At 54.1% G+C, this 115,343-nt stretch carries 101 protein-coding genes, 1 other RNA gene and 1 pseudogene (2 of these 103 running past the window's edge); 40 read left to right on the forward strand and 63 right to left on the reverse strand.

The window, feature by feature from the left end:
- From ppk1 to mgtE, 5 genes are all read left to right on the forward strand, one after another.
- Positions 1–703, forward strand: partial view of a polyphosphate kinase 1 gene (ppk1, locus tag AC6I8B_RS14300; RefSeq protein ID WP_010260075.1) — the end only. Its footprint begins 1,358 nt before the window's first position; 703 of the gene's 2,061 nt are visible here — the last part of the coding sequence; its start codon lies beyond the left edge, outside the window; its stop codon occupies positions 701–703.
- A gap of 5 nt (positions 704–708) precedes the next feature.
- On the forward strand, positions 709–2,235 hold the full coding sequence (gene ppx, locus AC6I8B_RS14305; RefSeq protein ID WP_033769697.1) for an exopolyphosphatase: 1,527 nt from the start codon (positions 709–711) through the stop codon (positions 2,233–2,235).
- A gap of 41 nt (positions 2,236–2,276) precedes the next feature.
- On the forward strand, positions 2,277–2,891 hold the full coding sequence (gene tehB / locus AC6I8B_RS14310) for a tellurite resistance methyltransferase TehB (RefSeq protein ID WP_157352753.1): 615 nt from the start codon (positions 2,277–2,279) through the stop codon (positions 2,889–2,891).
- A 101-nt stretch (positions 2,892–2,992) separates the two neighbouring features.
- Complete coding sequence (locus AC6I8B_RS14315; RefSeq protein ID WP_010671331.1) at positions 2,993–3,178, forward strand: YfgG family protein; 186 nt, start codon at positions 2,993–2,995, stop codon at positions 3,176–3,178.
- 140 nt (positions 3,179–3,318) lie between these two features.
- The gene (gene mgtE, locus AC6I8B_RS14320) at positions 3,319–4,752 is read left to right on the forward strand and encodes a magnesium transporter (protein ID WP_031594028.1); all 1,434 of its coding nucleotides are present in this window, start codon (positions 3,319–3,321) and stop codon (positions 4,750–4,752) included.
- A gap of 3 nt (positions 4,753–4,755) precedes the next feature.
- On the opposite strand, the gene AC6I8B_RS14325 is transcribed toward mgtE, so the two are convergent.
- Together AC6I8B_RS14325 and AC6I8B_RS14330 are read right to left on the reverse strand one after the other, a co-directional pair.
- Positions 4,756–5,253, reverse strand: coding sequence for a helix-turn-helix transcriptional regulator (locus AC6I8B_RS14325; protein ID WP_022624132.1), 498 nt, complete (start codon positions 5,251–5,253; stop codon positions 4,756–4,758).
- A gap of 20 nt (positions 5,254–5,273) precedes the next feature.
- Positions 5,274–5,519, reverse strand: coding sequence for a hypothetical protein (locus tag AC6I8B_RS14330; protein ID WP_010671328.1), 246 nt, complete (start codon positions 5,517–5,519; stop codon positions 5,274–5,276).
- 193 nt (positions 5,520–5,712) lie between these two features.
- On the opposite strand from AC6I8B_RS14330, the gene AC6I8B_RS14335 reads away from it, so the two are divergent.
- Positions 5,713–5,892, forward strand: coding sequence for a GDFGVC terminal motif YodC-like protein (locus tag AC6I8B_RS14335; protein ID WP_022624131.1), 180 nt, complete (start codon positions 5,713–5,715; stop codon positions 5,890–5,892).
- Positions 5,893–5,922: 30 nt separating this feature from the next.
- Here AC6I8B_RS14335 and AC6I8B_RS14340 read toward each other — a convergent pair whose 3' ends face one another.
- From AC6I8B_RS14340 to guaB, 3 genes are all read right to left on the reverse strand, one after another.
- Entirely contained in the window at positions 5,923–6,696 is a 774-nt protein-coding gene (locus tag AC6I8B_RS14340; protein ID WP_157352755.1) for a DUF3750 domain-containing protein, read from the reverse strand.
- A gap of 309 nt (positions 6,697–7,005) precedes the next feature.
- Positions 7,006–8,586: a glutamine-hydrolyzing GMP synthase gene (guaA, locus tag AC6I8B_RS14345; RefSeq protein WP_022624130.1), complete on the reverse strand. Its 1,581-nt coding sequence runs from the start codon at positions 8,584–8,586 to the stop codon at positions 7,006–7,008.
- A gap of 68 nt (positions 8,587–8,654) precedes the next feature.
- Positions 8,655–10,121, reverse strand: coding sequence for an IMP dehydrogenase (guaB, locus tag AC6I8B_RS14350; RefSeq protein WP_010671324.1), 1,467 nt, complete (start codon positions 10,119–10,121; stop codon positions 8,655–8,657).
- A 168-nt stretch (positions 10,122–10,289) separates the two neighbouring features.
- Between guaB and xseA the strand changes: the two genes are divergently transcribed.
- The 3 genes from xseA (at position 10,290) to AC6I8B_RS14365 (ending at position 13,118) form a co-directional block, all read left to right on the forward strand.
- A complete protein-coding gene (xseA, locus tag AC6I8B_RS14355; RefSeq protein ID WP_122889741.1) occupies positions 10,290–11,663 on the forward strand; it encodes an exodeoxyribonuclease VII large subunit in 1,374 nt (457 codons plus the stop codon).
- Positions 11,664–11,775: 112 nt separating this feature from the next.
- Positions 11,776–12,789 carry a M4 family metallopeptidase gene (locus AC6I8B_RS14360; RefSeq protein WP_010257519.1) on the forward strand — a complete coding sequence of 338 codons (1,014 nt, stop codon included), beginning with the start codon at positions 11,776–11,778 and terminating at the stop codon, positions 12,787–12,789.
- Positions 12,786–13,118: a protealysin inhibitor emfourin gene (locus AC6I8B_RS14365; RefSeq protein ID WP_010671321.1), complete on the forward strand. Its 333-nt coding sequence runs from the start codon at positions 12,786–12,788 to the stop codon at positions 13,116–13,118. The genes AC6I8B_RS14360 and AC6I8B_RS14365 overlap by 4 nt, the downstream gene beginning before the upstream one ends.
- Before the next feature lie 45 nt (positions 13,119–13,163).
- On the opposite strand, the gene AC6I8B_RS14370 is transcribed toward AC6I8B_RS14365, so the two are convergent.
- From AC6I8B_RS14370 to AC6I8B_RS14430, 13 genes are all read right to left on the reverse strand, one after another.
- A complete protein-coding gene (locus AC6I8B_RS14370) occupies positions 13,164–15,605 on the reverse strand; it encodes a glucose/quinate/shikimate family membrane-bound PQQ-dependent dehydrogenase (protein WP_157352757.1) in 2,442 nt (813 codons plus the stop codon).
- A 312-nt stretch (positions 15,606–15,917) separates the two neighbouring features.
- Positions 15,918–16,139: a zinc ribbon domain-containing protein gene (locus AC6I8B_RS14375; protein WP_416046258.1), complete on the reverse strand. Its 222-nt coding sequence runs from the start codon at positions 16,137–16,139 to the stop codon at positions 15,918–15,920.
- 62 nt (positions 16,140–16,201) lie between these two features.
- Entirely contained in the window at positions 16,202–17,692 is a 1,491-nt protein-coding gene (gene der / locus AC6I8B_RS14380) for a ribosome biogenesis GTPase Der (protein ID WP_010257536.1), read from the reverse strand.
- Between the two features lie 174 nt (positions 17,693–17,866).
- On the reverse strand, positions 17,867–19,048 hold the full coding sequence (gene bamB / locus AC6I8B_RS14385) for an outer membrane protein assembly factor BamB (RefSeq protein ID WP_010257539.1): 1,182 nt from the start codon (positions 19,046–19,048) through the stop codon (positions 17,867–17,869).
- Positions 19,049–19,067: 19 nt separating this feature from the next.
- A complete protein-coding gene (locus AC6I8B_RS14390) occupies positions 19,068–19,685 on the reverse strand; it encodes a YfgM family protein (protein WP_332837856.1) in 618 nt (205 codons plus the stop codon).
- Positions 19,686–19,724: 39 nt separating this feature from the next.
- Positions 19,725–20,999 carry a histidine--tRNA ligase gene (gene hisS, locus AC6I8B_RS14395; RefSeq protein ID WP_010257545.1) on the reverse strand — a complete coding sequence of 425 codons (1,275 nt, stop codon included), beginning with the start codon at positions 20,997–20,999 and terminating at the stop codon, positions 19,725–19,727.
- Between the two features lie 105 nt (positions 21,000–21,104).
- Positions 21,105–22,226 carry a flavodoxin-dependent (E)-4-hydroxy-3-methylbut-2-enyl-diphosphate synthase gene (ispG, locus tag AC6I8B_RS14400; protein ID WP_003848692.1) on the reverse strand — a complete coding sequence of 374 codons (1,122 nt, stop codon included), beginning with the start codon at positions 22,224–22,226 and terminating at the stop codon, positions 21,105–21,107.
- A 37-nt stretch (positions 22,227–22,263) separates the two neighbouring features.
- On the reverse strand, positions 22,264–23,283 hold the full coding sequence (gene rodZ / locus AC6I8B_RS14405; RefSeq protein WP_033758630.1) for a cytoskeleton protein RodZ: 1,020 nt from the start codon (positions 23,281–23,283) through the stop codon (positions 22,264–22,266).
- Positions 23,273–24,007, reverse strand: a complete 735-nt coding sequence (gene pilW, locus AC6I8B_RS14410; RefSeq protein ID WP_029519436.1) for a type IV pilus biogenesis/stability protein PilW — start codon at positions 24,005–24,007, stop codon at positions 23,273–23,275. The genes rodZ and pilW overlap by 11 nt, the downstream gene beginning before the upstream one ends.
- Positions 24,008–24,087: 80 nt before the next feature.
- Positions 24,088–25,263, reverse strand: coding sequence for a dual-specificity RNA methyltransferase RlmN (gene rlmN, locus AC6I8B_RS14415; protein ID WP_157352758.1), 1,176 nt, complete (start codon positions 25,261–25,263; stop codon positions 24,088–24,090).
- Between the two features lie 187 nt (positions 25,264–25,450).
- Positions 25,451–25,882, reverse strand: a complete 432-nt coding sequence (ndk, locus tag AC6I8B_RS14420; RefSeq protein ID WP_003848684.1) for a nucleoside-diphosphate kinase — start codon at positions 25,880–25,882, stop codon at positions 25,451–25,453.
- A 175-nt stretch (positions 25,883–26,057) separates the two neighbouring features.
- Positions 26,058–28,331, reverse strand: coding sequence for a peptidoglycan glycosyltransferase PbpC (gene pbpC, locus AC6I8B_RS14425; RefSeq protein WP_232526452.1), 2,274 nt, complete (start codon positions 28,329–28,331; stop codon positions 26,058–26,060).
- 66 nt (positions 28,332–28,397) lie between these two features.
- Complete coding sequence (locus AC6I8B_RS14430; RefSeq protein WP_497816363.1) at positions 28,398–33,293, reverse strand: alpha-2-macroglobulin family protein; 4,896 nt, start codon at positions 33,291–33,293, stop codon at positions 28,398–28,400.
- Between the two features lie 146 nt (positions 33,294–33,439).
- On the opposite strand from AC6I8B_RS14430, the gene sseA reads away from it, so the two are divergent.
- Entirely contained in the window at positions 33,440–34,282 is an 843-nt protein-coding gene (sseA, locus tag AC6I8B_RS14435; RefSeq protein WP_010257579.1) for a 3-mercaptopyruvate sulfurtransferase, read from the forward strand.
- Between the two features lie 270 nt (positions 34,283–34,552).
- Here the strand turns inward: sseA and sseB are convergent, their stop codons facing one another.
- The 5 genes from sseB to trmJ all read right to left on the reverse strand — a co-directional run bounded on the left by sseB (position 34,553) and on the right by trmJ (position 39,441).
- Positions 34,553–35,317, reverse strand: a complete 765-nt coding sequence (sseB, locus tag AC6I8B_RS14440; RefSeq protein WP_010257582.1) for an enhanced serine sensitivity protein SseB — start codon at positions 35,315–35,317, stop codon at positions 34,553–34,555.
- A 46-nt stretch (positions 35,318–35,363) separates the two neighbouring features.
- A complete protein-coding gene (pepB, locus tag AC6I8B_RS14445; RefSeq protein WP_010257585.1) occupies positions 35,364–36,650 on the reverse strand; it encodes an aminopeptidase PepB in 1,287 nt (428 codons plus the stop codon).
- Positions 36,651–36,811: 161 nt separating this feature from the next.
- Positions 36,812–37,972 (reverse strand): IscS subfamily cysteine desulfurase, encoded by a 1,161-nt coding sequence (locus AC6I8B_RS14450; protein WP_031592489.1) that lies wholly within the window; start codon positions 37,970–37,972, stop codon positions 36,812–36,814.
- Between the two features lie 88 nt (positions 37,973–38,060).
- Complete coding sequence (iscR, locus tag AC6I8B_RS14455; RefSeq protein ID WP_010257591.1) at positions 38,061–38,558, reverse strand: Fe-S cluster assembly transcriptional regulator IscR; 498 nt, start codon at positions 38,556–38,558, stop codon at positions 38,061–38,063.
- 130 nt (positions 38,559–38,688) lie between these two features.
- Complete coding sequence (trmJ, locus tag AC6I8B_RS14460; protein WP_010257594.1) at positions 38,689–39,441, reverse strand: tRNA (cytosine(32)/uridine(32)-2'-O)-methyltransferase TrmJ; 753 nt, start codon at positions 39,439–39,441, stop codon at positions 38,689–38,691.
- 132 nt (positions 39,442–39,573) lie between these two features.
- Between trmJ and suhB the strand changes: the two genes are divergently transcribed.
- Positions 39,574–40,377 (forward strand): inositol-1-monophosphatase, encoded by an 804-nt coding sequence (gene suhB, locus AC6I8B_RS14465; protein WP_008926709.1) that lies wholly within the window; start codon positions 39,574–39,576, stop codon positions 40,375–40,377.
- Positions 40,378–40,440: 63 nt separating this feature from the next.
- On the opposite strand, the gene AC6I8B_RS14470 is transcribed toward suhB, so the two are convergent.
- The 3 genes from AC6I8B_RS14470 to AC6I8B_RS14480 form a co-directional block, all read right to left on the reverse strand.
- Complete coding sequence (locus tag AC6I8B_RS14470) at positions 40,441–41,454, reverse strand: TIGR04086 family membrane protein (RefSeq protein ID WP_010257601.1); 1,014 nt, start codon at positions 41,452–41,454, stop codon at positions 40,441–40,443.
- 204 nt (positions 41,455–41,658) lie between these two features.
- Positions 41,659–42,639 (reverse strand): nickel/cobalt transporter, encoded by a 981-nt coding sequence (locus tag AC6I8B_RS14475; protein ID WP_061703693.1) that lies wholly within the window; start codon positions 42,637–42,639, stop codon positions 41,659–41,661.
- On the reverse strand, positions 42,630–43,256 hold the full coding sequence (locus AC6I8B_RS14480; protein WP_010257608.1) for a DUF1007 family protein: 627 nt from the start codon (positions 43,254–43,256) through the stop codon (positions 42,630–42,632). Before AC6I8B_RS14480 ends, AC6I8B_RS14475 begins: the two co-directional genes overlap by 10 nt.
- A gap of 155 nt (positions 43,257–43,411) precedes the next feature.
- Between AC6I8B_RS14480 and csiE the strand changes: the two genes are divergently transcribed.
- Positions 43,412–44,680, forward strand: coding sequence for a stationary phase inducible protein CsiE (gene csiE, locus AC6I8B_RS14485; protein ID WP_010671313.1), 1,269 nt, complete (start codon positions 43,412–43,414; stop codon positions 44,678–44,680).
- On the opposite strand, the gene AC6I8B_RS14490 is transcribed toward csiE, so the two are convergent.
- On the reverse strand, positions 44,662–45,810 hold the full coding sequence (locus AC6I8B_RS14490) for a 3-phenylpropionate MFS transporter (protein ID WP_033772425.1): 1,149 nt from the start codon (positions 45,808–45,810) through the stop codon (positions 44,662–44,664). The genes csiE and AC6I8B_RS14490 overlap by 19 nt on opposite strands.
- A gap of 363 nt (positions 45,811–46,173) precedes the next feature.
- Positions 46,174–47,427 (reverse strand): serine hydroxymethyltransferase, encoded by a 1,254-nt coding sequence (gene glyA, locus AC6I8B_RS14495; RefSeq protein ID WP_497817473.1) that lies wholly within the window; start codon positions 47,425–47,427, stop codon positions 46,174–46,176.
- Positions 47,428–47,753: 326 nt separating this feature from the next.
- On the opposite strand from glyA, the gene hmpA reads away from it, so the two are divergent.
- Positions 47,754–48,938, forward strand: coding sequence for an NO-inducible flavohemoprotein (hmpA, locus tag AC6I8B_RS14500; RefSeq protein ID WP_157352766.1), 1,185 nt, complete (start codon positions 47,754–47,756; stop codon positions 48,936–48,938).
- A gap of 66 nt (positions 48,939–49,004) precedes the next feature.
- Here the strand turns inward: hmpA and glnB are convergent, their stop codons facing one another.
- The 5 genes from glnB to purL all read right to left on the reverse strand — a co-directional run bounded on the left by glnB (position 49,005) and on the right by purL (position 57,428).
- Positions 49,005–49,343: a nitrogen regulatory protein P-II gene (gene glnB, locus AC6I8B_RS14505; protein WP_003848647.1), complete on the reverse strand. Its 339-nt coding sequence runs from the start codon at positions 49,341–49,343 to the stop codon at positions 49,005–49,007.
- Between the two features lie 184 nt (positions 49,344–49,527).
- The gene (gene glrR, locus AC6I8B_RS14510; protein ID WP_010257627.1) at positions 49,528–50,862 is read right to left on the reverse strand and encodes a two-component system response regulator GlrR; all 1,335 of its coding nucleotides are present in this window, start codon (positions 50,860–50,862) and stop codon (positions 49,528–49,530) included.
- The gene (gene qseG / locus AC6I8B_RS14515) at positions 50,862–51,530 is read right to left on the reverse strand and encodes a two-component system QseEF-associated lipoprotein QseG (RefSeq protein WP_157352768.1); all 669 of its coding nucleotides are present in this window, start codon (positions 51,528–51,530) and stop codon (positions 50,862–50,864) included. Before qseG ends, glrR begins: the two co-directional genes overlap by 1 nt.
- A gap of 3 nt (positions 51,531–51,533) precedes the next feature.
- Positions 51,534–52,961: a sensor histidine kinase gene (locus AC6I8B_RS14520; RefSeq protein WP_163640746.1), complete on the reverse strand. Its 1,428-nt coding sequence runs from the start codon at positions 52,959–52,961 to the stop codon at positions 51,534–51,536.
- A gap of 579 nt (positions 52,962–53,540) precedes the next feature.
- Entirely contained in the window at positions 53,541–57,428 is a 3,888-nt protein-coding gene (gene purL, locus AC6I8B_RS14525; RefSeq protein WP_033778639.1) for a phosphoribosylformylglycinamidine synthase, read from the reverse strand.
- A 267-nt stretch (positions 57,429–57,695) separates the two neighbouring features.
- On the opposite strand from purL, the gene mltF reads away from it, so the two are divergent.
- On the forward strand, positions 57,696–59,162 hold the full coding sequence (gene mltF, locus AC6I8B_RS14530; RefSeq protein ID WP_033758659.1) for a membrane-bound lytic murein transglycosylase MltF: 1,467 nt from the start codon (positions 57,696–57,698) through the stop codon (positions 59,160–59,162).
- Here mltF and tadA read toward each other — a convergent pair.
- Entirely contained in the window at positions 59,159–59,650 is a 492-nt protein-coding gene (gene tadA, locus AC6I8B_RS14535) for a tRNA adenosine(34) deaminase TadA (RefSeq protein WP_010671307.1), read from the reverse strand. The genes mltF and tadA overlap by 4 nt on opposite strands.
- Positions 59,651–59,713: 63 nt before the next feature.
- Positions 59,714–60,352 (reverse strand): phosphatidylglycerophosphatase C, encoded by a 639-nt coding sequence (yfhb, locus tag AC6I8B_RS14540; protein WP_157352770.1) that lies wholly within the window; start codon positions 60,350–60,352, stop codon positions 59,714–59,716.
- Positions 60,353–60,506: 154 nt separating this feature from the next.
- Between yfhb and AC6I8B_RS14545 the strand changes: the two genes are divergently transcribed.
- Together AC6I8B_RS14545 and AC6I8B_RS14550 are read left to right on the forward strand one after the other, a co-directional pair.
- Positions 60,507–61,346: a MurR/RpiR family transcriptional regulator gene (locus AC6I8B_RS14545; RefSeq protein WP_010257643.1), complete on the forward strand. Its 840-nt coding sequence runs from the start codon at positions 60,507–60,509 to the stop codon at positions 61,344–61,346.
- A gap of 55 nt (positions 61,347–61,401) precedes the next feature.
- Positions 61,402–61,650 (forward strand): YfhL family 4Fe-4S dicluster ferredoxin, encoded by a 249-nt coding sequence (locus AC6I8B_RS14550; RefSeq protein ID WP_154210695.1) that lies wholly within the window; start codon positions 61,402–61,404, stop codon positions 61,648–61,650.
- Here the strand turns inward: AC6I8B_RS14550 and acpS are convergent.
- The 11 genes from acpS to rpoE all read right to left on the reverse strand — a co-directional run bounded on the left by acpS (position 61,647) and on the right by rpoE (position 71,102).
- The gene (gene acpS, locus AC6I8B_RS14555) at positions 61,647–62,027 is read right to left on the reverse strand and encodes a holo-ACP synthase (RefSeq protein WP_010257645.1); all 381 of its coding nucleotides are present in this window, start codon (positions 62,025–62,027) and stop codon (positions 61,647–61,649) included. The two genes, AC6I8B_RS14550 and acpS, sit on opposite strands and share 4 nt — an antisense overlap.
- A complete protein-coding gene (pdxJ, locus tag AC6I8B_RS14560; protein ID WP_010257647.1) occupies positions 62,027–62,758 on the reverse strand; it encodes a pyridoxine 5'-phosphate synthase in 732 nt (243 codons plus the stop codon). Before pdxJ ends, acpS begins: the two co-directional genes overlap by 1 nt.
- A gap of 72 nt (positions 62,759–62,830) precedes the next feature.
- Positions 62,831–63,559, reverse strand: coding sequence for a DNA repair protein RecO (recO, locus tag AC6I8B_RS14565; protein ID WP_010257651.1), 729 nt, complete (start codon positions 63,557–63,559; stop codon positions 62,831–62,833).
- A gap of 4 nt (positions 63,560–63,563) precedes the next feature.
- Entirely contained in the window at positions 63,564–64,469 is a 906-nt protein-coding gene (gene era / locus AC6I8B_RS14570; RefSeq protein ID WP_010257653.1) for a GTPase Era, read from the reverse strand.
- 142 nt (positions 64,470–64,611) lie between these two features.
- Complete coding sequence (gene rnc, locus AC6I8B_RS14575; protein ID WP_010257656.1) at positions 64,612–65,292, reverse strand: ribonuclease III; 681 nt, start codon at positions 65,290–65,292, stop codon at positions 64,612–64,614.
- Positions 65,293–65,423: 131 nt separating this feature from the next.
- Positions 65,424–66,398 (reverse strand): signal peptidase I, encoded by a 975-nt coding sequence (gene lepB, locus AC6I8B_RS14580; RefSeq protein WP_010257658.1) that lies wholly within the window; start codon positions 66,396–66,398, stop codon positions 65,424–65,426.
- Between the two features lie 9 nt (positions 66,399–66,407).
- A complete protein-coding gene (gene lepA / locus AC6I8B_RS14585; RefSeq protein ID WP_010257661.1) occupies positions 66,408–68,207 on the reverse strand; it encodes a translation elongation factor 4 in 1,800 nt (599 codons plus the stop codon).
- 218 nt (positions 68,208–68,425) lie between these two features.
- Positions 68,426–68,890 carry a SoxR-reducing system protein RseC gene (gene rseC / locus AC6I8B_RS14590; RefSeq protein WP_010257664.1) on the reverse strand — a complete coding sequence of 155 codons (465 nt, stop codon included), beginning with the start codon at positions 68,888–68,890 and terminating at the stop codon, positions 68,426–68,428.
- On the reverse strand, positions 68,887–69,843 hold the full coding sequence (gene rseB / locus AC6I8B_RS14595; protein ID WP_010257666.1) for a sigma-E factor regulatory protein RseB: 957 nt from the start codon (positions 69,841–69,843) through the stop codon (positions 68,887–68,889). The genes rseC and rseB overlap by 4 nt, the downstream gene beginning before the upstream one ends.
- Positions 69,843–70,496 (reverse strand): anti-sigma-E factor RseA, encoded by a 654-nt coding sequence (gene rseA / locus AC6I8B_RS14600; RefSeq protein ID WP_157352772.1) that lies wholly within the window; start codon positions 70,494–70,496, stop codon positions 69,843–69,845. Before rseA ends, rseB begins: the two co-directional genes overlap by 1 nt.
- A 27-nt stretch (positions 70,497–70,523) precedes the next feature.
- Entirely contained in the window at positions 70,524–71,102 is a 579-nt protein-coding gene (gene rpoE, locus AC6I8B_RS14605) for an RNA polymerase sigma factor RpoE (RefSeq protein ID WP_010257669.1), read from the reverse strand.
- Positions 71,103–71,516: 414 nt separating this feature from the next.
- On the opposite strand from rpoE, the gene nadB reads away from it, so the two are divergent.
- A complete protein-coding gene (gene nadB / locus AC6I8B_RS14610) occupies positions 71,517–73,136 on the forward strand; it encodes an L-aspartate oxidase (protein ID WP_010671303.1) in 1,620 nt (539 codons plus the stop codon).
- Here nadB and trmN read toward each other — a convergent pair.
- Positions 73,121–73,870 (reverse strand): tRNA(1)(Val) (adenine(37)-N(6))-methyltransferase TrmN, encoded by a 750-nt coding sequence (gene trmN, locus AC6I8B_RS14615; protein WP_497817474.1) that lies wholly within the window; start codon positions 73,868–73,870, stop codon positions 73,121–73,123. The genes nadB and trmN overlap by 16 nt on opposite strands.
- Positions 73,871–74,035: 165 nt before the next feature.
- Here trmN and srmB point away from each other — a divergent pair, with 165 nt between their 5' ends.
- Positions 74,036–75,364 carry an ATP-dependent RNA helicase SrmB gene (srmB, locus tag AC6I8B_RS14620; RefSeq protein ID WP_010257676.1) on the forward strand — a complete coding sequence of 443 codons (1,329 nt, stop codon included), beginning with the start codon at positions 74,036–74,038 and terminating at the stop codon, positions 75,362–75,364.
- 217 nt (positions 75,365–75,581) lie between these two features.
- On the opposite strand, the gene grcA is transcribed toward srmB, so the two are convergent.
- The gene (grcA, locus tag AC6I8B_RS14625) at positions 75,582–75,965 is read right to left on the reverse strand and encodes an autonomous glycyl radical cofactor GrcA (protein ID WP_010257678.1); all 384 of its coding nucleotides are present in this window, start codon (positions 75,963–75,965) and stop codon (positions 75,582–75,584) included.
- Between the two features lie 242 nt (positions 75,966–76,207).
- Here grcA and ung point away from each other — a divergent pair, with 242 nt between their 5' ends.
- Positions 76,208–76,888, forward strand: coding sequence for a uracil-DNA glycosylase (gene ung / locus AC6I8B_RS14630; protein WP_497817475.1), 681 nt, complete (start codon positions 76,208–76,210; stop codon positions 76,886–76,888).
- A gap of 59 nt (positions 76,889–76,947) precedes the next feature.
- On the opposite strand, the gene grpE is transcribed toward ung, so the two are convergent.
- Positions 76,948–77,529, reverse strand: a complete 582-nt coding sequence (gene grpE / locus AC6I8B_RS14635) for a nucleotide exchange factor GrpE (protein ID WP_010257683.1) — start codon at positions 77,527–77,529, stop codon at positions 76,948–76,950.
- A gap of 122 nt (positions 77,530–77,651) precedes the next feature.
- Between grpE and nadK the strand changes: the two genes are divergently transcribed.
- The 3 genes from nadK to bamE all read left to right on the forward strand — a co-directional run bounded on the left by nadK (position 77,652) and on the right by bamE (position 80,810).
- Positions 77,652–78,530, forward strand: a complete 879-nt coding sequence (gene nadK / locus AC6I8B_RS14640; protein WP_010672178.1) for an NAD(+) kinase — start codon at positions 77,652–77,654, stop codon at positions 78,528–78,530.
- Positions 78,531–78,614: 84 nt separating this feature from the next.
- Positions 78,615–80,276 carry a DNA repair protein RecN gene (gene recN, locus AC6I8B_RS14645; RefSeq protein WP_061901195.1) on the forward strand — a complete coding sequence of 554 codons (1,662 nt, stop codon included), beginning with the start codon at positions 78,615–78,617 and terminating at the stop codon, positions 80,274–80,276.
- Positions 80,277–80,462: 186 nt separating this feature from the next.
- Positions 80,463–80,810, forward strand: a complete 348-nt coding sequence (bamE, locus tag AC6I8B_RS14650; protein ID WP_129063103.1) for an outer membrane protein assembly factor BamE — start codon at positions 80,463–80,465, stop codon at positions 80,808–80,810.
- 95 nt (positions 80,811–80,905) lie between these two features.
- Here bamE and AC6I8B_RS14655 read toward each other — a convergent pair whose 3' ends face one another.
- Both AC6I8B_RS14655 and AC6I8B_RS14660 read right to left on the reverse strand, forming a co-directional pair.
- Complete coding sequence (locus tag AC6I8B_RS14655; RefSeq protein WP_010257690.1) at positions 80,906–81,199, reverse strand: RnfH family protein; 294 nt, start codon at positions 81,197–81,199, stop codon at positions 80,906–80,908.
- Positions 81,192–81,626, reverse strand: a complete 435-nt coding sequence (locus tag AC6I8B_RS14660; RefSeq protein WP_497817476.1) for a type II toxin-antitoxin system RatA family toxin — start codon at positions 81,624–81,626, stop codon at positions 81,192–81,194. Before AC6I8B_RS14660 ends, AC6I8B_RS14655 begins: the two co-directional genes overlap by 8 nt.
- A gap of 158 nt (positions 81,627–81,784) precedes the next feature.
- Here AC6I8B_RS14660 and smpB point away from each other — a divergent pair, with 158 nt between their 5' ends.
- The 5 genes and pseudogenes from smpB to AC6I8B_RS14685 all read left to right on the forward strand — a co-directional run bounded on the left by smpB (position 81,785) and on the right by AC6I8B_RS14685 (position 86,004).
- Positions 81,785–82,267, forward strand: a complete 483-nt coding sequence (gene smpB, locus AC6I8B_RS14665) for an SsrA-binding protein SmpB (RefSeq protein WP_010257694.1) — start codon at positions 81,785–81,787, stop codon at positions 82,265–82,267.
- A gap of 43 nt (positions 82,268–82,310) precedes the next feature.
- Positions 82,311–82,672, forward strand: a transfer-messenger RNA (tmRNA) gene (gene ssrA / locus AC6I8B_RS14670).
- A 189-nt stretch (positions 82,673–82,861) separates the two neighbouring features.
- Positions 82,862–84,112: pseudogene (locus AC6I8B_RS14675) on the forward strand (integrase domain-containing protein).
- Between the two features lie 393 nt (positions 84,113–84,505).
- Positions 84,506–85,429, forward strand: a complete 924-nt coding sequence (locus AC6I8B_RS14680) for a dCTP deaminase domain-containing protein (protein ID WP_346525797.1) — start codon at positions 84,506–84,508, stop codon at positions 85,427–85,429.
- Positions 85,426–86,004 (forward strand): flavin reductase family protein, encoded by a 579-nt coding sequence (locus AC6I8B_RS14685; RefSeq protein ID WP_157352778.1) that lies wholly within the window; start codon positions 85,426–85,428, stop codon positions 86,002–86,004. Before AC6I8B_RS14680 ends, AC6I8B_RS14685 begins: the two co-directional genes overlap by 4 nt.
- Before the next feature lie 764 nt (positions 86,005–86,768).
- Here the strand turns inward: AC6I8B_RS14685 and AC6I8B_RS14690 are convergent.
- The 7 genes from AC6I8B_RS14690 to AC6I8B_RS14720 form a co-directional block, all read right to left on the reverse strand.
- Positions 86,769–90,743, reverse strand: a complete 3,975-nt coding sequence (locus tag AC6I8B_RS14690) for an NACHT domain-containing protein (protein ID WP_157352780.1) — start codon at positions 90,741–90,743, stop codon at positions 86,769–86,771.
- A 324-nt stretch (positions 90,744–91,067) separates the two neighbouring features.
- Positions 91,068–91,307: a hypothetical protein gene (locus tag AC6I8B_RS14695; RefSeq protein WP_157352781.1), complete on the reverse strand. Its 240-nt coding sequence runs from the start codon at positions 91,305–91,307 to the stop codon at positions 91,068–91,070.
- Positions 91,308–91,397: 90 nt separating this feature from the next.
- Positions 91,398–93,347 carry a UvrD-helicase domain-containing protein gene (locus AC6I8B_RS14700; protein WP_157352783.1) on the reverse strand — a complete coding sequence of 650 codons (1,950 nt, stop codon included), beginning with the start codon at positions 93,345–93,347 and terminating at the stop codon, positions 91,398–91,400.
- Positions 93,344–95,653 carry an AAA family ATPase gene (locus tag AC6I8B_RS14705; RefSeq protein WP_157352784.1) on the reverse strand — a complete coding sequence of 770 codons (2,310 nt, stop codon included), beginning with the start codon at positions 95,651–95,653 and terminating at the stop codon, positions 93,344–93,346. The genes AC6I8B_RS14700 and AC6I8B_RS14705 overlap by 4 nt, the downstream gene beginning before the upstream one ends.
- A 521-nt stretch (positions 95,654–96,174) precedes the next feature.
- A protein-coding gene (locus AC6I8B_RS14710; RefSeq protein ID WP_157352785.1) for an IS3 family transposase occupies positions 96,175–97,295 on the reverse strand; the annotation gives its coding sequence in 2 pieces (ribosomal slippage) (positions 96,175–97,037 and positions 97,037–97,295; 1,122 coding nt in all).
- Between the two features lie 480 nt (positions 97,296–97,775).
- The gene (locus AC6I8B_RS14715) at positions 97,776–98,048 is read right to left on the reverse strand and encodes a hypothetical protein (protein WP_128088276.1); all 273 of its coding nucleotides are present in this window, start codon (positions 98,046–98,048) and stop codon (positions 97,776–97,778) included.
- Positions 98,045–98,989, reverse strand: coding sequence for a hypothetical protein (locus AC6I8B_RS14720; protein ID WP_157352786.1), 945 nt, complete (start codon positions 98,987–98,989; stop codon positions 98,045–98,047). Before AC6I8B_RS14720 ends, AC6I8B_RS14715 begins: the two co-directional genes overlap by 4 nt.
- 972 nt (positions 98,990–99,961) lie before the next feature.
- Between AC6I8B_RS14720 and AC6I8B_RS14725 the strand changes: the two genes are divergently transcribed.
- The 7 genes from AC6I8B_RS14725 (at position 99,962) to AC6I8B_RS14755 (ending at position 104,011) form a co-directional block, all read left to right on the forward strand.
- On the forward strand, positions 99,962–100,339 hold the full coding sequence (locus tag AC6I8B_RS14725) for an RNase A-like domain-containing protein (protein ID WP_232526432.1): 378 nt from the start codon (positions 99,962–99,964) through the stop codon (positions 100,337–100,339).
- Positions 100,340–100,346: 7 nt separating this feature from the next.
- Positions 100,347–100,643, forward strand: a complete 297-nt coding sequence (locus tag AC6I8B_RS14730) for a contact-dependent growth inhibition system immunity protein (RefSeq protein WP_031292167.1) — start codon at positions 100,347–100,349, stop codon at positions 100,641–100,643.
- Between the two features lie 38 nt (positions 100,644–100,681).
- Positions 100,682–101,164, forward strand: a complete 483-nt coding sequence (locus AC6I8B_RS14735; protein WP_232526433.1) for an RNase A-like domain-containing protein — start codon at positions 100,682–100,684, stop codon at positions 101,162–101,164.
- Positions 101,165–101,167: 3 nt separating this feature from the next.
- A complete protein-coding gene (locus AC6I8B_RS14740) occupies positions 101,168–101,470 on the forward strand; it encodes a contact-dependent growth inhibition system immunity protein (protein ID WP_157352788.1) in 303 nt (100 codons plus the stop codon).
- A gap of 282 nt (positions 101,471–101,752) precedes the next feature.
- Positions 101,753–101,998: a YmjA family protein gene (locus AC6I8B_RS14745; RefSeq protein WP_010672163.1), complete on the forward strand. Its 246-nt coding sequence runs from the start codon at positions 101,753–101,755 to the stop codon at positions 101,996–101,998.
- Positions 101,999–102,341: 343 nt separating this feature from the next.
- Positions 102,342–102,830 carry a cold-shock protein gene (locus AC6I8B_RS14750; protein WP_157352790.1) on the forward strand — a complete coding sequence of 163 codons (489 nt, stop codon included), beginning with the start codon at positions 102,342–102,344 and terminating at the stop codon, positions 102,828–102,830.
- A gap of 326 nt (positions 102,831–103,156) precedes the next feature.
- A complete protein-coding gene (locus AC6I8B_RS14755) occupies positions 103,157–104,011 on the forward strand; it encodes a PA4780 family RIO1-like protein kinase (protein ID WP_010257738.1) in 855 nt (284 codons plus the stop codon).
- 67 nt (positions 104,012–104,078) lie between these two features.
- On the opposite strand, the gene mgtU is transcribed toward AC6I8B_RS14755, so the two are convergent.
- Positions 104,079–104,165 (reverse strand): magnesium transporter protection protein MgtU, encoded by an 87-nt coding sequence (gene mgtU / locus AC6I8B_RS14760; protein ID WP_350029534.1) that lies wholly within the window; start codon positions 104,163–104,165, stop codon positions 104,079–104,081.
- 10 nt (positions 104,166–104,175) lie between these two features.
- A complete protein-coding gene (mgtA, locus tag AC6I8B_RS14765; RefSeq protein ID WP_157352792.1) occupies positions 104,176–106,878 on the reverse strand; it encodes a magnesium-translocating P-type ATPase in 2,703 nt (900 codons plus the stop codon).
- 658 nt (positions 106,879–107,536) lie between these two features.
- Between mgtA and AC6I8B_RS14770 the strand changes: the two genes are divergently transcribed.
- The 6 genes from AC6I8B_RS14770 to speG all read left to right on the forward strand — a co-directional run bounded on the left by AC6I8B_RS14770 (position 107,537) and on the right by speG (position 113,309).
- Positions 107,537–109,105 carry an ABC transporter substrate-binding protein gene (locus AC6I8B_RS14770; RefSeq protein WP_157352794.1) on the forward strand — a complete coding sequence of 523 codons (1,569 nt, stop codon included), beginning with the start codon at positions 107,537–107,539 and terminating at the stop codon, positions 109,103–109,105.
- Entirely contained in the window at positions 109,105–110,157 is a 1,053-nt protein-coding gene (locus AC6I8B_RS14775; RefSeq protein ID WP_010257745.1) for an ABC transporter permease, read from the forward strand. The genes AC6I8B_RS14770 and AC6I8B_RS14775 overlap by 1 nt, the downstream gene beginning before the upstream one ends.
- Positions 110,154–111,011, forward strand: coding sequence for an ABC transporter permease (locus AC6I8B_RS14780; RefSeq protein WP_010257750.1), 858 nt, complete (start codon positions 110,154–110,156; stop codon positions 111,009–111,011). Before AC6I8B_RS14775 ends, AC6I8B_RS14780 begins: the two co-directional genes overlap by 4 nt.
- On the forward strand, positions 111,001–111,831 hold the full coding sequence (locus tag AC6I8B_RS14785) for an ABC transporter ATP-binding protein (protein ID WP_031594057.1): 831 nt from the start codon (positions 111,001–111,003) through the stop codon (positions 111,829–111,831). The genes AC6I8B_RS14780 and AC6I8B_RS14785 overlap by 11 nt, the downstream gene beginning before the upstream one ends.
- Complete coding sequence (locus AC6I8B_RS14790) at positions 111,824–112,501, forward strand: ABC transporter ATP-binding protein (protein ID WP_154210726.1); 678 nt, start codon at positions 111,824–111,826, stop codon at positions 112,499–112,501. Before AC6I8B_RS14785 ends, AC6I8B_RS14790 begins: the two co-directional genes overlap by 8 nt.
- A 262-nt stretch (positions 112,502–112,763) precedes the next feature.
- Complete coding sequence (gene speG, locus AC6I8B_RS14795) at positions 112,764–113,309, forward strand: spermidine N1-acetyltransferase (protein ID WP_003850356.1); 546 nt, start codon at positions 112,764–112,766, stop codon at positions 113,307–113,309.
- Here speG and AC6I8B_RS14800 read toward each other — a convergent pair whose 3' ends face one another.
- From AC6I8B_RS14800 to mmuP, 3 genes are all read right to left on the reverse strand, one after another.
- On the reverse strand, positions 113,310–113,729 hold the full coding sequence (locus AC6I8B_RS14800; RefSeq protein ID WP_010257757.1) for a hypothetical protein: 420 nt from the start codon (positions 113,727–113,729) through the stop codon (positions 113,310–113,312).
- Between the two features lie 85 nt (positions 113,730–113,814).
- Complete coding sequence (mmuM, locus tag AC6I8B_RS14805; protein WP_157352964.1) at positions 113,815–114,750, reverse strand: homocysteine S-methyltransferase; 936 nt, start codon at positions 114,748–114,750, stop codon at positions 113,815–113,817.
- A protein-coding gene (mmuP, locus tag AC6I8B_RS14810) for an S-methylmethionine permease (RefSeq protein ID WP_033758676.1) crosses the window boundary here: on the reverse strand, positions 114,740–115,343 show its 3' portion. Its footprint extends 806 nt past the window's final position; the window shows 604 of its 1,410 coding nt (coding positions 807–1,410); its start codon lies beyond the right edge, outside the window; the stop codon is at positions 114,740–114,742. The genes mmuM and mmuP overlap by 11 nt, the downstream gene beginning before the upstream one ends.

Here is a 115,343-nt window from a genome sequence, read left to right on the forward strand (position 1 = left end):
CGGTACCGGCAACTTTAACGAGAAAACCGCGCGTCTCTATACGGATTACTCGTTGCTGACCGCGGATGCGCGCATCACCAATGAAGTGCGTCGGGTATTCAACTTTATTGAGAATCCCTACCGGCCCGTGACGTTCGATCATCTGATGGTCTCGCCGCAGAACTCGCGCCGGATGCTGTATGAGCTAATCGACACCGAAATTGCTAATGCGCAGCAGAATAAGCCCTGCGGCATTACTCTGAAAATCAACAATCTGGTGGACAAAGGTCTGGTTGATCGGCTTTATACAGCCTCCAGCGTAGGGGTGAAGGTTAATCTTCTGGTGCGCGGAATGTGCTCATTAATCCCTGACTTGCCCGGGATCAGTGAAAATATTCGTGTCATCAGTATTGTTGACCGTTATCTGGAACACGATCGCGTCTATATTTTTGAGAATGGCGGCGATAAGAAGGTGTTCCTCTCCTCCGCTGACTGGATGACACGTAACATTGATTACCGTATCGAAGTGGCAGTGGCGATTCTCGATCCCCACATCCGGCAGCGCATACTCGACATTATTGCTATTCAGTTGAGTGATACGGTGAAAGCCCGCATCGTCGATAAAGAGTTGAGTAACCATTACGTCCAGCGCGGCAATCGTCGTAAAGTGCGATCGCAGCTGGCCATTTATGATTACATCAAGAAACTGGAACAACCTGAATAAATCCTATGCCAATTTCTCATAAAAGTACGCCAAAACCCCAGGAGTTTGCGGCGATTGACCTGGGCTCGAACAGTTTCCATATGGTGATTGCGCGGGTTGTCGATGGTGCGATGCAGGTACTGGGCCGCCTTAAGCAGCGCGTCCATCTGGCTGACGGGCTGGATGCCCGGCACAACCTCAGCGAGGAAGCGATGGAGCGGGGGTTAGCCTGCCTGGCCCTGTTCGCCGAGCGCCTGCAGGGGTTCAGTCCGAGCAACGTGACGATTGTCGGTACCCACACGCTGCGCGAGGCGGTCAACGCCGAAACCTTCCTGCAACGTGCGGCCGAGGTGATCCCTTATCCGATCGAGGTGATTTCGGGCCATGAAGAGGCTCGCCTGATCTTTATGGGCGTTGAACATACCCAGCCGGAGAAAGGCCGCAAGCTGGTGATCGATATCGGCGGCGGATCAACCGAGCTGGTCATTGGCGAGGATTTTGAACCGCAACTGGTTGAGAGCCGACGTATGGGTTGCGTCAGTTTCGCCCAGCTCTATTTCCCGAAAGGTGAAATCAGCCGTGAAAACTTCCGTCGCGCCCGTTTAGCGGCCGCACAGAAGCTGGAAACGCTGGCGTGGCAATATCGTCTGCATGGCTGGCAATATGCGCTGGGCGCGTCCGGCACCATCAAAGCCGCCTGCGAAGTGCTGCTGGCGATGGATGAAAAAGAGAAGCTGATTACGCCTGAGCGCCTCGAAAAGCTTTATGACGAAGTGATGAAACACAAATCCTTTGCTGCACTCAGCCTGCCGGGTCTGTCGGAAGAGCGTAAAGGTGTGTTTGTACCCGGGCTGGCGATTCTTTGCGGCGTATTTGATGCGCTGGCCATTCGCGAATTGCGCCTCTCCGACGGTGCGCTGCGTGAAGGCGTGCTCTATGAGATGGAGGGCCGTTTCCGCCATCAGGATATTCGCAGCCGTACGGCACAGAGTCTGGCGAACCATTACGCTATCGACAGCGATCAGGCACGACGCGTGCTCGACACCACCGAGCAGCTTTATCTGCAGTGGCGCGAGCAGAATCAGAAACTGGCGAATCCACAACTGGCCGCGCTGTTGAAATGGGCGGCGATGCTGCACGAAGTGGGCCTGACCATTAATCACAGCGGCCTGCAACGCCATTCAGCCTATATTCTGCAAAACACCAACCTGCCGGGCTTCAATCAGGATCAGCAGATGCTGCTGGCGGCGCTGGTCAGATTCCATCGTAAAGCGATAAAGCTTGATGAGCTGCCGCGCGTGACGCTGTTCAAGAAAAAGCAGTTTGTGCCGCTGATCTTCCTGCTTCGCCTTGGTACCCTGTTGAATAATCAGCGACAGGCCACCACGCGTCCGGAGGCGTTAACCCTGAAATGCGATGATGGCCACTGGACGCTGACCTTCCCGGCGGGCTACTTCACGCAGAACAACCTGGTTCAGCTCGATCTTGAACGGGAGCAGGTTTACTGGAATGACGTCACGGGATGGAAACTGATCCTCGAAGAAGAAGCCTGACAACACGGGCGCCTGGCGCCCGTTTAACTGAAATGATGAATATGACACAACCAACCGCACCCCTTTCAGGCGAAAACTATTTTGCCGAAACCTATGGTTTAACGCCGCCCCACTCCGAAGTGGTTGCGGCGCTGCCCCAGCTCAACGTCGGCAAGGCGCTTGACCTTGGCTGTGGCGTGGGACGCAATACGCTGTTTCTGAATCAGCACGGTTTTGACGTCACGGCGTGGGATCATAATCCGCAAAGCCTGGCGCGCCTGCAGGAGATTATTGCGCAGGAAAATCTCAGCGGCATTCATACCGAGCAGCGCGACCTGAACAACACGCGCTTTAATGGCGGCTTCAACTTTGTGCTTTCGACCGTGGTGATGATGTTCCTTCAGCCGCAGACTATTCCGCAGCTGATTGCCGACATGCAGGCCTGTACGGTCAGAGACGGTTTTAACCTGATCGTGGCGGCGATGAACACGGAGGATATGCCCTGCCCGGCTGATTTCTCCTTTGCGTTTAAATCAGGTGAGCTCAGCCACTACTACCGCAACTGGCACATCGTGAAGTACAACGAGCACCCCGGTCATCTGCATCGCACAGATGAAAATGGCAACCGCATCACCTGTCGGTTCGCGACGCTGCTGGCGCAAAAAGCGAGTTACTGATCTTTATCTGCTGTTTTTTTCAACAGCGATTGATTTCATCAGGCGACTGTGACTAAATATTGCAGTCGCCCCAGATGGGGTCATTACAGGAACCACCCCGCGTGAACAGCGCTATTTCTCCCCGAAGACGTCAAAAAACCGGCACCATGACCCGCATTGTGTTGCTGATTAGTTTTATCATTCTTTTTAGTCGCCTGATTTTTATCCTGCCTGCTGCCTTCGAGCATCATCAGCAACAGAAAGCTATTCCTGAACCGGTTGCCATAACATCAGGCGATACGCGATAGCGAATAACCAATAACGACATTTCGCCTGAAACGCACCTGACACGTAAACGTTATCCAGATAACTGGACTCTTTTTTGCATCCCTTTTTCAGGCGAAACGCTACACTTCGTGCTGGTGCTTTCAGACTTAAGGGATCCAATGTGTCTGCCTCTCACTCTCAACGTTTAAGTGAAATACGTCATCGCATTCTGACGCTGCTGCTCAGCGAGCACGATCTGGTTGATGCCCTGCTGGAGAAATCGGGCGATCTCAATCCTGAACAGCAACGTGAAAATGCGGCCCAGCGTGACGCGCTGGAGCAGGACATTCTGCAACTGCATGCCGCTGACCTCGCGGATATTCTCGAAGCCCTGCCCGAAGAAGAACGTCAGGCGCTGTGGCGGCTGGTGCCGAACGAGCGGCGCGGCCATGTGCTGGTTGAAGCGTCTGAAACGGTCTGGGCAAGCCTCACCGAAGAGATGAGCGACCGCGATATCCTGCGCGCTATCCAGCCGCTGGATATCGACGATCAGGTCTGGCTGGCGCGTTATCTGCCACGTGACCTGACCGGACGCCTGCTGGCAACGGTGGAGCCAGCCCTGCGCGCCCGCATGCTCGATATGGTGCAGCTTGACCGTGACCGCGTAGGCCGGGTAATGGATTTCAATATCCTGACGGTGCGTGAAGATGTCACGCTTGCAACGGTGCAACGCTTTCTGCGCAAGCGCAAAAGCATGCCGGGCGGTACCGATAAACTCTTCATCACCAATAAAGATAATCAGCTGCTGGGCGAGCTGCTGCTGACGGACATCCTGCTTAACAAACCCAAAACCCTGGTGAGCGACGTGATGAACGCCCGCCCTACCACCTTCCAGCTCAATGATAAGGCCGAAGACGCTGCCAGTGCCTTTGAACGTTATAACCTCATTTCAGCCGCCGTCACCGATGCGAAAGGCAAGCTGATTGGCCGCGTGACCATTGAAGACATCATCGATCTGGTGAATGCCGAAAACGAAAGCAATATTCGTAAAATGGGGGGTATCAGCCAGGAAGAGGATGTGTTCGCGCCGGTGCGTAAATCGGTACGTAAACGCTGGGCCTGGCTGGCGATTAACCTCTGCACCGCCTTTGTCGCCTCCCGGGTTATCGGGCTGTTTGAAGGGACGATTTCGCAAATCGTGGCGCTGGCCACGCTGATGCCGATCGTCGCGGGTATCGGCGGCAATACCGGTAATCAGACCATCACCATGATTGTGCGGGCGCTGGCCTTACATCAGGTTGAACCGGGCAACTTTTCGTTTTTGATCGTCCGCGAGCTTGGCGTGGCGCTGATCAACGGCCTGTTCTGGGGCGGCATCATGGGCGGCATCACCTGGATGATGTATGACAATATGGCGCTGGGCGGCGTTATGATGCTGGCTATGGCGCTTAATCTGCTGCTGGCCGCGCTGATGGGCGTGCTGGTGCCGCTGGTCATGACTAAAATGAATCGCGATCCCGCCGTCGGCTCCAGCGTATTGATCACTGCCCTTACCGACACCGGCGGCTTCTTTATTTTCCTGGGGCTGGCGACAATCTTCCTGCTGCCGCACTGATCGTCAGGCTTGCAGACCGTAACGTTGCAGCGATCCGTTAAGATTGCGCTGCCGCGTTACCTGTGCCAGCTCTCGGGTCGCCGCAGGCAGCGTATAGTTACCACGCTGACTCAGCCACTCCAGCACATCCGCTAAGTGCCAGATGGCGGTTTTACCGTCATGCACCGGCAGCGGAAACGGCGGGCGGTGGCTGAGCATCAGCTTACGCATATTCTGACGCGTCATGCCGATGATCTCCGCCACATCCGTCAATCCCACAAAATCGGGTGCGGCTTCCACCAGCGTGGCCCCCGGTATCGCACGCAACACATCCTCTTCTGCCTGCTTCAATACATCCGTTGCAGAGTCAGACTCCCGGGTGAACTCCAGTGCAATTCTGCCCGGCATGCCCAGGCCGATTAGCGCATCATCACAGCCTGCCGCTGCCAGCGTTTCCAGCAGTTCATCCACCGGCGCATGCCCTTCCGGCAGGCTGAACCGTAATGTGAAACAATATTCCATATGCTTCTCCTTGTGCTGCATCAGGACTTCAGATAGTGACAGTTGTCGACCACGCGTCGCAGCGCGCGGGCATGCTGATGTGCGTTTTTTGGTGTGCTCCAGATACAGGTCAGACAAAACTCCCCGCATCGGCACATCAACAGATTTTTCGGGCAGTACATTTTTCCCCAGGCGTGATGGCCTCCCGTGACGACCAGCCAGCCATGGGATTCGGCGTAACGTAACGCCGTTTCGATCTCTTTGTTGGGATGCCGCTTCCTTGCCATGTTTTTCCCTATCCTGACGCCGAATTGATAAGTTGTCAACTGACAACCCGATAAAATTATCTTAGTGCGGCTCAGCATGCGCAGACTTTTTCTCGCAGTAAAACAGTCAGGGTATAAACTGGAAAACGTCACACAAAAAACGATCAGCGCCAGAAGTCATCTGGCAGCAGAAGCGATAATCAACGGAGGCAATATGTTTAAAGCAGAGGATTTTGTTCAGTCGAAAACCGGCGGCCCGAAAATGCAGGTGCTGCGCGTAGAAGGCGACACCTTATGGTGTGCACGCGTTGATGATGCGGCGAAAAAAGAGATCGAAGTGAAAGCAGAGAGCGTCAATCTCTATCACGAAGAGGGTGACTTTGGCGTGTGCTGAGGTGAAACGGCCCCTGACGGGGCCAGACTGTCAGGGCTTATCCTGCTGAAGGTTGTCATTTCCCAGGCCGCCAATAAACGGCAGACGCAGCCGGAACGGTGTGAAATCGAGTCCCATATTCAGGCCCAGCAGATTGACTTCAAATCCCTCTTCTGCACCCAGCGTCACTCCCGCCACGCCCAGAATCGACACCTGCACACCGCGCCCGGATGGCGGCAGCCCGAACGGACGCCACAGTGGCCGGTAATCTTTTCCCAGCGCGTTAGCGGGCAGATCAAGCCTTAAAGCGGGTACTTCGCGGCCAATATGCGCCAGGAAGGTGTTGCTGTTTGGTCCAGGCCAGGCGCGATAGGTTGTCGGCCACGGATAGGATTTAATGGCGGCTTCAATCTGCGGGATCATCGCTTCTGCTTCCGGTCCGCGATGTTCCACCAGCAGCCGCGGTTTTGCGCCATACCAGTAGCCATCAGGCAGGTTGGTGTTGCGCCGGACTTTATCGCCGCTGCCCCAGCTAATCACTTCGTAGCGAGTGAAACGCGTTTCACCGGCGCGCTTGAAGATGATCCACGGATGCACCGCCACCGCCCCTTTCCAGCCATAGGTCGGCGCGGCATAAACCTGCACAATAGCCAGGTTAGATAACGCGCGTGGATCGGGCGCTATCCCGGCCGAATCGCGGCGAGCCGACCACCAGCCGCCCTGCTCTGTGGTATCGCTGTGACGCGTCGCCTGCGCGATGCTGGCTCCCAGCGATAGCAGCAGTACGGCAACAAAAAACAGGCTGAACACTTTAAGTGAGAGCATGACAACATTCCTGGTGACGTAAGAATCGCGAAACGCCTGTTCAGCAGGCGGTTTCAGTAAGCGGCGGCTTTGGGATACGGACGATCGATGAAAGCGGCGGATAAAAGCGGGACACAACTGACGTCAGTTGCGGGCTTTTACTGCATGGAGGATAGCGTAATTTCCGGCAAAGTGAATAATAAAACGCCAGCGGCGAGGCGGGATGTGCTGAAAAGTTAAAACAGCGAGTCTGCGCACGGTCAGAGCAATAAAAAAGCCCGCTGGTTAGCGGGCTTCAGAATTATCAGGGCTTAACTGGCTAAGGCCAGGTTATTCCCACTCTATTGTCGCTGGTGGCTTACCGCTGATGTCATACACCACGCGGGAGATGCCGTCGACTTCATTGATGATGCGGTTAGAGACACGGCCAAGGAACTCATATGGCAGGTGCGCCCAGTGTGCGGTCATAAAGTCGATGGTTTCCACCGCACGCAGCGAGACAACCCAGTCATATTTACGGCCATCACCCATCACGCCGACTGAACGTACCGGCAGAAAGACGGTGAAGGCCTGGCTGACTTTGTTATAGAGATCCGCTTTATGCAGCTCTTCGATGAAGATGGCATCGGCACGGCGCAGCAGGTCGCAATACTCTTTCTTCACTTCGCCCAGCACGCGCACGCCCAGACCTGGACCCGGGAACGGATGGCGATAGAGCATGTCGTAAGGCAGGCCCAGCTCCAGACCAATCTTACGCACTTCATCTTTGAACAGCTCTCGCAGCGGCTCAACCAGGCCCATCTTCATCTCTTTCGGCAGGCCGCCGACGTTGTGATGCGATTTGATGACGTGCGCCTTACCGGTTGCAGAGGCCGCAGACTCAATGACATCCGGATAGATGGTGCCCTGTGCCAGCCACTTAACGTCCTGCAGCTTCAGCGCTTCTTCGTCGAAGACTTCCACAAAGACGCGACCGATAATTTTACGTTTCGCTTCCGGCTCATTCTCACCTGCCAGCGCGTCGAGGAAGCGCGCTTCGCCTTCAACGTGAATAATGTTGAGGCCGAAGTGGTCGCCAAACATATCCATAACCTGTTGTGCTTCGTTCAGGCGCAGCAGCCCGTTATCTACGAACACGCAGGTCAGACGGTCGCCAATGGCGCGATGCAGCAGCATTGCCGTCACGGAGGAGTCAACACCACCAGACAGGCCGAGGATCACTTTGTCGTTGCCGACCTGCACACGCAGGCGTTCAACCGCATCTTCAATGATTTTGGCTGGCGTCCACAGGGCTTCACATTCACAGATGTCGATAACGAAGCGCTCAAGCATCCGCAGGCCCTGGCGGGTATGGGTCACTTCCGGGTGGAACTGCACGCCGTAGAAACGCTTCTCTTCGTTAGCCATGATGGCGAACGGACAGGTTTCTGTGCTGGCAACGGTCACGAAGTCAGCCGGGATCGCCGTGACTTTGTCGCCATGGCTCATCCAGACATCCAGCAGCGGTTTGCCAGCGGCGCTGATCGCATCTTCAATATCGCGAACCAGGGCGCTTGGCGTCGTCACTTCAACCTGCGCATAACCAAACTCGCGCTCGGTTGAGCCAGCAACGGTGCCGCCCAGCTGCATCGCCATCGTCTGCATACCGTAGCAGACACCCAGCACCGGCACGCCAGCGCTGAAGACATATTCAGGCGCACGCGGGCTGTTCAGTTCGGTGGTGCTTTCCGGGCCACCGGAAAGGATGATGCCGCTTGGATTGAACTGGCGAATCTGCTCTTCGGTGACATCCCATGCCCAGAGTTCACAGTAAACGCCCAGCTCGCGCACGCGACGTGCAACCAGCTGAGTATATTGTGAGCCGAAATCGAGAATCAGAATGCGATGCTTATGGATATTTTCCGTCGTCATTGAGGGTTTTCCAGAACGGTGACTTAATCAATAAAAGCGCCCGGCTGAAGCCGGGCGGGAAATCGGGATTATGAACCCATGCGATAGTTCGGTGACTCTTTGGTGATGGTCACATCATGCACGTGGCTCTCATTGATGCCGGCGCCGCTGATGCGGACAAACTCCGCCTTGGTGCGCAGGTCATCAATGGTCGGGCAACCGGTCAGGCCCATGCACGAGCGCAGGCCGCCCATCTGCTGATGCACGATCTCTTTCAGACGGCCTTTATAGGCCACGCGACCTTCGATACCTTCCGGCACCAGTTTGTCAGCGGCGTTATCGGTCTGGAAGTAGCGGTCAGAAGAGCCTTTAGACATCGCGCCCAGTGAACCCATACCGCGATAGGATTTGAACGAACGGCCCTGATAAAGTTCGATCTCGCCCGGTGACTCTTCGGTCCCCGCCAGCATCGAACCGACCATGACACAGGACGCACCGGCGGCGATCGCTTTCGCGATGTCACCGGAGAAACGGATACCGCCATCGGCAATCACCGGAATACCGGTGCCTTCCAGCGCGGTGACTGCGTCAGAGACGGCAGTGATCTGCGGAACGCCCACGCCGGTTACGATACGGGTAGTACAGATAGAGCCCGGGCCGATACCCACTTTAACGGCGCTGACGCCTGCCGCAACCAGCGCCAGTGCGCCGGCACCGGTGGCTACGTTGCCGCCGACGATTTCAAGGTCCGGGTATTTGGCACGGGTTTCACGGATACGTGACAGAACGCCTTCAGAATGGCCGTGTGAAGAGTCAATCAGCAGCACGTCAACGCCCGCTGCAACCAGCGCATCGATACGCTCTTCGTTACCTGCACCTGCGCCAACTGCCGCACCGACACGCAGACGGCCCTGCTCATCTTTACAGGCGTTAGGTTTACGTTCAGCTTTCTGGAAATCTTTAACGGTGATCATGCCCAGCAGATGGAAGCTGTCATCTACCACCAGCGCTTTCTCAACGCGCTTTTCATGCATCCTGTGCAGCACCACATCGCGCGCTTCGCCCTCTTTCACCGTCACCAGACGATCTTTCGGGGTCATGACTGCAGAGACAGGCTGTGAAAGGTCAGTGACAAAGCGCACGTCACGACCGGTGATAATACCCACCAGTTCGTTGTCGCGGTTAACTACCGGATAGCCCGCAAAGCCGTTGCGCTCGGTCAGCGCTTTGACGTCAGCCAGTGGGGTGGTTGGCAGGACGGTCTGTGGTTCAGTCACCACGCCGCTTTCATGTTTCTTCACCTTGCGCACTTCGTCCGCCTGGCGTTCGATTGACATATTTTTATGGATGAAGCCAAGGCCGCCTTCCTGTGCCAGCGCAATCGCCAGACCCGACTCGGTCACGGTGTCCATGGCAGCGGAGAGCATAGGAATATTTAAACGGATATTTTTGGTCAGCTGGGTGCTGAGATCGGCCGTATTCGGCAGGACGGTGGAGTGTGCAGGGACGAGCAGAACGTCGTCAAAAGTGAGTGCTTCTTTAGCGATTCTTAACATGGCAATACTCCACCTCGGGTGATTGAGAATAGATAAAATATTGCCGCGGCATTATACAGGCCGTAATCGATTGCCTCCAGCATTATTTACGAAAAACTCTTGATCCGCACTGACAGCCCTGTAGTATCGATGAATTAACCTGCTGATTTGGAATTTGATCTTCGTCACATGTCGCTGCCACCCATCGCCAATATTTTTACCGTCAGCCGTCTCAATACGACAGTGCGTCAGCTGCTGGAGAAAGAGATGGGCCTGGTCTGGATCAGCGCCGAGATCTCCAACTTCACGCAACCGGCATCCGGTCACTGGTACTTCACGCTGAAAGATGATGGCGCTCAGGTTCGCTGTGCTATGTTCCGCAACAGTAACCGACGCGTCACCTTCCGTCCGCAGCATGGTCAGCAGGTGCTGGTGCGCGCCAACATCACTCTCTATGAGCCACGCGGTGACTATCAGCTGATTGCCGAAAGTATGCATCCGGCGGGTGAAGGCTTGCTGCAGCAGCAGTTTGAACTGCTGAAAGCAAAACTGGCCACCGAAGGACTGTTTGATCCGCAGCATAAGCAACCGCTGCCGGAACCAGCGCGTCAGGTCGGGGTCATCACCTCTTCCACCGGCGCGGCGCTGCACGATGTGTTACGCGTGCTGCATCGCCGTGATCCCTCCCTGCCCGTGGTCATCTACCCGACCGTGGTTCAGGGCGTCGATGCGCCAGCGGCTATCGTCCGCGCAATTGAAATCGCCAACCTGCGCAACGAGTGCGACGTCTTAATTGTCGGACGCGGCGGCGGTTCGCTGGAAGATTTGTGGGGCTTTAACGATGAACGCGTGGCGCGCGCCATTTTTGCCAGCCGCATTCCCATCGTCAGCGCGGTGGGTCATGAAACCGATGTCACCATTGCCGACTTCGTTGCCGATTTACGTGCACCCACCCCTTCCGCCGCGGCTGAAATTGTCAGCCGTAACCATCTGGAGTTACTGCGTCAGTTGCAGTCACAGCAACAGCGGCTGGAGATGGCGATGGATTACTACCTGGCACGTCAGCAGCGGCTTTACTCCCGCCTTGAGCATCGTCTGCAACAGCAGCATCCGCAGCTGCGTCTGGCCCGTCAGCAGACCGCCCTGTTCCGCCTGCAGCAGCGACTGGGAGAAGCGATGGAAACCCGCCTGCGTCACGCCACGCGTCAGCAGGATCGCCTGTCGCATCGACTCAATGCCCAGCAGCCTCAGCAGCGGCTGTTCGATGCGCAAAAACAGCTGCAAAGCTGGCACTACCGCCTGCAGCAGAGCATGACAAAACAGCTGAGCACCAGCAAACAGCACTTTGGTCAGTTGGTGGCGCAACTGGAAGGCGTCAGCCCGCTGGCGACGCTGGCGCGTGGTTTTAGCGTGACCACCGACACTGCCGGACAGGTGGTGAAGAAAACCGCACAGCTCCAGAGCGGCGACCTGCTCCGTACCCGTCTTGATGATGGCTGGGTTGAAAGCCAGGTGACGCAGTTACTGCCTGAGAAAAAGCGCCGCCGCAAAACCGCCTCCTGACTCTGCCCGTCAGCTCACACTTTTACACTTAACGCTGGCCTCACTAATGAGGTCTAACCCGCCTGACGGGTCTATACTTTCTGGCACATTCCCTGTCGCCAAGGAGTTTCAGATGGCTTATTGCGTTATTCCTCCCTATATCCTTCGCAAAATCATCGCGCACGGTTCCGGCCACCAGCAGGAGCAGGCGCGTCGCACCCTGACACACGTCCAGCACCTGATGGCGGAACACTGGCAAAAGCAGCCGGTGGCAAAAACCGCGGCAGGCGGCCACGTGGATCGTGAAATTTATGATGCGCAAAGTCAGCAGACCCTGCCAGGTAAGCTGATTCGTCAGGAGGGCCAGCCCGGCAATGACGACGTGGCGGCTGAGGAAGCCTGGAACTATCTTGGCGTAACCTATGACTTCTTCTGGCAGGCTTATCAGCGTAATTCGCTGGATAATCAGGGGCTGAAATTGCTCGGTACCGTGCACTACGGTGACAAATACCAGAACGCCTTCTGGAACGGTCAGCAAATGGTATTTGGTGATGGTGACGGCGAAATCTTTAATCGCTTCACCATTGCGATTGACGTTGTGGCGCACGAACTGGCGCATGGCGTGACGGAAAATGAAGCCGGCTTGATCTACTTCGAGCAGGCTGGTGCACTGAACGAGTCACTGTCAGATGTGTTTGGCTCGCTGGTAAAACAGTTCAGCAAAAAACAGCGCGCCGATGAGGCGGACTGGATTATCGGCGAAGGCCTGCTGGCAAGCGGCATCAATGGGCGTGGTCTGCGCTCAATGTCTGAACCTGGTTCCGCCTATGATGACCCGATGCTGGGCAAAGATCCGCAACCGGCGCACATGGATCACTACGTGAAGACACGCGAAGATAATGGCGGGGTTCATATCAATTCCGGTATTCCTAACCGGGCTTTTTATCTGGCAGCAACAGCGCTGGGTGGTTATGCGTGGGAACAGGCGGGATATGCCTGGTACGACACGGTGTGTGACGACGAACTGCCACAGGATGCTGACTTTAAGACCTTTGCCCGCTTCACCGTTCAGCATGGTAAAAAACGGTTCAACGAATCGGTCGGCAGTGCCATTGAACAGGCATGGAAGGAGGTTGGCGTGCTATGAGTGACCTGCCCGAACTCACTGATGACGCCACCATCATCGTCGCGCGTGAAGGCGGCATGGCCTTTATTCCGGGGCTACGCGCCGAACGACGCTTTATGCTGGGCGATCTGCCGCCGCCAGAAAGAGAGCGCGTCTGCCATGCGCTGCAGCAGGCGATGCCGCTGGGCGAACCGGAGGAGAAAGCCGCGCAGGTGGGCAGTGGCGACCAGCGCTATTTTCGCATCCAGATTCAGTATGCAACGCACCGCGAGGTCGGGACGATAGTGCTGTTGATTCCGGAACAGGTGGCGCCACCTGAGTTGCAGGCGCTGTGGCGCGACGGTAAATAAGCAAAAAAAAGGGCCGACTATGTCGGCCCTTTTCCTTAAGTGTTGTTACTTGCTGTCTGGCAGCGCGTAAGCAATTACATAATCACCACGGTCCGGTGACTGACGTGCGCCACCTGCCGAGATCAGGATGTACTGCTTACCATCTTTCGGTGAGACGTAGCTCATCGGGCCACCCTGACTGCCTACCGGCAGACGTGCTTTCCACACCTCTTTACCGGTTGAAGAATCAAAGGCGCGCAGATAGTAATCCTGCGTACCCGCGATGAACACCAGGCCGCCCTGCGTGGCCAGCGTACCGCCCAGCGTTGGCATGCCAACCGGCATTTTCACGCGCATCTTGATACCGAATGGTCCGGTATCCTGCACCGTGCCGACCGGCACCTGCCAGACGATTTTCTGCGTTTTCATGTCAATCGCCGACAGCGTACCAAATGGCGGTTTCTGACATGGGATACCCAGCGGTGACATAAAGCGATTTTTATTCACAGCATATGGCGTACCTTTCAGCGGAACGGCACCCATACCGGTGTTGATCGCTTCGCCGCCGTTGCTGCCGCGCGCAATATTGCTGGTATCAGCCGGGATCATCTGGACCCACAGACCCAGACGCATATCATTGACGAATAACAGGTGGTTGTTCGGATCGACCGACATGCTGCCCCAGTTCATACCGCCCAGCGAACCCGGGAAGCTCAGAGACTTGTCGGTGTCCGGCACGGTGAACAGGCCATCATAGCGCATGGATTTGAAGCCAATGCGGCAGGCCAGCTGATCAAACGGCGTGGCACCCCACATGTCAGACTCTTTCAGCGTCTGGTTGCCAATCTGCGGCATCCCGGTCGAGTGTGGCTGCGTTTTGGTGTACTGCTCGTTCGGGATATGACCCTGCGGCATCGGCAGTTCTTCGACTTTGGTCAGCGGCTTGCCGGTCATACGGTCAAGTACGAAGATCATGCCGGTTTTGCCGCCAATCACTACCGCAGGTGTGGTTGTGCCATCTTTTTGCGGGAAGTCGATCAGGCTTGGCTGCATCGGCAGGTCAAAGTCCCACAGATCGTTATGCACGGTCTGATAAACCCACTTCTCTTTACCGGTCGTGGCATCCAGCGCCAGAACCGATGCGCCATATTTGTGATCCAGTTCAGTACGGTTCGCACCCCAGAGGTCAACCGACGAACTGCCCATTGGAATGAACACGGTGTTCATTGCCGGGTCGTAAGACATTGGCGCCCATGAGTTCGGCGTACTGCGGGTATAATCTTTACCCGGCATCAATATCGCATTCGGGTCAACATTGCCTGGGTCAAACGCCCAGCGCATCTGGCCGGTGATAACGTCAAAGCCACGCAATACGCCACCCGGCATATCCGTCTGCACGTTATCCGCTACGCGACCGCCGACCACCACAGTGGTGCCAGCCAGGGTTGGCGCTGAGGTCAGCTGATATTGAGGATCCGGTGCCTTGCCCATGCCCGCTTTGAGATCAACGATGCCGTGATCGCCAAAGTTTTCACAGAACTCACCGTTGTCAGCATTGATCGCAATCAGACGCGCGTCGATGGTGTTCATCAGAATACGACGCTGACAGCTGTCACCGGCTGGCAACACTGCGGCAGTCACAGGTGAAGACCCCGGCTTATCTGGCTGCTGCAGCGGTTTTGTGGCGTCAAAGTAAGCCAGACCACGACAGCGCGGCCAGACTTCCGCTTTGGCATTGATTTCACGTTTCCAGATCTGCTTACCGCTGTTGGCTTCAACGGCGATGACGTTGTTGTGCGGTGTGCAGAGATAAAGGGTATTGCCAATCTGCAACGGTGTCTGCTGATCTTCTGCGCCGTTGCCGGTCGGGCTGACAGGGGTATCGCCGGTGCGGAAGGTCCAGGCCACCTGCAGATCTTTCACGTTGTCGCGGGTGATTTGATCCAGCGCCACAAAGCGGCTGCCCTGCGGGGTATTACCGTAGTTATCCCAGTCTTTCTGCTGTTTCGCTTTATCTACCGGGATCAGCGGCAGCTCTTCGCCCGTGCCTGCAACGGTAGGATGTGGCTGGAACATCTGCACCAGCGTAACAACCATACCTGCCGCCAGCAGCGCAGAGAACACATAAGAGGGTTTTGCCAGTGAGTGCTTACCTTCATGCTTACGCAGTGAAGGCCAGATCAGGAAGGCAAGCAGCATCAGTCCGGCAGGCACCATCAGGCGTGATACCAGCGGCCAGAACTCCAGGCCCGCGTCGAACAGCGACCAGATCAGGGTGCCGACAAAGACCAGCAGGAACAGAACCACTGCCGAGGATTTGCGACGGAAGAACTGAATTGCGGAGAGTACAGTGACGATACCCGCAATTAAAAAGTACCCGCTGCCACCAAGTGCAACCAGTTTGCCGCCGCCAATTGCAAAAAACAGACCGGTGGCAAGCAGCACCAGTCCGAGCAGCACGGATGCTATTCCCAGCCCCTTTCCGGAGCGGGAGGATGTTTCAGCCATAATACTTACTCTCCTGAATAAACAGAGCGCCCGGACAGATGCCATCCGGACGCCGGCGCGTTAAGTCAGTCCGCGCCAGGCACCGCTCGGTTTCAAATCGAATATAAACAGACCCGCGTCCGTGAGATCGATGGGCCGGAAGAACACGGATGTGGCTGGCCCCTCCCTCGACGCGGCAGGATTGTACCACCTGGTACATTACAGAGTGAACATCTACAACTCATTTGTTACGGCGCAATAGCATTTTTGCTACAAAATGAGCCAGTCGTCACTCTGAATTCTCAGACGTTTTAAGCGTAGCTGAAAGCGGCGTCAGTGACCTGGCGGCTGGAAAAGGACGCGCTTGCGGGAGATAAGGCCATGTCCGTTCCGGCAAAAATAGTCCACCGCGCCGCAGGCTTTGAGCACCTCAAGCGGCTGATGACACTCCGGACAGCAGGGTTTTGCGGGGTAATGCGTACCGCAGGTAATACAGATAAATTCACCGTCACTGAGCGACAGCGGTTGCTGACATTTTTCGCAAATAACAGTCACTATTTTCTCCCTGCTCCGGTTTATTCAGAGCAAAAAAAAGAGGGCCAGATGGCCCTCTATTCTTAACGCTTGTTCTTTTTCATATGCGCCAGCAGACGCTTACGTTTACGCTGCTGCGTTGGTGTCAGCAGGTTACGTTTGCCTTCATAAGGGTTATCACCCTCTTTGAACTGAATACGAATTGGCGTTCCCATCACGTTGAGTGATTTACGGAAATAGTTCATCAGGTAGCGTTTGTAAGAATCGGGCAGATCCTTAACCTGATTACCGTGGATTACCACGATAGGCGGGTTATAGCCCCCCGCGTGCGCGTATTTGAGCTTAACGCGACGACTGCGTACCAGCGGTGGCTGGTGATCGTCTGCCGCCATGTTCATGATACGGGTCAGCAGCGAGGTGTTTACACGCTTCGTCGAACAGTCATAGGCTTCAGTGATCGACTCAAACAGATTGCCGACGCCGCTGCCGTGCAGCGCAGAGATAAAGTGGATGCGGGCGAAGTCGATAAAGCCCAGACGGTAGTCCAGTGTCTCTTTCACTTCATCACGCACTTCCTGCGACAGGCCATCCCATTTGTTGACCACAATCACCAGCGAACGACCACTGTTGAGAATGAAGCCAAGCAGCGACAGATCCTGATCGGAAATACCGGCATGGGCATCAATCACCAGCATCACCACGTTGGCATCTTCAATCGCCTGCAGCGTCTTGATCACCGAGAATTTCTCTACAGTGTCAGAGATTTTGGCACGCTTACGCACGCCCGCCGTGTCGATCAGAACGTATTCACGTCCATCACGCTCCATCGGAATATAGATGCTGTCGCGGGTGGTGCCCGGCATATCGTAGACCACCACGCGGTCTTCACCGAGAATACGGTTGGTAAGCGTTGACTTACCTACGTTAGGACGGCCAACAATCGCCAGTTTGATCGGCAGGCCCGTCGGGTCGAAGTTTTCTTCTTCCTCGGCGGCTTCCTGCTCAGCAATCTCGTCAGCTTCAAGCGCAGCCCAGTATGCCTGGTTCTCTTCTTCTTCCGTGAGCTCGACCGTCTCAACTTTGTCCATCCATGGCAGCAGTGCCTCTTCTATCAGGCTGCTCACACCACGACCATGCGATGCCGCAATGGCGTGGATCTCGCCCAGGCCCAGTGAATAGAAGTCCACAACCGCCTGATCAGGATCCATCCCGTCAGTTTTGTTGGCCACCAGGAAAGTCGCTTTCTGGCGGGAACGGAGATGCTTAGCGATTTGCTGATCGGCGGCCATCATGCCCGCACGCGCATCGACCATAAACAGCACGACATCCGCTTCTTCAATCGCCAGCAGTGACTGCTCGGCCATCCGCGTTTCAACACCCTCTTCGGTGCCGTCGATACCACCGGTATCAATAACAATAAATTCGCGCCCTTCCACTTCGGCGCGACCATATTTGCGATCGCGAGTCAGTCCAGGAAAATCCGCTACCAGCGCATCACGTGTGCGGGTTAAGCGGTTAAATAGCGTAGATTTTCCCACATTGGGACGCCCAACCAGCGCGACCACAGGTACCATAACAAAATGCCTCAATAAATAATTAATCGCCCGAATGGCGTGATTATAACGGCTCTGGCCGTCAAGTTCAGGCTTAAGGCGCAAAGAATACCATGCCTGACTAAAAACGAAACGGCCCCTGATTAAATCAGGAGCCGTCGGAACGGAGGATTTCACCTGCCAGACGTGTACCCGTTAACGGGTAATCGCATAAACCTCACCATCTTTCGACTGGATCAGCAGCTTATCGCTGGCGACCACCGGCTCGGTCTGGAAGCCTGAGCTATCCAGTTCCTGCTGCGCAACAAAACGACCATCCGTGGTGTTCAGCCAGTGCAGATAACCTTCGCTGTCGCCGACAACCAGATAGCCGTTGTAGAGCACCGGCGAAGTCAGGTTGCGATGCAGCAGATCGCTTTGACGCCAGATGGCGACACCGCCGTCAGCGTTAAGCGCAATCACACGATCGTCCTGATCGACCAGATAGATGCGGCCGGCATCCACAATCAGATCTTTCACACCGCCAATTTCGCGTTTCCACAAAATCTGGCCGGAACGCAGATCCAGTGCTGTCAGATTGCCGTTATACGCCAGCGCGTAAACCACGCCATTGACGATAACCGGAGTGGTATCGACATCGTTCAGACGATCGATCTCAGTGGCACCGCTGACCTGGGAAATACGCTGCTGCCAGACCAGTTGTCCCTGGTTCAGCACCACGGCACTGACACGACCATTGTCGCCACCGACAATCGCGCCACCAAAAGCGACAGCCGGAGCAGATTCACCGCGCAGAGACAACGCTGGCATATCCAGGTTAACGCTCCACTTCACGGCACCGCTGCTCTGATCCAGGCCCTGCAACATGCCGTTGCTGGTATGAACCAGCACCAGACCATCGCTGACTACCGGACGTGACAGTGCTTCACCGGCGACTTTCGTCTGCCACGCCAGGCTACCATCACTGCTGTTGAGGGCATAAACCTGGCCGCGTTCGCTGCCCACATAGACCCGATCGCCATCAGCCGTCAGGCCACCTGATAACATGGCTGAGCGATTTTTAGAGAAGAAGCCGGTTTTCTCAGAGAGATCGACTTTCCATTTTTCTTTACCGTCTGCGGCATCGAGCGCTTTGACGATACCAAAGCGGTCGGCAGCATAAACCGTATTATCCTGCCATGCAGGATGCAGATTTGAGTAGAAATCACCGACACCATCGCCTACCGAGGTGCTCCACACTTTCTGTGGCGTGAACTGATTTTCCACCTTCGGCAACGGGGCCATTTTTACTACATCTTCTTCGCCGCTAAACAGCGAACAACCGCTGAGCAAAGTGACTGAAATCAGTCCCGGCAGCAGGTATTTACGTAATTCCATGCGCTCTCTCTTGACTGGCTTAGCTTAAGTTATTCATCTTCATCTGCATCATTTGCTTCAATGCCGGAGAGGCGTCAGATTCAACCCCTTTACCCCAGGCATCGCGCGCGCCCTGCTTGTCGCCTTTGGTCAGCAGCGCTTCGCCGCGAATATCGGCCACAATGGCTGTCCAGCCATCACCCTTCACACCGTCAAGGGTTTTAAGCGCCGCATCCGCTTGATTCTGTTGCAGTTGAATGCGTGCCAGGCGCAGGTTAATCACCGCCTGCAGATTGGCATCTTTGGTATCTTTCAGTCCGTTTTGCAGCAGCGTCGCGGCTTTATCAAGCTGACCGGCGTCAACATACTGCTTCGCCAGATCCATCGCAGCCAGCGCACCGTAGGTGTTGCTGTTTTCACTGGCAAAACGGTTTACCGCTTCCAGCGTCTCCGGTTTGCCCGCCTGCATGGCGCTGGTGAGCTGCTGATACTGCGCTGATACTGTCTTCGCCGTATCGTCCTGATGACTGCTCCAGTAACGCCAGCCGCCCAGCGCAGCAATGCCGATCACCACGCCAATAGCTAACGCTTTGCCATTGTTGGCAAAAAAGTTGCGCAGCGCGTCGGTCTGCTCGTTCTCATTGCTATACACTTCCACGCAATCCCTCTCCTTTCTATGGTTGGTGCTGTGTCACGCTTACTGTAACAGCGAGCGCAAGACAGCAGCAGCCTCTGCCTGATCCAGCGTTTGCTGCTCGCCACGGCGCAGATCTTTAATCACGACCTGACCGGCTTTGACCTCGTCCTCGCCTAACACCAGTGCGACGCGAGCGCCCCACTTGTCAGCACGGGCAAACTGTTTCTTGAAGTTGCCGCCGCCAAAGTTGGTCATCAGCCTCAGTTCTGGCGCTTCATCACGCAATTTCTCAGCCAGCTGCATTGCTGCAGACTGCACGCCCTGACCTGAAGCGATAACATAGACATCCACATTGCTCGTCGGTTCAAATTCAGGATTAACCGCCTGAACCAGCAGCACCAGACGCTCCATGCCCATGGCAAAGCCAACGGCAGGTGTTGCGCGCCCACCGAGCTGCTCAACCAGGCCATCATAGCGACCGCCACCACATACCGTGCCCTGTGAACCCAGGCTATCGGTGACCCACTCAATCACGGTGCGATTGTAATAATCAAGACCGCGTACCAGACGCTGATTGACGGTGTAGCTAATCCCGGCGTCATCCAGCAGGGCACACAGGCCGCTGAAATGTTCGCGTGATTCGTCATCAAGATAGTCGCCAAGCTGTGGCGCATCATTCAGTAACTGCTGGATATCAGGATTTTTAGTGTCGAGAACGCGCATCGGATTGGTGTACATGCGGCGTTTACAATCCTCATCCAGCACCTCTTTGTGCTGTTCAAGGAAGGCGACCAGCGCGTCGCGGTAATGCGCGCGTGCTTCCAGCGAACCGATAGAGTTGAGTTCCAGACGAACGTGCTCAGAGATACCCAGGGCTTTCCACCAGCGGGCGTTCAGCATGATCAGTTCAGCATCGATGTCCGGTCCCTGCAGACCAAACACTTCCACGCCAATCTGGTAGAACTGACGATAGCGGCCTTTCTGCGGACGCTCATAGCGGAACATCGGGCCCATATACCACAGGCGCTGCTCCTGGTTGTAGAGTAAACCGTGTTCGATACCGGCTCGCACGCAACCTGCAGTGCCTTCCGGACGCAGCGTCAGGCTTTCACCGTTGCGGTCTTCGAAGGTATACATCTCTTTTTCAACCACGTCGGTGACTTCACCGATGGCGCGTTTAAACAGTGGGGTTTGTTCCACCAGCGGTAAGCGAATTTCGCTGTAACCGTAGCTCGCCAGCGTCTGCTTGAGAACGCCTTCAATCCGTTGCCAGAGGGCGGTATCCGCAGGCAGGTAGTCGTTCATCCCGCGAATCGCCTGAATATTCTTCGCCACGTTAGAATCTCTTAATGCAAAAAAACCTGTCCGGCATCATACCTTATGAGGATGAAACCGCACAGGTTCAGTCAAAAAAGTCACGCACGCAAACCGCGTACGCCATTATTTTTCCAGATGCTGCACATCAATACGGCGACTGGCATCCAGCATCGACGCTTTAGCACGAATGCGCGCTTCCAGCTGATCGATCATGTCATTGTTGTCGAGACGATCGCGCTGACGCACACCATCCTCGTAGAAACCACTCTTCTTGCTGCCGCCGGTCACGCCCAGCGTAGAGAGGGTCGCCTCGCCAGGTCCGTTGACCACGCAGCCGATAATGGAGACATCCATCGGGGTGATGAGGTCTTCCAGACGCTGCTCCAGCGCGTTGACCGTGCCGATAACATCGAACTCCTGACGTGAGCAGGTCGGACAAGCGATGAAGTTGATGCCACGAGAACGGATACGCAGTGACTTGAGGATATCGAAACCGACTTTGACTTCTTCTACCGGATCGGCGGCCAGCGAGATACGCAGCGTATCGCCGATCCCTTCTGACAGCAGCAGACCCAGTCCAATCGCCGATTTCACTGCGCCAGCCCGCGCGCCGCCCGCTTCGGTGATACCGAGATGCAGTGGCTGTTCAATCTGTTTCGCCAGCAGACGATAAGATTCAACCGCGAGGAAAACGTCAGAGGCTTTAACGCTGACTTTAAATTGATCGAAGTTAAGACGGTCGAGATGATCGACATGGCGCATGGCAGATTCCAGCAACGCCTGCGGCGTCGGCTCGCCATACTTTTCCTGCAGATCTTTCTCCAGCGAACCGGCGTTCACGCCGATTCGAATCGGAATATTGTTGTCGCGCGCGCAGTCGACCACCATACGGATGCGCTCATTGTTCCCGATATTACCGGGATTGATGCGCAGGCAGTCGACGCCATACTCGGCGACTTTCAGGGCGATGCGGTAGTCAAAATGAATATCTGCAACCAGCGGGACGTTTACCTGCTGTTTGATCAGCCTGAATGCTTCTGCGGCATCCATGGTAGGCACCGAGATACGAACGATGTCGACACCGACTCGCTCAAGGGCTTTGATCTGATTTACCGTCGCCTCCACGTCAGTGGTGCGGGTGTTGGTCATCGACTGGACAGCGATGGGTGCGCCGTCACCGACCGGCACCTTGCCGACGTAAATGCGTTTGGATTTACGACGGATAATGGGTGCTTCGTTATGCATATTTCTTCTCCACAATTGCCCGGTACGCGATACGCTGTTATTGCGCACCCAACGTCAGGCGAGCAACCTGGTTATTACGGATAAAACGACTTAAATCAACGGGCTGATTCTGATATTGCACCTGAACAGCGGAAGGCGCGCCAATTTTCAGACGATACGGAGGCGTTCCTGCGAGGCTGAGTTTACCACCACTGCGCTGAATGCCGCTGAACAGTTTTTTGCCGGTGGCATCGCTCACTTCCAGCCAGCAGTCGGCGTTAAAGGTCATCACCACCGCATTAGGGTCAGCAGCCGGTTCACTGACCGCCGCTGCACCTACTGGCATCTGAGGTGCCGTGCTGTTATTGGTATTCGTGTTCGCGGCCGCAGGTGCAGCCGCTGAGTTGTCCACGGGCGCCTGGCTCGGTGAAACCACGGCATTGCTGGTGGTATCCGGCTGTGCGGTGGTCGCGCTATTGCTGCCAGTGGCGGCCGGAGCCGCACTCGCTGGCGCACTGGCTGCGCTGTTGTCACTGGTGGTATTGCTTTCGTCAGGCGCGGCAGGTGCCGCGCTGTCACCGCTGGATTCACCCAGCGGAATCGACTGACCGCTATCACCGCTGCTGCTGTTCTGATCGGTCATCGGCACCAGATCATCCTGCGACTCTTTATGATTCTGCCACCACCAGGCACCGGTCAGACCCACCACCACAAACACCACCAGCCAGGTGAAAATCATCAACCAGCCGTCGCGTTTCTTGCGGCGTTTGCCCAGCGAGAAACTTTGCATCGGCTCGATCTTTGAAGCCCGAATCGGTGTCTGTTTCGCCATCATCGGCAGCAGTTCCTCTTCAGGAATGTGCACCAGACGCGCGTAGGAGCGAATGTATCCGCGCAGGAACGTGGAGGCCAGATCGGCAGGCGATTTGTCTTCCTCGATATCACGCACGGTAGAAAGTTTCAGGCACAGGCGTTCAGCGACGTTCTGCTGCGTCAGCCCCATCTGCTCACGGGCCAGACGCAGGCGTTCACCTGTTGAATGTAATGCAGAGTTTTCTTGAGTGGCTTCAGTATTCATTAGCTAAATAACGCTGGTACTGTATCGATTGCGGAAAACGTCGCGCTAACTGGTCGCCATAACGTGAAACGTCAGCGGCATCTCCCTGTAGCGCGGCGAAACGTAAGTGTAACGCCAGACTTCGTGCCGTTGCGGGCAGCTGTTGCTGGTAAACATCAAGCAAAACCTGCACCTTCGCCAGATGGTTATCTGCCATCTGCTTTTCAGCTTCCGACAGCAGCGAATCAGCTTTGCGTCTGTCAGCCTCAATGGCCTGGCGTAGTGTCCTGCGGGCAGCGGCAATATCGCCAGCCTGCAGATAACAAAACCCTGCCAGTTCAAGCGCGTCATTGCGTGCATCAAACTGCGGTGCTGCGCTTGCCCGACTAAACTGTTGATGCGCTTCGCCATACTGCCTTAAAGCGCAGAGAAACGCACCGTAATTGTTAGCAACAAAACCATTATCCGGGGCCTGCTGCTGTGCCAGTATAAACCGTGCCTGCGCCGCTGTCTGATTACCCTGCTTCTGCGCCAGTCGAGCCAGCGCAAGCGAGACCCGGTAATCCTCTGGCGCGGCGGCCTGTGCCCGCAGAAAGTTTCGCTCAGCTGCGGCATAGTCGCCACCCGCCAGATAGTGCATCCCTAACTGCAAACGCACCTCTTCTGCTCCGGGTTCGTGATGCTGGCTGACACACCCGCTTACAACAAACAGCGCCAGTAAAACTGCAGGTAATCCGTTACGCATAATCGTTTCCATCCGGTTGACGTTGACAGGCTGCAGCCTGCCACGCGTCATCACTTCAGGAAACGCTCTGAGTCACTCTTTTAGAGAGCCTTCACAGAGATGGCTTCACCCGCCATTTTTTTACGCATCGTACGCTTGGTACGGTCGATCACCTCACCGGCTAACTGACCACAGGCGGCATCGATATCGTCGCCACGGGTTTTACGCACGATGGTCGTAAAACCATAGTCCATCAGGACTTTGGAGAAACGATCGATGCGGCTATTGGAGCTACGGCCATAAGGCGCGCCCGGGAAGGGGTTCCAGGGGATCAGGTTGATTTTACACGGTGTTTCTTTCAGTAATGCGGCGAGTTCATGCGCATCATCTGTGCTGTCATTGACGTGATCCAGCAACACATACTCAATGGTCACGCGTCCCTGATTGGCGTTGGATTTGCCAATGTAGCGTTTCACCGCCGCCAGGAAGGTTTCGATATTGTACTTTTTGTTGATCGGGACAATATCATCACGCAACTTATCGTTAGGCGCGTGCAGGGAAATCGCCAGCGCGACGTCGATCATATCGCCCAGTTTATCCAGCGCGGGCACAACACCCGAAGTGGAGAGGGTCACGCGACGCTTCGACAGACCAAAACCGAAGTCATCCAGCATGATCTCCATCGCCGGGACCACGTTATTGAGGTTGAGCAGCGGCTCGCCCATGCCCATCATCACCACGTTGGTGATAGGACGCTGGCCGGTGATTTTCGCTGCGCCGACAATTTTTGCCGCGCGCCACACCTGACCAATAATTTCTGACACCCGCAGGTTACGGTTAAAGCCCTGCTGTGCGGTCGAACAGAATTTACACTCCAGCGCACAACCCACCTGTGAAGAGACACAGAGCGTGGCGCGGTCCCCTTCCGGGATATAGACCGTTTCCACCAGCTGGTCGCCCACGCGAATGGCCCATTTGATGGTGCCGTCGGTAGAGCGCATCTCTTCTGCCACTTCTGGCGCACGGATCTCCGTCAGCTCCATCAGCCGGTTACGCAGCTTTTTGTTGATGTCGGTCATCTGCTCGAAGTCATCGCAGCAGTAGTGATAAATCCACTTCATGACCTGATCGGCGCGGAAAGGCTTTTCGCCCAGCGACAGGAAGAATTCGCGCATCTGCTGACGGTTGAGATCCAGCAGGTTTATTTTCTGGCTTTTGGGGGAGACGACAATAGGGGATGCGGACGCGGACGCGGACGTCACAATCTGTTCGGACATAATATTCTCTGGCCTCGTTGTTACACGTTATGGCGCTGTTCAGGGATAGGTGAAAAAAATTGCGCCTTCATTAAGCTAAGTAAATGAAGGCGCAATATTGTACAACATCTGCAGCCTGATAACAGGCGGGAGTGACCTCCCCTACGCAGATTTTTGTAAAGCCGACGTAACGTTTATCGCCAGGCGATTAACGGGTACGTGGGCAGATCTCGTTTTCGCCAAAGAAATAAGCGATTTCGCGGGCAGCGGATTCAGCAGAATCTGAACCGTGCGTGGCGTTTTCGGTGAAGCTGTCAGCGTAGTCAGCACGCAGTGTGCCAGCCAGTGCGTTTGCCGGGTTAGTGGCACCCATCAGGTCACGGTGACGCTGAACGGCATTTTCACCTTCCAGCACGGAAACAACAACCGGGCCAGAGGTCATGAATTCAACCAGACCATCGAAGAATGGCTTGCCCTGGTGCTCAGCGTAAAAACCTTCAGCCTGCTCTTTGCTCAGCTGCAGCATTTTTGCGCCAACGATTTTGAAGCCAGCGCTTTCAAAACGGTTGTAGATAGCACCAATCACATTTTTAGCGACGGCGTTTGGCTTGATGATAGAAAAAGTACGTTCGATTGCCATGATGACCTCTGTCTTGACGTTCTGAAGAAACCGGTGGCGTCCGCCCCGGTTAAGAAACGGCGCCGATTATAGGGGCTGAGTCCGGCATTGCCTATCAGAGATCCCTAATTTGATGAAAAATCTTGATCTGAGTCGAAGCAGACGCGCCATAGTTATGATTTAGCGCAAAAAATCGTCAGCCCCGGCTGAAGGTGACCGAGACAAGTTGCCCCTCTTCATCCATCACCACCAGCTGATACTCGCCCGGATGATCGAGCTGCAGCGACAGGCTGTCCGCGGCGTTCTGCGTCATCAGAGGCTCACCATTCAGGAACCACCAGCGCTGCGCGCCCTGCCCTCCCTGCACCGCGACCGGCATTGTCAGCGCGCTCCTGCCCGGCAGCGGTCTGACAATTTGCCCCTCAATCACGCCGGTAACGATCAGCGGTGCGCTGCTGCCCTGCTGTAACGGCGGACACCGGGCATCGACAGGGGGCAGACGTTGCGCCCGCCGCTCCTGAGGCGGCAGCCAGGCCTCCAGCGGCAGCGGCCAGACCAGCCGTTCATGGCGGGTGGCGCCGGGGCAGTCTGCTGCGACGCGCAGTCCCTGCGCATTCTGCCAGTAGCCCAGGCGTAATCCGCTGAGGCTCTCCTGACCGGGAGCCAGCAATGTAGGCGGCAGCGTGTCGGCGGCAACCCAGCTTTGCCGCCGCTGGCGACAGTTTTCGTCTCCGGCGGGCAACGGCTGACCGCCAGGCCAGCAAATGGTCGCCACCGTCACCGAGGCCGGGCGCGGATCGCCCGGAACGTCACGTCTGCCAAGGCGACTCATCAGCAGGCTGTTGATCTGATTCATGACGGGCACGGCAGAGGCAAAACCAAACTGCCCGGCAACCGGCGTCGCATCCGGTCTTCCGACCCAGACGCCAATCAGATAACGGGGATTGATCCCCACCGACCAGGCGTCGCGGTAGCCATAACTGGTGCCGGTTTTCCAGGCCAGTGGCACCACATCGGGTACGCTGCCATTGCCCGCGGGCTGCGCTTCCCCGGCTAGGATACGCCGGATGATCCACGCCGACTCAGGCGAAAGCAGCGGCCGCTGCTGTAAGGGTTGATCGGGCATCCAGCGCAGCTGGCCGGCGTTGCCGTGGCGGGCAAAGGCGCTGTAGGCTGCCACGATCTCATCCATGCGCGCTCCGGTGCCGCCGAGAATCAGGGAAAGATTAGGTTCAGCGCCGGGGGGAAAACGTAAGTTCAGACCGACATTGCGCAGGCGCGCTGCAACGTTTTTCGGTCCCAGCGCCTCCAGAAGCTGCACCGCAGGCAGATTCAGCGACCGCACCAGTGCGTCACTGGCGCTGACCGGCCCGTGAAATCCGGTATCGAAGTTGCCTGGCCGGTAATCACCAAAGCGACGCGGCACATCCTGCAGCAGTGATTCAGCATGAATCAGCCCCTCATCTAGCGCCATGCCGTAAATAAAGGGTTTTAACACCGAGCCTGGCGAACGCACGCTGGCGATCATATCCACATGGCCAAAACGGCTGTCATCGGTAAAGTCAGCCGAGCCGACGTAGCCGCGAACCGCCATGGTGGTGTGATCCACCACCAGCATCGCTAGCGAGGTGCGTGGTGGAAGCTGATTTTTAACATTCAGCGCCAGGCTTTCCAGTTCGCGCTGCAGTGAGGGGTCAAGCGTAGAGACAATCTTATCGCTGTGGCTGATCGACAGCAGCCGCCGGGCCAGCAGCGGCGCCATCTGTGGCATCTGGCGCGGCGGCAGCCACACCGGCTCCTGACGGATTTCCGCCACCTGTTCAGCGGACCAGATGCGGTATTCCGCCAGCCGATCCAGCACTTTGTTGCGTGCGGCTTCTGCCCGCTCCGGCCAGCGATCGGGTCGCAGACGGCTCGGTGCCTGCGGCAAAACGGCCAGCAGCGCCGCCTCGCCCGGCGTCAGCTGTGACGGGGCTTTTCCCAGCCAGCTCCAGCTTGCCGCGCCCACTCCTTCCAGCGTGCCGCCAAAGGGCGCACGGTTAAGATAGAGCGTCAGGATGTCACGTTTGGAAAGATGCCACTCCAGCTGCAGCGCCCGCCACGCCTGAATCAGCTTGCCGCGCAGCGTCCGGGGTTGCGGGTCGATAAGGCGTGCCACCTGCATGGTCAGCGTGCTGCCTCCGGAAATCACGCTCTGATGGCGCAGATCCTGCCAGGCGGCGCGCAGCAGAGCCAGGGGATTGATGCCGGGGTGATACCAGAACCAGCGATCTTCGTAGGTCAGCAGCGCCTGCAGATAGGCCGGAGCCACCTCCTCTGGCGTGACCGGATAGCGCCAGATCCCCTTGCTGTCAGCAAAGCGCCACAATGGTGTACCGTCGCTGGCAACAACCACCCGCGCAGGCTGCACCTGTTTAAGCGGCAACGGGAAAAGCCGATCCAGCCCCCATATAGCCAGCCACAGCGCCATAAAAAAAAGCGGCAGCGCGAGCCACCACTTTTTGATGCTGCTGACGTTTACCACGCGTCGCGTCACTTACTGAATATGCAGCTGCGACGGCGTGCTGCCGGTGGCGCGCCACTCCGGCACATACATCGACTCGACCTGCGGTGGTGGCATCAGATAGCGCCCCGGTGTGACCGCCCGCGCCAGGTAGACCAGCGTCGCGGGACGATAAGTATCCACCGCCAGTGCCGCCACAAAGCGATCGTCACGGAACTCAATGTGTCTGATGTCAGCCTGCTGCATGTCACCCATGCTCTCCTTCAGCGTATCCGCACTGTCGCCGAGGCTGGCGCTGCTGTCAGCCAGGTTCTGGTTTTCCAGCTCCAGACCGGCAGGCAGCAGATCCACCACCAGCGCATCGGTGATGCTGCGCTTCGACGAAACGGTCAGACGCACCACCAGCAACTCGCCGCTGCGCAGATTGCTGAGATCGGCGGCTTTGCCATCCAGCGTAAAGTATTCACGTTTTATCCCGAGCACATTGCTCTCCGGCTGCGGCGCGGCCAGCGGATAACCGGTGACATCCAGACGACCATACAGCGGCGCACTGCCCGGATTACTGATGGCTAAGCCCTGCAACAGTCGTTCAGCCCCCAGCCCTTTATTCAGTGGCGCATCACCCTGCAGAGGCTGTGCATTGCCCGACAGTTGCGCCTGCCAGCTTCCGCCCTGCGCACGCTGCAGCGTATGCGCCGCTAAATAGAGCGCGTTATTCTCCTGAGTCGAGAACCAGCGCTTGCCGTTGACCTCTTTTGACAGCGACAGCAGCAGACTATTCTGTAGATCGGGCTGCAGCTTATTCTCTGCTAACAGGGATATCATCATCCCCTCATCGCGCACCGTGCTGCCATAGTCGCCATACCACTCTTTATCTGAGCGCGTCAGACTGGCACCCTGCATGATCGCAAGCGATGCGCGCTGCCCGTCACCCATCAGCTTCAGCGCCACGCCAAGCTGCATCAGCGCCAGACCGGAGCGGGCCTTCTCACGCTTTTCATACAAGGCGCGCAGCGCCCCCAGCGGCGCACGCTGCTGACGCGCCAGCACCAGTCCGGCGTAAGCCTGCACGCTGAACTGCAGCGCGGCGTTGTTATCACTGCCGCCGCCGCTGATCTGCGCGGGATCCTGCAGATAGCGCAGCAGCCGTGCGTTAGCGCGATCAACGATATTATCCGGCAGCGCATAGCCCGCCTCGCTGGCGCGAAGCAGGAAATCGGTCACGTAAGGCGTCAGCCAGAACTCCTCCTCACTCTGCTTGTCCCACAGCCCGAAGCTACCGTTGGCCCGCTGCATGCCCGCCAGACGGGCAATGCCGGTGTCGACGGCGGCCCGGCGCGCCTCATCACTGCTGGTTTTTATCCCCATCGCGGTCAGCTCGGCATGGCTGGTGTAGAGCGACGGCCAGAGGCCGCTGGTGGTCTGTTCCAGACAGCCGTAGGGATAGGCGTAAAGCGCACTGATATAGCTGGCGATATTGAGCGGCGGACGATTGCTCAGCGTCAGCTGTCCACTCAGGGTCTGAGCATCCAGGCCGGTAAACGCGGTTGCCGCGACCTGCCAGGGCTGATCGGAATTGATGACGGCATCGAAATTCAGCGTCCGGGCCGGATAAGGTGGTCTGACGCCGATTTTCCACTGCTGTTTGCTGGGCTTCACCTGCTCGCCCGGCAGGTTCAGACCGGAAATCTGCACGGCAACCTCGCCATCACCAAAGCCGGTTTTCGCCATGACCGGAATCTGAAGTGTGGTACGCGCGCCTTTGGCCAGCGTCACACTCTGGCTGGCAGCCCCGGCCAGATCCACTAAGCCACTGCTGCTCAGATCCACCTTCAGAGTTTGCGGCAGATCGGTCAGGTTAGTGAGATCCAGCGCCAGTGAGGCTGTATCGCCGCTGGCAAGGAAGCGCGGGGTGGCCAGTTCGCTGATCAGCGGCGCCGCGACCACCAGTTTGCGCTCTGCCGCGCCGAAGCTGTCGTCGCTCCAGGCCTGAGTCATCAGCCGCAGTTCGCCGTTAAAGGCCGGGATCGGCAGCGTAATCGATCCGTTGCCCTCTTTATCCAGTGTGACTGCCTGTAACTGCTGCGCCACGATATTGACGTGCGTCACCGGCTTTTTGCCGCCGCGCGTCATCGATTCATCCTCGCCATCACCACCAAAACGCAGCGCCGCGAGCCGGCCACCGCCTTCGATCAGCTGGCCAAAGACGTCGTACTGATCGACGTTGTAGCGTTTACGGCCAAAGAAAGCCTGCCACGGATCGGGCGTTTTAAAATCCGTCACGCTCAGAACGCCGCTGTCCACCGCTGACAGCAGTACATTCACTTTTTCAGGCAGCGGGCCGCCATCACGACTGGCGTGGACTTTTACCGTCAGGCGTTGCTCAGGACGGATTTTATCGGGCGCATCCAGCGTCAGATTTAAGCGGCGCGCCTCCGTCGCCATCGGCAGATGCAACAGCCCCACCGCGCGTTTTGGCGTTGCGCCACTGACCTTATCGCCGTCTCGCACCACGATGGCGCTGAAGTAGAGATCGTGACGCTGCCAGCTCTCAGCAACAGGGACATCCACCGTTGTGCCGCCCTTTGGTACGGTCAGTGGCTGCCACCAGAGCGTGCCGCTGCTCGACTCCACCATCAGGTAACCTTTACCGGCCGCCGGTGACTCAACCTGCAGATGCACGGTGTCGCCCGGCTGGTAAGCCGCTTTGTCCAGCTTCAGTCTGACCTGATCCGGGCGCAATGCCCCCGTGCCGTTGGTGTTATCCTGCCAGTCATAACCGGCCTGGAACCGCACGCTGCTGACGATTTTCTCGCCCGCCTGCACTTCCAGCCGGTAGTGGCCCCACTCGACCGGGAAGCTGACTTTGGTGCTGCCATCAGCCGGGACAGAGATGGCGCGTTCATCTTCCTGCAGATCCTTGTCGCTATACTGCGACTGCCAGCCTTCGCTGTCAGAGAAGCTCCAGTAGTAATCATGGCGTTCACGGATCAGGCGAACATCCAGCTTCTCTGCCGCCAGTTTTTTGCCCTGACTGTTGGCATAGACAATGTCGAATTCGGCCAGGCTCTGTTCCGGCACCGTCGGCTCATCGTGATAGCTGTCACTGCGGTAGTCATAAACCGCCTTGTTACCAAACAGCGGCCGGATACCCGGCAGCGCTTCAGCGGGCCAGATGGCCTGGGTGGCACGACGGGTGACCGGACGTCCGCCTGTCTCCAGCAGGCTGGCCTGCAGGATCAGATTGAGCGGGGAGTGGAGCTGATCCCACTGATTTTCTACCGTGAGTTGTGCTTTACCGCTGGCGTCGAGCTTGAGATCCACCTCATCCAGCGTGCGCTTTAACCCCTCTTCGGTGATGTCACCAAACTGGTAGCCTGGCAGTGCAGTCACCGCCTCGCGTGCCGGTCGCAGATAGAGTTGACCCTGTAGCGTGTTACCTGCTGCTGGGGCGCCATAGAGATAGCGCCCCTCAATACCGAACTCAACACTGGCATCAGCGGCCTGTGGCTGAGGGTCATTTTTCAGGGTTAACGCCATACGCTCCGGCAGAAAATCTTCGACGTGAAACTTCCACTCTCGCTTGAGGTTATCGCCGGTATTCAGTCGCAACATCCAGTCGCCGGTCATGGCCGATGCGGACAGCGCCAGTCGCTGCTGGTAGAATCCCGCTTCAGGCTGCCAGACAAAAGTCCGCATCACCTGGCCATCGGGCTGCACCAGCTCCGCTTTGATCGGCTGCGCGGGCAAGGGGTGTCCGTCGGCATCGCGAAGCAGCGCATTCACGATGACCGTTTCGCCAGGACGATAGATATCGCGCGGACCAAAAACAAACAGCTGTTTGTCATAGCCCTGCGGCCCCGCGACCGGGAATTCAGCGAGATCCAGCGCCGGACGCGCCAGGTCGATCATTGAGGTCTGTTCTCCCTGAATTGCCAGCAGGAGCTTGCCTTTTTCATCCGCCTTGAGGCTCAGATGACCGGTGCTGTCACTGGTTCCGCTTTGCAGCACCTGCCCCTTCTCATCCAGTAACCTGACGCTGACCCCGGAAAGCGGCTGACCGTCTGCCAGACTCTGGGCGAACAGTTCGAACCGGGTCGGGAAGCGATGCAGTGACAGGCCAATATCGCTGAGGGTGAAAAGCGTGGCGGGCTGGCTGTAGCGATAAGTACCGGCCTGCTTCATCACCGCCAGATAGACGCCCGGCTGCTGAAGTGCGGTAATGTCACGCATCGGCAGCTGCAATTTTTCACGCGTGTTACGCGCCGGGTTGAGCTCAAAGCGTCCGCTATAAACCAGCTGGCTGCTTTTCAGCAGCTCCTGCGACTGCCAGCTTGAGAGGTTGTTGCCGTAATTCCACTGCGAGAGAAATTCCGCCAGGCCGGCATTCTTTATCCGGAAGAAATCGACATCGACCTGGTCAACATTCAGCGCCAGCACCGGCAGTCCCTGGGTGATACGCAGCGGCAGCAGTGAACCGCGACTGGCAAAGCCCACCATCGGCTGGATATCACGGGTGGCGATTTTCTGACTGTAATCGGCGGCAAGCGTCTCTCCGCTGGCCGCGCGCAGTCCCGCATCCACCGTGACGGTGAAGTGACGCGACGGCTCGGGATGGCGGAAGCGCAACGTTTTGCGGTTAGCAGAAAGCTCCCAGCCGCCATCCACCCGGCCCTGTTTATCGTCGGTCAGCCTGACTTTTTGCGCGATATCCTGTTTATCATCAAGCGGCTGACTGAAGGTTAAGACCAGCGCAGCGGCATTATCGATCTGCAGTTCCGAGAGATCGATAATCGTCAGCGGTTTGCTGACCTGGGAGGTTGCGGGTGCTTCTGCCGCCTGGAGAGGCAAAACAGGTAACAGGGTCGCTGACAGCAGCGAGCCACCGATCAGCATGCTGAGCAGCAGCCGGGTATTGCGTTTCTTCATGGTAGTTCCTTCACCGGGACGCAGGGAGTGTCGTTTGATTACGCAGCGCAATTTCATATCAATGCTCGCATTTAATCAACGCTTCTCTTGAGATGGTGCGCACATTCCCTGACACTGGTATGACAGATTGCTGAGATGAGGTTGTTATGACGACGCCACTGTTTGTGTCCGCCGACTGGTTACAAGAGCACTACAACGATGAGCGGCTTCAGGTGCTGGATGCACGGTTGTTGCCACCCGGTATGGAAGCGGTTCGCGATATCCAGGCCGAATATCTGGCGGGTCATTTACCCGACGCCCCTTACTTCGATATTGAAGCGCTTTCCGATCACACCAGCCCTTACCCCCATATGCTGCCCCGCGCCGAAAGTTTTGCCGTCGCGATGCGTGAACTGGGTGTCAGCAGTGATAAGCACCTGGTGGTGTATGACGAGGGTAATCTCTTTTCTGCGCCACGCGCCTGGTGGATGCTGAAAACCTTTGGTGTGGCTCAGGTGTCGATTCTGGCCGGGGGCTTGCAGGGCTGGAAAGAAGCCGGTTTTGCGCTGGCAACCGGCGAAGTGAATCTGCCGGAAGGTGAGTTTGAGGCCCACGCAGATGAAAGCCGGGTGAAGCGCCTGACGGACGTACTGCTGATCAGCCATGAAGGCGGCGCACAGATTATTGATGCGCGTCCTGCCAATCGCTTTAACGCCGAAGTGGATGAACCACGTCCCGGATTGCATCGTGGCCATATTCCCAACAGCCTGAACGTGCCGTGGAACAGCCTGGTTGAACAGGGAAAACTCAAGCCGGAGGCGGAACTTCAGACGCTGTTTGCCGATGCGGGCGTCGATATTACCCAACCGGTGGTCGCCAGCTGTGGCTCAGGCGTGACGGCGGTGGTGGTGATTCTGGCGCTGACGGCGCTGGGCGCACGGGATGTCACACTGTATGACGGATCCTGGGGCGAATGGGGCAGTCGCGACGACTTACCTATCGCGAAATAAAAAACAGGCGGCCCATGAGCCGCCTGTTTTTTTAATAATATCGGATTCGATCAGCTGTAAGAACGAGGTAGCACAGGAAACAGGGTCAGATCGGAAAGTCGCTAAAGCCACTCCCTGGCCGCTCGGCCCGCGCCGTCCATGGCGCGGGACGCTTTCCTCCTCTGACCCTGTTCCCTGCGCGTTAAGCTTATTCGTTGCGGCCAGACTCCCCCTGATTCGGGATATCAGCTATATGAGGCGGCTCGTGAGCCGCCTGTTTACTTTGTTGTCTCAGATAATCCGCTCACTGCCCTTGAAGTCGCGCAGGAAACTGCCCCAGCGACGCTCGTAGAATGGCGTGATGTGGGCGGTAAAGAAGTGGCTGATGCCGCGATCGTTCAGCGTCACCTCACAGATATCAACCGGCGCATCGTCCGGCAGCGTATCGGTTGCCACGCTGCCCGCCGCCTGAATGATCGTCTCAATGTTGCTGTCCGCTTCAATGCCAATCAGCAGATTGGGCGCTTCGTCAGCCCGCTCACGGATACTGGCGATAAACGCGCGACGCACCTGCTTATGCTTGCTGAAGAGCTGAGTCAGTGAGTCGATCATCTGGGCAGGGGGTTCAGCCACCTCAGACAGCAATAGTGACTGTCCGCCTTCCAGCACGGTTTGCTGGCTTAGTGCACTGCCCTCTTCAGCCAGCAGATGGGTGATCTCGGCCGCAGTAAACTCTTTACCGGAAGGCAGTTTGGGATTGAGAAACAGCGTCTCGCCACGTGTAATCTCAAACAGCGTTCGTACCGGCAGACGCAGCCAGGACTGCTCACCGCTCACCGCTTCACTCATCGCCTCTTCTGACGTGAAAAAAGGAATTATGCTGCTGCCATCCTCTTTTTCCCAGTGCTGCAGATCAACGGGCGTGCTGGCATCAAGCTGTTGCGTGGTGCTTTCACCTGGCACCCACGCATCAGATTCCAGCAGCAGCTGAAAAAATTCGGGCCGATGGGCAGGCTCAGTGGCCGCCAGCTTCAGCACCTCTTCAAGACGATTCATAGTTTTCCTCTGAACAGCGGCGGCATCAGCCACCGCTGAGATCGGCTTATTTCAGTAACAGATTGGCGAGGGTACGCACGCCAAGACCTGTTGCACCCGCCGCCCACTGGTCAACTGCGCCTTTGCGATAGGTCGCGGAGCAGTCGATGTGCAGCCAGCCCTGCTGATAGTTACTGACGAAGTGTGACAGGAACGCTGCCGCGCTACTGGCACCCGCCGCATGTGACGGGCTGGCGATGTTATTGAGATCGGCGAAGTTAGACGGCAGATGGCTGCGATGGAATTCGGCCAGCGGCAGACGCCAGAAAGGTTCGTTCTCACTCACCGCGCTGCCCATCAGCGACTGTGCCATCACATCATCAAAGGTAAACAGCGCATGGTAATCGTTGCCCAGCGCCGTCTTGGCCGCACCGGTCAGCGTCGCAGCATCGATGATCATCGTCGGGTTCTGCTCGCTGGCGTCGATTAAACCGTCGGCCAGGACCAGACGCCCTTCCGCATCGGTGTTCATCACTTCCACCGATTTACCGTTGCGATAGCGAATAATGTCGCCCAGTTTAAAGGCGTTGCTGCTGACCATATTATCGGCACAGCAGAGGTAGAGTTTGACGCGCTTGTTAAGACCGCGCGAAATCGCCATGGCCAGCGCGCCGGTGACGGTCGCCGCGCCGCCCATGTCAGATTTCATTGAGTCCATGAAGCTGCTCTGCTTCAGGCTGTAGCCACCGGTATCAAAGGTAATGCCTTTACCGACCAGACAGGCGTAGACCGGGGCATCGTCGTCGCCGGTCGGGTTGTAATCGAGCGCCAGAAATACCGGCGGACGATTTGAACCGCGTCCAACGGTGTGCAGGCCCATATACCCCTGTACCCGCAGATCGTCGCCTTTGGTGATGCGATAGCTGACGGCACTGCCGCCCACTTCACTGATCAGATCGACTGCATTGTGCGCCAGCTGTTCTGGCCCAAGATCTTCCGCAGGCAGGTTAATAACGTTGCGAACCCAGTCGATAATTTTCAGACGGCGATCAAACTCCGCCTGCTCATGTTCGCCCAGCGCCGGCCACTCAACCTGACGCTGGCCTTTCGGACCACGGAAGCCCTGCCAGAATGCCCAGCACTGCTCAAGGTGCCAGCCTTCGCCGGTCAGCGCCACATGGCGGATCCCCTGGCTGTCGATTTTGTGAGCCGCACGCTGAATGATATTCAGCGCATCCGCGCCGGTCAGATGCAGTGTCATGCCGCTGTCGTTGCTGCTGAGAATCGCTTTTTCGCCCCAGCGCGCATCGGCGGGCTGGCTGCTAAGCGTAATATTCATGGGTTGTGTGGTCATCGAAAAGCTCCATAATCGTTATCTGTTTCATCCAGCCTGATTGTTATAACGGCTTTAATAAGATGTTAAATATAATTCGCAGAGAGACCTGATAACAGATTCCGTCAGGTGTTGCCAGCGAAGTGCAAATATAGGCGCAATTTCCGGACTATGACCGGATATCAGGATTTCATTAAGGCCCGCAGACGGGTCACTGATTTCTGCACCAGGGCAATGGCGTAGTCGATCTCTTCCTCGGTAGTGAAGCGTCCCAGCGAGAAGCGCAGCGAACTGTGCGCCAGCTCTTCACTCAGGCCCAGCGCCCGCAATACATAGGAAGGCTCCAGGCTGGCGGAGGTGCAGGCCGAGCCGGAAGAGAGCGCCAGATCTTTCAGCGCCATGATCAGTGATTCACCCTCAACGTCAGCAAAACTGAGGTTAAGAATGTTCGGTGCGCTCTGATGCAGATCGCCATTGAGGGTGACGTCGGGCAGTGTGCTGATGCCCTGCCACAGACGATCGCGCAGAGTCTGCAGGCGCGCCATCTCGGTTTCGCGCTCTTCTGCTGCGATACGATACGCCTCGCCCATGCCAACAATCTGATGCACCGGCAATGTCCCGGATCGCATACCGCGTTCATGTCCGCCGCCGTGGATCTGCGCAGCAATCTGCACACGCGGTTTACGCCGTACATAGAGTGCGCCGATGCCTTTCGGGCCATAGAGTTTGTGGGCAGAAAAGGACATCAAATCAACCGGTAACTGGCTGAGATCGATAGGCAGCTTGCCGACGCTCTGGGTCGCATCCACATGAAACAGAATCTCACGTTCGCGGCAGAGTTCGCCAAAGGCGGCGATATCCTGAATCACCCCGGTTTCATTATTAACGTGCATCAGGGTGACTAAAATCGTGTCGTCGCGCAGCGCCGCACGCAGCTGGTCAGGCGAGATAATGCCGTTAGCCGCCGGGGTGAGATAAGTGACAGCAAAGCCTTCACGCTCAAGCTGCTGGCAGCTATCAAGCACCGCTTTATGTTCTGTCTGGCTGGTGATGATATGTTTGCCGCGCGCCTGATGGGCGTGAGCTGCACCTTTAATCGCGAGGTTATCGGATTCGGTGGCGCCAGAGGTAAAGATGATTTCACGCGGATCGGCATTGACCAGTTCGGCGATCTGATTACGCGCAACATCAACCGCTTCTTCAGACTGCCAGCCAAAACGGTGCGATCGCGAGGCCGGATTACCGAACGTGCCATCCAGCGTCAGAAACTGCATCATTTTGCTGGCCACACGCGGATCGGCCGGCGTGGTGGCGGCGTAATCCAGGTAAATCGGTAATTTCATTGCGCTACAGCTCCGTATAAAAAATCATACGTCTTTATAGCAGATTCGGCCCTGACCGCGTTAGCAGTAAGGGCCGCAACAGCGGGGATTACGAGGCGCGTTGGTTGACGTTAATTTCCTGCGTGCGCGGGCTCTGGAAGCGACGATTATCAATCGCATTCTGACGATCGGCTACATCCAGGATCTCCTGATTATTCACCAGCTCAGCCAGTGTAATATTGTTCAGGAAGTCACTGATACGCACGCTCAGATCGCGCCACAGCACGTGAGTCAGGCAACGCTCGCCGCCCTGGCAGCCTTCTTTACCCTGACATTTGGTGGCATCAACAGACTCATCAACGGCGGTGATCACTTCACCGACAGAGATGGTATTAGACGCTTTGCCCAACAGATAACCGCCGCCCGGACCACGTACGCTGGACACCAGCTCATTTTTACGCAATCGGGAGAATAACTGCTCCAGATAGGAGAGCGAAATGCCCTGACGCTCTGAAATATCAGCCAGCGGGACCGGACCTTCATGGGAGTGAAGGGCAACGTCCAGCATTGCAGTAACGGCATAACGTCCTTTGGATGTCAGTCTCATAGCGTACGACCTCAATAGCGTCCGGTTATCGGAGGATTAGCAACAGATGCTCTGAAGTCTGCCATTCCCGAGTAAATTGGTCAACTATTTAACCTGGTAAATTAGTCAGGTATTTAACCTGGTAATTCACTCAACTATTATCTGCTTCTTTTTTATCGTTTTTTCGCTTTTCAAACGACGAAAGCATGCCGCGCAGGATGTTCAGTTCGTCGCGTTCCGGGCGGGCGCGGGTGTAAAGACGACGCAGTTTGCTCATCACCTGGCCAGGATTGGCTTCACGGATAAAGCCGCTGTTCAGCATCATCTGTTCCATATGCTGATAGAAGCGCTCGAGATCATCCACCAGCGGATAAGGTGACTCTTCATACTGTGGCGGCGGGCTGGCCTGCTCCTGCGCCTGTAACCATGCCATGCGCACTTCATAGGCAATAATCTGTACGGCCATCGCCAGGTTCAGCGAGCTGTATTCCGGGTTTGCCTGAATCGCGACGTGATAATGGCACTTCTGCAACTCGTCATTGGTCAGGCCGACACGTTCACGACCAAAAACCAGCGCAACCGGTGCCTGCTGGCCCTCTTCCACGCTTTTCACGCCACATTCGCGCGCATCCAGCATCGGCCAGGGCAGCGAGCGGGAACGTGCGCTGGTGCCGACCACCAGACTGCATCCGGCAATGGCCTCATCCAGCGAGTCGACAATTTTTGCGTCGCCGATAACGTCGCTGGCACCGGCCGCGAGTGAGATAGCCTGTGAGTCAGGCTTGACCAGCGGGTTAACCAGATAGAGGTTGGTTAAGCCCATGGTTTTCATGGCGCGCGCAACGGAGCCCATGTTACCGGTGTGAGAAGTCTCGACCAGCACGATACGAATATTTTGCAACATGATTAGGGATACTCAGAAACGGGTCAGTAAAATCAGTAGAGAGAATATTAACATAAAGCAGGACATTTACCGAACACGCTGCTATACTCCGCGCCGTTTTCCCCGTTCTTTAACATCCAGCGAGAGATACCGATGCATCCAATGCTCAACATTGCCGTGCGCGCAGCGCGCAAGGCCGGAAATTTAATTGCCAAATATTATGAAACCCCGGACGCCGTCGAAGCCAGCCAGAAAGGCAGCAACGACTTCGTAACGAATGTTGACCGCGAAGCAGAACGCCTGATTATCGAAATTATTCGTAAATCTTACCCGAAACATACCATCATCACTGAAGAAAGCGGTGAACTGGCGGGCGAAGATCAGGATGTTCAATGGGTTATCGATCCGCTGGATGGCACCTCAAACTTCATCAAACGTTTACCCCACTTTGCTGTTTCTATCGCTGTGCGCATTAAAGGCCGCACTGAAGTCGCCGTCGTTTACGATCCAATGCGCAATGAACTCTTCACCTCTTCACGCGGTCAGGGCGCTCAGCTGAATGGCTATCGTCTGCGTGGCAGCACGGCCCGCGATCTGGATGGCACCGTTCTGGCGACCGGCTTCCCGTTCAAAATGAAGCAGCACGCGCCGGCTTACATGAATATCATGACCAAACTCTTTACCCAGTGTGCTGACTTCCGCCGCACCGGTTCTGCTGCGCTGGATCTGGCCTATGTGGCTGCCGGTCGCGTAGATGGCTATTTTGAGATTGGCCTGAAGCCGTGGGATTTTGCGGCGGGTGAACTGCTGGTCCGTGAAGCGGGCGGTCTGGTGACTGATTTCACCGGCAACCACGGCTATCTGCTGTCAGGTAACCTGGTCGCGGGTAACCCACGTGTGGTGAAATCGATGCTGTCGAACATGCGTGATGAGCTGAGCGAAGCGTTAAAACGCTAAGTCTCAGTACAGAAAAAGGCGGCTTCTCAGCCGCCTTTTTTATTGCCTGTTACTCAGTGATGCTTAACGACGTTCGTGTGACAGCACCTGACGAGGCTGAGTACGACGACCTACCATACCCATTACGCCTGCCAGCACGGCTTCGATGATCAGCAGAATCAGGGCATACCAGCTCGCTTTCGCAGTCGCGGCAGCGGCTTTTTCACCGGCTTCACGCGCTTTCTGTTCAGCCTGCTGTTTCAGTTCCTGATACTTCTGAACGGCCTGCTGATAGCTCTGTTCAGTTTTGGCCACGATCTGATCCACTTCCTGATCGCTTTTGCCGGTGCGCGCTTTGATAATATTTTTCAGCGCATCACGATCGGCTGCCTGCAGGGTATCGGAATGACGATCCATCACCCCTTTTAACCAGTTAGCCAGATCAGTATCCGCTGTCTGTGGATGGTTTGCGGTGTTGTTAGCCTGGTTTTCAGCATTCTGCGCTTCTTTATTTGCATCCTGCTTTAAGTTCTCTGGCTGTAATTCCGGTTTCCCGGTCTGGCGTAAAGTCGTTTCAAGTTCGTTCTGCAGGTTATCTAAATTAATATTACTCTCCTGCAGTTTGTCTTTTGCCATTTGGGTAACGGATGGCGCAGCGGCGGAAATACCACTACCCAGCGCCTGGAAGCCTGAGCCCACAATATTCATCGCGCCGCCTAATACACTGGTCGCCAGCGCAATAGCCAGGTAAATAGTGAAAATTGTGCTAAGGCCAAACATCAGTAAACCGTGCAGTGCGCCTTCGCGCTGAGCCAGTCGGCCTGCAACATAACTACCTGCAGCCATCGCGACCAGCATTTCAATGGCAGTCCAGACCAGCGCGCCTGTGCCCAGGCCGTCGAGTGGATTCTGTTCTTTCATCGGATCAATGGTTGTTGCACCAATGGCGGTTCCCAGCAGCGTCAGAATAATGTGAACGATCAACGCACAAATGACACCGGCAAACACGGCGCTCCAGGAAATACGTTTTAACGGCAATCCAGCAGGCCCGGTCGCCAGCGTTTCGGTGTAGCCATTATTAATACGGGTATCAGCCATGAAATATACTCCTCGCAATAAACAGAAAGCGGTCTTGATCTTTTATCATCCCGACGGCGGAATGCCGTTTTGGTATTATCAGCGTAGACAGGGAATAGTCATTTCACCACTAAACCAGCCAGAGAAAAAAATAAAGAGATGAATTCAGAGATAATTAACGAAGAGAAGAGCGCAGCGGCAATTTTATTTCCGCTGCGCTTTTATTCAGAAAGGTCGAATTCCGCCACCCAGCGTCATCTGCGCTGACTGCCATAGCGCGATACCCGCTACGATTAAAATCAGGCTGCCGGTTAAGGCCAGCGCGGGGATCAGCAGTCGCGTCATGCCTGCGGTAACGCCAGGCTGTGCCAGCCGTTGTGCCACCGTGCGCGCCTGCTGAACCAGCAGGCCAATCGCCGAAATGGTCAGTGCCGTGCCCAGCGCCATCACCGCAGCAGAGATCACCCCCCAGCCATAGACACCAATCACTTTGGCAAACAGCAGCATCATAATCGCGCCGGAACAGGGACGTAATCCCATCGACACCACCACCAGCAGCTGGGTTTTCACGCTGAGATTGCCGCTCATCTGCTGCGGTGTCGGAAGATGTGCGTGTCCGCATCCGCACTGATCGTCATGCTGATGGTGAGGTTTGAAGGTGCGAAATACCGGGGCCGGACGCGGACGCAATGTCCGCCACAACGAACGCAGCGCCCGATAACCGATCATCACGCCCAGCCCGATCACCAACAGATAACTGCCCTTCTCCAGCCAGAAACTGCTGAGATGCAGCTGTCGCGATGACGTTTTCAGCAGCACCAGCATCACCGTCACCAGGGCAATCGCCACCGAACCCTGCAGCAGTGAGGCGAGCAGCGTCAGCCTGATACTGGTTTTCACTCTGGTGGGATGGGTCGCCAGAAAGGTCGCGATCACCACTTTGCCATGGCCCGGCCCCAGCGCGTGCAGTACGCCATACAGCAGGCTGAATATCACCAGCGAAATGCCTGCCTGGTGGGGCTGCTCCGCAACCTGCTGTAGCAGCTGAGTCATCTGCCGATGCAGATCTTTCTGCCACAGTACGCTCTGCATCAGAATCTGCGACCAGTAGAGCCAGACCAGCAACGCGCTGCTCAGCAGCACGCCCGCCATCAGCCACAGCGGCCAGAGGCGGGAAGCCCGTAACGGTGGGGAGATTACTGACATGTCAGTATCACCGTCTGGGCAAACTGGCGGCCTAAATCCATCTCCTCTGCAGGCGCGTCGGCTTTATCCAGCGACAGCGCATACTGCTTCAGTGAATCATTGGGCTTTGGCGTGTTCAGCGCGAACTTGCAGCGCGCCTGCAGCGCCGTCGGCAGCGTTAACGCACCGGGATTGTCATAGAACATATCGACGAAATAGGTAGGATCAAAAGTCAGGATCTCAAAGCGCTGCCCGGTCAGCTTCGGGGGTTCCGCCAGCGGCAGAATAAATTCCAGCACCGCTTTATGGCCGTTACGTGACAGGTTGTATTCGGTTGGCAGATTCAAAAACTTTACCCGCTGTTGGTTGTGCCAGATTTCAGAAAAGTAGTGCTGGCCCAGCACGTTCGCCATCACGCCTGCCGCCAGCTTCTTCCACACCACGCTGCCTGGTTTCGCTTCGCCCGCGTCGTAAAGCAGATCGGCGGAGGTAATCTCATCCATGGTCCAGGTCATCTTTAATCCGGTAAAGGTGTCATCCTGCGCCACCAGTTCGGTTTTCATATCGATGAAGCTGTGAGGATGTGCCATTACAGCCGGACTTAATACCATCAAGAGGGCAAAGAGTGTGCGTTTCATAATGTTATAAAGTAACGTTCCCGATGAAAAGAATCTATAAGTAACAAAATTTTGTGACCCGCCTTAAACCTCCGGCAAATAAACCGCGTAAACCGCGCAGGCGCTGACGGGGTTGACTATTCTTAGCTCAAAATAGCCTGCTGGAAACCTGATTGATGAGTTCTGCTACCCCTTTGGCACCACTCTTCACCCGCTCACAGCGTCAGTGCCATCTTTTATTGCTGCTGTTTCTGCCGACACCCGTGCTTACGCTTGAAAAAGTCTGCCAGCTGAATGGCGTCGATCCTGCTGTTGCCCGACAGGATATCGCGGATGTGGGCCTTGAGATACAGCGATATCACCAGCTGGAATTGCATCAGATGGTGGATGGCAGCTTTCGTCTTCATGGCACAGAGTTGGATCGGCGCCTCTGTCTGCTGCACAACCTGCGACGCAGTTTGCGTTTATCGCAGGATTTCGTCTGCGATCATTTTGCAGCCCCCCTGCGTCAGCGCCTGAAGGTGATGAAGATTGAGAAGGCGCTGTGGGATGAGACCAATTTACAGGCGCTGATCCAGCACTGTAGCCTGCGTCTGAAGCGCGATTTCAGCGAACGCGACCGGCTTTTTCTGCAGATTTTCATGAAATATGGATTGTGCCAGCGCCAGCCGGTGCTGTTCAGTGAAGCGCAGTGTCACTGGCTGCAGCAGAAGGCTGAGCGGCAGGCTGCCGAGGATGTGATTCACCACTGGCGCAAACGCTGCCACCTTGCGCCGCCCGTCAGTGAAACCGACTTCTGGACACTGCTGTTCAGCCAGATACATACGCCTGTCGTGGATGCGATTGCCCATCCTGCTGAGCAGCAGTTAATGGCTGCGACCCAGCAGTTAATTAATGACTTTGAACGGTGTGCCGACATCACTTTTGCTGATCGCGACGAGCTGCTTAACCAGCTCTATCCTCATCTGGCACAGGCGCTGGATCGCACCCACTTCACTATCGGCATCGACAACAGCGTGGCGCTGGATGTCAGCCGCCTCTATCCCCGCCTGTTGCGCACCACTCAGCAGGCGCTGCAGGCGTTTGAGCAGCAATACGGGATTGCGTTCAGCCCGGAAGAGGTGAGCTTAATTACCGTTATTTTTGGTGCCTGGCTGATGCAGGAGAATGCGTTGCAGGAGAAGCAGGTGCTGATTCTGACGGGTGACGATACCGATCTGGAGCAGGATGTGGAGCAGCAGATCCGGGAGATCACGCTGCTGCCGATCAATATTACCTATCAGGACGTGAAACAGTTTCAGCGGGATGGCGCACCGCGGGATGTGGACATCATCATTTCGCCCTACCCCACCTCGCTGCCACTCTTCTCTCCGCCGCTGGTGCATGCGGAACTGCCGCTGACGTTACACCATCAGCAGCGGATTCGTTATTTACTGGAGTCGTAGCCGGGACGCAGAAATAGCGCGGGCAGCGCCACCAGTGCCATCACCCAGAACAGATGCCCCTGCAGATGAGCGAACAGGACGCCGCAGATCATAGTCATTATCGCAATGCCACCCCCCATCGCCAACGCGGAATAGAGCGACTGCAGACGGATCACTTCCGCTCCCTGACGCGCCGCAATAAAACGCATCGCCGCCAGATGACAGACGGTGAAGCTGCCACAGTGGAGGATTTGCGCCACAATCAGCAGCGGCAGCGCGGTAGTGGCCCCCATCAGACTCCAGCGGATCAACGCACAAATGCCCGAAAGCAGCAGCAGATCGCGCGCGCTCCAGCGGCGGAACAACCGGTTGCTCAAAGCAAACACGACGATCTCGGCCACCACGCCCAGCGACCAGAGATAACCCACCGTGGAGGCGGAATAGCCACTCTCCTGCCACCAGATAGCACTGAAGCCGTAATAGGCGGCGTGCGCACCCTGCAGCAGTGTTACGCAGAGCATAAATCGCCATACCGCATTCTCACGCAGCAATTCACGCCACACCTGCCAGCCGCCGCCCGCCGCGCCCTGCCGTTCATTACCCTGAGGCTGGGTGGCGGGTGACAGCATCATGCCTGCCAGCATAGAGATGACGCCGACGGAAAGCAGCAGCAGAATGGCGTTTGAAGAGTAAGCACTAACCAGCACGCCGGTTAACGCCGAGCTGATCACAAAGGCCAGCGAACCCCACAGCCTGACCGGCCCATACGCCAGCCCTATCTGCTGTGTCCAGGTGGCGGCCAGCGCATCGCTGAGCGGGACCAGCGGCGAGAAAAAGAGGTTAAAGCCGATCATGACCGTCAGCAGCCACATCCACTGCTCACCCACCCAGAAACCGGCAGCGAACAGGCAGGTCATCAGCGCCAGCAGACGCAGCGCCGTAATCAACCGTGAAGGATTTTTGACCTGAGAAGCGATAAGCAGACTGCCGACAAAGCGTGCCACCATGCCACAGCCGAGCAGCAGGCCAATCTTTTCAGCATCAAGACCGGTGCCTTTCAGCCACACGCCCCAGAATGGCAGATAGATGCCGTAACAGAAGAAGTAAGTGAAGTAGCCCAATCCGAGCCATCTGGCGGAGCCGATTGCCATATTCCCTCCAGCAAGAGTGCTGCCTGGCAGCATGAGTGGGCGCTACTCTGGCAGAGCGCCGCAGGACAGGCAATAAAAAAGGATGGCTGATGCCATCCTTTCAGAACACTAACCAATCCAAATCAGAGCGCCTCTTGCCGCTACATCTGAATTTCACGCGCAGGAAACACGGTCAGAGGAGGAAAGCGTCCCGCGCCAATGATGGCGCGGGCCGAGCGGCCAGGGATTGGCTTTAGCGACTTTCCGATCTGACCGTGTTTCCTGAGCAACTCCGGTATCACAGCTAACACGCACTCGTTTTTTAACAATAAAAAAGGATGGCTGATGCCATCCTTTGTATGCTGTCTCACAACAGGTTAACGATTAAGCGTAGACCGGCAGACGGCTGCAGATTTCCAGCACTTTCTTTTTGGTGCGCTCAATGGTTGCTTCGTCATTGACGTTATCCAGCACATCCGCGATCCAGCCAGCCAGCTCACGCACGTCCGCTTCGTTGAAGCCACGACGGGTAACAGCTGGCGTACCGATACGGATACCGGAAGTGACAAACGGGCTTTTCGGATCGTTAGGCACGCTGTTTTTATTAACCGTGATGTTGGCACGGCCCAGCGCCGCATCCGCTTCTTTACCAGTCAGGTTTTTGCTCACCAGATCGATCAGGAACAGATGGTTATACGTGCCGCCAGAAACGATGTCATAGCCACGCTCAATCAGCACCTCAACCATCGCTTTGGCGTTTTTTGCCACCTGCTGCTGGTAGGTTTTGAATTCCGGCTCCATCGCCTCTTTGAACGCAACCGCTTTACCAGCGATAACGTGCATCAGAGGACCGCCCTGACCGCCAGGGAAGACAGCAGAGTTCAGTTTCTTATAGAAATCTTCGTCGCCGTTTTTCGCCAGAATGATACCACCGCGCGGACCCGCCAGCGTTTTGTGAGTGGTAGAGGTCACGATGTGCGCATGCGGGATCGGACTCGGGTAAACGTCTGCAGCAATCAGGCCGGCAACGTGTGCCATGTCCACAAACAGCCATGCACCTACGCTATCCGCGATTTCGCGCATTTTCGCCCAGTCGCAAACGCCGGAGTAAGCTGAGAATCCGCCAACGATCATTTTTGGCTTGTGGGTTTTCGCCAGTTCAGCCAGTTCGTCGTAGTCAATTTTACCGGTCTCATCGATACCGTAAGCCACAACGTTATAGAGTTTGCCCGACAGGTTAACCGGTGAGCCGTGAGTCAGGTGTCCACCGTGCGCCAGGTTCATCCCCAGAATAGTATCGCCCGGCTGCAGCAGCGCGGTGTAAACCGCAAAGTTAGCCTGTGAACCTGAGTGTGGCTGCACGTTAGCGTAATCGGCACCAAACAGTTCTTTTGCGCGATCGATCGCCAGTTGCTCAACGATATCAACGTACTCACAGCCGCCGTAGTAGCGTTTGCCCGGATAGCCTTCAGCGTATTTATTGGTGAGCTGAGAACCTTGTGCCTGCATAATACGCGGGCTGGTGTAGTTTTCAGAAGCAATCAGTTCAATGTGCTCTTCCTGACGCACTGTCTCCTGCTCCATCGCCTGCCACAACTCGGCATCGTAATCGGCAATGTTCATATCACGCTTTAACATCCGGATCTCCTGACTCAGCTAACTTTCTGACGGTATTTACCCCCCTTCAGGGGCGAAGGCCCACAGTGTAAACCGTTTTAACAGGTGAAGGTAGGGTGAACCTCCTCTTTTTACGCAAACGATTGGCTGGCTACTGGCAGGGCTTTTTTACACCTTTTCACCCTGTTCAGACGCCACGATTTTTCTTCAGGATGTGACGGCGGCTTCTCAGGATGCACCAAAAAGTTGCCACTTTGACAACCGGGAAATTTATCGGGTTATTTACACCACAGGCGAGACGCTATAAGATGCATTTAATATACATCTTTAAATGAGAGGCCGTTTTTATGCTTGATGCACACACTATCGCCACGGTAAAATCGACCCTGCCTGCCATCGCCGCCTGTGGTCCTGCGCTTACCGCACACTTCTATGACCGCATGCTTTCGCACCATCCGGAACTCAAAAATGTTTTCAATATGAACAACCAGCGCAATGGCGATCAGCGTGAAGCGCTGTTCAACGCCATTTGCGCCTATGGCGCGAATCTGGAGAACCTGGCCGTGCTGCTGCCTGCGGTGGAAAAGATTGCGCAGAAACATACCAGCCTGAATATTCAGCCTGCGCAATATGCCATCGTCGGTGAAAATCTGCTGGCAACCATTAAAGAGCTGCTGAATCCGGGTGAAGAGGCGCTGGCAGCCTGGGGTCGTGCCTATGGCGTACTGGCGGATGTGTTCATTAATCGCGAAGAGGAGATTTACCAGGCGACGGAGCAGCAAACCGGTGGCTGGCGCGGCACTCGTGCGTTTCGCATCAGTGCTATTGAGCAGCAGAGCGAGGTGATTAAAAGCTTTACCTTCAGTCCGGTAGATGGCGGCCCGGTGGCGGCCTTTAAACCGGGTCAGTATCTGACGGTGCATCTGCAGCCCGCCAGTTTCGAACATCACCAGATTCGTCAGTACTCGCTTACTCACCTCAGTAATGGCAAAGATTATCGGATTGCGGTGAAACGTGAAGCGCAGGGCACCGTCTCCGGCTGGCTGCATCAGAATGGCAAAGTGGGTGATGAGCTGATGCTGGCCGCACCGCATGGCGACTTCTTCCTTGAGGTCGATGCTGCAACCCCGGTGGCGCTGATTTCCGCGGGCGTGGGTCAGACGCCGATGCTGGCCATGCTGCATGCACTGGCGGCCCGCCAGCACCGCGCGCCGGTCAGCTGGCTGCACGCAGCAGAGAACGGCAAACAGCATGCATTTGGCCCGGAAGTGATAGCTACGGGCGCGCAGCTCACCGATTTCGTCAGTCAGGTCTGGTATCGCCATCCCGCCGCTGAAGATGCCGGTCGCTATGACGCGCAGGGTCTGATGGATATCACCGCGATCTCCGCACGTCTCGCCTCACCCGACACCCACTTCTACCTCTGCGGTCCGCTGCCCTTTATGCAGCATGTGGTGGCGCAACTGCGCGATGCCAGCGTGGCAGATACACGCATTCATTACGAACTCTTTGGCCCGCACAAAGGGATGTAATTGAGCAATAAAAAAAGCCCGCAGCGCGGGCTTCTTTATGCTGATAAAGAGCTGATAAAGAGATAATCAGATCGCCTCTTCATCCTCTTCGCCAGTACGGATGCGCACCACGCGCGCCACGTCGAAGACAAAGATTTTACCATCACCGATTTTGCCGGTCTGCGCAGTACGCATAATGGTCTCGACGCAGGTATCAACGATATCGTCGCCCACCACCATCTCGATTTTCACTTTAGGCAAAAAGTCGACCATATACTCTGCGCCGCGGTAAAGCTCGGTGTGCCCTTTCTGGCGGCCAAAACCTTTTACTTCACTCACGGTCATCCCGGTGATGCCGACTTCCGCTAAGGCTTCACGGACATCATCGAGTTTGAATGGTTTGATAATCGCATCAATCTTTTTCATGTCAGACCCTTTTTCACTCCCTCCATGGTCAGAGGGTTTATCAAGTATAAATGTTGCTGGCGCTGTCGGGCGGTAATATCCGGGATTCTTCAGGTTGCCGCAAGCGCTGCCAGATTATGCTGACCGCACCCATTCTGATTCGGGCCTGAGCAGGCAACCTGCCGGTATCACTCCGCAGCCTCCGCTACTCTTTGAAATCACTGGCATCCAGCTCATGACGAGACAGCAGCTTATAGAACTCCGTGCGGTTGCGTCCAGCCAGACGTGCGGCATTGGTTACATTGCCTTTGGTCATCTGCAACAGCTTACGCAGATAGTTCAGCTCAAACTGATTGCGCGCCTCAGCAAAGGTCGGCAAAGCACTATTCTCACCGCTTAACGCCTGCTCCACCAGCGCATCGCTGATCACCGGCGATGAGCTCAGCGCTACACATTGTTCAATCACGTTAACCAGCTGACGCACGTTGCCCGGCCAGCTGGCCGCCATCAACCGCTTCATCGCATCAACGGAAAAACTGCGGATCTGCGGTTTATGCCGTTCCGCCGCCTGACGCAACAGATGATTAGCCAGCAGCGGAATATCTTCAGTGCGCTGATGCAACGCCGGAATCTTCAGGTTCACCACATTAAGACGATAGAAGAGATCCTCGCGAAACTCCTTTTTCTCCATCGCCTTCGGCAGATCGCGATGCGTGGCTGAAATAATGCGCACGTCGATCTCAATATCATGATCGCTGCCCAGCGGCCTGACCTTACGCTCCTGCAATACCCGCAGCAACTTAACCTGTAGCGGTTGCGGCATATCGCCAATCTCATCCAGGAACAGCGTGCCACCACCTGCAGTTTTAAACAGACCATCACGGGCACTGACTGCGCCGGTAAAGGCCCCCTTGGCATGCCCGAACAGCTCTGACTCCAGTAACTGCTCCGGCAGTGCGCCACAGTTAATGGCGACAAAGGGCTTGCCGTTTCGCGGGCTGGCGGCGTGAATCGCCTGTGCCAGCATCTCTTTACCGGTACCGCTCTGCCCGTTAATCAGCACGCTGACGTCCGACTGCGCCACCATATGTGCCTGCTCCAGCAGCCGCAACATCAGCGGGCTACGGGTGACGATCGCTTCCCGCCAGCGGTCATCGCTGACCGGCGCCTGCTGAGCCAGTGCTTCATCGATCGCTTTGTAAAGCGCATCTTTATCCACCGGTTTAGTCAGGAAGCTGAAGACGCCCTGCTGCGTGGCGGAAACTGCGTCCGGGATAGAACCGTGTGCCGTCAGGATAATCACTGGCAGACCGGTGTGGCGTTTCTGGATCTCGCCAAACAGCGCCAGACCATCCATCTCATCCATCCGCAGATCGCTGATCACCAGCTCGATTTTTTCTTTCTGCAGCAGACGCAACGCTTCGGGTCCGCTGGCCGCGGTGGTGACCTGATAACCTTCGCTGCGAAGACGCATGCCCAGCAGCTTTAGCAGGCTGGGATCGTCATCCACCAGCAGCAGTTTTGCCGCTTGTCTGACCATTATTGCTCCTCATCCTGCGGCAGCGCAGTGCCATGGCCGCTGTCAGAAACATCCGGGGCTTTCCGCGATGAAAGCTGGCGCTCAATATCAGTAAGCCGCTCCAGCTTATGCTGCGTGTCGCTGAGCTGCTGCTGCTGTTTAACCATCTGCTGGCGTATCGCCTCCAGCTGGGTATCGCTGCTCTGTTGCAGATGAACATAACGGGTGCGCGCTTCACTCAGGTCGAGCTGCGCGGCCTGATTACTGCGCCACAACTGGAGCAGCGGACGCACAGACTGCGGGAAATCGCTGCTGTAGCGATCCAGGGTTTCAACATAGCGACGACGCTCCACTGGCGTCACGTTGCCGTTCGACATCAGCACGCCCTGCTTGAAAGCGCGCGACCAGCTCTCAACCGGCCAGCGGTGAGCTTCGGCTCGGGCCTCGGCGGGGGAAAGGCGTTCAGCGCAATCGATCGCCCGCATCCAGTAGAGGGGATTACTCAGTGCCGCACTATTCTCTATCGTCCACAGGTCACTGCAGCGGGTCGCCAGGTAATCAGCCACGCTGACCTCGGGTTCCGCCACCTGATGGCCTGACGGCAGGGATGAGGTGGCCGGGGATATCGTACATCCGCTGAGCAGCAGCGTGGTCAGTGTGCTCAACAGCAAAGCGGGTAAATATTTCATCAGTCAGACTTTCCCGGCTGTGGTGTTCAGTTCAATTCGAAAACAGACATCAGCCTGCTCGCAGGAGACCAGCGTCAGGTCGCCATGCATCCGGCGCAGGCAATCTTTGGCAATACTCAATCCCAGCCCGCTGCCTTTTACCGGCCCTTTGCGCTGCTGGCTACCCTGGAAAAAAGGTTCGAAAATCATTGCCTGCTCTTCCGGCGGGATCGGCGTACCGCTGTTCGCGACATCAATCCAGACCCGATCGCCCTGCTGCTGACTGCGCAGCCAGATGGTACCGGATTCGCTGCCGTAGTTCACGGCGTTCGAATAGAGATTATCAATGACCCGCATCAGTAACATCGGTTCGGCAAGGCAGTGACTGACCTCCAGATTGACAACCGTCTGCATGAGTTTGGCGCGCGCCGAGAGTGCGTGTGCATTCACTACCCCCTCCACAATTTCCGCCACGCTGACCGGTTCCAGCTGGATCGGGCCATCTGCCAGTTTACGGTTGTAATCAAGCAGCTGTTCAATCAGCCGCTGCAGATGACGGCTGCTGCCGTCGAGGATAGTGACCACCTCTTTTTGATCGGCGTTCAGCGACCCGGCTACCTCGTCCGCCAGCAGTTCGGTGCCTTCACGCAGGCTGGCCAGCGGTGTTTTCAGTTCGTGAGAAAGATGGCGCAGGAATTCATGGCGCTGCGATTCCAGCCACTGAAGCCGTTCGCTGAGCCAGACGATGCGCTGTCCCAGCGAGCGTAACTCGCGCGGGCCGCGAAATGTCACGCTGTTACCCAGTTCCCGGCCTTCGCCAAGCCGGTTGATCATCCGCTCAATACGCTTGACCGGCCCGATAATCATGCCGGTAAACAGCGTCATCAACGCCAGACTGATGATAAACAGAATCAGCGCCTGCCAGCCAAAAAACTGGCCGCGATCGGCAATTTCGCGCTGCAGCTGAAGGCCGCGCGAAAACACCACTTCGCGCGTGTCCTGCACCATCTGCGCATTGGTGGCAGAAAAACGATCCAGCGCCTCTGCGGCAGGCGTAACCGGATTACCGTTATCGCACTTTAACGGTGTCAGCAGCGGCAACGTCGCCTGTAAAGTCTGGAATGCGGGCAGCTCGGGCAGGCTGGCGCTGTGCGAACTCAGCATCTGGCTGTAGCGGGTGTGCTGGGTCTGATAAAGGCGCGCCAGCGAGGCATCATCCAGCACGCAGTACTGGCGATAGCTGCGCTCCAGCTCAACCGCCGTTCGCGCCATCGCCTCACTTCTGCGAACGTCGGTGAAGGTATTGCGGTTGGTATCCGCTGCCTGTTCGCTTAACGCAGAGAGACTTTCCCACGCCTGCCAGGCCAGCACCAGCAACGGCAGCAGCACCAGAACAAACGCCATCAGCACCAGCTGACGCAGAGAACGGGGAAATAAACGCCATTTTTTCACGCAGCCGCTTCCTTAAGATTTGCTGTCTGGATGCTAACGGACTCTGTCAGCGGAAGAAAGGTGTCGGCGGAAGAAAGGGGAAGAAAAGAAAACGGCAGGCTCGATGGCCTGCCGCTGGCACGACGCGTGATGCATCGCGTAAAAATGGGTGGAGCCTTACTCAACGTTACGTCCGGTGTTTGATAACGCAAGCGATTATCGGTCAGTTGGACGGCAGGCTCCGTTTGGTGCGTCATTCGGGCTTTATGAGCTCTTCTCCGCTAAGCGGGGCAATCATAAACAGGTGAATGAGCAGCTGCATGAGTATAGCAAGTTCCATGCCAGGAAATAAATCATTATATTTTTCAGCAGATTGAATAAGCTTACCGGACAACTGTTGCGCAAAATCTGATTACAGTAAGTGAAAACTGTCTCCGCTGAGCGACATGAAATCGCGCCGGAGAGGCGCCCATTAAAAATCAATGAGATAGATGTCACCAAAAAGAGACAGTACGACATGCTCATTGTCGCCATTTGCCAACAGAGCCACAAAAAAGAGCAGGAGGCACACTGGCCTCCTGCTCTTTTCAGCGGATTACATTAACCCAGCTGTTTGCGCGCATTGCGGAAAATACGCATCCACGGGCTGTCTTCGCCCCACTCTGCCGGATGCCAGGAGTTGCTGACGGTGCGGAACACCCGCTCCGGATGCGGCATCATGATAGTGACGCGACCACTTTCATTAGTCACGGCAGTGATGCCGTTTGGTGAGCCATTCGGGTTAGCCGGATAGGTTTCTGTCACCTTGCCGAAGTTATCGACAAAGCGCAGTGCCACCAGCCCTTTCGACTCCAGCGCCGCCAGATGCGTAGCATCACGCACTTCAACAAAGCCTTCACCGTGCGAAACGGCGATAGGCATATGCGAACCGGCCATGCCGTCCAGCAACAGCGAGGGACTGGCGGCCACTTCTACCAGACTGAAGCGCGCTTCAAAGCGCTCAGACTGGTTACGCACAAAGCGCGGCCAGAGATCGCTGCCTGGAATCAGTTCACGCAAATTAGACATCATCTGGCAGCCGTTGCAGACGCCCAGCGCCAGGGTTTGCGGACGATGGAAGAAGGTTTCGAACTCGTCACGCACGCGCGGATTAAACAGAATCGATTTCGCCCAGCCTTCACCGGCACCCAGCACATCGCCGTAAGAGAAGCCGCCACAGGCGACCAGCGCCTGGAACTCTTCCAGACCGCGACGTCCAGCCAGCAGATCGCTCATGTGAACGTCAATGGCGGTGAAACCTGCCCGATCAAAGGCGGCGGCCATCTCTACATGGGAGTTCACGCCCTGCTCACGCAGCACCGCGACCCTTGGACGTGCGCCAGTGGCGATCATCGGGGCAGCAACATCTTCCTGCGGATTAAAAGTCAGATTAACGTTCAGGCCAGGATCGCTGTCGTTTTTCTTCGCTTCATGTTCCTGATCGGCACAAGCCGGATTGTCGCGCAGACGCTGCATCTGCCAGGTGGTTTCCGCCCACCAGGTACGCAACGTGTTGCGGCTTTCACTGTAGACCGCGCTGTCACCAGAACGGATCACAAAGCGATCGCCCGGCTGCGCGCTGCCCAGCAGATGCGTCGAGTCGGCAAGGCCGTGATCCGCCAGGATCTGCTCAACCACGGCGCGATCGGCGGCGTTGATCTGAATCACCGCGCCCAGCTCCTCGGTAAACAGGGCGGCCAGCGCATCGTTACCCAGCGAGGCGATGTCAACGTCGATGCCGCAGTGACCAGCAAACGCCATCTCGGCCAGCGTCACCAGCAGACCACCGTCGGAGCGATCGTGATAAGCCAGCAGTTTCTGCTCAGCCACCAGCGCCTGGATGGCATTGAAGAAGCCCGCCAGCTGAGCGGCATCGCGCACGTCGGCAGGTTTGTCGCCAAGCTGACGGTAAACCTGCGACAGCGCGGTTGCGCCCAGCGTATTCGCGCCGTTGCCCAGATCGATCAGCAGCAGCAGATTATCCTGATCGGCCTGCAGCTGTGGCGTGACGGTGCGACGGACATCTTCGACGCGGGCAAAAGCGGTAATTACCAGCGACAGCGGTGAGGTCATTTCGCGCTGTTCGCTGCCTTCCTGCCAGCGTGTTTTCATCGACATCGAATCTTTACCGACCGGGATGGTGATCCCCAGCGCCGGGCAAAGCTCCTCGCCGACCGCTTTCACCGCCGCATATAAACCGGCATCTTCACCCGGATGACCGGCGGCGGACATCCAGTTTGCGGAAAGCTTCACACGCTTCAGCGAACCAATATGGGTAGCCGCCAGGTTGGTCAGTGCTTCACCGACGGCCAGACGACCCGATGCCGCGAAGTCCAGCAGCGCAACCGGTGAACGTTCGCCCAGGGCAAACGCTTCGCCGTGATAGCTGTCGAGGCTGGCGGTTGTCACCGCACAGTTGGCAACCGGGATCTGCCACGGTCCCACCATCTGGTCGCGCGCAACCATGCCGGTCACGCTGCGGTCACCGATGGTGATCAGGAAGGTTTTTTCCGCCACGGCAGGCAGATGCAGCACGCGATTCACCGCATCGACCAGCGTAATGCCGTCACGCTGCAGGGCAGTGCCCTGTGTCTGCTGCGTCACCACATCCCGCGTCATCTTCGGTGTTTTGCCCAGCAGGACATCAAGTGGCATATCGATCGGCTTATTACCGAAATGACTATCTTCCAGGCTCAGGTGCAGCTCTTCGGTGGCTTCACCAATGACCGCGAACGGTGCGCGTTCACGCTGGCAAATTGCCTCAAACTGCGCCAGCTGATCGGGTGCCACTGCCATCACATAACGTTCCTGTGATTCGTTACACCAGACCTCCAGCGGACTCATGCCTGGCTCATCACTCAGGATGTCACGCAGGTTAAACCGGCCGCCACGACCGCCATCGCTGACCAGCTCCGGCATCGCATTGGAGAGGCCGCCAGCGCCCACGTCGTGGATAAACAGAATCGGGTTCTCATCGCCCAGCTGCCAGCAGCGGTCGATCACTTCCTGACAACGGCGCTCCATCTCCGGGTTATCACGCTGTACCGAGGCAAAGTCGAGATCGGCATCAGACTGACCCGAGGCCATCGATGACGCCGCGCCGCCGCCCAGGCCGATGTTCATTGCCGGACCGCCCAGCACCACCAGCTTCGCGCCTACGGTGATTTCACCTTTCTGCACGTGATCGGCACGGATATTCCCGATGCCGCCCGCCAGCATAATCGGCTTATGGTAGCCACGCAGCTCAGTGCCGTTGTGGCTGGTGACCTGCTCTTCATAGGTACGGAAGTAACCATTCAGAGCCGGACGACCAAATTCATTGTTAAATGCAGCACCGCCCAGTGGGCCATCGGTCATGATTTCCAGCGCGCTGACGATGCGGGCCGGTTTGCCGAAGTCCTCTTCCCACGGCTGTTCAAAGCCAGGGATACGCAGGTTCGATACGGAGAAACCGACGAGGCCCGCTTTTGGCTTAGAACCCCTTCCTGTTGCGCCTTCATCACGGATTTCACCACCGGAACCGGTCGCAGCACCGGGCCACGGCGAGATGGCCGTTGGGTGGTTATGGGTTTCCACCTTCATCAGGATGTGTGCGGCTTCCTGATGCCAGCGGTATTCGCTCTCTCCGGCGTCAGCAAAGAAGCGGCCAACCTCTGAGCCTTCCATCACGGCGGCGTTATCTTTATAAGCAGAGAGCACGTAGTCCGGCGTCTGCTCCATGGTGTTTTTGATCATCTTAAACAGCGACTTTGGCTGTTTCTCGCCGTCGATAATCCAGTCGGCGTTGAAGATCTTGTGACGACAGTGCTCAGAGTTCGCCTGCGCAAACATGTAGAGTTCAATGTCGTTGGGATTGCGGCCCAGTGCGGTAAACGCCGCCACCAGATAGTCGATTTCATCGTCGGCCAGCGCCAGACCCAGTGAGATATTCGCCTGAACCAGCGCCTGACGGCCCTCACCCAGCAGATCGACACTTTTCACCGGCTGTGGCGTGTGATGCGCGAACAGCTGTTCAGCCTGCGCCAGATCGCCGAAGACCGTTTCCATCATCCGATCGTGCAGCAGTGTGCCCAGCGTTTGCCACTGCGCTTCCGTCAGTTGTGGGGCCTGCACATAAAAGGCCAGGCCGCGCTCCAGGCGACGTACCTGCGGCAGGCCGCAGTTGTGGGCAATGTCCGTGGCTTTGGATGACCAGGGCGAAATGGTGCCGGGACGAGGCGTCACCAGCAGCAGACGCCCCTGTGGGGCATGTTCAGCGAGAGAGGGACCATATTTCAGCAGGCGCTGCAGACGGCTCTGTTCGTCAGCGCTTAAGGGCGTGCTGACATCAGCAAAATGGATGTACTCAGCGTAAATATCACTCACCGGCAGATGAGCGTCCTGAAAGCGGGTCAGCAGTTTGTTTACACGAAATGCCGACAGGGCGGGCGAACCACGCAGAATTTCCATTAATAAATCTCTCGTCAGGGCGCCGGGCGACGCTTCATTGGGCGCAACAGGGAAAACGGGGCGTATTATAGAGAAAGCGACCTCGCGACGAAACCGTTTGCGCACAATTTTTGGCGACCCGGATTTGCCTGAATTTTGCGCAAAAGCTGCTATAAAAGTTGCTCAGCGTGATTTTGTTGCGCAAAATGCCCCTCGCTCTGGGAGTTCAAAGAAGACAAATACTGCCTTTAAAAGACAGAGGCCTTAGAGCCAGCGAGAGATAACTATTTGAAACGCCTAAAATTTAATTATCTGTTTATCGGTCTGGTTGCCGTGCTGTTAGCGTTAGCGCTATGGCCATCCATTCCCTGGTATGGGGGTGGGCAGGACCAGATTTCACAGATTAAATCACGGGGAGTACTGCGTGTCAGTACCATCAATTCCCCGTTGACTTACTACACAGTGAACCAATCTCCGGCCGGTATGGATTATGAGCTGGCAAAACGCTTCGCCGATTATCTGGGCGTCAAACTCAAGGTGACAGTACGTCCCAACCTGAGCGATCTGTTTGACGATTTAGATGATGGCAAAGCCGATTTGCTGGCCGCGGGTCTGAACTACAACAGCGAACGCCTGACCCGCTATCAGACCGGGCCAGGCTACTACAACGTTTCGCAGCAGCTGGTCTATCGCGTGGATAAGCCACGCCCTAAAAACCTCGGTGACTTAAAGGGGCGGCTGACTGTTGCGTCTGGATCGGCGTATCTGTCAACGCTGAAGAGCGCGCGGTCAAATCAGTACCCCGATCTGGACTGGGCGATCTCCACCGATCAAAGTCCTAAAGCCCTGCTGGAAGCGGTGGCAGACGGCAAGCTCGACTATACGATTGGCGACTCCGTGACCATCGCTCTGCTGCAGCGCATCTATCCGCAGCTGGCGGTGGCGTTTGACGTCACTGATGAAGAGCCGGTCACCTGGTATGTGCGGCACAGCGATGACGACAGCCTGAATGCCGCGATGCTCGACTTCTTTAACGGTATGGGTGAAGAAGGGGCGATGGCGCGGCTGGAGGAGAAATATCTCGGCCACGTCGGCACCTTTGATTATGTCGATACCCGCACTTTCCTGCGCGCCATCGATAACACGCTGCCTGACATCAAACCGCTGTTTGAGAAGTACGCCACCAGCATTGACTGGCGACTGCTGGCGGCAATCTCCTATCAGGAGTCGCACTGGAACCCGCAGGCCACCTCCCCTACCGGCGTGCGCGGCATGATGATGCTGACCCGTAACACCGCTGAGAGCCTGGATGTGGGCGACCGGACCGATCCCGAACAGAGCATTCGCGGCGGCAGTCAGTATTTGCAGGATATGATGGCGAAGGTGCCGCAGACCATCCCGGAAGATGAGCGCATCTGGTTTGCGCTGGCGGCCTATAACATGGGCTATGCCCATATGCTGGATGTCCGTAAACTCACTGCCCGCCAGGGGGGTAATCCGGATAGCTGGGCGGATGTGAAGCTGCGTCTGCCCATGCTGAGCCAGAAGCGTTACTACACCCAGACGGCTTATGGCTATGCCCGTGGGCATGAAGCCTATAACTATGTGGAGAACATCCGCAAATATCAGTTAAGCCTGGTGGGTTATCTGCAGGAGCAGGAAAAACGCCTGGCGCAGCAGGCTGAAGCACAACAAGCACAGGCCGAACTGGCCAAAGGCTATCCGGCGGTCGAACCAAAGATCGCCATGAATTAATCCTGGCGTTGCGCCTGCCGCAGCGCTTTTTTCTGCTCGCGACGCATACGGAAGAAGTCGCTCAGCATAGCGGCACACTCTTCAGCCAGCACGCCGCTCTGTAATTCAACCTGATGATTCATGCCGGGGTGCCCCAGCACATCGAGCAGCGATCCCGCCGCTCCACTTTTGATATCGTGCGCACCGTAGACCAGCCGGCTGATGCGGCTGTGTACCATGGCGCCGGCGCACATCACGCACGGCTCCAGCGTCACATAGAGCGTGGTGTCCAGCAGACGATAATTTTCCAGTACTTTACCGCCCTGCCGCAACGCCATAATCTCCGCATGCGCCGTCGGATCGTGCTGGCCGATGGGCCGGTTCCAGCCTTCACCGATCACCCGGTCATTCTGAACCAGCACCGCGCCCACCGGCACTTCGCCCTGCTCCCACGCCCGGCGCGCCAGGTCAAGCGCATGGCGCATCCAGTATTCATCTTGTTGTTTCATGCTGACCACTCCGGGCGACAGAAAAGCGGCGCATTATAGCGGTCTCACCGATCCTTTAGAAACTTATTCCAGCTGTTGCAGCTCACCTGCGGGTGTTACGCGCCAGCGATGCTGACAGAAAAACAGCAGCGGGTTGTCCTGTTTGCTGTCGCTATAGCCGCTGTAGAGCTGTAGCGGGGTGCCGATTTTCTCTTCCAGCTGTGCCACTTTCTCATGGCCGAGGCAGCGCATTGCCAGTACCCGCCCGCCCCAGCCGCGCTGCATCTGACTGGCAATCAGCTTCACGCGTGGCAGAAACGCGGAGTCGTAATAGACCTGCTCCACCAGAGACTGTGGCGATCCGGTGATGAGCCAGACGTCAGCATCATCACTGCCGAGATAATCGGTCAGGCGCTGCTGAACCACCGGAAAGGCTTTAACGCGCAGGCGGAACCACTGCGCAAATTCGGCTTCGAGTTGCAGCAGCGTCCGCTCAGAACGACCAAAAGTAATAGACCAGAGCAGCAGGCTCATGGGCCAGCGTGCCGCCCGGCCTTTAAACAACAAGCCGATACCCACCACCGGCAACAACGGCACCACCAGCAGCAGATTAAGCGGGCGGCGAAGCAGCAGATAGCGCATAAAAGTGCCGAACATGTCCTGCTGGTGCAAAGTGCCATCCAGGTCAAAAAATACGACGCGACGTTGTGTTCCCCTGGTCAAACAACTCTCCTTCAGGCTGATTCTGGAATGATAAAGAGTAGTGTAGCCATCATCAGGCGCTACGGCGATGACTGTCATTTTTAATTCCGATGACTACAATGCCTGATGAATAGTTTATTCTTCACAGATTATCCCTGAATTACGAGGATTGGGCATGAGTTCATTGCTGCGCATTCGCCAGCTTTATCCACGTCTGGCATTGAACGAGCGTCGGCTGGCTGATTTTCTACTGTCGCAACCCGATCGGGCGCGCCACCTGAGTTCGCAAAAGCTGGCGGAAGAGTCTGGCGTCAGCCAGTCGAGCGTGGTGAAGTTTGCTCAGAAACTGGGATACAAAGGTTTTCCGGCGCTTAAGCTGGCCCTGAGTGAGTCACTGGCGGACAAAGATGCCATTACCGTACATAACCATATCCTCAGCGACGATCCCCTTAAAATGGTGGGTGAGAAGCTGCTGACGGAGAAACTTTCGGCGATCCGCGCCACGCTGGATATTAACAGCGAAGAGAAACTCAACGATGTGTTGCAGCTGCTGAAAAATGCCCGGCGTATTTTACTGGTGGGCATTGGCGCTTCGGGTCTGGTGGCGAAGGACTTCTCCTGGAAGCTGATGAAGATCGGCATTAATGCGGTGGCAGAGCAGGATATGCACGCCCTGCTGGCCAGCGTGCAGGCGATGGGGCCAGGCGATGTGCTGCTCGCCATCTCTTACACCGGTGAACGGCGGGAGATCAATCTGGCCGCGCAGGAGGCGGTTCAGGTAGGCGCAGATGTGGTGGCCTTTACCGGTTTTACGCCGAATACGCTGCAGCAGAGCGCCAGCTACTGTCTCTATACGGTGGCGGAGGAGCAGAGTACCCGCAGCGCGGCCATCTCCTCGACCACGGCGCAGCTGGCCCTGACCGATCTGCTGTTTATGGCGCTGGTGCAAAACGATCCGGAACGCGCGTCCAGTCATATTCGCCACAGCGAAGCGCTGGTGAAAAAGCTGGTCTGATCAGCGGCAGCGCGTATAATACCCGCGCTTTTTCTGTTGTTATCAGGTGGATAAAATGGCGCTGTTGATTACGGCCAGATGCATTAACTGCGATATGTGTGAACCGGAGTGCCCGAACCAGGCCATTTCACTGGGCGATGCGATCTATGAGATTGATGTCAGCCGCTGCACGGAATGCGTCGGGCACTATGAGACGCCAACCTGTCAGCAGGTATGCCCCATCGACAACACCATCATCATTGACCCACAGCACACCGAATCACGCGATGCGCTGTGGGAGAAGTTCGTGCTGCTGCACGGCTAGCTTTCAATGATCACCGTGGCGCAGGCGTAGTGACGCTCATCGGCCAGCGTCACGTGAACGTGTTTAACGCCCAGCCTCTCTGCCACTTCAGCGGCATGCTGAAAGAAGCGTAATCCCGGTTTTCCCAGCGCATCGTTGTAAACTTCAAACTGATTAAACGCCAGACCACCGCGAATACCGGTGCCAAAGGCTTTTGCCGCCGCCTCTTTTACCGCAAAGCGTTTAGAGAGAAAGCGCACCGGCTGCTTGTGCGCCTGATATTGCTGCCATTCGGCTTCGCTCAGCACCCGCCGTGCCAGCCGGTCGCCGGAGCGTTCAATCACCCCGGCGATACGTTCAATCTCAACGATGTCCGTACCCAGTCCCAGAATAGCCATCAGCGACGGGCTTCACGCAGCAGCTGCTTCATCTCTTTGACCGCATCCGGCAGGCCACTCATCACCGCACGACCAATAATCGCATGGCCGATATTCAGCTCATGCATTTCCGGCAGCGCCGCAATCGGCAGCACGTTGTGATAGGTCAGACCGTGACCGGCATTGACCTTCAGTCCCAGACTGGCGGCAAAGGTCGCGGCGTGGCGGATACGCGCCAGCTCCGCGTCACGCGCCAGTCCCTCTGGTGCTTCGGCGTAAGCGCCGGTATGGATTTCGATGTAAGGCGCGCCGCTGGCCACGGCCGCTTCAATCTGACGGTGATCGGCATCGATAAACAGCGAAACCAGAATGCCTGCGTCACTCAGCAGTCGTACGGCCGCGTTCATCTTCTCCTGCTGCCCCGCTACATCCAGCCCGCCTTCAGTGGTCACTTCCTGACGCTTTTCCGGCACCAGGCAGCAGAAATGGGGCTGGATATCACAGGCGATGCCGATCATTTCATCGGTGACCGCCATCTCCAGATTCATCCGCGTCTGGATGGTGTCACGCAGGATACGCACGTCGCGGTCAGTGATGTGACGGCGATCTTCGCGCAGGTGCACGGTAATGCCGTCTGCGCCCGCCTGCTCGGCGATAAACGCCGCCTGCACCGGATCGGGATAGTTTGTCCCACGGGCATTACGCACCGTGGCAATGTGATCGATATTGACGCCTAACAGCAACTCAGCCATGACCGTCCTCACTTGTTTTTCATCGTGATGTTGAGTGTACCGCGCAAAGTGAAACAGGCGGTACGACCCGCGCTATTCTTCTGCCTGTTCAGGCTTTTTCTTCGGGATAAACTGGCGGAACAGCTCCTGACTCTTCAGCGGCTTGCCACCAAGATAGGGCTTCAGGGCGATGCGGGTAAACCGCTTCGCGGCGCGCAGAGTGTCGGCATCGGGAAACTCTCGCTCGCACAGGGCGCGCAATTCGCGGCCGGTAAAGCTACGCTGATTGACCACCAGGCTGGCAATAAAACCGCGCTCTTCGCGGTAGCTGTACGTCATGTTGTCGCTGACCGGCTCGCCGCTGCCGGCGCAGTGCAGGAAATCGACGCCATAACCCAGGTGACCGAGCAGCGCCAGTTCAAAACGTCGCAGTGCCGGTTCGGGCTTGCCGTGCGTTGAGGCTAATGCCTGAAGGCAGTTGAGATAGTCGAAGAAGAGTTCTGAGAAGGGGAATTCCTGCTGCAATACGCGAGAGACCAGCTCATTGACGTAGAGACCGCAGTAGAGCGTGATGCCGCTGAGCGGTAAGGCCAGCGACACCGCTTCGGCATTGCGCAGGGTTTTGACTTCCCCGCGCCCGCTCCAGCGAACCAGCAGCGGGGTAAAAGGCTGTAACGCCCCCTTCAGCTGCGAGCGCCGCGAACGTGCGCCCTTGGCCAGAACCCGCACCCGCCCTTCACTTTCGCTGAACAGGTCGAGCAGCAGACTGGTTTCGCTGAAGGGGCGACTATGCAGCACAAAGGCGCGTTGCCAGCCTTCCATTGAATCAGAGATCGTCTGTATAACCCAGGCTGCGCAGCGCACGTTCGTCATCTGCCCAGCCGGATTTCACTTTCACCCACAGTTCGAGATGCACTTTCGCTTCGAACATCTCTTCCATGTCTCTGCGCGCTTCTGTTCCGATGACTTTGATTTTGGCGCCTTTGTTGCCAATCACCATCTTCTTCTGCCCTTCGCGCTCAACCAGAATCAGACCGTGTATATCGTAACCGCCACGTTCGTTGGTCACGAAGCGCTCAATCTCAACCGTAACGGAGTAAGGCAGTTCAGCCCCCAGGAAGCGCATCAGTTTTTCACGGATCATCTCTGACGCCATGAAACGCTGTGAGCGGTCGGTGATGTAATCTTCCGGGAAGTGATGATCGGCCTGCGGCAGATGCTTGCGGGTAATCGCCGCAATGGTATCGACGTTTTTGCCGCTTTCAGCGGAAATAGGCACGATATCGAGGAAGTTCATCTGCTGGCTCAGGAACTGCAGATGCGGCAGCAGAATGCTTTTGTCCTGGATGTTATCGACCTTATTGATCGCCAGCACCACCGGCACTTTATTGTCGCGCAGTTTGCCCAATACCATCTCATCATCGGGCGTCCAGCGGGTGCCTTCAACCACGAAGATCACCAGTTCTACGTCGCCAATAGAACTGCTGGCTGCGCGGTTCATCAGACGGTTAATGGCGCGCTTCTCTTCCATGTGCAGACCGGGAGTATCGACGTAGATCGCCTGATATTCGCCTTCGGTATGAATGCCCATGATGCGGTGGCGCGTGGTTTGCGGCTTACGCGAGGTGATCGACACCTTCTGCCCCAGCAACTGGTTCAGTAAGGTGGATTTACCGACGTTTGGTCGGCCAACAATCGCGACAAAGCCGCAATAAGTAACGTTTTCGCTCATTCGAGTCCTGAATTGTTCAGCGCCTGATGCGGCGCCGAAAGAGTGCTATTTGAGTCATGTGTCATTCAGCGTCTTCTGACGCCGGGATAGAGTGTCAGGTTAATGGTTCAGTGCCGGTTCCGGCACTGTCATCCCGACAGATCTATTCAAGACCTAATTTTATCAGTGCCTGTTCAGCCGCTGCCTGCTCAGCTTTACGACGGCTGGAGCCGACGCCGACAACCGGCTCGGCCATGCCACTCACCTGACAGTGAATGGTGAATTCCTGATCGTGGGCTTCGCCACGTACCTGTACTACCAGATAACTTGGCAGCGGCAGATGACGTCCCTGCAGATACTCCTGCAGGCGCGTTTTCGGATCTTTTTGTTTGTCGCCAGGACTGATTTCGTCGAGGCGGGTCTGATACCAGTCGAGGATCAGCTGCTCTACGCGCTCAATACTGCTGTCGAGGAAGATACCGCCAATCAGCGCTTCCACCGTATCCGCCAGGATCGATTCACGACGGAAACCGCCGCTTTTCAGCTCACCGGGTCCCAGGCGCAGGCACTCGCCAAGATCAAATTCGCGTGCCATTTCAGCCAGCGTGTTGCCCCGCACCAGCGTGGCGCGCATGCGGCTCATGTCACCTTCATCAACCCGCGGGAAGCGGTGATAAAGGGCATTAGCAATCACATAGCTAAGAATAGAATCGCCAAGAAATTCCAGGCGTTCGTTGTGCTTACTGCTGGCGCTGCGGTGAGTCAGGGCCTGCTGTAACAGTTCCGAATGAGTAAAAGTGTAGCCCAGTTTGCGCTGAAGCTTGTTAATCAGGATGGGGTTCATGCGATTCCAGTTCTTTGTTGCGTCTGTGACTCTGCATACCAAACGGGGCTGGTAATCCAACACGTTCCGTTTGGTGTGCAGTGGCCTCCCTGAGGAGGCCACCCGATTTGCCTGTTAATCAGACAATAATGTTAGTGGATACCACCGATGCGACTGAATCGCACGCCGGTTGGCCACTGGCCTTCTTGTTTCTCAAAGCTCATCCAGATAGCGACCGCTTTACCGACCAGATTACGCTCCGGGACAAAGCCCCAGTAGCGGCTGTCGGCGCTGTTATCACGGTTGTCGCCCATCATGAAGTATTGCCCTTTCGGCACGACCCAGCTCGCCTGCGGCTGACCCGGCTGCTGATAATACATGCCTGCCTGACTCTGCGCTTCGTTTACCAGCAGAATGTCATGCGTCACGTTACCGATTGTCTCTTTGCGGGTTCCCAGGCGCAAACCACCGCGCAGGGTATCGCCCTGCGGCACCTGATAAAAACCGTTGCCGGTTTCGTTGCCATCAAAGCCGCTAAAGGTCTGAACAAAGTTGCTTGGCTCAACGTCGGTGTAAGTTACCGCTAACGCTGTGTCACAGGCTTTATCATCGGAGCAGGTCGGTTTCACCGTCAGCGTTTTGCTGTAAGGATCATAAATGACTTTGTCGCCCGGCAGGCCGATAACGCGCTTAATGTAATCCAGGCTCGGATCTTTCGGGTATTTAAATACCGCGATATCGCCGCGCTTCGGCTGACCGGTTGGGATCAGCGTCGTCTGGGTGATCGGATCCTTGATGCCGTAAGCAAACTTCTCCACCAGGATAAAGTCACCAATCAACAGCGTCGGCATCATCGAGCCAGAGGGAATCTGGAATGGTTCGTAGATAAACGAACGCACGATGAAAACCACGGCCAGCACCGGGAACACGGATGCGGTCGTTTCAACCCAGCCTGGCTTTGCAGCGACCTTCGCCAGCGTTTTGCTGTCGAGCGCGTTACCGGTCTGTGCCTGAGCCTCAGCCTGTTTCGCGCGACGCGCGGGTGCCCATTTAAAACGATCAATTACCCATACGATGCCAGTAATCAGCGTCGCTATCGCCAGAATCAGGGCGAACATATTAGCCATTGGAAATCCTTATTTGCTGTCCTTACCGACATGCAGAATGGCGAGGAACGCTTCCTGTGGCAGCTCAACGTTACCAACCTGCTTCATTCGCTTCTTACCATCTTTCTGCTTCTGCAACAGTTTCTTCTTACGGCTGACGTCACCGCCATAACACTTGGCGAGAACGTTTTTACGCAGCTGTTTCACCGTTGAACGCGCGATAATGTGGTTGCCGATGGCAGCCTGAATCGCAATATCAAACTGCTGACGCGGGATGAGCTCTTTCATTTTCTCAACCAGATCGCGTCCGCGATAAGGCGCGTTGTCACGGTGGGTAATCAGCGCCAGCGCATCCACACGCTCAGAGTTAATCAGTACGTCGACGCGTACCATGTCTGAAGGCTGGAAACGTTTAAAGTTGTAATCCAGCGAGGCATAACCGCGCGAGGTTGATTTCAGACGGTCAAAGAAGTCGAGTACCACTTCAGCCATCGGAATTTCGTAAGTCAGTGCCACCTGATTGCCGTGGTAAACCATGTTGGTCTGCACGCCACGCTTCTCAATACAGAGCGTGATGACGTTGCCCAGATACTCCTGCGGCAGCAGCATGTGACATTCGGCAATCGGTTCACGCAGCTCTTCGATATTGTTCAGTGCCGGCAGCTTAGATGGGCTGTCGACATGAACGATTTCGCCGCTGGTGGTCACGACTTCATACACCACCGTCGGTGCGGTAGTGATCAGATCGAGATCGTATTCGCGCTCCAGACGCTCCTGGATGATCTCCATGTGCAGCAGACCGAGGAAGCCGCAGCGGAAACCGAAGCCCAGCGCCGTTGAGCTTTCTGGCTCATAGAACAGCGAGGCGTCGTTCAGGCTAAGCTTACCGAGCGCATCACGGAACGCTTCATAGTCGTCAGAGCTGATTGGGAACAGACCGGCGTAAACCTGTGGCTTCACTTTTTTAAAGCCTGGCAGCGCTTTGTCTGCCGGGTTACGTGCGGTAGTCAGCGTATCGCCCACGGGTGCGCCGAGGATATCTTTAATGGCGCAGACCAGCCAGCCTACTTCACCGCAGTTCAGCTCATTACGATCAACCCGTTTCGGGGTGAAGATACCCAGGCGGTCAGCGTTATAAACCTGGCCGGTGCTCAGGACTTTGATCTTGTCGCCTTTGCGCATGGTGCCGTTTTTCACGCGCACCAGGGAAACAACACCCAGGTAGTTATCGAACCAGGAGTCGATAATCAGTGCCTGCAGCGGCGCTTCCGGATCGCCTTCTGGCGGCGGAATGTCGCGCACTAAGCGTTCCAGCACTTCCGGAACGCCGACGCCGGTTTTAGCTGAGCAGCGCACCGCGTCAGTTGCATCAATGCCGACGATATCTTCAATTTCCTGCGCGGCGCGATCGGGATCGGCAGCGGGCAGGTCAATTTTGTTCAGAACCGGCACCACTTCCAGATCCATCTCCATCGCGGTGTAGCAATTCGCCAGTGTCTGCGCTTCAACACCCTGACCGGCATCCACCACCAGCAGCGCGCCTTCGCAGGCGGCCAGTGAGCGGGAAACTTCATAAGAGAAGTCTACATGTCCTGGGGTATCGATGAAATTGAGCTGGTAAGTTTGGCCGTCTTTCGCGTGGTAATCGAGTGTGACGCTCTGTGCTTTGATGGTGATGCCACGCTCGCGCTCCAGATCCATAGAGTCAAGAACCTGCGCAGCCATTTCACGAGCGGTGAGGCCGCCGCAAATCTGAATCAGGCGGTCAGAGAGCGTAGATTTGCCATGGTCGATATGAGCGATGATGGAGAAATTTCTTATGTGCTTCATTTATTGGGATATCTTCGCTTAAAATTCAGTTGAAAACCTGAGCACAGACACATTCAGGAAGATCGCTCTTTACCCACAATCCTGTCAGCCTCATTAATGACGACGCATATTACACTGTTAACGCCGCGCATAAAAGAATGGAACGTGGTGGAAGCGAAACAGATATCTGCGCGAGGCAGAACAGACAAAGGCCGCGGGATGCGCGGCCTGGACGTGCGTTACGCTTCGCTTTCAACACGCAGCGCATCGGGAGGCAAGGCGATGTTCAGAATGACCGGCTGAAAGGCTTCCCGATCGCCGAATTTCATTGAAACGCCTTTGGCGACAATAAAACCCCCGATGCCGCCCAGCAGCGCACCGCAGGCGGCGGCCAGATCGCTGCTGAACAGCGCCTGAAACAGCCCGGAAACCAGGAACAGGCCAAACAGCGGCGTCATGTAGACCAGCAGCGCTGAACCCAGCAGGCTGCTCTCTTTGATACCGAGTTCGATCCGCTGCCCCGGCTGCAGCGGCTTGCTGCTGGCGATCTGCATCACGTGGGCATTCTTCGGACCGAGCTTATTCAGCATATGGCTGCCGCAGCCTTTACGCGCCTGGCAGCTGTTGCAGGAGGTTTTTGCTTCGGTGTGCAGCGTGGCGATGCCATCCTGCCATGCCACCACGGTGGCCCATTCTCTCATCATTTTTGTGACCCCAGGTCGATGCTGTCCGCAATACGTTTTGCGGTAGAGGGCGGTAATTCGCCGATCACCGCTATTTCGTTATTATTGCGCACAACGGTCTGGACCGTACGACGCCCAGTGCGCAATGTCTGCGTTGTGCTGGTTTTATCGGCCGGCGTCACGTTGATAGCGAAACTAAACAGGCCATCGCTGTAGAGCTTCGATTCCATATTTTTATTCAGACCGGGTAGCGTGCGGCGATTCTGCGACACCAGCGACATACCGGCAGGTATCCAGCCTGGCTGCCAGGTGAGCGTAACCGCATCCCCTTTCGGCACGGAAAGCGACGGTGGCAGATTGGCTTTCTCCAGCCCCTGCATCAGATTGCGCACCCCTTCGTCCACCGCAAAGCTGATGACGCGGAACTGCTCCAGCGTTTCGCCGTCACGATCGAGCAGGTCGATGCGCAGCGGCAGCTTGGTGTCCACATCCAGCCAGACCACATAGCTGTAACGGGTGCCATCGCGTGAAACGATGCGCAACACATCACACATCTGATCGGCAATGCGCGAGCGGCCCACGGTAATAAAATCATAGGCTGTAGCGAGCTTGGTGAAGTCAGCAAAAATCACCGACGGCAAAGCATCGATAATGTGATTACCGGGGAGCGAAAAGGGATCGAGGCCGGGTTCGAAGTAACTGATATCGTTGCCGCGCTGGATCACTTCCCGACGTGGCCCGTCCATCTGCAACAGCTGAGCGAATATCCGGTTATCGATTACAGCATGACGATAACGCAGCGATTCGATGCCGATGCGGGAAACGTTGATATAGGCGAATTCGTAGTTGAGGTTCTGACTTGCCTGCTCCATCTGCTGCAATAGCGCCCCGGACGCAGAAGGTTGCGCCGGGGCGGCAGATGACCACAACAGGCTGCCTGTCAGCAGGCTAACAGCATACCAAAGCGGCTTCATTACTGCTGTTGCTGTCCTAATGATTGATTTCCGGGAACATCAACCTGCGCCTGTTTTGGCGCAGTGGTTTCAAACTGCAGCTGGTCAGCGTGCAGGCGACGTTGCAGTTCGTAATCCTGCAGCATGGCATTTACGCGACGACGCTGGTCCTGAACCTGCTGGTTAGAACTGTTGGTGTCAAATGCATCAGACGGCACGCCCAGGCTCACCGGAGACGCTTTGCCCATCATCGGCATCGTATTGAACACCGGAGAGTCAGAGGTCTGCGTGGCGCTGCCCTCTGGCTGGTTATAGTGCTGAACGCCTACGATCACGGCCAGTGAAACACAGGCAGCGACACCGACCTGGGTCAGTTGCGCAGCCCACGGGCGCGCTTTTTTCCAGAACGGCATTTTTTCCCAGCGGGAAGGTTCTGGCTGAGCTTCAGGGATCAGCGTTGTAACCGTACGCAACGGTTCTTTTTCGATGGCAGCAGCGACGCGCGCAGAAATATCAAAATGCAGGACATCGCCCACATCACCGCGCATGGTATCGCGAATGAGATGATAGTTTGCCCAGCTTTTCTGTAATTCTGCGTCCTTAGACAAGGCGGAAAACAGCTCGTTATCTAAGGTCTCACCATCCATTAAAGCGGAAAGTTTTTCTTTCTGCATGCCTATGTACCCTTCCAGTAGCCGTTATCACTGACGTTGGATAAGCGGTTGAACTTTGTTATCAATGGCCTCTCGCGCACGAAAGATACGTGATCGAACAGTGCCTACCGGGCAATCCATAATGACGGCGATCTCTTCATAACTCAGACCGTCCAGTTCCCTGAGGGTGATTGCCATACGCAAGTCCTCGGGTAGCGCCTCGATGGTACGAAAGACAATTTGTTTCAATTCTTCTGACAACATTAAGTTCTCAGGGTTCGAAATTTCTTTTAATGCACCCGCACTTTCGAAATTTTCTGCGTCGATAGCATCCACATCGCTGGATGGCGGACGACGCCCCTGAGCAACCAGGTAATTTTTCGCTGTATTTACCGCAATGCGGTACAGCCAGGTATAAAACGCGCTATCGCCCCGGAATGAGTCCAGTGCGCGATACGCTTTAATAAACGATTCCTGTACTACATCAGGTACGTCGCCCGAGGGAACATAGCGTGAAACCAGGCTCGCCACTTTATGCTGGTAACGAATCACCAGTAAGTTGAAAGCTTTTTGATCTCCCTTCTGTACGCGCTCGACAAGGACCTGGTCCGTCAACTGCTCGCTCATCCGAGGTAATGTCTCCCCAAATTTTTCATACGCATAAAGTAACTGCCAGCACATCTCATGGTTCTGAGCAAGCATGCGCTTAGAGTTGTGATGTGGTGCGAAGTTCACTTCTCGCCCTGATATTTACCGCTCCGATGGACATTACACAGGTTCTTCGTTTTCGTTCAGTGTAAGGAGCGTAAATCGCAGGCAGAGTAACCTATGACAACAGCTTTTTCATCATTAAATCCTTTAGGTTTAATAAGTTTGCTATAAAAAACCGCGCCAAAAGCAGTCCGGTTTTAACTCACTGATATTAAGTAACTTTGGGAAATCATCAGACAAAAACCTGCGCCAGATGTTTAAAATACTTCACAGCAACCCCCATTGCGCTTATGCTCAGCCCTATTCTTGTTTAGTAAATTAAACATTATGATGAATGCGAACCCGGATTATCAGTGTGATGTACTCATTGTGGGCAGCGGTGCTGCTGGCCTGTCGCTGGCGTTGCGGCTGGCAAAACAGTATCAGGTGACAGTTCTCAGTAAAGCGCAGGTCAATGAGGGGTCAACCCTTTACGCCCAGGGCGGTATTGCTGCGGTATTTGATGAGACTGACAGCATCGAGTCGCACATCGAAGATACGCTGATTGCCGGAGCAGGATTATGCGACCGTGAAGCCGTCTCGTTTATCGCCAGTAATGCCCGGCACTGCGTGCAGTGGCTGATCGACAACGGTGTCGCCTTTGATCTCGATCCGCAGGCGGCCGGCGACATGCGTTATCACCTGACGCGGGAAGGCGGCCACAGTCATCGCCGTATCCTGCACAGCGCTGACGCCACCGGCCATGCGGTTGAAACGACGCTGGTAAGCCAGGCGTTGAGCCATCCCAACATCCGGATTCTGGAACGCACCAACGCAGTCGATCTGATTCTTTCAGATAAAATCGGCCTGCCAGGCCCACGCCGTGTAGTAGGCGCGTGGATCTGGAACCGTAATCGCGAACAGGTGGAAACCTGTCGGGCACGGGCCGTGGTGGTTGCAACTGGCGGTGCCGCCAAGGTCTATCAATATACGACTAACCCCGACATCGCCTCCGGTGACGGCATCGCGATGGCCTGGCGTGCCGGCTGCCGGGTTGCCAATCTGGAATTTAATCAGTTCCACCCGACCTGCCTGTTTCATCCGCAGGCGCAGAATTTCCTGTTAACCGAAGCGTTACGCGGAGAAGGTGCCTGGCTGTTGCGTCCCGATGGCAGCCGTTTCATGCCCGATTTCGATGAGCGCGCCGAACTCGCCCCGCGCGATATCGTCGCCCGGGCCATCGATCATGAGATGAAGCGGCTGGGCGTCGACTGTATGTATCTGGACATCAGCCACCAGCCTGAGGAGTTTGTTCGCGCGCACTTCCCGATGATCTATGAGAAGTTGCTGACCTTTGGCTTTGACCTCACCAAAGAACCCATCCCGATTGTGCCTGCCGCGCACTATACCTGTGGCGGCGTGGTCGTTGATCAGCACGGCCAGACCGACGTCAGTGGCCTCTATGCCATCGGTGAGGTGAGTTATACCGGCCTGCATGGCGCTAACCGCATGGCATCCAATTCGCTGCTGGAGTGTCTGGTGTATGGCTGGTCCGCCGCAGAGGAGCTGATTCGCACCCTGCCCGCCATCGAAGCCGTTACTGCGCTACCCGCATGGGATGAAAGTCAGGTCGATGACGCCGATGAGCGCGTGGTGATCCAGCATAACTGGCACGAGCTGCGATTATTCATGTGGGATTACATGGGAATCGTCCGCACGACCCGGCGGCTGGAGCGGGCGCTGCGTCGCATCAACCTGCTTCAGCAGGAGATCGATGAATATTATCGTCATTTCCGCCTCTCCAATAATCTGCTGGAGCTACGGAATCTGGTGCAGGTCGCTGACCTGATGGTGCGCTGTGCGCTGGAGCGAAAAGAGAGTCGCGGCCTGCACTATATCCGCGACTACCCGGATTTACTGCCCGAGGCGCGGCCAACCATCCTGACGCCGCCGGACTACATAAAAAGGTAGAACTCCCGCGTCAGGCTACACCACTCAGCAGAATAGCGGGTGTCCGGCGTGCGGATAGCGAGACGCTCCAGCAGGGTTTCACCGGCCTGCGGCGACAGCCCCAGCAGGACGCGGTGCGGCGGACGATGGGCATATTCCGCCACGTCCAGCCGGAAACGCAGGTGCCAGCCATCCGCCTGAGCCAGGTCGATGAATTCCTGGCCGGTCGCGGTGGGCAGCACCACGCAGAACATCCCCTCTTCTTCAATCAGTAATGCAGCGCTGCGTAGCAGTGTCTGATGATCGAGCGAGGCCGTGGCTCGGGCGCTGTCCCGTGCCGCAGTAGAACAGGCCACGCCAGGCGCAAAATAAGGCGGATTGCTGACGATTAGCGAGTAACGTTTATCGCACTGTTCAGCCCAGTCGGCGATATCCTGCTGATGAATCTGAATACGTTCAGGCCACGGCGACTGCTGCACATTCTCCTGCGCCTGAAGCGCGGCTTCCGGTTCCAGCTCAACCGCATCGATGTTGACCAGCGATGGCGTACGCTGCGCCAGCATCAGCGCGATAAGCCCGCTGCCGCTGCCAATATCCAGAATACGTTTTACCCCGGCAACCGGCGCCCAGGCCCCAAGCAGAATGGCATCGGTGCCCACTTTCATCGCACAGCGATCGTGCGCGACAAAAAATTGTTTAAAGGTAAAACCATTCTTGTTTAACTGTGGCCGTTCACGCGGCTTATCCTGCATCATTCGTCACTACCATCGTTTTTTTCCTGCCGTACGGCAGCGCATGAGTGTAACGTGACAACAGAGGGAATTCACGCGGCAGACAACCCCAGGCGCAGCCGAAACGGATTAACAGATGAAGATTCAGTCTGATCTGTCTATAATCAGCGCCCCAAACTGAGGTAGACCATGACAGTAACCACATTTTCCGAACTCGAACTCGACGAAAGCCTGCTACAAGCGTTGCAGGAAAAAGGCTTTACGCGCCCAACAGTGATCCAGGCTGCTGCAATTCCGCCCGCGCTAGAGGGCCGTGACGTTCTGGGTTCGGCACCTACAGGGACCGGGAAAACCGCCGCGTATCTGTTACCGGCGTTGCAGCACCTCCTTGATTTTCCGCGTAAGAAATCTGGCCCGCCACGCATCCTGATTGTGACCCCGACCCGCGAACTGGCAATGCAGGTCGCCGATCATGCGCGTGAGCTGGCGAAACATACCCATCTGGACATCGCTACCATCACCGGCGGCGTAGCCTATATGAACCATGCCGAAGTGTTCAGCGAAAACCAGGACATCGTGGTCGCCACCACCGGCCGTCTGCTGCAGTACATCAAAGAAGAGAACTTTGACTGCCGCGCAGTAGAAACCCTGGTGCTGGATGAAGCGGACCGCATGCTCGATATGGGCTTTGCCCAGGATATCGAAACCATCGCGGCTGAAACGCGCTGGCGCAAGCAAACCCTGCTGTTCTCCGCCACGCTGGAAGGCGACAATATCCGTGACTTCGCCGAGCGTCTGCTGAACGATCCGGTTGAGCTGGAAGCGGACCCAAGCCGCCGTGAGCGCAAAAAGATCCAGCAGTGGTACTACCGTGCTGACGATCTGCAGCACAAGACCAAATTACTGATCCATCTGCTGAAACAGCCGGATGTGACGCGCAGCATCGTGTTCGTGCGCAAGCGTGAACGTCTGCATGAGCTGGTGAGCTGGTTGCACGAAGCGGGGATTCGTAGCAGCTATCTTGAAGGCGAAATGGTGCAGGCGAAGCGTAACGAAGCGATTAAACGTCTGAGTGAAGGCCGCGTTAACGTGCTGGTTGCGACGGATATCGCCGCGCGCGGCATTGACGTTGAAGATGTCAGTCACGTCTTCAACTATGACATGACGCGCACCGCTGATACCTATCTGCACCGCATCGGGCGTACCGGTCGTGCGGGCCGTAAAGGCATCGCCATCTCACTGGTTGAAGCGCACGATTTCGTGCTGCTGGGCAAAATCACCCGCTATGTTAACGAGCCGATCAAAGCGCGCGTGATTGATGAGCTGCGTCCTGAGACGCGGGCGCCAAGTGCCAAAACGACCGGTAAACCGTCGAAAAAGGTTCTAGCGAAGCGTGCAGAGCAGAAAGCCAGTGAAACAGAAAAACCGCGTGTGAAAAAACGCCATCGTGATGCCAAAAATGTCGGCAAACGCCGCAAGGCAAGCGGCAGTACGCCAGCTAACGAGAATGCGGAATAAATCATCGCAGCTATAAAAAAATCGCCTCACAGGAGGCGATTTTTTTTATCTGATAATCAGTAACAGCCCTTTCACAATCTTTTATCTGCCAGAGCGCTTTCTTCATGACACTGGCATCAGCGTGCCGGGAAGTTAACTGTTTATCTTATTCATAATATTAATAAAAATTGCTGTGTGCGCTTTGCGCTAATTTTCAGCAACCGATAACCCAGGCTGCTTAAAGACTTTCAGTAAAGGTACGGGTAATCACGTCGCGCTGCTGCTCAGGTGTCAGTGAGTTAAAACGCACTGCATAGCCTGAAACACGGATAGTCAGCTGCGGATAGTTTTCAGGATGTTTAACTGCATCTTCCAGCGTTTCGCGGCGCAGAACGTTGACGTTCAGATGCTGTCCACCTTCAACACGTACCTGAGGTTTGATTTCAACCGGCACTTCGCGGAAAGCGAATTCGCCCAGTTCGCTGATGGCGACAACCTGATCTTCTTCGTAGCCCGCTTTTGCACACAGGCAACGCGCTTCGGCTTTCTCTTCGTCCAGCAGCCAGAAGGAGTTCAGTAGTTGTGAATTGTTTGATTGAGTGATCTGGATACCAGTGATCATGATTGCGTCTCCCGGGTAATACGTGGATAAATCAAATTTGAGGCCCCGGTATATCACCTTTGATCTCGGACAGTTTTGACCTGTATCAATATCAATCAGGCATTCCGGCCGCTTTTAAGCTAACCCGTTGATCTCAATACCCCTGCCACCTAAACTTAATTTGTATTATTCAAAATATTTTTGCCTTCAGGTCAGCGGCAGGAACCGCTAAGCTTATGGCACTAACGTTAAGGGAGTTAAACATGGCTGAAAAGCTGACCTGGCACGACGTGCTGGCTGAAGAGAAAGAGAAACCCTATTTTATCGAGACGCTAAAGCAGGTTGCCGATCAACGCGCCGCGGGTGTCACGGTCTATCCGCCGCAGAAAGATGTGTTCAACGCCTTTCGCCTGACGGAGCTGGGCGACGTCAACGTCGTGATACTCGGTCAGGATCCCTACCACGGGCCTAATCAGGCGCACGGCCTGGCCTTCTCGGTACTGCCCGGCGTCCAGGTGCCGCCCTCTCTGCAGAATATCTATAAAGAGCTGATGCAGGATATTCCAGGCTTTCAGAAGCCCAATCACGGCTTTCTTGAGAGCTGGGCAAAACAGGGCGTGATGTTGCTGAACACCGTGTTGACGGTTGAGGCGGGCAAAGCGCATTCCCATGCGCTATTTGGCTGGGAGACTTTTACGGATAATGTGATTGCGGCGATTAACCAGCACTGTGAAGGGGTGATTTTTCTGCTGTGGGGTTCACATGCGCAGAAGAAAGGCAGCATTATCGATCGCCAGCGCCATCACGTGTTGCAGGCACCGCATCCCTCGCCGCTCTCCGCGCACCGTGGCTTTTTCGGCTGCAAACACTTTTCAACAACCAATGAGCTGCTGAGCGCTGCCGGTAAAAAGCCGGTGGACTGGACGCCGGTTTTACCTGACTGACGCCAGAAAGCACACGGCCGCGTCAGTGCGCGGCCGTGTAACGGGATTCAGGCGTTGAATCAGCTTTTAGCTTTGGAAACCGCAACCATCGCCGGGCGCAGCAGGCGACCATTCAGCGTATAACCACGCTGCATGACCAGCATGACATGGTTTGGCTCAAACTCTTCAGACTCCATCATCGACATCGCCTGATGCACTTCCGGGTTAAATGGCACGCCGGTTTCGCCGACCACTTCAACACCGAATTTACGTACGGCGCCCAGCAGGCCTTTCAGGGTCAGTTCAATCCCTTCAATCATCGAAGCCAGCTGTGGGTCCTCTTTGTTCGCGACTTCCAGCGCACGTTCGAGGCTGTCGATCACCGGCAGCAGTTCGTTGGCAAACTTCTCAAGCGCAAATTTGTGCGCCTTCTCAACGTCCATCTCGGCACGACGACGAATGTTCTCAATCTCTGCCTGCGCACGCAGCTGGGCATCGCGCACACCGGTCTGTGACTGCGCTAATTCAGCTTCGAGCTGAGCAATACGCTCATCACGCGGATCCACCTCTGCCGCTGTCTCCGCTTCCTGAGGTTGCTGCTGATCCTGCTGAATTTCGTCTGAGACTTGCTCGTTTGGGGTGTTCTGTTCTTTACTACTCATGAATTTCTCCGCGTTTTGCACATTCATTTCGCTGGTTGACTTATTATGGGGATTGGTATGACGGATTCAAGGGAACCTATCACATTGCCTTACCGTTTTGGCTTATAAGGAACACCGACCAGATGAACAAACACTTTAACTGCATTGGTATTGTGGGTCATCCGCGCCATCCCACCGCGTTAACCACGCATGAGATGCTCTGGCGCTGGCTGACAGCCAAAGGTTATCAAGTGATCGTTGAGAAGCAAATTGCGCAGGAGCTGTCGCTTCACGACGTGCAGACGGGCACGCTGGCGGAGATTGGTCAGCAGGCCGATTTAGCGGTCGTGGTGGGCGGTGATGGCAATATGCTGGGCGCAGCGCGGGTGCTGGCGCGCTACGACATTAAAGTGATTGGGATTAACCGCGGTAATCTCGGCTTTCTCACCGATCTTGATCCGGACAATGCGCAGCAGCAGCTGGATGAGGTGCTGCAGGGCAACTATTTCGTCGAGAGCCGCTTTCTGCTGGAAGCGCAGGTGTGCAAATCTGACTGCTCGCCGCGCATTGGCTCCGCTATCAATGAAGTGGTGCTGCATCCCGGCAAAGTCGCGCACATGATCGAATTTGAAGTCTATATCGATGAAGTGTTCGCCTTCTCCCAGCGATCGGATGGGCTGATTATCTCAACACCCACCGGCTCGACCGCCTATTCACTCTCTGCGGGCGGCCCGATTCTGACGCCGTCACTTGAAGCGATTGTGCTGGTGCCGATGTTCCCGCATACGCTGTCAGCGCGGCCACTGGTCATCAACAGCAGCAGTACCATCCGTTTGCGCTTTTCCTCACGCCGCAGCGATCTGGAAATCAGCTGTGACAGCCAGATTGCGCTGCCGATTCAGGAAGGCGAGGATGTACTGATACGACGCAGCAGCAATCACCTGAACCTGATTCACCCCAAAAACTACAGCTATTTCAATACGCTGAGTTCAAAACTGGGCTGGTCAAAAAAATTGTTCTGAAATGCGGCCTCCCCTCTTTACTGGATAAAAAACCAGTTTATACTGTATGAAAAACCATATGTGTTTATTCATACAGGTGAACCTATGCTGGCCCAACTGACCATCAGTAATTTCGCTATCGTTCGTGAGCTCGACATTGATTTTCAACGCGGCATGACAGCAATCACTGGTGAGACCGGTGCCGGTAAGTCTATCGCGATTGATGCGCTGGGATTATGTCTGGGTGGTCGTGCTGATGCCGACATGGTGCGTCAGGGTGCCAGCCGGGCCGACCTCTGTGCCCGCTTCCAGCTTAAGTCCTCCCCTTCTGCTCAGCGCTGGCTGATTGATAATCATCTGGACGATGGCAACGAATGTCTGCTGCGCCGGGTTATCAGCGCTGACGGACGTTCCCGCGGCTTTATCAATGGCACGGCGGTGCCGCTCTCTCAGCTGCGCGATCTCGGCCAGTTACTGATTCAGATCCACGGTCAGCATGCCCATCAGCTTCTGCTCAAACCAGACCACCAGAAACATCTGCTGGATGCCTATGCCGGTCACGACGATCTGCTGCAGCAAATGCGCGCCAGCTATCAGACCTGGCATCAGAGCTGCCGCACCCTGGCGCTGCATCAGCAGCAGGCACAGGAGCGCGAATCCCGCCGCGAGTTGTTGCAGTATCAGCTGAAAGAGCTGAACGACTTCGCTCCGCAGCAGGGTGAATATGAGCAGATCGACGAAGAGTATAAGCGTCTGGCCAACAGCGGACAGCTGCTGTCGACCAGCCAGCAGGCTCTGCAGCTTTTAGCAGACAGCGATGACAATAATCTCAACAGCCTGCTCTACAGCGCACGTGAGATGATTTCAGAACTGACCTCGCTGGATGAGAAGCTGAACGGCGTTCACAACCTGCTGGAAGAGGCGGCGATTCAGCTGAGCGAAGCCAGCGATGAGCTGCGCCACTACTGCGACAGCCTCGATCTGGATCCTAACCGCCTGTATGAACTGGAACAGCGTATTTCGCGCCAGATCGCCTTAGCCCGTAAGCATCACGTCACCCCTGAAGGGCTGCCTGAACTGCATCAGCAACTGCTGGCAGAAGCGGAACTGCTGTCTCAGCATGAGAGCGATCAGGAGAGCCTGCAATTACTGGTGGGTGAACACTATCAGGCCGCGCTGCAAAGCGCAGAGCAGCTGCACCAGCAGCGCAGCCACTATGCAGATGAGTTGCAGCTGCTGATTACCCAGAGTATGCATCTGCTCTCAATGCCGCATGGTCAGTTTAAAATCGCGCTGACCTTTAACCCGGATCAGCTGACCGCAGACGGTGCGAGCCGCGTAGATTTCCAGGTAACCACTAACCCAGGTCAGCCACTGCAGCCGCTGGGCAAAGTCGCTTCGGGCGGTGAACTGTCACGTATCGCCCTGGCGATTCAGGTCATCACCGCGAAGAAAATGGAAACGCCGGCGATGATTTTCGATGAAGTGGATGTCGGCATCAGCGGCCCGACCGCCGCTGTGGTGGGTAAACTGTTGCGTCAGTTGGGCGAATCGACCCAGGTGATGTGCGTAACCCACCTGCCGCAGGTTGCCGGTTGTGGTCATCAGCATTTTTATGTCAGCAAAGAGACTGATGGTGCGATGACCGAGACCCATATGCAGCCGCTGGACAAGCGTGCACGTCTGCAGGAACTGGCACGACTGCTGGGTGGCAGCGAGGTCACACGCAACACCCTGGCCAACGCAAAAGAACTTTTAGCCGCATAGCAGCGCACTTTTTTAACCGGCTGGGGTCATAAGCTTGCTCTGTAGAGGTTTCCAATAGCGAAAAGGTTTATTATCATCGGCACTTATGTCGCCAAAGTAATAAAGCCTGCCGCAGGCAGAGTTCAGATTTTGATGGCAAGAAAACCGCCTGTAAAAGGCGTTTGGCCCCGGAAAAGGAATGTATAGATGCGCTGTAAAACGCTGACTGCCGCGGCAGTAGTAATGTTGATGATGACCGCCGGATGTTCCACCTTAGAGCGCGTGGTCTATCGTCCTGATATCAACCAGGGTAACTATCTGGTAGCTAACGACGTAGCCAAGATCCATACCGGTATGACACAGCAACAGGTGGCTTACACCCTCGGTACGCCGATGATGAAAGACCCGTTTGGCAGCAACGTATGGTATTACGTGTTCCGTCAGGAGCCAGGTCATGAGCGCGTGAAGCAGCAGACGCTGACGCTGAACTTTGATGGCAACGGTGTTCTGACTAACATCGACAATAAGCAGAATCTGGCCAAAAACAGCGACTGATTGAACGGAAGACCGTTTAAACGGCAGACAGCAAAAAGGCGCACTGAGCGCCTTTTTTTATGCCCGCTATCCACTGAGCCTGAAGGGATAGCGACTTATTTTTTGCTTTCTGCCGCTCGCTCTGCGCGCTGACGGCGCAGCTCTTTGGGATCGGCAATCAGCGGACGATAGATCTCAATACGATCGCCCTCATTAACCTCATCACCCAGCTTCACTGGCCGACTGTAGATGCCGACTTTATTACTGGTGAGGTCAATCTCCCGACGCAGTTCCAGTAGCCCTGACTTTTGGATGGCCTGCTCTACCGTACTGCCCTGCTCCACTTTCACGTAAAGCTGATACTGTTTTTCAGGTAAGGCGTAGACCACCTCAACGGAGATCTCAGGCACTGTAGACCTCTTTGGCACGCTGAGTGAAAGCCTGCACCATGCTGTTAGCAAGCTCTTTGAAGATACGTCCAAAGGCCATCTCTACCAGCATGTTGGTGAATTCAAACTCCAGGCTTAATTCAACCTTGCAGGCGTCATCGCCCAGCGAGACGAACTTCCAGCCGCCGGTCAGCTTGCGGAACGGTCCATCAACCAGTTGCATATGGATGCTCTGGTTATCTGTCAGGGTATTACGGGTGGTAAATGTCTTGCTGATGCCCGCTTTCGACACATTCACGGACGCAGTCATCTGATTATCTGACGCATCCAGCACGCGGCTTCCGGTGCAACCCGGCAGGAATTGCGGATAGGCATCCACATCATTTACAAGTTTGTACATCTGCCCGGCACTAAACGGGACCAGCGCCGAACGACTAATCTGAGCCATAATGGTTCCTGTTCATCACGAAACCGCTGAATAATAGCATTTTCAGCGATTAAACAAAAATGTCCCCGAGTGAGGGTGTGCTAGAATATCCCGTTTCCTGCCGCCCCGCTGGACTGGGGATGCGATAACCGACTAAGTGATGTAAAATACGCCGCACTATGACAAAGAAAAAAGCACACAAACCCGGTTCTGCCACTGTTGCCATGAACAAACGCGCCCGTCACGAGTACTTCATTGAAGAGGAGTACGAAGCGGGATTGTCGTTACAAGGATGGGAAGTTAAGTCACTTCGTGCTGGTAAAGCCAACATCAGCGACAGCTATATTCTGCTGCGCGATGGCGAAGCCTTTCTGTTCGGTTCAACCTTTCAACCCTTAGCCGTTGCCTCCAGTCACGTGGTCTGTGACCCAACGCGCAGCCGTAAGCTGCTGCTGAAGCAACGTGAACTCGACTCCCTGTATGGCCGCGTCAACCGCGAAGGCTACACCATCGTGGCACTGTCGTTGTACTGGAAGAACGCCTGGTGCAAACTGAAGATTGGTGTTGCACGCGGTAAAAAAGAGCACGACAAGCGCGATGATATTAAAGACCGCGAATGGCAATTAGACAAAGCACGTATCATGAAGAATTCAAAGCGTTAAGCACTGGATTTTGAGTTGTTTTGTTGTTAGTATTTGAAGTTCTGGGGCTGATTCTGGACTCGACGGGATTGTGAAGCCTTAGGAGCATGCCGAGGGGCGGTTTGCCTCGTAAAAAGCCGCAAAAAAATAGTCGCAAACGACGAAAACTACGCACTAGCAGCTTAATAACCTGCTTAGAGCCTTCTCTCCCTAGCTTCCGCTCTTAAGACGGGGATCAAGAGAAGTCAAACCCAAAAGAGATCGCGTGGATGCCTTGCCTGGGGTTGAAGCGTTAAATTCAATCAGGCTAGTCTGTTAGTGGCGTGTCTGTTCGCAGCTAACCGGCGAATGTAAAAACTGACTAAGCATGTAGTGCCGACGGTGTAGTAATTTCGGACGCGGGTTCAACTCCCGCCAGCTCCACCAAAATTCTTGGTTGATGGTTACCAGAACCATCATCGAAGTCCTGAAAGCCCGCAAGGTGAAAGCCTTGCGGGCTTTTTTGTCTCCTCAATTTGTCCCGCGCAGTCCGAAGAGAACTAATTAAATCCGGACCTTTTAGGCACCTTGTTAGGTGCCTCCTGAAGCTTTAATGTTTTTGAGGTGCCTAAAACTATGGAAACCCGGCAATGGCAAGACAAACCTCTATCCGTTAAAGTAATCGAATCTGCTAAGCCCAAGGAAGCAGACTACGTTCTCTATGATGATGATGGCCTTGAGCTACTCATCAAATCCAGCGCCAGCAAAATCTGGCAATTTCGCTACATTCGCCCTGTTACCAATAAATGGGCGAAGAAGAGCATAGGCCCCTACCCGCCAGTTAGGCTTGCCGATGCTCGAAGCTATCGAACTGAATCCCGCTCTCTCCTGGTGAAACAAATCGATCCCCAGGAACATCAGCAAGAACAACTGCGCAGTTCGCTTGGAGTCAAAACTAATACTTTCCAACTCGTGGCTGAACGTTGGTGGAATGTGAAGAAAACCAGTGTGACCGAGGACTATGCAGAGGACATTTGGCGATCTTTAGAAAGAGATGTCTTTCCTGCAATTGGTGACGTTAGCGTTACAGATATTAAAGCTCACACATTAGTTAAGGCCGTCCAACCGGTTCAGGCTAGAGGAGAAATGGAAACCGTCCGTCGTCTTTGCCAGTGTATCAATGAGGTGATGCTCTATGCCCAGAACACGGGGCTGATTGATGCGGTGCCCAGCGTTAATATTGGCAAAGCCTTCGAAAAACCGCAGAAGAAGCATATGCCAAGTATTCGCTCTGATCAGCTACCGCAGTTGATGCAAACGATGCGAACGGCCAGCATTAGCCTTTAAACACGATGCCTGTTCATGTGGCAACTTCTTTCCATCACCCGCCCTGCCGAAGCGGCTGAAGCCCGTTGGGAAGAGGTAGACATAGAAGCGCGAGAATGGAAGATCCCTACTTCACGCATGAAGATGAACCGTGACCATAGGGTTCCATTGTCATATGAAGCAATAACTGTGCTGGAGATAATGAAATGGCTAATCGGCAACCGAGATTTTATCTTTCCTAGCCGTATCAAGCCAAACCAGCGAATGAATAGTCAGACCGTAAATGCTTCGCTTAAACGTGCGGGCTTTGGCGGTATCCTCGTTTCGAACGGGTTGCGCTCTATTGCCAGTACAGCACTTAATGAACAGGGTTTTCCACCTGATGTCATTGAAGCCGCACTTGCTCATGTGGACAAAAATGAAGTACGTCGCGCTTATAACCGCAGCGACTAACTTGAGCAACGACGTCCCATGATGCAATGGTGGGCGGACTTTGTTATGGCAGCAGATCGTGGGAGCATTATTGAAGGGGGAATGAAAGGAATGCGGTTGATCGGATGACTTATATGAACTCAGATGAGCCTAGACTTTTGGGCTGATCTAGAGAAATTATTATATTTCCATCCGGTATGTGCTTTGATTTCAACGGGTCGATGCATTGCAAAGCCAAAAGCGGGCCTCGTCGTTGGACTGACCCAGCACCTGCAGCGTGTTGCGCGATAAAAAGCGCATCCCTGTTGAAGCCTTTCCACTCACGTAAAGGGGATACGATCACGTGCACCTGGATAAGTTGGAGTTACCGAGCTAAAAAAATGATGTTTTCAATTTCAACATATAAAACTTCCCGGTTATGCAACTTTACTTGTATCGCATTGATCGTGCTTGATATAGTAATGGAAAGTTCTAATAGATTTGATCTATTCATTTAAAACCAGATTAGTCAAGGAAAAACTAATGACACTTTTATGCGATAAAGAATATCCCAATGGCATGTTAACGGATAACTTTATTAAAAAAGCCTTGTCGCAATTATTTTGTGAAAATGCAGATGAGACCAAAGCTAAATATTCAACATATGAGTTATCTTTAGATGCCGGTTTTGAGCTCATCAAATATGACGACAAAGGTAATATTCAACGAAATGAAAAAGAAGAGTCGACTGGAAAAGTTTGCGCTAATCCGGGCGATACCATATTAGTCTACTCGAAAGAAGTTTTTTCTTTACCTAAAAATGTTTATGCTCGAGTAAATACTGTCGGGCAGATTTTTATGGCTGGATTTTCAGCTGAAAATACTTATGTTGATCCGGGATTTACAGGTCAAATATCTATCACGTTAATCAATAACTCCAACCGAACTTTAACAATGGATGAAGGGATTCCCCTTGCCAGGGTTGAGTTTATAAAATTATCAGATGAACCATCAATAACTCATAAAGGAAGGAGTGGTGTACGAGCGACAAAAGTTAAGCAAAGTATTGATAAGGAGTTAACCTCTGCTTTCGAAAAAGTTGAGTTGAAAGAATTATTCGATGAAATTAAAAGTTCTATAGCAATTGATGCTATACAGAAAAAATCCGTTCGGACAGATATTGCATTGTCAAGAGCATATATTAAGCTGGTTTCTGATATTGATTCAATTAATACATTATTAAAAAAACAAGAAAAAAAGATCAAATATTGGTCTTGGCTGGCATCATTAGGCTTGGGCACTGCATCTGCGTTTTGGATAGATAAATTTGGGTTAACGACTATTGTGGCTGGTTGGATTAATAGCGACTCGAATCAACCTATGTGGTTGGTAGTAATTATCAATATTGTTTGTTCTATAATTGCTACTTTCATATATGAGAAAGTTTTGAGAAGATTTATTAAATGATTAAAATTACTCGTAAAAAATTTAGGGAATATTATCAACCTAGCAAAATAATGCTAGGTATTTTTTCCGACATTGAATTAAATAGATTTAATATTATTACGTTATGCTTTACAACTACCTGTTCTTATAATCCGCCGATGATAGCGATATCAATAGAAGATAGGAATCATTCTTATTACTTAGCAGAGCAATCTAAGGAGGTGGTTTTAGCTATTCCAGGAAAGTCGTTAGCCAATGAAGCTATGCAGTGCGGATTTTATAGCGGTCGAGATATCGATAAATTTTCGACATGTGGATTTACAAAATTAAAGTTGCCTAATGTAGAGATACCTGGCATAGCCGAAGCCATTGCCAATATCGAAGTTAAAGTCATTAATCGTATAAAAACAGGTGACCATATAACCTTGTTTTGTGAAGTTTTAGGTTATCACTTAAATAATGCAATAGTTGAAAAAAATTTAGTATCTATCGGTCCAAATACGCTTGGGTATGATTTATTAGTTAAGAAAGGAATGCATAGAATCGGAGTCGTAAATGGTGAGAATGAAAAATACATCGATTTTTTTAACAATTAAATATGAATTTGAGTAGGTCTGTTTTGGGCATTTTTTAATGCCCAAAAACAACATCTTAGATTAAGTAACTTAGTAACTTTCAAACCAAATAAAATTATCTCTAAGGCAAAGATCTAATTCAATCATTTTCTTTTGGAGTGGAAAAATCTCTTTTTTTACAACAATTTTGCTTGCATTCCCCACCCCCAAAAATCCACCCTTGCTCGACATAATTCCCATCATTGATGAGTTACGGGTTCGCTATGTAATTATCCCTTCAATTATGCCGTCCGGGTTTGCATTCTTAATGTTCAAAAACTCAGCTTTAGCGACCACCTCTGATAGAGGAATAGTCTGGATACGGTCCTTTTGCCATTAAATGAGTTACCGAGGCTTTCAGCCACTCTCCCAGTTTTTTGTCATCGGGTACTCAATCATCGTCCGCTCCTTGCTCAATGCTAGCCCTTGTACTATCGTGCTTTGCCTAATATGTCCCGTTCGCCAGTATCCCGCTTCATCCCCCTATTGAACCATCGGATCTCAGACTCAGCAACTTGCTGGACTTTGTTAAGGGAGAAATCCGAACCATATACTTTTATCCATGCATAAAAGCAGTGGGTGGAAATACTAGATCGTGCTACCAAGCTAGAAAAAGAGTGACCATTATTAACTATCTATTTGGCCGCTTGAATTTTAAACTCTTTAGGATGACGCTTACCTCGCATGGGCACCTCTCTTTAAACCACTTTAAATGACTATTAGGTGTCTGTTAAACCAGCGGCGATTCAGTTGGTATCATTGAGAGCCAAAGAAGACAGCACTGAAAGTGCATTTTCCCTGATTTCAACTTCTGTATCCGTTAAAAGCTCTCGTGCGTGCATTTCGATTTGATCATTATTGAGATAGCGTCTGTTAAGAAGTGCCATGCACGCAAAACGTAACTCTGCAGACTGATGCTTAAGAAACGGAACAAGCTCCATTACTGTCTTGGCATTTAAATTGATATTACTGATAATCTTACCTAACAATTTGCCTTTACATGCTCCTTCACTGACCCAATTCGTGAGGTTTTGTTGTAAATCGACAGATTCAGCCAAAGCACCGAGCAAGGCCTTCTCACCTGCATTGCGGATGGGACTGCGCTTCTCCTGCACCATCTCCAGAATCAGCTCCACATCATCCTGACTGACGTTTTGCATTAAAATCTGAGCAAGAACATCCCGAGGGCTATCCGAAATAATTCCGATTCCATCTGGAGAAGGTTTTTCCAGCTGTTTCCAATCTTCATAAATGAGCCGAAGCTCAATTAATAACGCTTTAGATGGTGGGAGTTTGGTCGAAAACTTTGCGGCAGCGATTGCAATGTGCACAGATTCATTTCGCAGCCCTTGCTTTGCAATTTCCTCATGACGCAAGTCGAAGGGGGAAATGAGTGCATCGTATAGATATGAACAACCTTTGTCAGGAACAGATGTTTCCAGCCGGTGTAGGATAAATTCCTGCCATTTCGATTCAGACATGTCTTTTATGAGCTCGACAGCTAAATGCAAGGCTATTCCATGACCTCTCATAATGATTTTTTCTATACATTCCAAGACGCGTGGATGACTGATGTGCTCATGTAGAACGAATGCGGCTAAAACACTGTAGTACTCTTGGTCTAGTAAAATCAACGAACACAAACTATCAAAATCGGATTCATCAATTTCAACTCTTTCTGGAGCCAAATCTATATCGACAACCGGCAGCCTGAAAAAATAGGAATTGAGCATCAATTGGTTACTAAGACCATGTTTTTTCAACATAGCGGCTTGATACTTTAGTTTTTCAGGCTCAAGTCCTACTGACCTGGCAACTTGATACAGAAATATGCGTAGATAAACGGCGTCTTCATTAAAGCATCCTAAACGATGTAATCCACTTAACGACAGTTGATGAAAACCAGATACTGTCATAAATGCGCCGAGTTCAATCATCCTCTCTGGCAGAATATCATTCTGATCCGAAACGTCATACTCGTCGGCTAATAGAGATAGGAAATTTAAACACTCCCGATCAATTACGTCGTATGCATTCATAAAATCCTGGTTCAGGAACGAATAACGAGACACCTCATTTTCTAACTCAATACCCGCATCTTGATAAAGTTTCAGAAGCTGCAGAAGGCAGTTGGTTGACACGCCTCTTCCTTTATCTATTATGGCAGTGAGAACGGCCAGTCCTGCTTCTTCAGGATTTCGTAGGATAACCTTTGCAGCGCCTAAAACGATGCAGTTTTTTACGTGCTGACCAGAAATGAAATCAAAGATAGAATTTCCTTTTTGCAGTCGTTTTGGCCATTTCAACTTTATACTATTCAATGCAGTTACCGCATCATGATAGCTGACCTCATCCGGGGAGCCTGTCAGGAAGCATCCCCAAACGACAAGCCAAAGCCAGCCATCCTGTGAGTTGAGGTTTGAAGTAACATGATCGCGCACGATATCCCAGTTTTGTTCTGCAATTTGGCAAAGCGAATCTCCTGCGTTAAACAAACTTATAGATGAAGTCGCAGCTTTCCAGCAACAATCAGCAAAAACACCTAGTGAGTCTGTCGTTACTGGTAACCCCGCTTCAATAATAATTTTGTGTGCTTCTCGTAATCCTTTTGTCGCTGCCGTATCGCCATTGACTATCAATTCACTCCATACATCAAGAATCTCTTGTACCAGGCCAAGGTGACTTGCAAAAGAAAGCGTCTCGCGTTTCGATTCATGCCGTATAACTTTTATTAGTAAATCACGTTGCGCATTATGCGGCTGTCGTTTGATGAAAACTGCAGCAGCATACTCAGCAAACGTTTTATGCACAAAAGTCACCGCTTCTTGATCTAAAGTATGTATTCGTTCGATAGCTCCCACAGATTCCCAGTAATTAAAGCAGGCATCAACCTTGTTCATGCAATCGAGTCGGCTCCCCTGAGTTTCATTTTGCCACTCAGAAATGCAACGCTCGGATGTTGTATCAAAAGGTTCTGTTCCATGCTCCAGCAAAACCCACCCCAACAAATTGATAAACCAGTCCCGATCAGCCGCTGTTGGTAGAGAATTGACAGAACGCGTTGAAGGAAATGACTCAAGTAATTTAAATAACTGTCTGTACAGCGAACTACGGGAGCTTCCGGGTTCAATTCCTTTTGAAGACAAGGATGCCAGCATCGTCAGAATTAATGGGCTTCTGGTAGCAACCCCCTTCAGATGTTGGGACTTCATCTGTTCTTTCGCGTGAGCCTGTGCCTGGGATTGAGCCTCGGAGCTGTCAAAATTAAGTGCGGCCATTACTTGTGTAACAGCTTCATCTGCCTGAGAGTCTTCCAGAGGAAGAAGCTCATAATGTCTCCACTCAGCAAGTAAACCAGGCTGATAGCCCACAGGGCGGCTGGTGAGTAAGATTCGTGCTTTGGGATGGGCAACAGCAAATCTATGCAATGCATCGGTAATTGTTTTCTGACTGGAACCACATTCATCAAGCCCATCACATAAAATGACCGCATCCTGCAAATCAACAGATCGATAGGTCAATCCCGAACCACTAAGTGCGACGTCAACCAACGCCTCTTCAAAAGGAATGCCTTTATGGTTAATTAAAGAAGATATTCGTGTAAGGGAAGCTAGCAACACCAGATAGCATTCTGATGCATACTCAAGTCCAATACGGCGGAGGAGCATTGATTTGCCTATCCCTGGACCACCAATAATTATTCCTTTTGTAACGTATCTTCCCAAGGTACAGGCATCGAACTTTTGACTTGAGTGCCGGTTACCCGCTGAATAGCTGTGATAACTAACTAGGGCTTGTGATAAGTCATCAGGAAACGTTTCCAGATCCTTGATGACTGCGGTTTTTAGTGGGATCCAACAGGACTTTAGTGAAACAGGTTTAATTTGGCCTGGAATACTGAATTGCGAGTAGCTTGCTTCAAACCATTTAGAGATTGTTGCTCTTAGCTGAATTCCGCAGTCAGTGGAATTAGTTTTAATGTCTAAACTGTTGAGTCTGAATTCGTTAAGTAAAGAGGATATCGTTACCCTACCCCGTATCCTGATGAGTTTCCGAGCGTGCTCAACAAGCATGCCCCATGCTTGATAAGGCTCACAGAATAGTTGTTGAAGCTGGTTAATAGCATTGGTTTCTTCACTATTGTTTCCCTCGACTGCAGCAACTGTAATAATTCGCAGTGAATTACATACACGGGTTAGCTCTTCAATATTGAGTCCAGACTTTTTAACGAACTCGTGGCCGATTTTATGGAGTCCATCCTTCCTTCCTGTACCAATACGTATAATGTTCTCTGCGAGATTTGTACGTATCGTTGCACTGCTATTAGGACAGACAACCAACACTCCTGAATTAATTTCTTCTTTATGGATCGCTTGTACCAAAGCATTAAGCGCATCCCACAAATCAGCACCGCTTCTCAGGCCACGTTTAACCTGAATTTCAACTGTTTTTCCGTTTTTGGTGAGTAATGAAATGTCATCTCCAGGTCCCCCTGTTTCTGCATCAACCAAGCATGGAACATCGTTCAGGATATCGCTTAACCAGATGATTTTTCGTTCTGACAGCAGATAAATCATCGTGATTGCGATAACGCGAGCTTGAAAGTCTAGCCCTCGCTCAGCGGCACTCCCTCCTACCGCAGATTTTTTGTTTTGCCCCTTACCTTCTTGTTCAGATTGTTCAGTATTTTTCGGGGTGTTATCTATCACTGTCTTTTTCATTACAGTCTCTTAGAGCGCTTACGGCTTAGGAAAATGTTCAAGCATAATGTTAGATTACCATCAAAATCATAGACATGAGTAACATAGTTACTATGAGTTCAGCGACTAAGACCGGTGACCAGAAACGAAAAAGTGCGCACTCTGTTGCGCTGATTTGATCTTCAATGAAAAACACCTAATTGCTTTCTCAAAAGCTCGAGGATTTTCAAAACGAGCTTCATCGACCGAGTCAAGGAAAAACCATGCTTTTTCGTGAGATTTAAGCCAGTTTTCAAAGGATTCTGCGCAACCGACTTCAAAAGCATTTTCGAAACCATCTTCTATTCAGATGAAGAATGCTGCTCGACCTGATTGCTGGATATGCTTTGCTCGAGATTCCATCTCGAAGGTTTTTCCTGCACCTGCTTCCGCCAAAATGACGCAGCGATATTCTTCTTCAAGCGTTTGCCACTCAGTGCGTTTCTGTGTACCCCAAAGCGAGTGCAATTCGCTTTCATCTGAGTCAACCTTTGACTTAGGTACTAAAGAAAAATATCGTGCAAGCGGGACAGGCTGGTACAGCATTTCAAAATACCTCGAGAGTCTATCTTCTGATACGCTCTTATTTTCAGCGAACTAGGGATTAACTCGGCAATGGAATTACTCTTAGGCGCACTATGGAATGACCTGTATTTCATTTTCAGCAAACCATTGGCTCTCCTTGATTCTTGTCATAGCTGCAGTTGGATCGGACGACCAAAGTACTAAAGCGAGCGATTCTTGCGCCCTGCTACAAGTCACGTACAGCAAACGTAAAGTCCGGTCGATGGTTGTCTCCTTACCAGCCTCTACATTCTTTTTATCATTTGGACTTAACTCCGTACCACCAAAAATCTTGTCGTACTTAATGAGAGTCCCACCAGCAAGAGCATCATCCATTACAACCATGACGTGCTTGAACTCAGAGCCTTTAACTACCTGATGTGTTGCGAGCTCTGAAATCCCAGCAAGGTAATTCCGATAGCACTTAAGTTGTTTCCATGGAACATCAAACAGTGCACACCATCCACGGCGCATTCTTGTTTGCTTTGACTCATCCTCACCTCGTCCAGGAGCTTGCGGGGCTGGTGACTTGTCGGCATAAGCCTCATGAAGGCGATGATCTACTTCAAATAATTTTCCACTTAAGACTGGTGCTAATACCTCAGCGACCGTTGACTCAGGGTTGGCGCAAGCCATTGCAAATATCGCTATCGCCTCGAGCATTTCATCAGTACGTTCAGCTCTTGCTTCTGAGTCCTCAGGCATATTGTCTAAACCGCCATAACGTCGAAAAACCTCAGTTGCCTTGAACTCATTCACAATTCCTTCATTACTGACGCAGGTTTCTAAATGCGCAAGCTCATTAAGCAAAATTTGTACTGTTGAAGGCCCTTTATTGTCCCCACTCCCAGATGGCGCTGCGGCGTGGGGATCTAACAGAACCATTGCCTCATACACATCAAGAAACGAGCCACGAGTGGCGACGAGCTTATGCTCCAACGCAAGCAGCTGATATTGTTTTTGATTCCAGGCTAGTGAACCACTAACTTCAAACATCTGTTCAGCACACCAGCGTTCGCTGAGCACTTTGTCACCTGGACTTTTCAATGTATCCCCCAAGAAGAGCCGAACCGTTCCACCAGCCTTCTCTGTTCGGGGATGTTGTGCTGAACCCTTTGCTGGTTGCGTCCTGCCTTCCAGTTCAGTTTCCCAGATTTTATTGATCAGAGTGACAATACGTCTCTGACTACGATGATTCATTTGTAATTCAGGCGTTGCCCAGTTTTCCGGAACTATGCTTGGAAGATCGGCATGACCATCCATATAAATTCGTTGTCGATGATCTCCCAGCAGACCAAGAGTCAAATCTCTCTCCCGCTTTTTGGCAAGTATCATCAAGGAGTCCAGTACACCTTTCATCGTGTCCTGCGACTCATCAATAAGTATGATTGGATGTCGATCTTTAAGAATGGATTGGAGTGTTGGCTTGTTTCGAAGCAACCAAGCTGTCGCATCGAGTACGTAATTGTGCGGTAGAGCACCAGGCCCATGCGTATTGCGATCGGGATGGTAGATGAATACTTCAGTTGTCCGAAGAATCTCGATTTCATTCGTGATTTCGTCAAGGTCACGCTGTTTTGCTGCAGTAATACCCTTCGGTTTCGCTTGTGCCTCTGCAGTCTCTTTAGCGAGTTGAGCTTCTTTTACTGCTACAAGGGACTCACGAATGTCATCGTTGAACCCATTAATTAACTCCCAACAAAATGAATGGATGGTAGACACACTGACTAAGCTATTGTCCCCAAGACGTCCGTTGATTACAGAGACAGCATTCTTTGTATACGTTACCACTCTAATCGAACGCCCATACATCTTCAGGGACCGTGCCAATTGCCCCCCCTTCTCATGCTCGGTCACACCAGTAAGGCGACGTAAAACTTCCACCAATGTTCGTGTTTTACCAGAACCAGCCCCCGCAAAAAGGAAGTAGTTACGAGGTGGAATGTCTGTAAGGTAGCCGCAAATATCTTCTACTACCCCTGCATCGCGATCATTGCCGTCAAGGATTGGTGAGTTAGTCATGGCATCACCTCCTTGCTTGGCTCAAGCTGTGTCTGGAGCCATTCCAATGCATCCTCGATATATTTAGGACAGGTGATCGGCTCATCCGCCGCGATCATTTCAAAGATGCTTGCGGCAAAGTCTCCTTTATTAAATGATCCATGCATTAATTTGTGCAGAGCCGCGAGCAGTTCTGGAATATTATCATTTTCAGCGACCTGTCTTGCTACTGAGCCCAGAGCTCCCTTCGGCGGTTTGATTTGCTTCCCATCGCCATCGACTTTTTCATCATTAAGTTGCTTAAACCAAGGGATATTTCTAAGAACTAGAGAGTCTTCAAAAGTACTTGGCCATTGACCACCAGCTTCGGCTACAGGCAACTGCCATGCAAAACGTACAGAACATTCGGCAATTTCGTTCCAGACAAGATGCTCATTTTTCGGGTTCTTGAAATCCTCAAGCTGTTGCAGCTTAGGGTGCCATCCGCAAAGAGTCGGGTTCCCACATTGCAGGCCGGGTTGTCCTGTATTAGCTACAGCAACTAAGGTTGTAGTCGGGTCCCCATTTTTTTTAGGCTTACCTGGTCTTTCTTCAACTGGATCGATGTCAGTAATAATTACAGTTGGAATACGGAGTCTTTCAACGAGAGATCTTAGCCGATGAGCATGGCTGCCACCAATATCAAGGAAGGACAGATAGCGACTGTTGAGTGTTGCAAAATCTCTTTCAATGAAAAGAGGTAACAGCATTCGCTCAGCAACCCCCTCGACAAAGATTGCAGCATTGGCAAATAAAAGATCTGTGTGTTGAACGCGAAAATAACGTTCAGCGAATTGACGAGTCGTTTTATCATCACCAAAAACTTGCCCAAGATTAACCACCTCAGTGGTAGGCATGTTTTGTTCTTCACTCTTAGCAATACGGCGAACATATCGTAGCCGGTCAAAATTCTCAGCATGTGCTAGATGACTAGAATGAGTACTGATAATCAATTGGCTTTTAAGACCTGACTCATCGCTACCGTTAGGACTGATTAGCTTATGTGCCTTATCCGGGAAAATACGTTGTACCTGTACGTGTAAATGAGCCTCGGGCTCTTCAATCATAACCAGATGAACAGGTGCTGGAGCGCCCTTTTCAGGATTTAGGCGAGAAGCTTTGAAAGAAACTAGTTGGTAACTAAGGGACTGTAAATTCTGATAACCGAGACCAATGGAATATTCTGGAAGAAGCTGTTCTAGTGAATCCTTCTGCATGCTGTATTGAACAGCTGTCCCATGGTCGAGTAATTCGGCTGTCTGTATGCGCGTGCGGAAACGAATCTCTTGGGGGTCATGCAAGCCGGGGTACCCAAGCTCTTTAACCTCTTCTACCGATGGTCCAATAGCCTCATGAATCTTTTTGTCTAGTTCCTGCTGGGCATCAGCAACAGCTTTTATGAGGTCAGCTCGGTGCCCATGACCTGTTGCAGCCACATTTAGATGCTGTCGAGCAAATTTGAGAAGCTGATTGGAGAATAAACCTATGCGATGGGGGCCAGAAGCAGAGCGGGAATCAGCTTCCTCACTACCAAGGCCACGCTGTGCAGCCACAAAGTCTACTTTTATAAGTTTCTGCAGGTGCTTACGATCAATTGGGCTAGAGTCAGCATCCAGTACTTGGCTAACGTAGGTCTTAATTCCGTCCAAAGGGTTGTTATCGGCATCTAACTTATAAGCTCGAACTTGGCCCAGCAGGTATGCTTCGCGGAGCCAAAAGTCCAGTAGATCAATAGGCCAAGCAAGAGAATTGTTTCCCATATCCTTTACAGGCATTCTCACCATGTGATACTTCCATGCTAACTGTTTCAAATCCTCAATGTTATTAGCTGGCTCAAGACGTAATCGGACGCCTACTACGCCGCCTTTCCAGCTAAATTTTGATAGAAACGGAGAGACATAGTGGAACATACCGGCCTTAGCATCGAACCATAGATCTAGCGTTGGCATAGCCGAAAGTAAGGTTTCAAGTTGCTCTTTCCACACATCTTCGGATGCACCAGACGTAGATGGATCTTCTTCTAATGCTTCCCAAGCCCTTCCAAGTTCCCGCAATTTTGGCCATTGAGAAATACTTATGTCGAAAGCACCAAATGGTGAACCATCTGCGAGAAAGTGCCGAAGAGCTGCCAGAATTGACGTTTTGCCGCTATTATTTGCGCCGACGAGGATTGTCGTCTTTGGGTCAACGTCTACCTGTACCTTACCAAGTCGACGGAATTGGGAGAGTTCAATAAATCTTAGTGATATGTGTCCAGACGATGGTGTTGTTGCGATTGCTTCTGACATTTTGGCTCCTCTCAATCCTTGTAGAAATGCGCCAACCTGCAGTAGCTCAGCGCCACACCGTAAGCCCAAGTCCTTCAATCTTGATGCTGTTGAGGCACAAATATAAAAGAATTGACACGGCAAGTCATATTACCGCTTCGCTAAAAAATGCCAATCCTTAAATATACTTTAACTGATTCATGTCACAGCGTTTTGGGCATCAGGTCGTCAATCAACATGGCCTATAGGTTCGCGCAATGACGTAATCCAACTTGTTCAAGGACTATTTTCAAATATAAATTCTTCCTGAGAGCCCACTGCGACATCGTTTATTGCGTAGTTCCTCTACCCAGTCCATGCACAGCAAATTCCAGTTTAAGTTTGGTACCACTCCCGAGGGCTCTACAGTTTGGATAGTCTCAGACTAAAGCCAGCATGTTACGATGTGGGTAAAACCGTTGGTTATGTTGTTCAGAAAGGGAGCAACACTGCGTATAAAGCAACTAAAATCAGTGACCAGCCCCCAGAATTAAATACAAAACTCAGTTAGTAATGTCGGATCCTTCACTCTCAGAATTACCCTTTCTCCAGCTCGCTGCAAATTCAGACGGCGTCTGATAATTCAGCGTGGAGTGCGGGCGACATTCGTTATAATCCTGACGCCATTCGCTGATGGTTTTCCTGGCATGACTGACGTCGCTGAACCAGTGTTCATTCAGGCATTCATCGCGAAAGCGTCCGTTAAAACTCTCAATAAATCCGTTCTGTGTCGGCTTGCCGGGCTGGATAAGTCGCAGCTCCACTCCATGCTCAAAGGCCCACTGATAGAGCGCGCGGCAGGTAAACTCCGGGCCCTGATCGGTTCTTATCGTAGCCGGATAGCCGCGAAACAGCGCAATAATGTCCAGAATACGCGTGACCTGCACGCCTGAAATCCCGAAGGCAACAGTGACCGTCAGGCATTCCTTTGTGAAGTCATCGACGCAGGTAAGGCACTTGATCCTGCGACCGGTAGCCAGCGCATCCATGAAGAAATCCATCGACCAGGTCATGTTGGGCGCCGCCGGGCGGAGCAGCGGCAGACGTTCTGTTGCAAGCCCTTTACGACGACGTCTGCGTTTAACGCCCCGCCCGTTCAGATGATAAAGGCGGTACACGCGCTTGTGATTACCCAGAAGCCCTTCACGACGCAGTAACTGCCATATGCGGCGGTAGCCAAAACGCCTGCGCTCCAGTGCCAGTTCAGTAATGCGCCCTGATAAATGGGCATCAGCCGCCGGACGCTGAGCGTCATAGCGGCAGGTCGACAGGGACAAACCTGTGAGTCTGCAGGCACGACGTTGTGACAGGCCGGTCGCATCACACATCAACACCACGACTTCGCGCTTCTGGTCTGTCGTCAGTACTTTCGCCCAGGAGCCACCTGAAGCGCCTCCTTATCCAGCATGGCCTCGGCGAGCAGCTTCCTGAGTCTGGCGTTCTCTTCCTCAAGTGACTTCAGGCGCTTAACCTCAGGCACCTCCATGCCGCCATACTTCTTACGCCAGGTATAAAACGTGGCGTCGGAAATGGCGTGCTTACGGCAGAGTTCCCGGGCAGAAACCCCGGCTTCAGCCTCGCGGAGAATACTGATGATCTGTTCGTCGGAAAAACGCTTCTTCATGGGGATGTCCTCATGTGGCTTATGAAGACATTACTAACATCGCGGTGTATTAATCAACGGGGAGCAGGTCAATTGTACCAAGTAACTAAATTTTGTTATAAAAAGCCAACAATCAAACAAATGACACTAACTGATTATGAATAAATTGGATATAAAAAAATGCTATTAGAAGAGGGGTTTACCCCAAAGGAAGTCTCTGTGATACGTCATCATGCTGAGAAAGAAGGTTATCCTTATCCCTGGCTCCTTTCACAGTTAAAGAAAAGATTCATAGTTGCAATGATATTAATAGCAATCCTTCTAGCAGGACTCATTTATACCATTAGCAGTGGTACACAAGAAAACATTGTATCTTATTCGATAACGCTGTTAGCAGGCTTCACAATTCTGTATACTTTCATTCCTTTGAAGCCTGCATACAAAGCATTTAAATTTTTGAGAAAACACTCTCATATTTTATAAAGTCGCTAATGAATATTTTCACTTATTTAATCGAAGAATCGCACTACCTCTTCCCCCTACAGCAATACATTCACCACTAAAGACATCTATATAATATTTAATTGGATTTGGCATGTTTTCCATCATCCATGGAAGATCTTCAGAAAATTTCAAATCTGAGGTTGAAATAACCCAAACAGATTTACCATCAAAAGACGATCTAACAGCCTCATGAAAACGTTCGTCCCAACCATGACCTGTTACCCTTGCATATTCTTTGGCAATTTCAACAGCTTTATTTTCCGATATCATTGCTGAACTCCATACCAAACATTATACATTAACCCTCCAACCACTACTGGCCCCAAAAGAATACCTGCGGTTTCATGCCGCAATAATGTATATGTAATTTCGTAAGTATTTCCAAGAGGGAATTTGAAGCCTTCAATGATATATCCTCTACTCATCCCTCTGGCTCTTAATAAGCCAATAGTTTCAGCAAGTGACTCTTCCAGATATCGTAATATATATGATTTATTATATGCGCTTTGTCTCATGAAAACCCTAAGTTCTCTTAATAAATAGAACTTAGGCGCAATCGCCATGTGTACCTGTTCATGATAAAGAGTTGAAAGCATCTGCAAATATGCGTCTTCTTTCGACACTGCACCAGGATAGTAGTTGCGTCCTACTTCTACGTCCCCCCAGGGTTTTGTGCGTCCCTGAACGACGTCACTATGCTTTGTGATTTTTATCTTAGGAGTATAACGCCAGCCTCCATTGCGAGGCAGGTTCATTTTCCTTCCAATATCGCTGCTGTATCTAGGCATTTTTACTCCCCTGAAAGGAGTTTTAAATGTATCACCAGGCTTCTTCTTTAAAAGAAGTGCGAGGACAGTATTAACGCCTAACAGAGTGATCGCGTCTGCTAAATCCTTAGCAGCAACATCAAGATCTCCTTCGCTACGAGCTGCGTTAGTCTTCGTTGCAAAATCAAACAACTTCTTAGCCGCTTCAAGCGCTACGCCCCCTACTGCTACCCAACCTACAATGAGAAGCACTAAATCAGCGATTTCACCAATCCCAAAAAAGTGCGCACCAGCCCAAACCACGATTACCCCCGCCATAGTTGCTAATGCTGAGGGGGTGACCATAGCAAGAAGCTGTTGACCTACGTCAGATGGTAAAAGCACTGCCGCTTTCGAGATGACTAGTTGTAGCCTTGACTGTATATCGCTAGGGATAACTTCCATTCTCTATCCTCAGTTATATGTTAAGCTGCCTGCAGAATAACTCTTGAATACTGCATTATCCAGTAGTTTTGCTTATCATGTTTGTTTGCTCTGGACGAAGAAGATATATCCACTTATCATTTAGCTTTTCTAAAAATTCATTAAAAACTGACAACATTAAAATATGATTTAAATCAAAAACCCAACCTAACCCTGAATAATAAAAATATAAAAAATCGAGAGTGGTAAGAAAAAGAGCAACTTCCCGCTTTCAATCCCGTTATCAGAAATCTATGTAAATGAAATCTTAAAGCTGACAGAACACGATGCAACAACATGGGCTCAGGAGGAAAGATTTGTCCGTTATCTTGAACGTTATAGAACTGGTCTTCTTAACAATCAGCAATTGCAGGATAAGTAATTAATCCAATACCTCAACGACCTGAAAAGATAAGTAGCTTGATGGCTATGTAGGTGCTAAAGCGAGTGACTCTGTAATGGATACTATCTATGAATACATGGGAATTTGAAGAATGAAGTCGGCTATAATGGTTTTAATCATGCTTCCTTTGGTTTGCTTAGTGGTAAGCGTTTTTTTGTATCCAATGAAAAGGTCTCGCTACAAGGAATTGATCTCAGACTTCCAACAAAAGCATACACTGCCCGCCCCTTACTTGTTGCACTGCAATATAGGATAAATAGGTTCACCTCTAATGACCTATTTTTTATGCGATTAAAAAAAATAAAAAAATTTTCTTTTTAAACAGGAACGACAATGCTTATAACTTTGCACATGAAGGTCAAAATCTAAAAAAAATAAACAATTCAAAACCATTATATTATACATTTTTATTAGGGTTTTTCTGTTGCTTTTCACTTTCCATTATTGCAATACTGATCAAAGCTCAAATAATTTGATCATGTTAATAAAACATTCAGATAGATAATTTTCCATACCATATTTTATGGTTCACCTTAAAATTAGATTGTATAATGAATTCTGTCTCTGGATTAAAACCGGGCGGGCATACGCTTTTAAAGCATATTGGAAAATCACTCCAGGAACTTCATGAAAGAATTATCCAATCCAATGGGGTATTGGATCTATCTGGTTCGTTCTCGTCGCTGGAGATTGCCGAAGCAGCCATATCAAAGGCACTTCATAATAATCGGGAGTGGATAAAACTATGGGCTGCAAGTAAACCACGACATAACATGACGATAAGTTACGATGTGGGTAATACCGTTGGTTATGTTGTTCAGAAAGGGAGCAACACTGCGTATAAAGCAACTAAAATCAGAGTTGCGCTGAAGTATCAGACTTACAATAACAAACCTTATTATATAATTACTTCTTTTCCAGATAAGTGAGTTGATCATGAGCCGTGCACCTCTAGCCCCAAACTTAGATTTATGCATTGTTGGAACACTGAATCAGGACTTCGACGTTATCACTGGCGCTGATACGATGGATGGTGCCATTGATGTAGTCGTTGACGAAGCTTCTCCAGAAGAAAGATGTGATTTACGTAAAGAAATTACTGACTTTCTCAAGCTGTCAGAAGAAGAGATAAAGGAAGAGTTTTCTCAGCGCTGGCAAGATATTTCACCTGATTACGCCAGCAGTTTTTTGCTCTATTTCCTTGAAAGCATCAAAAGATACGATGAAAGATGATGTTGCGTGCGCGCCCATTCGTGAACTGATTGGTAGGTTTGACCTTCGATGTTGCTGTACCTGTTGCTCTTTCTCTGGGGGCTGGAGCAGTTAGAGTTGCAGCCATTCGGACAGGACGCATCAAACTTATTCAACATGAATCAGTAACTGGCCACACGCCCGGAGGCCATGCAATTTTAAAGCATATTGGTAAAACCCAGCATGAACTAGCAGCCCGGTTAAAAAGCACAGAAAATATGGCTCGCCCGCCAAATGCCATTAGCTCTTTCACCAATATAGATCTGGCCGAAAAGTCAGTATCCGATGCCATAAAAGTAAATAAAGAGTGGATAAAGATTTGGGCGGCAAGCAGACCAGGACATAATTTAAATATCAAATATGACACCGGGAAAGCCATTGGTTACTCCCTGTTCAGGGGTAGTCAAAAACTGACTCCGGCAACGAAAGTCAAAGTTATTCTTAAATATGAATTGTACAACGGCAAGCCTTACTATATTCTGACTGCATTCCCGGAGGTTTAAATTATGTTACTCACTACTAATATAGACATTCTGATTGAAGGGACATTAAATCAGGACTTTGATTTTATTACAGGTGCTGACACCATTGATGAAGCTATTGATATTTATACAGCTGAATTAACACTCCAGGATCGTGAAGATCTAAAAGAAGAAGTGATGAACTTTCTGACATATGATGATGAAATGATTAAATCAGAGTTCAGAGACAGGTATATTAACGCCTTTGCACCGGAAGATGGTAAAGGGTTGCTTCTGAGAATACTCGAAAGCATCAACAAGCATAGTGACCATGGCAATGCCTTATAAACGAGCATCGCTGTTCGATGGCTGGTTACCAGAACTTCATCGAACTCCTCAGAGCCCGCGAGATAAACATACTGCGGGCTTTTTGTGTCTGTGTAGCCCTGCGGCCTTCCGTGCGAATGCGCTTCAGGCATGTATATCAACATTTTCTGCAACATCATTACTATACTTCCCCTCCCCACTCCCCCTTTACAGCCCCAACCCAAACACGAAATAATACCCCTCTACGCCGGGCCACAACGCCCTGCCAACGCTTAAACCCAAACTCAACTCTGCGGACACCCTATGAATAACGAAATCTCTCTCAAATACTATGATGTCGCAGATGAGTATGCGACAGAGTCCGCTAAGCCGGTGAGCGAAGCTGAACGTACCCCACTGGCGCATTACTTCCAGCTGCTGATCACCCGTTTGATGAACAACGAAGAGATCAGTGAAGAGTCACAGCAGGATATGGCGCGTGAAGCGGGTATTGATGAGCAGCGTATTGATGAAATTGCCGAGTTCCTGAACCGCTGGGGCAACGAGTAACAGACACTCACCGGCAGACGAGCTTTGCGCAGTCCGCCGGTTAATAGGCCTGACTCAACAACCTGATTCGACACAGCGCCGGTATCCCCGTAACAACGCCCAGTGCTGACAGCCACGTATCTCACGTGGCTGATGTCCGTTCCCTGACCTACCAACCCATCACTTCGTCTTTATCTGCCGCTACACACACTCCATCACACTCGCCTTCATCCGCCACAAAGCCCCCTTCCGCCGCTCACCCTCTGGCGCACCTGAAAATTATCATCCAGACTTATATAGTCTGCGCAGGCATTGTGTTTTACACTGCGCGCTGTAAAAAACTGAGTAGATTAAGCAGGCAAAAATGGCGATGAACGGAACGATCACAACCTGGTTTGAAGATAAAGGTTTTGGCTTTATCAAAGATGAAAACGGTGATAACCGCTATTTTCATGTGATTAAGGTCGCCAATCCTGATCTGATCAAGAAAGATGCGGCGGTGACGTTTGAACCCACCACCAACAACAAGGGCTTATCCGCCTATGCGGTGAAGGTCGCGCCGACAAGCAAATTCATCTATATCGCAGGCGAGCGGCTCAAGATCACCTCGATTAAGTCTTATCTGGTCTACAACGAAGAAGTCCCGGTCGACGCCGGTGTCGATAAAGAGAACGCGGTGTTGTCAGTGGGTCTGTTGCTGAATAATATCCGGCCGAAAACTGACCCGAACGCCAATGAGATGCGCTCGCTGAAAAAGCTGGCGGTCACCACCTTCCAGGGTACGACACTGATCTTCTCTGAAGATGAGATCGACATTGAAAGCACGGTCAAAGTGCTTAAAGGCCTGAAGTAATCCCGAATGCGGGCCGAAATTCTGTTGGCAGGATTTCGGCCTTCAGGCACCTGCCAGCCCGCTATTCAGGCACATTTCTCTGACACGAAATCCCCGCCCACAGGGCTGATACATGACAAAGCGCTCCTCTGGCGGATAAAACCGTCCTGCTCTCCCCTCTAATCCATTGTTTATGATAAAACAAAGGTCAAAAGCGCAGCTCATCAAGGTTCATCCCCACAAAGCGACTTTCCAGGGTAGAATTAGAAACTTTGTTCAGTCATTGCCAATGTTTTCCATCATCGCAAAGTGATACGAAAAGCGGGTGAAATAAGGTATAAAGCCGCATGAAAATCCCAAACAGAATCCAGCCCCTGGTCGATGACGGCCTGATTGACGATGTCCTGCAGCGGCTGAAAAGCGGCAAAGAAGCGGACGTCTATACCGTGCTATGCGGCGGCAAGGTGCAGTGCGCCAAAGTCTATAAAGAAGCGACCCAGCGCAGCTTTAAGCAGGCGGTGCAGTATCAGGAAGGTCGTAAAACCCGCAATAGTCGCAACGCGCGCGCCATGCAGAAAGGCACAAAGTTCGGCCGTAAGCAGCAGGAAGAGTCCTGGCAGACCGCCGAAGTAGATGCCCTGTTCCGCCTGGCGAACGCTGGTGTTCGCGTGCCACAGCCTTATCTCTGCATCGACGGTGTGTTATTGATGGAGCTGGTGACCGATGCCAATGGCTCGGTCGCGCCACGGCTCAGCGATGTCTCTCTGTCTGAAGAGCAGGCAGTGACGGATTTCCACACCATGATCCGCAACATCGTTCGTATGCTCTGTGCCGGTATCGTTCACGGTGACTTATCCGAGTTCAACGTGCTGCTGGATGACCAGGGCCCGGTGATTATCGACCTGCCACAGGCGGTCGATGCGGCGGCCAATAACCATGCCGAGTCGATGTTTGAACGTGACGTGGACAACATCACCTCCTACTACGGCCAGTTCGCTCCGCAGCTGTTGAAGACGCGCTATGCCAAAGAGATCTGGCTGCTCTATGAAGATGGCAAGCTGACGCCGGAAACACCGCTTACCGGGAAGTTTGTGGAAGAGGAGCGCGTAGTCGATATGGATTCTCTGATGGATGAGATCATCACCGCAGAAGATGAATATTACGAGCGCCAGCGCGCCAGCCGTGAGCGCGACGAAGAGTAACTGCATCAATAAAAAAAGGCAGCGAGTCCCCTCGCTGCCTCTCACTTACCGCACTATCACAACGCCATCACCGCACGATGACCGTCAGCGCAATCAGAGTTAAGCCGATGATCATCACGCCGACAAAGACCTTATCGAGCCTGCTTTTTTTCATCTTCTCCTCCCTAGAACCACTGACCAAAGCGACGGATGTAGAAACGCTTCATGCCCTGCGCCACCAGGCAGTAGCTGAACAGTGTCAGCACCAGCCACGGGAAATATTGCCATGGCAGTGGCACCAGACCGACCATCGCACCCAGCGGTGAGAACGGGATCAGGATGCCCAGCGCCATCACCGCCAGCGTAGTCAGCATCACCGGTAAGGTGGCGCGACTCTGGATAAACGGAATCTTCCGGGTACGCAGCATATGCACTACCAGCGTCTGTGACAGCAGCCCCTCAATAAACCAGCCGGACTGGAACAGCGACTGCACGCCTGCATGGTTAGCGCCGAAAACAAACCACATCAGCGCAAAGGTGGTGACGTCAAAAATTGACGAGGTCGGGCCCATCCACAGCATGAAGCGTTTGATGTTGCCGGCATCCCATTTACGCGGCTTATTCAGAAACTCGCGGTCAACCTTGTCCCACGGCAGCGCCAGCTGGGAAACGTCATACATCAGGTTCTGAATCAGCAGATGAATCGACAGCATCGGCAGAAACGGAATAAAGGCACTGGCCACCAGCAGCGAGAAAACGTTGCCGAAGTTGGAGCTGGCGGTCATGTTGAGATACTTGATGATGTTGCCAAAGGTCTCGCGTCCTTTGAGTACACCCTCATTCAGCACCTGTAAATCCTTCTCCAGCAGGATGATGTCCGATGAGGCTTTTGCCACATCCGCCGCGCTGTCCACGGAAATCCCGGTGTCGGCTGCCCGCAGCGCAGGCGCGTCATTAATGCCATCGCCCAGGAACCCGACGGTGTGACCGTTCTGCTGCATCAGCCGCACCAGACGGGATTTCTGCAGCGGCGTCAGCTGAGCAAACAGGGTGCAGCGTTCAGCTTCCTGCGCCAGCTCATCATCGTTCATCGCCTCAATCTGATCGCCGGTCAGCATCGCCGGATCGGTCAGCCCGACATCGGCACAGACCCGCAGCGTCACCAGCGGATTGTCACCGGTCAGCACTTTCACCGTCACACCGCTGTCACGCAGGGCTTTAATCGCTTTGCCCGCGCTGGCTTTAGGCGGATCGCGGAAGGTCAGCATTCCCTGAATAATCAGATCGCGCTCATCACTGTCGCTGAGCGGCGCGTGCATCTCGCCATCACGGGTTGCCACCAGCAGCACGCGATAGCCCTGCTGATGATAGTGTTCAGTCTGCGCCAGCAGCGCCGCGCGCTGTGCCGCATCCAGTGCGACCACCGTGTCGCCCTGCCGCACAGCAATGCTCACTGCCAGCATCTCTTCCACTGCGCCTTTGCAGATCAGTTGTGAACGATGCTGAGTCAGATCTTCCACCAGCACCGACACCCGACGGCGGGTAAAATCAAACGGCAGCTCATCGATCAGCTGGAACTGGCTGCGCTGAGACTGTGAAATGACCTTGTCGCCCGCGCAGAGTAAGGCGCGATCCATCAGGTTTTTCGCGCCACTCTGGCTGCCGCTGTTGAGCCATGCCAGCAGCAGCACCTGTGCATCTTCGTTGCCTCGCGCGTCCAGATGATGCGCCAGCAGGATGGTGTCCTGGGTCAGCGTGCCGGTTTTATCGGTGCAGAGCACATCCATCGCGCCGAGGTTCTGAATGGCGTTGAGCTTTTTAACGATCACTTTGCGACGTGACATCGCAATCGCGCCCTTAGCCAGGTTAGCGCTGACAATCATCGGCAGCATTTCCGGGGTCAGTCCGACCGCGACGGCCAGTGCAAACAGCGTGGCATCCATCCAGTCGCCTTTGGTGAAGCCGTTAATCAGCAGCACCACCGGAACCATCACCAGCATAAAGCGGATCAGCAGCTTGCTGACGCTGTTCACCCCGCGATCAAACGCGGTCTGCGGACGGCTTCCGGTCAGCGATGAGGCCAGGGAGCCGAACCAGGTTTCGCCGCCCGTCGCTACCACGACTGCGCTGGCTGTGCCGCTGGCCACGCTGGTGCCCATCAGGCAGATATTCGGTGATGCCAGCCGCTCCTGAGCGGTCTGACCTCCGGCATCGATACCCGCATCGCAGCTCTGTTTCTCAACCGGCAGCGACTCGCCGGTCAGTACTGCTTCACTGATAAACAGATTACGTGAACTCAGCAGGCGGACATCGGCAGGCACCTGATCGCCGGTGCTGAGCAGAATGATATCGCCCGGCACCAGTTCGCTCATATCCACATCCTGACGCTGCGCGGTTTCGCTGCCCGGCTCACGGCGCAGCACGGTGACCTGGCTGCGCACCAGTGACTTCAGTGCCTGCGCGGCACGGTTGGTGCGAAACTCCTGCCAGAAGCGCAGCAGCCCGCTCAGCATCACCATGGTGAAGATGATGATGACGCCGGAGAGATCGGTCTCCTGACCGGCGCGCAACGGCAGAATATAGTCGGTAAACAGGCTCACCAGCGCCAGGACCAGTAATACGTAGATAAACGGGTTATTAAACGCCATCAGCAGCTGAATCAGCGCGGGTGGCGCTTTCTCATGCGCCACTTCATTACGGCCATACAAAGCCAGTCGTTTCGCCGCCTCAGCCTGGGTCAGGCCCTGACGCTGGCTGCGCAGGTTCGCCAGCGTCATATCAATGTGCTGGTCCGCCTGCTGCGCCACAGCAAACATTTTTTTACTTTTTTTATCATTACGGTTGCCGGATGAAGTGATCGCAACCTGTTCCAGTTTCATGTCGCTCATTTCGACATCTCCCTGATTTAAAGCAATAGTTGTCCTGCACGGGAAATAACGTGCATGGATAAAACCTGGCGTGGCCGGGTTATTTAATGGGGTGACTTTCAGAAACAGTCAGGTTATTCCGCCGGCGCGCTAAATAATGACGCGCGCAGGGTTACCTGACGCCGGTTATACGCGGCGTTTTAAAAGTCTGATATCAGCGATTGGGCGCAGCCTGGGCTACGCCAGACGGGGCGGAGGAAAAAGAGCGAATATAAACAGCAGCATAACGCGCACTCCTGGTGATAGCAGGATTAAAAATAAGGAGCGCGATCGTTAATTAAAGCGGGGATCGCTGCTCGCCGGTTGGCAAGCAGCAGAGGAAACTCAGCTTGCCAGAATAAAGGTTAATCTCGGGTAACTGTCCAACTGAATTCTCCTGAAGTTATCTGCCGCCATTATAAAGAGAGGCCGGCTTCGGTAAAGCAATAACGTATTGAATAACGGTTTCGTTGAGGTTTTGTTTCTGCTCAGGTTGCCGCTTCGGTAACAGCGTGGCGATCTTCTTATAACCTCCAGGTAATGCTTATAACCTTTTGGCATATGATTAGCCCATATTCGACTATTCTTCGCATCGGCCCTTTCGTAAACTCGCGTAACTTTTTAGAGGCAAGGAAATTTCATGAAAACTATAATTCCATCACTGCTGGCGCTGACGCTGGCTGCCGCCTTCACAGCCCAGGCCGCAACACCCAAAGATACGCTGGTGATTGCACAATCAACTGACGACGCAGACAGCTTTGACCCGGCCAAAGGGTTTGAACTGACCAGCGTTCAGGCCTTTACGAACATCTATCAGCGTCTGGTGCAGTCTGACCCGCAGAATCCGGTGGATCTGAAACCCACGCTGGCCACCTCGTGGCAGCCCGGCAGCGACAACCGCAGCCTGACCTTTGAACTGCGTAAAGATGCGAAATTCTCTACCGGCAACCCGCTGCGTCCGGAAGATGTGATCTTCTCGCTGGGCCGCGTGGTGAAACTGAACCTCGATCCCTCTTTCATCCTGACGCAGCTCGGCTGGACCAAAGATAACGTCGATGGCTTCCTGAAGAAAGTCGACGACAATCATGTGCAGATCAGCTGGACCGCCAACGTCAGCCCGACCTACGTCCTGAGCCTGCTCTCTGCTCCGGTTTCATCGATCATTGATGAAAAAACCGCGATGGCGAATCAGAAGAACGGCGATTTCGGTAACGCCTGGCTGGCCACCCACTCGGCGGGCAGCGGCCCGTATCAGATCCGCAAAGTGGTGATGCATCAGGTGGTGCTGCTCAGCGCTAACCCGACTTCACCAGCGGGCGCGCCAAAAATGAAGAACATCCTGATCAAGAACGTGCCTGAACCGGCTGCGCGTCGTCTGCTGCTGGAACAGGGTGATGCCGATATCGCCCGTAACCTGGGTGCCGATCAGATTGCTGCGCTGAACGGCAAACCGGGCGTGAAGACGGAAGCGATTCCCATGGCGTCGCTCTACTACATCCAGTTCAACATCGGCGCGAACGAGACGATGAAGAACCCGGCCTTCTGGGAAGCGGCACGCTACCTGTGGGATTACAAAGGCATCGCCAGTGAGCTGCTTAAAGGCCAGTTCGACGTGCATCAGAGCTTCCTGCCTAAGGGCTTCCTGGGCGCGATCAACGACACGCCATACAGCTACGATCCGGAAAAAGCCAAAGCGATTCTGAAGAAAGCGGGCCTGAACAACGTCACCTTCAAGCTCTCCACCAGCAACCAGCCGCCTTATCTGGATATCGCACAGGCGCTGCAGGGCAGCTTCGCCAAAGCGGGCGTGAAAGTGGAAGTAGTGCCGGGTCTGAGCTCCGAAGTGTCGACCAACGTGAAAGCGCATAAATATGAAGCGACGCTGAACGCCTGGGGCTCCGACTACTTCGATCCCAACACCAATGCCGCCTCGTTTGCTTACAACCCGGAAGATGGCAGCAAAACCATCGCCTTCCGTTCAGACTGGCACATTCCTGAGCTGAACAAGCAGGTGATTGCGGCGACGGCTGAAAGCGATCCGAAGAAACGCGTGGCATTGTATGAAGCGATGCAGCGTGAAGTGATGAAGAACTCACCGTATGTGATTGGGATGCAGGCGAAGAACCTGATCGCCATGCGCGACAACCTGAAAGGCTATGTGCAGGGCATTAACCCTGACATGGTGTATTACTCGCAGGTCACTAAGTAATGGCACAGTCTGTTCCTTCAGCCGGGTTCGCCCGGCTTTTTTGGCAGCGTGGCGGGCGCCTGATCGGTAGCGTACTGTCGCTGCTGGTTACGCTGCTTGGCCTGCTCGCCTTTACCTTTATGCTGTCGCATCTCTCGCCGATCGACCCGGTGCAGCAGATCGCCGGCGATCACGCCAGTGAAGCGACTTATGAGCAGGTGCGTCATGACCTGGGTCTCGACCAGCCGGTGCTGATGCAGTTCTGGCGCTACGTCGAACATCTGGCGCAGGGCGATCTGGGTGTCTCCCGTCTCACCAATCAGTCGGTGAGCGGCGACCTGATGACCACCTTCCCCGCCACCATCGAGCTGGCGACCTGTGCGATGATCTTCGCGGTGGTGTTCGGCGTGACGCTGGCGCTGCTGGCCGCCTGGAAACCGGGCAGCTGGATCGATAATCTCGCCCGCTTTGTCTCGCTGCTGGGCTACTCGGTGCCGGTGTTCTGGCTCGGCCTGCTGGGCCTGCTGCTCTTTTATGCGGTGCTGCACTGGTCCGCCGGACCGGGACGGCTGGATGATATCTGGGTCTATACCCTGGAGCCGAAGACCGGCTTTGTGCTGATCGACAGCTGGCTGTCGGGTGAACCAGAGATGTTCCGCAATGCAATTGCGCACCTCTGGCTGCCGGTGGTGATCCTCGGCCTGCTGGCGATGGCGGGCATTACCCGCCTGCTGCGTGCTGCGCTGCTGGAAGAGAGCAGCAAAGAGTATGTGGTGCTGGCGCGTGCTAAAGGCGCGGGTCGGGTGCGCATCCTGCTGCGCCATATCTTCCCCAACGTGCTGGGCACGCTGGTCACGGTGATCGCCCTCTCCTACGCTACGCTGCTGGAAGGCTCGGTGCTGACCGAAACCGTCTTCGCCTGGCCAGGTGTGGGTCGCTATATGACCAATGCGCTGTTCTCCGGCGATGTGCCGGCGATTCTGGGCTCAACCCTGTTAATCGGCAGCTGCTTTATCCTAATTAACACCCTGGCGGATGTTTTAACCTGGTTAACCGATCCGAGAACCCGATGACGCAACAACTCTCTGAACTCGAAACGCTGCGACCACGCCGTCGCCGTCAACGCGTTACCTCGTTAACCGTTGGGCTGACGCTGGTGGCGATTCTTATCCTGATGGCACTGCTGGCGCCGCTGATTGCGCCGTTCGATCCGAACGTGCAGACCATGTCGAGCCGTCTGCTGGCGCCGTCGGCACAGCACTGGTTCGGCACCGACGGCTTTGGCCGCGATCTGCTGTCGCGCGTGATTTACGGCGCGCGTCCGACCCTGCTGCTGGTGTCGCTGATTCTGGTGCTGACCATTCCGGCCGGGCTGCTGATCGGCATCACCGCCGGTTACGTAGGCGGCTGGACCGAACGCCTGCTGATGCGCATTACCGATATCTTTCTGTCACTGCCCAACCTGGTGATCGCGCTGGCGCTGGTGGCGATTCTCGGCCCTGGCCTGATGAACGGCGCGCTGGCACTGGCACTGACCAGCTGGCCGCCGTTTGCCCGTCAGGCACGCGCTGAAACCCTGGCACTGCGCCGCAGCGACTACCTTGCCGCCGCGCGGATGCAGGGGATTACGGGCTTTCGCCTGATGTTCGGTCATATCCTGCCGCTCTGCATGCCGACGGCGGTAGTCCGCGCCGCCCTGAGCCTGGGCGGGATTATCCTGGCTGCGGCCGGACTCGGTTTCCTCGGTATGGGCGTTCAGCCGCCGACGGCGGAATGGGGTTCGATGGTGGCCGAAGGCAGTAAAGTCATTTTTGATCAGTGGTGGGTTGCTGCTGCACCGGGCGCGGCGATTCTGTTTGCCAGCCTGGCCTTTAACCTGACAGGCGATGGCCTGCGCGACCGACTGGATACCCGTCATGCAAAATAATCTGCTCCATGCCGAGGGGCTGACCATTCGCAGCGACGATGCGCTGCTGGTCGACAACATCAGTTTTTCCGTGGGCCGCGAGCGCGTGGCGCTGGTCGGTGAGTCCGGTTCCGGCAAGTCACTGACCGCCCGCAGCCTGATGGGCTTACTCTCGCCCGCGCTGCATCTTCAGGCCAGCCAGCTTCAGGTGGCCGGTGAAAATGCGCTGACGCTAAGCGAGCGTCACTGGAACCAGCTGCGCGGTAACCGCGTGGCGATGGTGATGCAGGACCCGAAGTATGCCCTTAACCCGACGCGCACCATTGGCTGGCAGGTGGAAGAGCCGCTGATCCTGCATCGCCGCCTGAGCCGTGCCGAGCGCAAAGAGAAAGTGTGTGAAATGCTGGATGCGGTCGGCCTGCCCGATCCGCGTCGTCTGATGCAGCAGTATCCGCATCAGCTCTCTGGCGGTATGGGCCAGCGCGTGATGCTGGCGATCGCCCTGATTACCGATCCGGACTTCCTGATCGCCGATGAACCGACCTCCGCGCTGGATCATGCCATGCGCGATCAGGTGCTGGCGCTGATCCGCGGTCTGGTGGAGGCGCGCAACATGGGTCTGCTGCTAATCAGCCATGATTTGCAGCAGGTTTCAGAACATTGCGAGCGGGTGATGGTGATGTATAAAGGCCGGTTGCTGGATACACTGCCCGCCGCCGATCTGCCGCACGCTACCCATCCCTACACCCGCACGCTGTGGGCCTGCCGTCCGGGCAAAGCGACCCACGGACAGACTTTACCGGTGCTGGACCGCGCTGCGCTGGAGGCGAATGATGATTAAGCTGCAGGATCTAAGCGTCGCCCACAAACAGGGTTACGAGCTGCGCACCGTGGTGCATGAGGTTAACCTGGAGGTTAACGCTGGCGAGTGTTTTGGTCTGGTGGGTCCGTCAGGCTGCGGCAAGTCGTCGCTGCTGTGGGTGCTGGCAGGTCTGAACCCACACTGGCAGGGTCAGATGCAGCTTGCCGGTCACGAAGTTCAGCCGGGTAAAGCTTTCACCGGCGCGCTGCGTCAGGAAGTGCAGATGGTGTTTCAGGATCCCTATGCCTCGCTGCATCCGCGTCACCGGCTGCGTCGCACGCTGGCGGAGCCGCTGAAGCTGCTGAAACGCGACAATATCAACGATCGTATCGATCAGGGCTTCCGTCACGTCGGACTCGATCCCGCTATGGCGGATCGCTATCCGCATCAGCTCTCCGGCGGTCAGCGTCAGCGCGTCGCCATCGTGCGCGCCCTGCTGCTGCAGCCGAAGATCCTGCTGCTGGATGAGCCGACGTCGGCGCTGGATATGTCAGTGCAGGCGGAGATCCTCAATCTGCTCAACGATCTGAAACAGCAGGATGGCCTGACCATGGTGCTGGTGAGCCACGATCCCGACGTGATCGATCACATGTGCGATCGCGCCGTGCACATGTCGCAGGGTCGCATCATCGAACAGATCTCTGCCTGAAATCAGGCCGGACGGTGTTCACCTGCCGTCCGGCGCTGCTGCATCCGCCGCGCCTTTCTGTAACATCCCCTTCTTCCGCCATTAGCGTCATCCTCTCCATTGCCAGAACGGCGCGCTGTTCTCTTCCTCTGAGTCATTAGATTGCCACGCGACGCTGTAAACCTTTACAGGCTGAAGCAGGCACGCGAATGCGATAGCGCAAAACGCAGCGGCTGGCTGATGCGGTATACTCGCGACCATTATTTCATGAGAGGAAAAAGCAATGACGGTAAAACTACGTCCGCTGGAACGGGAAGACCTGCACTTTGTCCATCAGCTGGATAACAACGCCAGCGTGATGCGTTACTGGTTTGAGGAGCCGTATGAGGCGTTTGTGGAGCTGTCCGATCTCTACAACAAGCACATTCACGATCAGACCGAACGTCGCTTTGTGGTCGAGCACAGCGGGCAGAAAGCGGGATTAGTGGAACTGGTGGAAATCAACCATGTGCACCGCCGCGCCGAGTTTCAGATCATTATCGATCCTGCCCATCAGGGCAAAGGACTGGCAACCCAGGCGGCAAAACTGGCGATGGATTACGGCTTCTCGGTGCTGAATCTCTACAAGCTCTACCTGATTGTCGATCAGGAGAACGAAAAAGCGATCCACATCTACACCAAGCTCGGCTTCGAGATCGAAGGCGTGCTTAAACATGAGTTTTTCATCAACGGTGAGTACCGCAACACCATCCGCATGTGCATTTTCCAGCATCAGTATCTGGAACGCCATAAAACGCCAGGCGGAATGGTGAAGCCGACCGCGCAGTAATCAGCCGCGCGCGCCAACCGGGTTCATAAAGGGACGCGGGTGTTCAGGCTTAAGGTCGTACATGCCGCCATAGAAGGGATCGACCAGCAGCCAGCCGGGGAAGCCACCCAGCGGGATATTGCCAAGCAGATACCACAGGTTAGCGCGTGCCTCGATAGGCACCGTGACCGGCACGTAGCCCGGACTTTCCAGCATCAGCAGGTAGTGCTTTTTGCCGAAGTAGCGGCCGGTAGATTTTTCCAGTTCAACGGTCTGCGGCGTGAAACCCTGCGCAACCGCATAGCCACGCTCATCCTGCACGGTAAAGCGCGCGCCCTGCGGCAAGGAGTCGATGCGCACCAGTTGGGTTTCATTGCCGACAATGGTGGCACAGCCGCTAAGCAGCAGCGCGGCGGCCAGGGCCAGAATTCGCTGTTTCATGAAGGGGTCCACAGAGTGATCAGTGATCAGAGTGTAGACCGCCCTCTCCGCCTCAATCGGGCTATCATCGCCCGATTCAGCCAGCTTATTGCGGTTGACAAGCGCGGGCGATAGCCGCGATGTCGTTGGGTGAGGTGCGACAGCAGCCGCCAATCAGCTTCGCGCCCGCCTGCTGCCACTCTGCCAGCTTGTCATGCAACGTGCAGCCTGATGGCGCTGAGTGCCAGGTTTTGCTGCCAGCATCATACTGCTCGCCGGAGTTGGGATAGACCACCAGCGGCTTGTCGGTCAGCTTCTGCAACTGCTGCAGCGCAGGCGTCACGCTCTCAAGTGCCACGCAGTTGATTCCCAGAGCCACCACCTGCGGCTGCTGATTCAGCCAGCTCACGACGTCTGACAGCGGCGTGCCGTCGCTGATGTGTCCGGCGTCACGCAGGGTAAACGAGAACCAGGCGCGGCCTTCAGGAAATTCAGCCAGCAGCTTCACCAGCGCCTGCGCTTCGGCAAACGAAGGCAGGGTTTCGCAGGCCAGCAGATCGGCACCCGCCGCCAGCAGCGCCTGTACGCGTGGGCGGTGAAACGCCATCATCTCCGCTTCCGGCAACGCATAGTCGCCGCGATATTCCGAACCATCCGCCAGGAAGGCGCCATAGGGACCGACCGATCCCGCTACCAGCAGCGTTTTTGCGTCGGGCCGGACCGCCAGATAATCGTGACGGGCGCGTCGCGCCAGCTCGACGCTCTGCGCGATCAACGCCAGTGACTCCGCCTCATCAAGGCCACGTGTGGCAAAGCCCTGCGGCGTCGCCTGATAGCTGGCGGTAATGGCACAGCGCGCGCCGGCGACAAAATAGTCGTAGTGCACCTGATAGATCAGTTCAGGATTTTCCATCAGCACCTTAGCTGACCATAACGCATCGGCCAGATGACAGCCGCGGGCTTCCAGCTCGGTGGCCAGGGCACCATCCAGAATCAGCAGTGGCGACTCCGTTAAAGCCTGCGCGACAGGGTTATACGACATCATTGGCCTCCTCAGGCTTCGGGGATGATTTGTGGGTCAGATGGTAAGCGGCATAGCAGAACAGCACAAACGGGATGCCACACCACAGCGCGATACGCTGGGTCGGATCAAACGCCAGACCGACACAGGCCAGCAGGCAGAGCAGGAAACCCAGCACCGGCGTCAGCGGATAGAGCGGCGCACGGTAGGCCAGATCGGCCAGCGATTTGCCCTGCTGAAGATGACGACGACGGAAAACAAAATGCGAAGCGCAGATGCTGAGCCAGACGGCTACCACCGCAAAGCCGGAGATGGCCGACAGCGCCACAAACACCGTGTCGGGCGCGACCACGCTGGAGACCAGCGCCAGCAGACCACCCACCATGCTGACGGTGATCGCCAGCATCGGCACGCCGCGCTTGTTCACCCGGGCAAAGGCGCGCGGCAGCGTATTTTCATTGGCCAGCGACCAGAGCATCCGCCCGGAGGCATAGAGTCCGGAGTTGGCCGCAGACAGGATAGCGGTCAGGATCACAAAGTTAATAATGTCAGCCGCCCACGGGATGCCGATCTTTTCGAAGACCAGCACGAACGGGCTTTTCACGATACCCGCC

The organism is Pantoea sp. X-Soil-ISGK-285 (assembly GCF_059730815.1).

Excerpts from the sequence above, each read along its gene's own strand:
- ppx (WP_033769697.1), top strand. The coding sequence starts at position 709 with ATGCCAATTTCTCATAAAAGTACGCCAAAACCCCAGGAGTTTGCGGCG.
- tehB (WP_157352753.1), top strand. The coding sequence starts at position 2,277 with ATGACACAACCAACCGCACCCCTTTCAGGCGAAAACTATTTTGCCGAA.
- AC6I8B_RS14325 (WP_022624132.1), bottom strand. The coding sequence starts at position 5,253 with ATGGAATATTGTTTCACATTACGGTTCAGCCTGCCGGAAGGGCATGCG.
- AC6I8B_RS14330 (WP_010671328.1), bottom strand. The coding sequence starts at position 5,519 with ATGGCAAGGAAGCGGCATCCCAACAAAGAGATCGAAACGGCGTTACGT.
- AC6I8B_RS14335 (WP_022624131.1), top strand. The coding sequence starts at position 5,713 with ATGTTTAAAGCAGAGGATTTTGTTCAGTCGAAAACCGGCGGCCCGAAA.
- AC6I8B_RS14340 (WP_157352755.1), bottom strand. The coding sequence starts at position 6,696 with ATGCTCTCACTTAAAGTGTTCAGCCTGTTTTTTGTTGCCGTACTGCTG.
- guaA (WP_022624130.1), bottom strand. The coding sequence starts at position 8,586 with ATGACGACGGAAAATATCCATAAGCATCGCATTCTGATTCTCGATTTC.
- guaB (WP_010671324.1), bottom strand. The coding sequence starts at position 10,121 with ATGTTAAGAATCGCTAAAGAAGCACTCACTTTTGACGACGTTCTGCTC.
- xseA (WP_122889741.1), top strand. The coding sequence starts at position 10,290 with ATGTCGCTGCCACCCATCGCCAATATTTTTACCGTCAGCCGTCTCAAT.
- AC6I8B_RS14360 (WP_010257519.1), top strand. The coding sequence starts at position 11,776 with ATGGCTTATTGCGTTATTCCTCCCTATATCCTTCGCAAAATCATCGCG.
- AC6I8B_RS14365 (WP_010671321.1), top strand. The coding sequence starts at position 12,786 with ATGAGTGACCTGCCCGAACTCACTGATGACGCCACCATCATCGTCGCG.
- AC6I8B_RS14370 (WP_157352757.1), bottom strand. The coding sequence starts at position 15,605 with ATGGCTGAAACATCCTCCCGCTCCGGAAAGGGGCTGGGAATAGCATCC.
- der (WP_010257536.1), bottom strand. The coding sequence starts at position 17,692 with ATGGTACCTGTGGTCGCGCTGGTTGGGCGTCCCAATGTGGGAAAATCT.
- bamB (WP_010257539.1), bottom strand. The coding sequence starts at position 19,048 with ATGGAATTACGTAAATACCTGCTGCCGGGACTGATTTCAGTCACTTTG.
- ispG (WP_003848692.1), bottom strand. The coding sequence starts at position 22,226 with ATGCATAACGAAGCACCCATTATCCGTCGTAAATCCAAACGCATTTAC.
- rodZ (WP_033758630.1), bottom strand. The coding sequence starts at position 23,283 with ATGAATACTGAAGCCACTCAAGAAAACTCTGCATTACATTCAACAGGT.
- pilW (WP_029519436.1), bottom strand. The coding sequence starts at position 24,007 with ATGCGTAACGGATTACCTGCAGTTTTACTGGCGCTGTTTGTTGTAAGC.
- rlmN (WP_157352758.1), bottom strand. The coding sequence starts at position 25,263 with ATGTCCGAACAGATTGTGACGTCCGCGTCCGCGTCCGCATCCCCTATT.
- ndk (WP_003848684.1), bottom strand. The coding sequence starts at position 25,882 with ATGGCAATCGAACGTACTTTTTCTATCATCAAGCCAAACGCCGTCGCT.
- pbpC (WP_232526452.1), bottom strand. The coding sequence starts at position 28,331 with ATGGCGCTGTGGCTGGCTATATGGGGGCTGGATCGGCTTTTCCCGTTG.
- AC6I8B_RS14430 (WP_497816363.1), bottom strand. The coding sequence starts at position 33,293 with ATGAAGAAACGCAATACCCGGCTGCTGCTCAGCATGCTGATCGGTGGC.
- sseA (WP_010257579.1), top strand. The coding sequence starts at position 33,440 with ATGACGACGCCACTGTTTGTGTCCGCCGACTGGTTACAAGAGCACTAC.
- sseB (WP_010257582.1), bottom strand. The coding sequence starts at position 35,317 with ATGAATCGTCTTGAAGAGGTGCTGAAGCTGGCGGCCACTGAGCCTGCC.
- pepB (WP_010257585.1), bottom strand. The coding sequence starts at position 36,650 with ATGACCACACAACCCATGAATATTACGCTTAGCAGCCAGCCCGCCGAT.
- AC6I8B_RS14450 (WP_031592489.1), bottom strand. The coding sequence starts at position 37,972 with ATGAAATTACCGATTTACCTGGATTACGCCGCCACCACGCCGGCCGAT.
- iscR (WP_010257591.1), bottom strand. The coding sequence starts at position 38,558 with ATGAGACTGACATCCAAAGGACGTTATGCCGTTACTGCAATGCTGGAC.
- trmJ (WP_010257594.1), bottom strand. The coding sequence starts at position 39,441 with ATGTTGCAAAATATTCGTATCGTGCTGGTCGAGACTTCTCACACCGGT.
- suhB (WP_008926709.1), top strand. The coding sequence starts at position 39,574 with ATGCATCCAATGCTCAACATTGCCGTGCGCGCAGCGCGCAAGGCCGGA.
- AC6I8B_RS14470 (WP_010257601.1), bottom strand. The coding sequence starts at position 41,454 with ATGGCTGATACCCGTATTAATAATGGCTACACCGAAACGCTGGCGACC.
- AC6I8B_RS14475 (WP_061703693.1), bottom strand. The coding sequence starts at position 42,639 with ATGTCAGTAATCTCCCCACCGTTACGGGCTTCCCGCCTCTGGCCGCTG.
- AC6I8B_RS14480 (WP_010257608.1), bottom strand. The coding sequence starts at position 43,256 with ATGAAACGCACACTCTTTGCCCTCTTGATGGTATTAAGTCCGGCTGTA.
- csiE (WP_010671313.1), top strand. The coding sequence starts at position 43,412 with ATGAGTTCTGCTACCCCTTTGGCACCACTCTTCACCCGCTCACAGCGT.
- AC6I8B_RS14490 (WP_033772425.1), bottom strand. The coding sequence starts at position 45,810 with ATGGCAATCGGCTCCGCCAGATGGCTCGGATTGGGCTACTTCACTTAC.
- glyA (WP_497817473.1), bottom strand. The coding sequence starts at position 47,427 with ATGTTAAAGCGTGATATGAACATTGCCGATTACGATGCCGAGTTGTGG.
- hmpA (WP_157352766.1), top strand. The coding sequence starts at position 47,754 with ATGCTTGATGCACACACTATCGCCACGGTAAAATCGACCCTGCCTGCC.
- glnB (WP_003848647.1), bottom strand. The coding sequence starts at position 49,343 with ATGAAAAAGATTGATGCGATTATCAAACCATTCAAACTCGATGATGTC.
- glrR (WP_010257627.1), bottom strand. The coding sequence starts at position 50,862 with ATGGTCAGACAAGCGGCAAAACTGCTGCTGGTGGATGACGATCCCAGC.
- qseG (WP_157352768.1), bottom strand. The coding sequence starts at position 51,530 with ATGAAATATTTACCCGCTTTGCTGTTGAGCACACTGACCACGCTGCTG.
- purL (WP_033778639.1), bottom strand. The coding sequence starts at position 57,428 with ATGGAAATTCTGCGTGGTTCGCCCGCCCTGTCGGCATTTCGTGTAAAC.
- tadA (WP_010671307.1), bottom strand. The coding sequence starts at position 59,650 with ATGAAACAACAAGATGAATACTGGATGCGCCATGCGCTTGACCTGGCG.
- AC6I8B_RS14545 (WP_010257643.1), top strand. The coding sequence starts at position 60,507 with ATGAGTTCATTGCTGCGCATTCGCCAGCTTTATCCACGTCTGGCATTG.
- AC6I8B_RS14550 (WP_154210695.1), top strand. The coding sequence starts at position 61,402 with ATGGCGCTGTTGATTACGGCCAGATGCATTAACTGCGATATGTGTGAA.
- acpS (WP_010257645.1), bottom strand. The coding sequence starts at position 62,027 with ATGGCTATTCTGGGACTGGGTACGGACATCGTTGAGATTGAACGTATC.
- pdxJ (WP_010257647.1), bottom strand. The coding sequence starts at position 62,758 with ATGGCTGAGTTGCTGTTAGGCGTCAATATCGATCACATTGCCACGGTG.
- recO (WP_010257651.1), bottom strand. The coding sequence starts at position 63,559 with ATGGAAGGCTGGCAACGCGCCTTTGTGCTGCATAGTCGCCCCTTCAGC.
- era (WP_010257653.1), bottom strand. The coding sequence starts at position 64,469 with ATGAGCGAAAACGTTACTTATTGCGGCTTTGTCGCGATTGTTGGCCGA.
- rnc (WP_010257656.1), bottom strand. The coding sequence starts at position 65,292 with ATGAACCCCATCCTGATTAACAAGCTTCAGCGCAAACTGGGCTACACT.
- lepB (WP_010257658.1), bottom strand. The coding sequence starts at position 66,398 with ATGGCTAATATGTTCGCCCTGATTCTGGCGATAGCGACGCTGATTACT.
- lepA (WP_010257661.1), bottom strand. The coding sequence starts at position 68,207 with ATGAAGCACATAAGAAATTTCTCCATCATCGCTCATATCGACCATGGC.
- rseC (WP_010257664.1), bottom strand. The coding sequence starts at position 68,890 with ATGATGAGAGAATGGGCCACCGTGGTGGCATGGCAGGATGGCATCGCC.
- rseB (WP_010257666.1), bottom strand. The coding sequence starts at position 69,843 with ATGAAGCCGCTTTGGTATGCTGTTAGCCTGCTGACAGGCAGCCTGTTG.
- rseA (WP_157352772.1), bottom strand. The coding sequence starts at position 70,496 with ATGCAGAAAGAAAAACTTTCCGCTTTAATGGATGGTGAGACCTTAGAT.
- rpoE (WP_010257669.1), bottom strand. The coding sequence starts at position 71,102 with ATGAGCGAGCAGTTGACGGACCAGGTCCTTGTCGAGCGCGTACAGAAG.
- nadB (WP_010671303.1), top strand. The coding sequence starts at position 71,517 with ATGAATGCGAACCCGGATTATCAGTGTGATGTACTCATTGTGGGCAGC.
- trmN (WP_497817474.1), bottom strand. The coding sequence starts at position 73,870 with ATGATGCAGGATAAGCCGCGTGAACGGCCACAGTTAAACAAGAATGGT.
- srmB (WP_010257676.1), top strand. The coding sequence starts at position 74,036 with ATGACAGTAACCACATTTTCCGAACTCGAACTCGACGAAAGCCTGCTA.
- grcA (WP_010257678.1), bottom strand. The coding sequence starts at position 75,965 with ATGATCACTGGTATCCAGATCACTCAATCAAACAATTCACAACTACTG.
- ung (WP_497817475.1), top strand. The coding sequence starts at position 76,208 with ATGGCTGAAAAGCTGACCTGGCACGACGTGCTGGCTGAAGAGAAAGAG.
- grpE (WP_010257683.1), bottom strand. The coding sequence starts at position 77,529 with ATGAGTAGTAAAGAACAGAACACCCCAAACGAGCAAGTCTCAGACGAA.
- nadK (WP_010672178.1), top strand. The coding sequence starts at position 77,652 with ATGAACAAACACTTTAACTGCATTGGTATTGTGGGTCATCCGCGCCAT.
- recN (WP_061901195.1), top strand. The coding sequence starts at position 78,615 with ATGCTGGCCCAACTGACCATCAGTAATTTCGCTATCGTTCGTGAGCTC.
- bamE (WP_129063103.1), top strand. The coding sequence starts at position 80,463 with ATGCGCTGTAAAACGCTGACTGCCGCGGCAGTAGTAATGTTGATGATG.
- AC6I8B_RS14660 (WP_497817476.1), bottom strand. The coding sequence starts at position 81,626 with ATGGCTCAGATTAGTCGTTCGGCGCTGGTCCCGTTTAGTGCCGGGCAG.
- smpB (WP_010257694.1), top strand. The coding sequence starts at position 81,785 with ATGACAAAGAAAAAAGCACACAAACCCGGTTCTGCCACTGTTGCCATG.
- AC6I8B_RS14680 (WP_346525797.1), top strand. The coding sequence starts at position 84,506 with ATGACACTTTTATGCGATAAAGAATATCCCAATGGCATGTTAACGGAT.
- AC6I8B_RS14685 (WP_157352778.1), top strand. The coding sequence starts at position 85,426 with ATGATTAAAATTACTCGTAAAAAATTTAGGGAATATTATCAACCTAGC.
- AC6I8B_RS14690 (WP_157352780.1), bottom strand. The coding sequence starts at position 90,743 with ATGAAAAAGACAGTGATAGATAACACCCCGAAAAATACTGAACAATCT.
- AC6I8B_RS14695 (WP_157352781.1), bottom strand. The coding sequence starts at position 91,307 with ATGCTGTACCAGCCTGTCCCGCTTGCACGATATTTTTCTTTAGTACCT.
- AC6I8B_RS14700 (WP_157352783.1), bottom strand. The coding sequence starts at position 93,347 with ATGACTAACTCACCAATCCTTGACGGCAATGATCGCGATGCAGGGGTA.
- AC6I8B_RS14705 (WP_157352784.1), bottom strand. The coding sequence starts at position 95,653 with ATGTCAGAAGCAATCGCAACAACACCATCGTCTGGACACATATCACTA.
- AC6I8B_RS14715 (WP_128088276.1), bottom strand. The coding sequence starts at position 98,048 with ATGATATCGGAAAATAAAGCTGTTGAAATTGCCAAAGAATATGCAAGG.
- AC6I8B_RS14720 (WP_157352786.1), bottom strand. The coding sequence starts at position 98,989 with ATGGAAGTTATCCCTAGCGATATACAGTCAAGGCTACAACTAGTCATC.
- AC6I8B_RS14725 (WP_232526432.1), top strand. The coding sequence starts at position 99,962 with ATGAATTCTGTCTCTGGATTAAAACCGGGCGGGCATACGCTTTTAAAG.
- AC6I8B_RS14730 (WP_031292167.1), top strand. The coding sequence starts at position 100,347 with ATGAGCCGTGCACCTCTAGCCCCAAACTTAGATTTATGCATTGTTGGA.
- AC6I8B_RS14740 (WP_157352788.1), top strand. The coding sequence starts at position 101,168 with ATGTTACTCACTACTAATATAGACATTCTGATTGAAGGGACATTAAAT.
- AC6I8B_RS14745 (WP_010672163.1), top strand. The coding sequence starts at position 101,753 with ATGAATAACGAAATCTCTCTCAAATACTATGATGTCGCAGATGAGTAT.
- AC6I8B_RS14750 (WP_157352790.1), top strand. The coding sequence starts at position 102,342 with ATGGCGATGAACGGAACGATCACAACCTGGTTTGAAGATAAAGGTTTT.
- AC6I8B_RS14755 (WP_010257738.1), top strand. The coding sequence starts at position 103,157 with ATGAAAATCCCAAACAGAATCCAGCCCCTGGTCGATGACGGCCTGATT.
- mgtU (WP_350029534.1), bottom strand. The coding sequence starts at position 104,165 with ATGAAAAAAAGCAGGCTCGATAAGGTCTTTGTCGGCGTGATGATCATC.
- mgtA (WP_157352792.1), bottom strand. The coding sequence starts at position 106,878 with ATGAGCGACATGAAACTGGAACAGGTTGCGATCACTTCATCCGGCAAC.
- AC6I8B_RS14770 (WP_157352794.1), top strand. The coding sequence starts at position 107,537 with ATGAAAACTATAATTCCATCACTGCTGGCGCTGACGCTGGCTGCCGCC.
- AC6I8B_RS14775 (WP_010257745.1), top strand. The coding sequence starts at position 109,105 with ATGGCACAGTCTGTTCCTTCAGCCGGGTTCGCCCGGCTTTTTTGGCAG.
- AC6I8B_RS14780 (WP_010257750.1), top strand. The coding sequence starts at position 110,154 with ATGACGCAACAACTCTCTGAACTCGAAACGCTGCGACCACGCCGTCGC.
- AC6I8B_RS14785 (WP_031594057.1), top strand. The coding sequence starts at position 111,001 with ATGCAAAATAATCTGCTCCATGCCGAGGGGCTGACCATTCGCAGCGAC.
- AC6I8B_RS14790 (WP_154210726.1), top strand. The coding sequence starts at position 111,824 with ATGATTAAGCTGCAGGATCTAAGCGTCGCCCACAAACAGGGTTACGAG.
- speG (WP_003850356.1), top strand. The coding sequence starts at position 112,764 with ATGACGGTAAAACTACGTCCGCTGGAACGGGAAGACCTGCACTTTGTC.
- AC6I8B_RS14800 (WP_010257757.1), bottom strand. The coding sequence starts at position 113,729 with ATGAAACAGCGAATTCTGGCCCTGGCCGCCGCGCTGCTGCTTAGCGGC.
- mmuM (WP_157352964.1), bottom strand. The coding sequence starts at position 114,750 with ATGTCGTATAACCCTGTCGCGCAGGCTTTAACGGAGTCGCCACTGCTG.